The organism is Methylobacterium sp. NMS14P (assembly GCF_028583545.1).
GTDB lineage: Bacteria > Pseudomonadota > Alphaproteobacteria > Rhizobiales > Beijerinckiaceae > Methylobacterium.
This window is the reverse complement of the sequence record NZ_CP087106.1, coordinates 901,298-1,011,696: the sequence shown is the minus strand read 5'-3', so window position 1 is coordinate 1,011,696 and position 110,399 is coordinate 901,298. Positions and strand designations below refer to the sequence as shown.

107 protein-coding genes, 1 pseudogene and 1 riboswitch (2 of these 109 running past the window's edge) are annotated in these 110,399 nt (G+C 73.2%); of the genes and pseudogenes, 66 read left to right on the top strand and 42 right to left on the bottom strand.

All coding sequences use genetic code 11. The features are described from left to right. The 3 genes in view from LOK46_RS04795 to nthA are tightly spaced (each overlapping or abutting the next) and all read right to left on the bottom strand, a layout consistent with a single transcriptional unit that may run on beyond the window. On the bottom strand, positions 1-173 hold the 5' portion of the coding sequence (locus LOK46_RS04795; protein ID WP_273562729.1) for a nitrile hydratase accessory protein. The gene continues 151 nt to the left of window position 1, outside the view; only the first 173 of its 324 coding nucleotides appear in the window; it begins with the start codon at positions 171-173; the stop codon falls past the left edge of the window. Further along, a complete protein-coding gene (nthB, locus tag LOK46_RS04790) occupies positions 170-829 on the bottom strand; it encodes a nitrile hydratase subunit beta (protein ID WP_273562728.1) in 660 nt (219 codons plus the stop codon). The genes LOK46_RS04795 and nthB overlap by 4 nt, the downstream gene beginning before the upstream one ends. Beyond that, positions 826-1,497 (bottom strand): nitrile hydratase subunit alpha, encoded by a 672-nt coding sequence (nthA, locus tag LOK46_RS04785; protein ID WP_273562727.1) that lies wholly within the window; start codon positions 1,495-1,497, stop codon positions 826-828. The genes nthB and nthA overlap by 4 nt, the downstream gene beginning before the upstream one ends. A gap of 202 nt (positions 1,498-1,699) precedes the next feature. Here nthA and LOK46_RS04780 point away from each other — a divergent pair, with 202 nt between their 5' ends. Together LOK46_RS04780 and LOK46_RS04775 are read left to right on the top strand one after the other, a co-directional pair. Beyond that, positions 1,700-2,404, top strand: a complete 705-nt coding sequence (locus LOK46_RS04780; RefSeq protein ID WP_273562726.1) for a sigma-70 family RNA polymerase sigma factor — start codon at positions 1,700-1,702, stop codon at positions 2,402-2,404. Between the two features lie 135 nt (positions 2,405-2,539). Further along, positions 2,540-2,812 carry a hypothetical protein gene (locus LOK46_RS04775; RefSeq protein WP_273562725.1) on the top strand — a complete coding sequence of 91 codons (273 nt, stop codon included), beginning with the start codon at positions 2,540-2,542 and terminating at the stop codon, positions 2,810-2,812. Between the two features lie 138 nt (positions 2,813-2,950). Here the strand turns inward: LOK46_RS04775 and LOK46_RS04770 are convergent, their stop codons facing one another. Together LOK46_RS04770 and LOK46_RS04765 are read right to left on the bottom strand one after the other, a co-directional pair. Then, on the bottom strand, positions 2,951-4,342 hold the full coding sequence (locus LOK46_RS04770) for an amidase (RefSeq protein ID WP_273562724.1): 1,392 nt from the start codon (positions 4,340-4,342) through the stop codon (positions 2,951-2,953). Between the two features lie 4 nt (positions 4,343-4,346). Then, entirely contained in the window at positions 4,347-5,948 is a 1,602-nt protein-coding gene (locus LOK46_RS04765; protein ID WP_273562723.1) for an ABC transporter substrate-binding protein, read from the bottom strand. 208 nt (positions 5,949-6,156) lie between these two features. Here LOK46_RS04765 and LOK46_RS04760 point away from each other — a divergent pair, with 208 nt between their 5' ends. From LOK46_RS04760 to LOK46_RS04745, 4 genes are read left to right on the top strand one after another with little or no spacing between them, the layout of a single operon-like run. After that, positions 6,157-7,701 (top strand): acetolactate synthase large subunit, encoded by a 1,545-nt coding sequence (locus LOK46_RS04760; protein ID WP_273564539.1) that lies wholly within the window; start codon positions 6,157-6,159, stop codon positions 7,699-7,701. Further along, positions 7,698-10,055 carry a penicillin acylase family protein gene (locus LOK46_RS04755; RefSeq protein WP_273562722.1) on the top strand — a complete coding sequence of 786 codons (2,358 nt, stop codon included), beginning with the start codon at positions 7,698-7,700 and terminating at the stop codon, positions 10,053-10,055. Before LOK46_RS04760 ends, LOK46_RS04755 begins: the two co-directional genes overlap by 4 nt. A 31-nt stretch (positions 10,056-10,086) precedes the next feature. Further along, on the top strand, positions 10,087-11,559 hold the full coding sequence (locus LOK46_RS04750; protein WP_273562721.1) for a M81 family metallopeptidase: 1,473 nt from the start codon (positions 10,087-10,089) through the stop codon (positions 11,557-11,559). An 8-nt stretch (positions 11,560-11,567) separates the two neighbouring features. Continuing rightward, positions 11,568-12,710, top strand: coding sequence for a M20/M25/M40 family metallo-hydrolase (locus tag LOK46_RS04745; RefSeq protein ID WP_273564538.1), 1,143 nt, complete (start codon positions 11,568-11,570; stop codon positions 12,708-12,710). Positions 12,711-12,727: 17 nt separating this feature from the next. Here the strand turns inward: LOK46_RS04745 and LOK46_RS04740 are convergent, their stop codons facing one another. Both LOK46_RS04740 and LOK46_RS04735 read right to left on the bottom strand, forming a co-directional pair. Next, the gene (locus LOK46_RS04740) at positions 12,728-12,892 is read right to left on the bottom strand and encodes a hypothetical protein (RefSeq protein ID WP_273562720.1); all 165 of its coding nucleotides are present in this window, start codon (positions 12,890-12,892) and stop codon (positions 12,728-12,730) included. A gap of 73 nt (positions 12,893-12,965) precedes the next feature. After that, complete coding sequence (locus LOK46_RS04735) at positions 12,966-14,360, bottom strand: amidase family protein (RefSeq protein WP_273562719.1); 1,395 nt, start codon at positions 14,358-14,360, stop codon at positions 12,966-12,968. Positions 14,361-14,679: 319 nt separating this feature from the next. Between LOK46_RS04735 and LOK46_RS04730 the strand changes: the two genes are divergently transcribed. Continuing rightward, entirely contained in the window at positions 14,680-14,841 is a 162-nt protein-coding gene (locus tag LOK46_RS04730; protein ID WP_012317896.1) for a hypothetical protein, read from the top strand. A gap of 60 nt (positions 14,842-14,901) precedes the next feature. Here LOK46_RS04730 and LOK46_RS04725 read toward each other — a convergent pair whose 3' ends face one another. Together LOK46_RS04725 and LOK46_RS04720 are read right to left on the bottom strand one after the other, a co-directional pair. Beyond that, positions 14,902-15,825: a metallophosphoesterase family protein gene (locus LOK46_RS04725; RefSeq protein ID WP_273562718.1), complete on the bottom strand. Its 924-nt coding sequence runs from the start codon at positions 15,823-15,825 to the stop codon at positions 14,902-14,904. A 61-nt stretch (positions 15,826-15,886) separates the two neighbouring features. Next, positions 15,887-16,402 (bottom strand): annotated as a pseudogene (locus tag LOK46_RS04720) (VIT1/CCC1 transporter family protein); the annotation flags it as partial. 271 nt (positions 16,403-16,673) lie between these two features. Between LOK46_RS04720 and LOK46_RS04715 the strand changes: the two are divergent. From LOK46_RS04715 to lpxK, 3 genes are read left to right on the top strand one after another with little or no spacing between them, the layout of a single operon-like run. After that, the gene (locus LOK46_RS04715; protein ID WP_273562716.1) at positions 16,674-17,459 is read left to right on the top strand and encodes a lysophospholipid acyltransferase family protein; all 786 of its coding nucleotides are present in this window, start codon (positions 16,674-16,676) and stop codon (positions 17,457-17,459) included. Further along, positions 17,456-18,787, top strand: a complete 1,332-nt coding sequence (locus LOK46_RS04710) for a 3-deoxy-D-manno-octulosonic acid transferase (protein ID WP_273562715.1) — start codon at positions 17,456-17,458, stop codon at positions 18,785-18,787. The genes LOK46_RS04715 and LOK46_RS04710 overlap by 4 nt, the downstream gene beginning before the upstream one ends. Next, complete coding sequence (gene lpxK, locus LOK46_RS04705) at positions 18,787-19,767, top strand: tetraacyldisaccharide 4'-kinase (RefSeq protein ID WP_273562714.1); 981 nt, start codon at positions 18,787-18,789, stop codon at positions 19,765-19,767. Before LOK46_RS04710 ends, lpxK begins: the two co-directional genes overlap by 1 nt. A 3-nt stretch (positions 19,768-19,770) precedes the next feature. Here the strand turns inward: lpxK and LOK46_RS04700 are convergent, their stop codons facing one another. Both LOK46_RS04700 and LOK46_RS04695 read right to left on the bottom strand, forming a co-directional pair. Further along, complete coding sequence (locus tag LOK46_RS04700; RefSeq protein ID WP_273562713.1) at positions 19,771-19,989, bottom strand: DUF2093 domain-containing protein; 219 nt, start codon at positions 19,987-19,989, stop codon at positions 19,771-19,773. A 62-nt stretch (positions 19,990-20,051) separates the two neighbouring features. Then, a complete protein-coding gene (locus tag LOK46_RS04695; protein WP_273562712.1) occupies positions 20,052-21,038 on the bottom strand; it encodes a bifunctional riboflavin kinase/FAD synthetase in 987 nt (328 codons plus the stop codon). Between the two features lie 303 nt (positions 21,039-21,341). Here LOK46_RS04695 and LOK46_RS04690 point away from each other — a divergent pair, with 303 nt between their 5' ends. The 6 genes from LOK46_RS04690 (at position 21,342) to LOK46_RS04665 (ending at position 25,463) form a co-directional block, all read left to right on the top strand. After that, the gene (locus tag LOK46_RS04690) at positions 21,342-21,725 is read left to right on the top strand and encodes a response regulator (protein WP_012317888.1); all 384 of its coding nucleotides are present in this window, start codon (positions 21,342-21,344) and stop codon (positions 21,723-21,725) included. A 110-nt stretch (positions 21,726-21,835) separates the two neighbouring features. Next, complete coding sequence (locus LOK46_RS04685) at positions 21,836-22,369, top strand: protein phosphatase CheZ (protein ID WP_273562711.1); 534 nt, start codon at positions 21,836-21,838, stop codon at positions 22,367-22,369. Between the two features lie 134 nt (positions 22,370-22,503). Beyond that, a complete protein-coding gene (locus LOK46_RS04680; protein ID WP_273562710.1) occupies positions 22,504-23,292 on the top strand; it encodes a creatininase family protein in 789 nt (262 codons plus the stop codon). A gap of 70 nt (positions 23,293-23,362) precedes the next feature. Next, positions 23,363-24,106 carry a DUF1223 domain-containing protein gene (locus LOK46_RS04675; RefSeq protein WP_273562709.1) on the top strand — a complete coding sequence of 248 codons (744 nt, stop codon included), beginning with the start codon at positions 23,363-23,365 and terminating at the stop codon, positions 24,104-24,106. A 110-nt stretch (positions 24,107-24,216) separates the two neighbouring features. Next, positions 24,217-24,774 (top strand): RNA polymerase sigma factor, encoded by a 558-nt coding sequence (locus LOK46_RS04670; protein ID WP_273562708.1) that lies wholly within the window; start codon positions 24,217-24,219, stop codon positions 24,772-24,774. After that, positions 24,774-25,463, top strand: a complete 690-nt coding sequence (locus tag LOK46_RS04665; protein WP_273562707.1) for an NrsF family protein — start codon at positions 24,774-24,776, stop codon at positions 25,461-25,463. The genes LOK46_RS04670 and LOK46_RS04665 overlap by 1 nt, the downstream gene beginning before the upstream one ends. Positions 25,464-25,778: 315 nt before the next feature. On the opposite strand, the gene LOK46_RS04660 is transcribed toward LOK46_RS04665, so the two are convergent. Continuing rightward, positions 25,779-26,270 (bottom strand): YcgN family cysteine cluster protein, encoded by a 492-nt coding sequence (locus tag LOK46_RS04660; protein WP_273562706.1) that lies wholly within the window; start codon positions 26,268-26,270, stop codon positions 25,779-25,781. A gap of 293 nt (positions 26,271-26,563) precedes the next feature. On the opposite strand from LOK46_RS04660, the gene LOK46_RS04655 reads away from it, so the two are divergent. The 4 genes from LOK46_RS04655 to LOK46_RS04640 all read left to right on the top strand — a co-directional run bounded on the left by LOK46_RS04655 (position 26,564) and on the right by LOK46_RS04640 (position 31,244). Then, positions 26,564-28,861: a transglycosylase domain-containing protein gene (locus LOK46_RS04655; RefSeq protein ID WP_273562705.1), complete on the top strand. Its 2,298-nt coding sequence runs from the start codon at positions 26,564-26,566 to the stop codon at positions 28,859-28,861. A 4-nt stretch (positions 28,862-28,865) separates the two neighbouring features. Further along, a complete protein-coding gene (locus LOK46_RS04650; RefSeq protein ID WP_273562704.1) occupies positions 28,866-29,549 on the top strand; it encodes a DUF1214 domain-containing protein in 684 nt (227 codons plus the stop codon). Next, positions 29,537-30,181, top strand: coding sequence for a DUF1254 domain-containing protein (locus tag LOK46_RS04645; protein WP_273562703.1), 645 nt, complete (start codon positions 29,537-29,539; stop codon positions 30,179-30,181). The genes LOK46_RS04650 and LOK46_RS04645 overlap by 13 nt, the downstream gene beginning before the upstream one ends. 97 nt (positions 30,182-30,278) lie before the next feature. Further along, complete coding sequence (locus LOK46_RS04640) at positions 30,279-31,244, top strand: PLP-dependent cysteine synthase family protein (protein ID WP_273562702.1); 966 nt, start codon at positions 30,279-30,281, stop codon at positions 31,242-31,244. Positions 31,245-31,304: 60 nt separating this feature from the next. Here LOK46_RS04640 and LOK46_RS04635 read toward each other — a convergent pair whose 3' ends face one another. Both LOK46_RS04635 and LOK46_RS04630 read right to left on the bottom strand, forming a co-directional pair. Further along, entirely contained in the window at positions 31,305-32,135 is an 831-nt protein-coding gene (locus LOK46_RS04635; RefSeq protein WP_273562701.1) for a hypothetical protein, read from the bottom strand. Between the two features lie 52 nt (positions 32,136-32,187). Further along, positions 32,188-32,400: a hypothetical protein gene (locus LOK46_RS04630; RefSeq protein ID WP_273562700.1), complete on the bottom strand. Its 213-nt coding sequence runs from the start codon at positions 32,398-32,400 to the stop codon at positions 32,188-32,190. Positions 32,401-32,850: 450 nt separating this feature from the next. On the opposite strand from LOK46_RS04630, the gene LOK46_RS04625 reads away from it, so the two are divergent. Both LOK46_RS04625 and gshB read left to right on the top strand, forming a co-directional pair. Beyond that, on the top strand, positions 32,851-33,144 hold the full coding sequence (locus LOK46_RS04625; protein WP_024830920.1) for a hypothetical protein: 294 nt from the start codon (positions 32,851-32,853) through the stop codon (positions 33,142-33,144). 46 nt (positions 33,145-33,190) lie between these two features. After that, positions 33,191-34,147, top strand: a complete 957-nt coding sequence (gene gshB, locus LOK46_RS04620; RefSeq protein WP_273562699.1) for a glutathione synthase — start codon at positions 33,191-33,193, stop codon at positions 34,145-34,147. Positions 34,148-34,159: 12 nt separating this feature from the next. On the opposite strand, the gene LOK46_RS04615 is transcribed toward gshB, so the two are convergent. Together LOK46_RS04615 and LOK46_RS04610 are read right to left on the bottom strand one after the other, a co-directional pair. Continuing rightward, positions 34,160-35,695 carry a cation:proton antiporter gene (locus LOK46_RS04615; RefSeq protein WP_273562698.1) on the bottom strand — a complete coding sequence of 512 codons (1,536 nt, stop codon included), beginning with the start codon at positions 35,693-35,695 and terminating at the stop codon, positions 34,160-34,162. A gap of 57 nt (positions 35,696-35,752) precedes the next feature. Next, entirely contained in the window at positions 35,753-37,168 is a 1,416-nt protein-coding gene (locus LOK46_RS04610; protein ID WP_273564537.1) for a carbohydrate porin, read from the bottom strand. A 233-nt stretch (positions 37,169-37,401) separates the two neighbouring features. Here LOK46_RS04610 and LOK46_RS04605 point away from each other — a divergent pair, with 233 nt between their 5' ends. Next, the gene (locus LOK46_RS04605) at positions 37,402-39,000 is read left to right on the top strand and encodes a gamma-glutamyltransferase family protein (RefSeq protein WP_273562697.1); all 1,599 of its coding nucleotides are present in this window, start codon (positions 37,402-37,404) and stop codon (positions 38,998-39,000) included. A gap of 154 nt (positions 39,001-39,154) precedes the next feature. Here LOK46_RS04605 and LOK46_RS04600 read toward each other — a convergent pair whose 3' ends face one another. From LOK46_RS04600 to LOK46_RS04590, 3 genes are all read right to left on the bottom strand, one after another. Further along, a complete protein-coding gene (locus tag LOK46_RS04600) occupies positions 39,155-40,012 on the bottom strand; it encodes a class I SAM-dependent methyltransferase (protein WP_273562696.1) in 858 nt (285 codons plus the stop codon). A 10-nt stretch (positions 40,013-40,022) separates the two neighbouring features. Further along, positions 40,023-40,532, bottom strand: a complete 510-nt coding sequence (locus LOK46_RS04595) for an OsmC family protein (RefSeq protein ID WP_273562695.1) — start codon at positions 40,530-40,532, stop codon at positions 40,023-40,025. A gap of 258 nt (positions 40,533-40,790) precedes the next feature. Next, positions 40,791-41,909, bottom strand: a complete 1,119-nt coding sequence (locus LOK46_RS04590) for an aminotransferase class I/II-fold pyridoxal phosphate-dependent enzyme (RefSeq protein WP_273562694.1) — start codon at positions 41,907-41,909, stop codon at positions 40,791-40,793. Positions 41,910-42,000: 91 nt separating this feature from the next. Here LOK46_RS04590 and LOK46_RS04585 point away from each other — a divergent pair, with 91 nt between their 5' ends. The 3 genes from LOK46_RS04585 to LOK46_RS04575 all read left to right on the top strand — a co-directional run bounded on the left by LOK46_RS04585 (position 42,001) and on the right by LOK46_RS04575 (position 44,501). Beyond that, entirely contained in the window at positions 42,001-43,266 is a 1,266-nt protein-coding gene (locus tag LOK46_RS04585; protein ID WP_273562693.1) for an adenosylmethionine--8-amino-7-oxononanoate transaminase, read from the top strand. 134 nt (positions 43,267-43,400) lie between these two features. Beyond that, a complete protein-coding gene (locus LOK46_RS04580; protein ID WP_012317867.1) occupies positions 43,401-43,790 on the top strand; it encodes a response regulator in 390 nt (129 codons plus the stop codon). 84 nt (positions 43,791-43,874) lie between these two features. Further along, positions 43,875-44,501: a MarR family winged helix-turn-helix transcriptional regulator gene (locus LOK46_RS04575; protein WP_443192864.1), complete on the top strand. Its 627-nt coding sequence runs from the start codon at positions 43,875-43,877 to the stop codon at positions 44,499-44,501. A 9-nt stretch (positions 44,502-44,510) separates the two neighbouring features. Here the strand turns inward: LOK46_RS04575 and zigA are convergent, their stop codons facing one another. Beyond that, on the bottom strand, positions 44,511-45,731 hold the full coding sequence (gene zigA, locus LOK46_RS04570) for a zinc metallochaperone GTPase ZigA (RefSeq protein WP_273562692.1): 1,221 nt from the start codon (positions 45,729-45,731) through the stop codon (positions 44,511-44,513). A 185-nt stretch (positions 45,732-45,916) separates the two neighbouring features. Here zigA and LOK46_RS04565 point away from each other — a divergent pair, with 185 nt between their 5' ends. Further along, positions 45,917-48,061: a TonB-dependent receptor gene (locus LOK46_RS04565; RefSeq protein WP_273562691.1), complete on the top strand. Its 2,145-nt coding sequence runs from the start codon at positions 45,917-45,919 to the stop codon at positions 48,059-48,061. A 12-nt stretch (positions 48,062-48,073) separates the two neighbouring features. On the opposite strand, the gene LOK46_RS04560 is transcribed toward LOK46_RS04565, so the two are convergent. Further along, positions 48,074-49,546: a PepSY domain-containing protein gene (locus LOK46_RS04560; RefSeq protein WP_273562690.1), complete on the bottom strand. Its 1,473-nt coding sequence runs from the start codon at positions 49,544-49,546 to the stop codon at positions 48,074-48,076. Next, positions 49,540-51,723, bottom strand: a complete 2,184-nt coding sequence (locus LOK46_RS04555) for a TonB-dependent receptor (RefSeq protein ID WP_273562689.1) — start codon at positions 51,721-51,723, stop codon at positions 49,540-49,542. Before LOK46_RS04555 ends, LOK46_RS04560 begins: the two co-directional genes overlap by 7 nt. A gap of 285 nt (positions 51,724-52,008) precedes the next feature. Further along, a riboswitch (cobalamin riboswitch) is annotated at positions 52,009-52,201 on the bottom strand. Between the two features lie 137 nt (positions 52,202-52,338). Here LOK46_RS04555 and LOK46_RS04550 point away from each other — a divergent pair. Then, the gene (locus LOK46_RS04550) at positions 52,339-52,773 is read left to right on the top strand and encodes an NUDIX hydrolase (protein ID WP_443192863.1); all 435 of its coding nucleotides are present in this window, start codon (positions 52,339-52,341) and stop codon (positions 52,771-52,773) included. A 142-nt stretch (positions 52,774-52,915) separates the two neighbouring features. Continuing rightward, positions 52,916-54,334 carry an RluA family pseudouridine synthase gene (locus LOK46_RS04545; RefSeq protein ID WP_273562687.1) on the top strand — a complete coding sequence of 473 codons (1,419 nt, stop codon included), beginning with the start codon at positions 52,916-52,918 and terminating at the stop codon, positions 54,332-54,334. Here LOK46_RS04545 and LOK46_RS04540 read toward each other — a convergent pair. Beyond that, positions 54,301-55,014: an alpha/beta fold hydrolase gene (locus LOK46_RS04540; RefSeq protein WP_273562686.1), complete on the bottom strand. Its 714-nt coding sequence runs from the start codon at positions 55,012-55,014 to the stop codon at positions 54,301-54,303. The two genes, LOK46_RS04545 and LOK46_RS04540, sit on opposite strands and share 34 nt — an antisense overlap. A gap of 200 nt (positions 55,015-55,214) precedes the next feature. On the opposite strand from LOK46_RS04540, the gene LOK46_RS04535 reads away from it, so the two are divergent. The 4 genes from LOK46_RS04535 to LOK46_RS04520 all read left to right on the top strand — a co-directional run bounded on the left by LOK46_RS04535 (position 55,215) and on the right by LOK46_RS04520 (position 57,628). Continuing rightward, positions 55,215-55,595 carry a hypothetical protein gene (locus LOK46_RS04535; RefSeq protein ID WP_273562685.1) on the top strand — a complete coding sequence of 127 codons (381 nt, stop codon included), beginning with the start codon at positions 55,215-55,217 and terminating at the stop codon, positions 55,593-55,595. 70 nt (positions 55,596-55,665) lie between these two features. After that, positions 55,666-56,331: an HAD-IA family hydrolase gene (locus LOK46_RS04530; RefSeq protein ID WP_273562684.1), complete on the top strand. Its 666-nt coding sequence runs from the start codon at positions 55,666-55,668 to the stop codon at positions 56,329-56,331. A gap of 46 nt (positions 56,332-56,377) precedes the next feature. Then, the gene (locus LOK46_RS04525; RefSeq protein WP_273562683.1) at positions 56,378-57,175 is read left to right on the top strand and encodes an ATP12 family chaperone protein; all 798 of its coding nucleotides are present in this window, start codon (positions 56,378-56,380) and stop codon (positions 57,173-57,175) included. Between the two features lie 132 nt (positions 57,176-57,307). Next, a complete protein-coding gene (locus tag LOK46_RS04520) occupies positions 57,308-57,628 on the top strand; it encodes a hypothetical protein (protein WP_273562682.1) in 321 nt (106 codons plus the stop codon). Between the two features lie 12 nt (positions 57,629-57,640). On the opposite strand, the gene LOK46_RS04515 is transcribed toward LOK46_RS04520, so the two are convergent. Both LOK46_RS04515 and LOK46_RS04510 read right to left on the bottom strand, forming a co-directional pair. Further along, complete coding sequence (locus LOK46_RS04515) at positions 57,641-58,126, bottom strand: glutathione peroxidase (protein WP_273562681.1); 486 nt, start codon at positions 58,124-58,126, stop codon at positions 57,641-57,643. 210 nt (positions 58,127-58,336) lie between these two features. Beyond that, on the bottom strand, positions 58,337-58,870 hold the full coding sequence (locus LOK46_RS04510) for a hypothetical protein (protein ID WP_273562680.1): 534 nt from the start codon (positions 58,868-58,870) through the stop codon (positions 58,337-58,339). A 147-nt stretch (positions 58,871-59,017) separates the two neighbouring features. Here LOK46_RS04510 and LOK46_RS04505 point away from each other — a divergent pair, with 147 nt between their 5' ends. Next, positions 59,018-60,406, top strand: coding sequence for an aminotransferase (locus tag LOK46_RS04505; RefSeq protein ID WP_273562679.1), 1,389 nt, complete (start codon positions 59,018-59,020; stop codon positions 60,404-60,406). A 205-nt stretch (positions 60,407-60,611) separates the two neighbouring features. Here the strand turns inward: LOK46_RS04505 and LOK46_RS04500 are convergent, their stop codons facing one another. Both LOK46_RS04500 and LOK46_RS04495 read right to left on the bottom strand, forming a co-directional pair. Beyond that, positions 60,612-61,934, bottom strand: a complete 1,323-nt coding sequence (locus LOK46_RS04500) for an HlyC/CorC family transporter (RefSeq protein ID WP_273562678.1) — start codon at positions 61,932-61,934, stop codon at positions 60,612-60,614. Positions 61,935-61,994: 60 nt separating this feature from the next. Next, a complete protein-coding gene (locus tag LOK46_RS04495; RefSeq protein ID WP_273562677.1) occupies positions 61,995-63,581 on the bottom strand; it encodes a hypothetical protein in 1,587 nt (528 codons plus the stop codon). Between the two features lie 193 nt (positions 63,582-63,774). Here LOK46_RS04495 and LOK46_RS04490 point away from each other — a divergent pair, with 193 nt between their 5' ends. The 7 genes from LOK46_RS04490 (at position 63,775) to LOK46_RS04460 (ending at position 71,149) form a co-directional block, all read left to right on the top strand. Further along, positions 63,775-64,173, top strand: coding sequence for a DUF3775 domain-containing protein (locus LOK46_RS04490; RefSeq protein WP_273562676.1), 399 nt, complete (start codon positions 63,775-63,777; stop codon positions 64,171-64,173). Positions 64,174-64,196: 23 nt separating this feature from the next. Next, positions 64,197-65,486 carry an App1 family protein gene (locus tag LOK46_RS04485; protein WP_273562675.1) on the top strand — a complete coding sequence of 430 codons (1,290 nt, stop codon included), beginning with the start codon at positions 64,197-64,199 and terminating at the stop codon, positions 65,484-65,486. Positions 65,487-65,612: 126 nt separating this feature from the next. Then, positions 65,613-66,725: an alpha/beta hydrolase gene (locus LOK46_RS04480; RefSeq protein ID WP_273562674.1), complete on the top strand. Its 1,113-nt coding sequence runs from the start codon at positions 65,613-65,615 to the stop codon at positions 66,723-66,725. A 149-nt stretch (positions 66,726-66,874) separates the two neighbouring features. Continuing rightward, positions 66,875-67,132: a hypothetical protein gene (locus LOK46_RS04475; RefSeq protein WP_020093648.1), complete on the top strand. Its 258-nt coding sequence runs from the start codon at positions 66,875-66,877 to the stop codon at positions 67,130-67,132. Positions 67,133-67,187: 55 nt separating this feature from the next. After that, complete coding sequence (locus LOK46_RS04470; protein ID WP_273562673.1) at positions 67,188-68,354, top strand: MFS transporter; 1,167 nt, start codon at positions 67,188-67,190, stop codon at positions 68,352-68,354. A gap of 65 nt (positions 68,355-68,419) precedes the next feature. Continuing rightward, entirely contained in the window at positions 68,420-70,609 is a 2,190-nt protein-coding gene (locus LOK46_RS04465; RefSeq protein ID WP_273562672.1) for a primosomal protein N', read from the top strand. 177 nt (positions 70,610-70,786) lie between these two features. Next, entirely contained in the window at positions 70,787-71,149 is a 363-nt protein-coding gene (locus LOK46_RS04460; RefSeq protein WP_273562671.1) for an STAS/SEC14 domain-containing protein, read from the top strand. A 6-nt stretch (positions 71,150-71,155) separates the two neighbouring features. On the opposite strand, the gene LOK46_RS04455 is transcribed toward LOK46_RS04460, so the two are convergent. The 6 genes from LOK46_RS04455 to LOK46_RS04430 form a co-directional block, all read right to left on the bottom strand. Continuing rightward, on the bottom strand, positions 71,156-71,545 hold the full coding sequence (locus tag LOK46_RS04455; RefSeq protein ID WP_273562670.1) for a hypothetical protein: 390 nt from the start codon (positions 71,543-71,545) through the stop codon (positions 71,156-71,158). Positions 71,546-72,039: 494 nt separating this feature from the next. Then, positions 72,040-72,246, bottom strand: a complete 207-nt coding sequence (locus LOK46_RS04450) for a Trm112 family protein (protein ID WP_020093643.1) — start codon at positions 72,244-72,246, stop codon at positions 72,040-72,042. 12 nt (positions 72,247-72,258) lie between these two features. Next, complete coding sequence (locus LOK46_RS04445) at positions 72,259-72,924, bottom strand: LON peptidase substrate-binding domain-containing protein (RefSeq protein WP_273562669.1); 666 nt, start codon at positions 72,922-72,924, stop codon at positions 72,259-72,261. 49 nt (positions 72,925-72,973) lie between these two features. Further along, positions 72,974-73,888 (bottom strand): thioredoxin, encoded by a 915-nt coding sequence (gene trxA / locus LOK46_RS04440; RefSeq protein ID WP_273562668.1) that lies wholly within the window; start codon positions 73,886-73,888, stop codon positions 72,974-72,976. 82 nt (positions 73,889-73,970) lie between these two features. Further along, the gene (locus tag LOK46_RS04435) at positions 73,971-74,438 is read right to left on the bottom strand and encodes a hypothetical protein (protein ID WP_273562667.1); all 468 of its coding nucleotides are present in this window, start codon (positions 74,436-74,438) and stop codon (positions 73,971-73,973) included. Between the two features lie 221 nt (positions 74,439-74,659). Beyond that, positions 74,660-75,637 (bottom strand): glutathione S-transferase family protein, encoded by a 978-nt coding sequence (locus tag LOK46_RS04430; protein ID WP_273562666.1) that lies wholly within the window; start codon positions 75,635-75,637, stop codon positions 74,660-74,662. Positions 75,638-75,913: 276 nt separating this feature from the next. Between LOK46_RS04430 and LOK46_RS04425 the strand changes: the two genes are divergently transcribed. Beyond that, positions 75,914-76,138: a hypothetical protein gene (locus LOK46_RS04425; RefSeq protein ID WP_273562665.1), complete on the top strand. Its 225-nt coding sequence runs from the start codon at positions 75,914-75,916 to the stop codon at positions 76,136-76,138. Here LOK46_RS04425 and LOK46_RS04420 read toward each other — a convergent pair. Then, positions 76,132-77,100, bottom strand: a complete 969-nt coding sequence (locus tag LOK46_RS04420) for an alginate O-acetyltransferase AlgX-related protein (protein ID WP_273562664.1) — start codon at positions 77,098-77,100, stop codon at positions 76,132-76,134. The two genes, LOK46_RS04425 and LOK46_RS04420, sit on opposite strands and share 7 nt — an antisense overlap. A 72-nt stretch (positions 77,101-77,172) precedes the next feature. Between LOK46_RS04420 and LOK46_RS04415 the strand changes: the two genes are divergently transcribed. The 5 genes from LOK46_RS04415 (at position 77,173) to LOK46_RS04395 (ending at position 81,496) form a co-directional block, all read left to right on the top strand. Further along, complete coding sequence (locus tag LOK46_RS04415) at positions 77,173-78,306, top strand: radical SAM protein (protein WP_443192862.1); 1,134 nt, start codon at positions 77,173-77,175, stop codon at positions 78,304-78,306. A gap of 26 nt (positions 78,307-78,332) precedes the next feature. Then, positions 78,333-78,851, top strand: a complete 519-nt coding sequence (locus LOK46_RS04410) for a 2'-5' RNA ligase family protein (RefSeq protein ID WP_273562663.1) — start codon at positions 78,333-78,335, stop codon at positions 78,849-78,851. A 31-nt stretch (positions 78,852-78,882) separates the two neighbouring features. Further along, positions 78,883-79,641: a phosphatase PAP2 family protein gene (locus LOK46_RS04405; protein ID WP_273562662.1), complete on the top strand. Its 759-nt coding sequence runs from the start codon at positions 78,883-78,885 to the stop codon at positions 79,639-79,641. A gap of 102 nt (positions 79,642-79,743) precedes the next feature. After that, entirely contained in the window at positions 79,744-80,112 is a 369-nt protein-coding gene (locus tag LOK46_RS04400; protein WP_273562661.1) for a PilZ domain-containing protein, read from the top strand. 85 nt (positions 80,113-80,197) lie between these two features. Beyond that, the gene (locus LOK46_RS04395; RefSeq protein ID WP_273562660.1) at positions 80,198-81,496 is read left to right on the top strand and encodes a Gfo/Idh/MocA family protein; all 1,299 of its coding nucleotides are present in this window, start codon (positions 80,198-80,200) and stop codon (positions 81,494-81,496) included. Positions 81,497-81,521: 25 nt separating this feature from the next. On the opposite strand, the gene flgH is transcribed toward LOK46_RS04395, so the two are convergent. From flgH to flgF, 4 genes are read right to left on the bottom strand one after another with little or no spacing between them, the layout of a single operon-like run. Continuing rightward, positions 81,522-82,271 carry a flagellar basal body L-ring protein FlgH gene (gene flgH, locus LOK46_RS04390; RefSeq protein ID WP_273562659.1) on the bottom strand — a complete coding sequence of 250 codons (750 nt, stop codon included), beginning with the start codon at positions 82,269-82,271 and terminating at the stop codon, positions 81,522-81,524. A 36-nt stretch (positions 82,272-82,307) separates the two neighbouring features. Continuing rightward, entirely contained in the window at positions 82,308-83,447 is a 1,140-nt protein-coding gene (flgA, locus tag LOK46_RS04385) for a flagellar basal body P-ring formation chaperone FlgA (protein WP_273562658.1), read from the bottom strand. Positions 83,448-83,482: 35 nt separating this feature from the next. Beyond that, positions 83,483-84,274, bottom strand: a complete 792-nt coding sequence (gene flgG, locus LOK46_RS04380; protein WP_012317826.1) for a flagellar basal-body rod protein FlgG — start codon at positions 84,272-84,274, stop codon at positions 83,483-83,485. Between the two features lie 13 nt (positions 84,275-84,287). Continuing rightward, positions 84,288-85,028 carry a flagellar basal-body rod protein FlgF gene (flgF, locus tag LOK46_RS04375; protein ID WP_273562657.1) on the bottom strand — a complete coding sequence of 247 codons (741 nt, stop codon included), beginning with the start codon at positions 85,026-85,028 and terminating at the stop codon, positions 84,288-84,290. Positions 85,029-85,283: 255 nt separating this feature from the next. Here flgF and fliL point away from each other — a divergent pair, with 255 nt between their 5' ends. The 8 genes from fliL (at position 85,284) to LOK46_RS04335 (ending at position 93,304) form a co-directional block, all read left to right on the top strand. Beyond that, complete coding sequence (gene fliL, locus LOK46_RS04370; RefSeq protein ID WP_273562656.1) at positions 85,284-85,838, top strand: flagellar basal body-associated protein FliL; 555 nt, start codon at positions 85,284-85,286, stop codon at positions 85,836-85,838. Positions 85,839-85,902: 64 nt separating this feature from the next. Then, positions 85,903-87,120 (top strand): flagellar motor switch protein FliM, encoded by a 1,218-nt coding sequence (fliM, locus tag LOK46_RS04365; RefSeq protein WP_085985309.1) that lies wholly within the window; start codon positions 85,903-85,905, stop codon positions 87,118-87,120. Positions 87,121-87,139: 19 nt separating this feature from the next. Then, a complete protein-coding gene (locus LOK46_RS04360) occupies positions 87,140-87,670 on the top strand; it encodes a DUF6468 domain-containing protein (protein ID WP_273562655.1) in 531 nt (176 codons plus the stop codon). After that, positions 87,667-88,527: a MotE family protein gene (locus tag LOK46_RS04355; protein ID WP_441009169.1), complete on the top strand. Its 861-nt coding sequence runs from the start codon at positions 87,667-87,669 to the stop codon at positions 88,525-88,527. Before LOK46_RS04360 ends, LOK46_RS04355 begins: the two co-directional genes overlap by 4 nt. A gap of 410 nt (positions 88,528-88,937) precedes the next feature. Then, entirely contained in the window at positions 88,938-90,575 is a 1,638-nt protein-coding gene (locus tag LOK46_RS04350) for an ABC transporter ATP-binding protein (protein ID WP_273562654.1), read from the top strand. 2 nt (positions 90,576-90,577) lie between these two features. After that, positions 90,578-91,798, top strand: a complete 1,221-nt coding sequence (locus tag LOK46_RS04345) for a phosphopentomutase (RefSeq protein WP_273562653.1) — start codon at positions 90,578-90,580, stop codon at positions 91,796-91,798. A gap of 12 nt (positions 91,799-91,810) precedes the next feature. Next, a complete protein-coding gene (locus LOK46_RS04340) occupies positions 91,811-92,002 on the top strand; it encodes a DUF1192 domain-containing protein (protein ID WP_273562652.1) in 192 nt (63 codons plus the stop codon). A gap of 3 nt (positions 92,003-92,005) precedes the next feature. Next, a complete protein-coding gene (locus LOK46_RS04335; RefSeq protein ID WP_273562651.1) occupies positions 92,006-93,304 on the top strand; it encodes a leucine-rich repeat-containing protein kinase family protein in 1,299 nt (432 codons plus the stop codon). 40 nt (positions 93,305-93,344) lie between these two features. Here the strand turns inward: LOK46_RS04335 and LOK46_RS04330 are convergent, their stop codons facing one another. Further along, positions 93,345-93,944: a cysteine hydrolase family protein gene (locus tag LOK46_RS04330; RefSeq protein ID WP_273562650.1), complete on the bottom strand. Its 600-nt coding sequence runs from the start codon at positions 93,942-93,944 to the stop codon at positions 93,345-93,347. Positions 93,945-94,114: 170 nt separating this feature from the next. Here LOK46_RS04330 and LOK46_RS04325 point away from each other — a divergent pair, with 170 nt between their 5' ends. The 3 genes from LOK46_RS04325 (at position 94,115) to LOK46_RS04315 (ending at position 97,507) form a co-directional block, all read left to right on the top strand. Then, positions 94,115-95,068: a lytic transglycosylase domain-containing protein gene (locus LOK46_RS04325; RefSeq protein ID WP_273562649.1), complete on the top strand. Its 954-nt coding sequence runs from the start codon at positions 94,115-94,117 to the stop codon at positions 95,066-95,068. Between the two features lie 83 nt (positions 95,069-95,151). After that, complete coding sequence (locus tag LOK46_RS04320) at positions 95,152-96,054, top strand: alpha/beta hydrolase (protein WP_273562648.1); 903 nt, start codon at positions 95,152-95,154, stop codon at positions 96,052-96,054. 127 nt (positions 96,055-96,181) lie between these two features. Then, positions 96,182-97,507: an O-antigen ligase family protein gene (locus tag LOK46_RS04315; protein ID WP_273562647.1), complete on the top strand. Its 1,326-nt coding sequence runs from the start codon at positions 96,182-96,184 to the stop codon at positions 97,505-97,507. A gap of 352 nt (positions 97,508-97,859) precedes the next feature. Here the strand turns inward: LOK46_RS04315 and LOK46_RS04310 are convergent, their stop codons facing one another. Beyond that, the gene (locus LOK46_RS04310) at positions 97,860-99,617 is read right to left on the bottom strand and encodes a pyrroloquinoline quinone-dependent dehydrogenase (RefSeq protein ID WP_443192861.1); all 1,758 of its coding nucleotides are present in this window, start codon (positions 99,615-99,617) and stop codon (positions 97,860-97,862) included. Positions 99,618-99,676: 59 nt separating this feature from the next. Beyond that, positions 99,677-100,210, bottom strand: coding sequence for an ankyrin repeat domain-containing protein (locus LOK46_RS04305; RefSeq protein ID WP_273562646.1), 534 nt, complete (start codon positions 100,208-100,210; stop codon positions 99,677-99,679). A gap of 134 nt (positions 100,211-100,344) precedes the next feature. On the opposite strand from LOK46_RS04305, the gene LOK46_RS04300 reads away from it, so the two are divergent. Further along, positions 100,345-100,563 (top strand): hypothetical protein, encoded by a 219-nt coding sequence (locus LOK46_RS04300; protein WP_273562645.1) that lies wholly within the window; start codon positions 100,345-100,347, stop codon positions 100,561-100,563. A 16-nt stretch (positions 100,564-100,579) separates the two neighbouring features. Here the strand turns inward: LOK46_RS04300 and uvrB are convergent, their stop codons facing one another. Beyond that, a complete protein-coding gene (gene uvrB, locus LOK46_RS04295; RefSeq protein ID WP_273562644.1) occupies positions 100,580-103,333 on the bottom strand; it encodes an excinuclease ABC subunit UvrB in 2,754 nt (917 codons plus the stop codon). 313 nt (positions 103,334-103,646) lie between these two features. On the opposite strand from uvrB, the gene LOK46_RS04290 reads away from it, so the two are divergent. From LOK46_RS04290 to LOK46_RS04260, 7 genes are all read left to right on the top strand, one after another. Further along, positions 103,647-104,264 (top strand): hypothetical protein, encoded by a 618-nt coding sequence (locus LOK46_RS04290; RefSeq protein WP_273562643.1) that lies wholly within the window; start codon positions 103,647-103,649, stop codon positions 104,262-104,264. Beyond that, positions 104,251-104,640: a transcriptional regulator gene (locus LOK46_RS04285; RefSeq protein WP_273562642.1), complete on the top strand. Its 390-nt coding sequence runs from the start codon at positions 104,251-104,253 to the stop codon at positions 104,638-104,640. Before LOK46_RS04290 ends, LOK46_RS04285 begins: the two co-directional genes overlap by 14 nt. Before the next feature lie 76 nt (positions 104,641-104,716). Beyond that, the gene (locus LOK46_RS04280) at positions 104,717-105,439 is read left to right on the top strand and encodes a di-trans,poly-cis-decaprenylcistransferase (RefSeq protein WP_273562641.1); all 723 of its coding nucleotides are present in this window, start codon (positions 104,717-104,719) and stop codon (positions 105,437-105,439) included. A gap of 43 nt (positions 105,440-105,482) precedes the next feature. Beyond that, positions 105,483-106,706 carry a bifunctional phosphopantothenoylcysteine decarboxylase/phosphopantothenate--cysteine ligase CoaBC gene (gene coaBC / locus LOK46_RS04275; protein ID WP_273562640.1) on the top strand — a complete coding sequence of 408 codons (1,224 nt, stop codon included), beginning with the start codon at positions 105,483-105,485 and terminating at the stop codon, positions 106,704-106,706. A 317-nt stretch (positions 106,707-107,023) separates the two neighbouring features. Further along, positions 107,024-109,120 carry a methyl-accepting chemotaxis protein gene (locus tag LOK46_RS04270; RefSeq protein ID WP_273562639.1) on the top strand — a complete coding sequence of 699 codons (2,097 nt, stop codon included), beginning with the start codon at positions 107,024-107,026 and terminating at the stop codon, positions 109,118-109,120. A gap of 119 nt (positions 109,121-109,239) precedes the next feature. Further along, entirely contained in the window at positions 109,240-109,656 is a 417-nt protein-coding gene (locus LOK46_RS04265) for an FKBP-type peptidyl-prolyl cis-trans isomerase (protein ID WP_026605341.1), read from the top strand. Between the two features lie 36 nt (positions 109,657-109,692). After that, positions 109,693-110,399, top strand: partial view of a Wadjet anti-phage system protein JetA family protein gene (locus tag LOK46_RS04260; protein ID WP_273562638.1) — the 5' portion only. Its footprint extends 664 nt past the window's final position; only the first 707 of its 1,371 coding nucleotides appear in the window; it begins with the start codon at positions 109,693-109,695; its stop codon lies beyond the right edge, outside the window.

The following is a 110,399-nucleotide window of genomic DNA, read 5'->3' as shown; positions in this document are numbered from 1 at the left end:
CACGCGCCGTAATCGGCCGCCTGCTCGGGGGCCTCGGCCGGCCGGATCTGCCGGCCGAGGCGGTCCGCCCATTCCGACCACGTGAACAGCCCGGACTCGCGCAGGGAGACCACCAGGGCGAAGACCTGCGCCTCCCAGGGCGCCGCGAAGGGGCTCGGCGACGGGGCGGTCATGCCGGGTCCAGGTACGGTTCGAAGGCCGCCACCGTGACGATCCCGCCCGGGTCGCCGCTCTCACCCCACAGCTCCTGCGCCGTGAAGGCGACCGCGTAGAGCCAGGTCGGGTTCTCGCCCGCCCCGTGGGCGTTGGTGTCGGGGAAGACGAAGACCCCGTCGACGCGCACGATCCGGCCGCGCTTGCCGCGCACGTAGCGGGGCAGCCGCGTGTGGCCGGTCGGGTGCGCGTTGCGCGCTAGGACGGCGTCGCCCACCGCGAAGCGGGCCGGGGCGTCCGCGGCGCGGCTGCTCGGGAAGCCGGCCCGGAACCGCTGCTCCAGCCCCTCGCGGGCCAGGACCCGCGCGACGGGCTTGGCCGGCTCCGCGGATCGGCCGCTCGCCAGCTCGGCCGGCGTCACCAGCCCGGTGCCGACGACCTGCTTCTCCAGCGCCCTGAGCCAGATCTCGTAGTAGCTCGACGCGAGGTATTCCGCGGGCGGCAGGGATTCGCGGTTGGCCCGGCTGCCGTCGAGGTTCCACGCGCCGGTGTAGCCCATGGCCATGGCCAGCGCGAAGACGCGGCGCTCCCACGCGCCGTGGAAGACCGGCTCGTCCGGCTCCGGCACCACAGGCCCGAAGCCGTGCGCGCCGCCGAGATCCTGGGCTCCGTTCATACCGGCATCTCCGCGGGCGCGACCGGGATCGCCTTGGGCAGCCCCGTGCCGATCATGGAATCGCGGGTGACGAGGGCGGCCAGGGCCTCCTCGGAGAAGCCGTCGGTCTCGGCCGGCCGCATCGGCAGGACCATGTAGCGGGTCTCGGCCGTCGAGTCCCAGACGGTGATGCGGGTCGTTTCCGGCAGCGTCACCCCGAACTCGGCGAGCACGCCGCGCGGGTCGATCACCGCCCGGGCCCGGTAGGGCGGCGCCTTGTACCAGACCGGGGGCAGGCCGAGCACCGGCCACGGGTAGCAGGAGCACAGGGTGCAGACGACGAGGTTGTGGGTCTCCGGCGTGTTCTCGACCACCACCATGTGCTCGCCGCCGCGGCCGCCGATGCCCAGCTCGGCGATGGCCGGGGTGGCGTCGGCCAGGAGCCGCGCCCGGAAGGCGGGATCGGTCCAGGCCCGCGCCACGACGCGGGCCCCCGCGTGCGGGCCGACCTTGGTCTCGTAGAGCTCAACCAGGGCGTCGAGGGCCGCCGGCTCGACGTAGCCCTTCTCGGTGAGCAGCGATTCCAGGGCGCGCACCCGGGCCTCGACCGGCGACAGGTCGCTGCCGTGGTGGTGATCGGGGTGGTGATCGTGGTGATCATGCGAGTGCTGCGCGTGATCGTGGCTCATCCCGCTCTCCTGACTATCCGCAATCTGCATCGCCGGGCCGGTCGCCGCCAGCCCGAGAAGGCGGATCCGGCCCGCGTTGTCACCCCGGGCGCTCTGCCTAATTTCCCTGTCACATTCGGGAGCGTTTGGCATCGGTTCAGAATTTTATCGCTACCGACGTTAGAGCTATTCCAGTATACCAGCGTTGGAGGCGGAAACGTTCATGACTGAGGACGCTTCGGACCGGTCAGATGCAGGTGCGGGCGCACGGGAGGGGGCCGGCTACGCCGCGGCCATCGGCCAGCACCTCGCCCTGCCGATCCGGGAGTATTTCAAGGTCGTCGAGCTGGAGCCCCTGCCGGCGCAGCTCGCCGCCCTGGTGTCGCGCTTCGAGGCGGCGGTCGCGGCGCACGGCGAGACGGTCCCCTTCGACTTCCGCGGCGACATCATCAAGGCCCTCCCGGCCCTGCGCACCTTCGCCCTGTCGCTCGTGGGCGACGTGAGCCGCGCCGATGACCTGGTGCAGGAGACCTTCGTGAAGGCCTGGGCGAACCAGGAGCGGTTCCGGCCCGGCACCAACTTCACCGCGTGGCTGTTCACGATCCTGCGCAACCAGTTCTACACCGACCTGCGCAAGACGCGGCGGGAGGTGGAGGACGTGGACGGGACGCACGCCGGGCAGATGACCAGCCCGTCCGACCAGGAGGATGCCAGCACCCTCAAGGTCGTCTGGGAGCGTCTCGGCGACCTGCCGTCGGCGCAGCGCCAGGCGCTGCTGCTGGTGGGCGCCGAGGGCCACACCTACGAGGAGGCCGCGGTCATGCTCGGCTGTCAGGTCGGCACCGTGAAGAGCCGGGTGAGCCGGGCGCGGTCGTCGCTCCTCGACACCCTCGGCGTCGTGGTCGCCGGCCAGGCTCCGGTAGTCTGAACAGGCGGTTCGGCGCGGGATCCGGATCGCCCTCCACGACGCTTCCGGCCCGCCGGCCGCGTCGGTCTCTCCGCTAAGGCGATCGTAAGCCGCGGTCGCATAGGTTCGGTGCGATCTCCGCGGCGGGACGCGCGCATGGGGCCTTCGTCTCAGGAAGACGGCGACGCCGCGGGCTGGGGGCTGGCGCACCCGGTCGGCATCGCCCTCGGTCTCTGCCTCATCGGCCTCGCTGGCTCGTGGGTGATCTGGCGGCTCGGTCTCGTCACCGAAGATTCCGCCCTGATGAGCGCGTTCGTCTGCGTCGTCGTGTGTCTCGGTTTTCTGTCGTTCTGGTTCAGGGATCTAATCTGGGGCGTCAAACTGGTCTCGGCTCTCGTCGTCTGGATCTGGAACCTGTTCAATCGCTGATCCGTGATGGGGGCGGCGCGCGTCGTCGGTCCGCCGCGCTGCCCGGTCGGGCGATGATCGATCGGGCGGGGCGCCCACGAACGCCCCCGCCCCTCACGCCCCCGCCCCTCACGCCCCCGCCCCTCACGCTCCCGCGTCTCACACCGGCGGCCGGCGCAGGTGCCAGTCGGTCGCGCGCTGGTAGGCCTGTCCGATCCGCAGGGCCGTCGTCTCCTCGTAGCCGCGGCAGACGATCTGCAGCGAGAGCGGCAGCCCGGACGCGGTGAAGCCGTTGGGCAGCGCCAGGGCGCAGAGGTCGAGCAGGTTGCCGAACCGGGTGAAGCGCGACGGCAGGTGCGCCTCGTCGACGGCGTCGAGCGCGACGGCCGCGCTCTCGGTGGTCGGCGTCAGGAGGGCGTCGATGCCCGCCAGGGCGGCGTCGTACTGCTGCTTCATCGCGGCCCGGCGGTGGAGCGTGCCGAGGTACTCCTGGGCCGAGACGCTCGCGCCGGCCAGGATCCGCGCCCGGACGGCGTCGCCGAGCTGGGCGGACGGATCCTCCGCCAGGGCCCCGTTGACGAAGTAGGCCTCCGCGTTGGTGATCTGGCTCATGGCCACGCAGTCGCTGAACCGGAACGGCAGGGCGAGGTCGACGATCTCGGCGCCCTGATCGGCCAGGAGGTCGAGGGCCGCGTCGTAGGCGGCCAGCATGTCGGAGGCGACCCCGTCCCGCTCCGCGGCCGGCATCCGGCCGAGGCGCAGGCCGCGGACCCCGCGGTTCAGCGCCGGCCAGGGCGCGTCCGGCGCGACCCCGCGGGTCGTCGGATCGCGGGGATCGGGGCCGGAGATCGCCTCGTAGAGCAGCGCCGCGTCCTCCACGGTGCGGGCCAGCGGTCCGGGCGTGTCGAGGGTCATCGAGAGCGGCACGATCCCCCAGGTCGAGACGCGCCCGACCGTCACCTTGAGGCCCGTCAGCCCGCAGAAGGAGGCCGGCAGGCGCACCGAGCCGCCGGTATCGGTGCCGATGCCCCAGGGCGCCATCCGGGCCGCCACCGACACGCCGGTGCCGCTGCTCGACCCGCCGGGGGTGTGCGGCGTCTCCGGATCCCAGGGATTCCACGGCGTGCCGAGATGCTGGTTCGTGCCCCAGCCGCCGTAGGCGAACTCGACCGTGTGGGTCTTGCCGAGCACGATCATGCCCTGGCCGATGAGGCGCCTGGCGATCGTCGCCGTGCGCTCGGCCCGGCGCGCCCGGTGGGCGGCCGAGCCGCCCATGGTGATCCGGCCCTCGAGGTCGATCAGGTCCTTGAGCACGACCGGGACGCCGTGGAGCGGCCCCACGGCGTGGCCCGACCGGATCGCCCGGTCGGCCCCCTCGGCGGCGAGGCGGGCGTCGGCGGCGAAGACCTCCGTGAAGGCCTGGAGCTTCGGCTCCAGGCGGTCGATCCGGCCGAGGAGGGCCTCGACGGCGTCGACCGGCGAGAGGGTCCGCGCCTGGATCGCCCGGGCGAGCTCGGCCGCGGAGGCGTGTACGGGATCGATGTCGGACATGGGTTCACTGCACGCTGACGAGGGTGAGGTCGACGAACCAGGATTGCGGCGAGACGAAACCCTGGACCTTCTTGGACATCCCGCGGGGATTGAGGTCGTGGACGACGAACAGCCAGGGCGGGTTGTCCACGAGGCGCTCGTGGGCGGCCTTGGTCTGGGCGTCGATCACCTTCGCGTCGGTGGTCTCGGCCAGAGCCTTGAGGGCCGCGTCGAACTGGTCATCCTTCCAGGTGGGGAAGTTGAAGCCGTTCGGCGGGAACCGGTCGCCCGCGAAGTAGCGCGCCATCACGGCGGGGTCCGACGAGGGCGACGAGACGTTCAGCGCCGTCGCCCCCTGGAGGCTCGGCGCGTCGGGGAGAGCGCGGCCAGCATTCAGGAGGACCTGCCACTCGACCACGCTGAAGGTCAGGTCGACGTTGCAGGCCTGCTTCAGGTTCTCCTGCAGGTACTCGTTCATCGGCATCGGCAGCATCTGCCCAGAGCCGGAGGAGGAGATCATCACCTTCAGGCTGAGCGGCTTCTTGTCGGTGTAGCCGGCCTCGGCCAGCAGCGCCTTCCCCTTGGCGGCGTCGAAAGTGTAGCGGTTCTGCGGGCTGCCGAAATTCGGGTCCCGGTCGTTCAGCCACCCGGTCGCCGGCTCGGCGGTCCCGTTGAGGAGCTCGACGATCCCGGCCCGGTCGATGCAGTAGTTCAGGCCCTGCCGGACGCGGACGTCCTTCAGCGGGCTGTCCTTGGCGCCGATGTTGAAGAAGTACGGCCAGACGTGCGGGTACGAGCCCGCGGTGATGGTGAAGCCCGCCTGCTTCAGCGACGGGATCGCGTCGGGCGCCGGCACCTCGATCCAGTCGACCTGGCCGGCCCGCAGGGCGGCGACGCGGGCATTCGCCTCCGGGATCGGCAGCAGCCGGACCCGGTCGACCTTCGCCGTCCGGTTCGGGTCCCAGTAGCCGTCGAACCTGGCGAGATCGACCGCCTCCCGCGGGGCGACGCGGGTGATCCTGAACGGGCCCGTGCCGGCCGCCGGCAGCGCCGCGACCTTGCTCCAGTCGCGACCGGCCTTCTCGAAGGAGGCGGGCGAGGTGAAGAGCAGGTAGACCACCATGTAGGGGAAGTACGACGCGACCTGCGTGGTGGTGATCTGCACGGTCGAATCGTCGACCTTCCGGTAGCTCCCGACCAGCGGCGCCCGGGCCCGCGAGATGCCCGCGCCCTGAGGCTCGAATTGCGGGCTGTCGTTCTTGAAGTAGCGGTCGAGGTTCCAGATCACCGCGTCGGCGTTGAACGGCGTCCCGTCGTGGAACTTCACGCCCTGGCGCAGGTGGAAAGTCCAGACCGCCTTGTCGTTCGGATCCTGCTCCCAGCGCTCGGCCAGCCCCGGGACGATGCCGGCGAGCTTGGTGGTGCTCCTGAGGTCCCACTGCACCAGCCCCTCGAAGATCGGGTAGCCGAGGAAGCGCATCCCCTCGAAGCCGTTGTTGGGCATGCCCGTCGTGGTGGGGATGTCGCTCGCCGTCATGGCGATGCGCAGGACGCTCTCGGCGCTGGCCGACCCCGACAGGGCCACGGTACCCGCCAGGGCGGCAGCAATCAGGCGGCGAAATGTCATCCGGATCCCAATCGTCGAAGTTGCGGCGCGCCAACCGCAATTCCCGCGCCACGCTCAGGCTTAGGCCCTGCGTTCGGCGAACAGAAGATGCCGGACGTCGCCCCTTGCGCGTGGCGCCCGCCGCGCCACGATAATAAAAAATGCGAGTCGCCGGCCGGACGGCCGGCCCGTGAAGGAGACGCCCGTGACCGACGAGACGCCGCCCGCCATGAACGGGGCCGAGAGCTTGGTCCGGACCCTCGTGGAGGGCGGGGTCGAGGTCTGCTTCACCAATCCCGGAACCTCCGAGATGCACTTCGTCGCCGCCCTCGATCGCGTCGAGGGCATGCGCTGCGTCCTGTTCCTGTTCGAGGGCGGGGCGACGGGCGCCGCCGACGGCTACGCCCGCATGGCCGACAGGCCGGCCTCGACCCTGCTCCATCTCGGGCCCGGGTTGGCCAACGGGCTGGCCAACCTCCACAACGCCAAGAAGGCGCGCACGCCCGTCGTCAACATCGTCGGCGAGCACGCGACCTACCACCGGGAGTACAACGCGCCGCTCACCTCGGACATCGAGGGGCTCGCCCACCCGATGTCCTCCTGGGTGCGGACGGGCATGAGCGCGACCGAGATCGGCTCCGACGGCGCCGCCGCCATCGCGGCCGCCCGGACCGCCCCGGGCCAAGTCGCGACCCTGATCCTGCCGGCCAACACCGCCTGGGATCCCGGCGCCGGGCCCGCGCCGGTGCCGCCGATCCCCGAGCGGGCGAAGGCCGGCGACGACGCGGTCGCGGCGGCCGTGCGGGCGCTGCAGAGCGGTGAGCCCGTGCTCCTGCATCTCGGCGACCGGGCCGTCCGGAACGAGGGCCGGGTTCTCGCCGACCGGATCGCCCGCAAGACCGGCGCCACGCTGATGGCGATGACGTCCAACGCCCGGATCGACCGCGGCGCCGGCACCGTGCCGATCGAGCGCCTCCCCTACCCGATCGACCAGGGCATCGACGCCCTGAAGGGCTTCCGCCACATCATCCTGATCGGCGCGACGCCGCCGGTGGGCTTCTTCGCCTATCCGGGCAAGCCGAGCCTGCTGGCGCCGGAGGGCAGCACCACGATCACGCTGGCCACGCCCGAGGAGGACCAGATCGACGCCCTCGAGCGGCTCGCCGAGGCCGTCGCGGCCCCGCCGGCCGAGCCGGTCGCCGTCGGGCCGCGCCCGAAGCTCCCGACCTCCGGGCCCCTCGACCAGGACACGATCGGGCAGGTGCTCGGCGCGCTGATCCCCGAGGGCGCGGTGATCTGCGACGAGTCGATCACCACGGGCCGCAACTTCTTCGCCCTGACCCGGGACGCGGCGCCCCACACCTGGCTGCAGCTCAGCGGCGGCTCGATCGGCCTCGGCATCCCGATGGCGACCGGCGCGGCCGTGGCCTGCCCCGACCGCAAGGTCATCAACCTGCAGGCCGATGGCAGCGGGCTCTATACGGTGCAGGCGCTCTGGACCCAGGCCCGCGAGCACCTCGACGTGGTGACGCTCGTCTGGTCGAACCGCTCCTACGCGATCCTGCGGGCGGAGCTCACCAACGTCGGCGCGCTCAACCCCGGCCCGAAGGCGCTGGGCATGCTGAGCCTCGACGATCCGGCCATCGATTGGGTGAGCCTCGCCCGCGGCTTCGGCGTCGCCGGGCGGCGGGTCGAGACCCTGCCCGACTTCATCGAGGCGTTCCAGCACGCGCTGGCCAACGCGGGGCCGCACCTCATCGAAGTGGCTCTGTGAGCGGGACGGCCCACGCCCTCGCCGGCCTCGACGGGCCGGTGGAGATCCGCGTCGACCGCTGGGGGCTCGCGCATATCCGCGCCGGCACCGCGCTCGACGCCTTCCGCGCGCAGGGGTTCAACGCCGCCCGGGACCGGCTCTGGCAGCTCGACCTCTGGCGCAAGCGCGGCCTCGGCCTGCTGGCGGCGGATTTCGGGCCCGGCTACCTCGCCCAGGACCGGGCCGCCCGGCTGTTCCTCTACCGCGGCGACATGGCGGCCGAGTGGGCGGCCTACGGGCCGCAGGACACGCGGGCCATCGTCGCGGCCTTCGTGGCGGGGATCAACGCCTACGTCGCCCTCACCGAGGCGCGGCCCGACCTGCGCCCGCCGGAGTTCGCCCTGACCGACACGCGTCCGGCCCTGTGGCAACCGGAGGACGTGGTGCGCATCCGCAGCCACGCGCTGATCCGCAACGTCCTCTCCGAGGTCGCCCGCGCGCGGGTGCTCGCCCGGGCTCGGAGCCCGGCGGACGGGCTCGCCGTCGACGACCTGCGCAAGCGGATCAGCCCGCCCCACGAAACTCACGTCCCGGACGGGCTCGACGCCGCCGACTGGCCGGACGACCTCCTCGACGCCTTCCGGCTGGCCACGGCGACGGTGGGGTTCGGCCCGGACCGGATGGCGGCGTCCCGCGCGGAGGCCTGGGACTGGTCGAAGGTGGACGCGCACGGAACCGTCACGCGCGGCCCCCGCGGCGCGCCGAAGGAGCCGGCCGAGGGCTCGAACAACTGGGCGGTCGGGCCAACCCGCACCGCCACCGGGCGGCCGATCCTGGCGAGCGACCCGCACCGGGTCTACCTGCAGCCCTCGCTGCGCTACGCCGTCCACCTCACCGCGCCGGGGCTCGACGTGATCGGGGCCGGCGAGCCGGCCCTGCCCGGCATCTCCATCGGTCATAACGGCCACGCCGCCTTCAGCCTCACGATCGCGCCGTTCGATCAGGAGGACCTGTTCGTCTGCGAGACCGACCCGGCCGATCCCGACCGCTACCGCTACCGCGACGGCTGGGAGCCGATCGCGCGCGTCGCGGAGAAGATCCCGGTGCGCGGCGGTCCGGACGAGACCGTGATCCTCGGCTTCACCCGGCACGGGCCGGTCCTCCGCGAGGGCGGGGGCCGCGCCTTCGCGCTGCGGACCGTCTGGTCGGAGCCCGGCGCTGCCGCCTATCTCGGCAGCCTCGCCTATCTCGGCGCCACGACGCCCGAGGCCTTCGGCGAGGCCCTGCGCCACTGGTCGGCGCCCTCGGTGAACCAGCTCTACGCCGACACGGCGGGGCGGATCGCGTGGTTCATGGCCGGCAAGGCGCCAGTGCGGCCCGGCCACGACGGGTTGCTGCCGGCGCCGGGCGACGGCCGCTACGACTGGGCCGGCTTCCACGATCCCGCCGCCCTGCCCCGCAGCGTCGATCCGGAAGCGGGCTGGCTCGCCACCGCCAACGAGATGAACCTGCCGCCGGACTATCCCGCGGAGGACCGGAGGGTCGGGTTCGAGTGGGCCGAGCCCTGGCGCGCGCGCCGCATCCGGGCGGTCCTCGGCGGTCAGGACCGGCACAGCCTCGCGGATTCGCGGGCGCTCCAGGGCGACGTCGTCTCCGAGCCGGCCCGGCGGCTGGCCGATCTCGTACGGGCCCTGCCGGCGGCGGGCGATCCCGACGCCGCAGCGGCCCGGGCCGTGCTGACCGCGTTCGACGGCGCGCTGCACCACGGCTCCGCGGCGGCCGCCCTCATCGAGGTGGTCTGGGTCCGGCACCTCCGCCCGGCCCTGCTCGCGGCGCTCGTGCCCGATGCCGGGACGCGCCGCCTCCTCCCGCCCGGCGACACGCAGAGCCTGATCGAGCGGCTGGAGACCGATCTCGACCCGGCGACGCGCGCCGCCCTTCTCACCGACGCCCTCGGCGCCGGCCTTCGCACCTGCCGGGAGCGGATGGGCGCCGACCCCGCGGACTGGTCGTGGGGGCGCCTGCACCACGCGCTGTTCGCGCACCCGCTGACGGCCCTGGCCCCCGGATCCGGCTGGGACGTCGGCCCGCTGCCCGTGGGCGGCGCCGCGGCATCGGTCATGCACGCGGAGTACCGGACCGACACGTTCCGGCTCACCCACGGCGCCTCGTTCCGCATGGTCGTGGACGTGGGAGACTGGGACCGCTCGGTCTTCATCAACGTGCCGGGCCAGTCGGGGGACCCGGGAAATCCGCACTACGCCGACCTGGCCCCGGTCTGGGGGCGCCAGGACTACGTGCCGATGCTCTACGGCCGCGCGGCCGTGGACGCGGCGACCGAGACGGTGATCACGCTGACCCCGAGCCCCGCCTGACCCGGCGGCCGGGACGGATTGGGACAGGACCTTGAAGATCTTCATCGCCGGCCTCGCCACTGAGACCAACACCTTCGCGCCGCTGCCCACCGGGCGGTCGGCGTTCCGCGCCGACTACGCCCGCCGGGACGGCAGCCGGAACCCGCCGAGCCTCAGCAATATCGGCCTCAAGGCCTGGCGCGCGCTGGCCGAGGCGGACCGGCACACGGTCGTCGAGAGCCTCTCGACCTTCGCGCAGCCCGGCGGGATCACCCTGCGGGGCGTCTACGAGGAGCTGCGCGACGCCCTGCTGGAGGACCTGGAGGCCGCGATGCCGGTCGACGCGGTGCTGCTGTTCATGCACGGCGCCATGGTGGCCGAGGGGTACGACGACTGCGAGGGCGACATCCTGGAGCGGGTCCGCGCCGTCGTCGGCCCGGACGCCACGATCGGCGTCGAGCTCGACCTCCACTGTCACCTGACCGAGACGATGCGGGCCAGCGCCGACGTCATCGTGATCTACAAGGAATACCCGCACACCGACATCGTCGACCGCGCCCGCGACCTGTACCCGCTGGTCGTCCGGACCGTGGCGAAGGACATCCGGCCGGTGATGGCCTACGCCGACTGCCGGATCGTCAACATGTGGCGCACCAGCCGCGAGCCGGTCGCGGGCTTCGTGCGCCGGATGGAGGCGCTGGAGGGGCGCGACGGCATCCTGTCGGTCTCCTTCGGGCACGGCTTCCCCTGGGGCGACGTGGCCGATGTGGGCGCCAAGATGCTGGTCGTGGCCGACGGCGATGCCGGCAAGGCGCAGGCGCTGGCCGACGAACTGGCCGGCGCCGTCTGGGCGATGCGCGAGGAGGCGGCGAGCCGCTGCGACACGATCGACGCGGCCATCGATCGCGCCCTCGCCTCAGGCGACCCGCGCCCGATGGTGCTCGCGGACTTCGCCGACAATGCCGGCGCGGGCGCGCCCTCCGACAACACCGCGATCCTCGCCCGCCTCGCCGAGCGGGGCATCGCGGACGTGGCGCTCGGCCTGATCTGGGATCCCGGCGCGGTCGGCATCTGCCACGAGGCTGGCCTCGGGGCGACCTTCACCCTCCGGATCGGCGGCAAGTGCGGCGTCACCTCGGGTGACCCCGTGGACCTGCGCGTCACGGTCCGCGGCCTCTCGGACGACCACAGCCAGACCGGCCTCAGCGGCGGTCGGGCCCATCTCGGCCCCGCGGCCTGGGTGGAGGCGGACGGGATCCACGTGGTGCTGACCCACAAGCGCCAGCAGGCCTTCGCGCCCGACGCGTTCACGGGCCTCGGCCTGAGCCTCGACGACAAGCGGATCGTCGTGGTGAAGTCGATGCAGCACTTCTACGCCGCCTTCGCGCCGATCGCGAGCGAGGTCCGCTACGTCGCGGCGCCCGGCGCCGTGCCGCCGGATTACGGCGCGATCCCCTACACCAAGCGGTCCGGCCTCTACTGGCCGCGGGTCGCCGATCCGTTCGCCGAGGAGAACGCCCGATGATCCCGGAGATGATCCCGGACCTGCCCTTCGACGCGCGCGACATCCTCGCGACCCTGCGCCCCTGGGTCGAGTGCGAGAGCCCCACCCACGACGCGGCGGCGGTCAACCGCATGATGGGCGTCGCCGCCCGCGACCTCGCGCTCCTCGGGGCGACCGTCGAGACGATCCCGGGCCGCATGGGCCTGAGCGACTGCGTCCGCGCCCGGTTCCCGCACCGGGACCGCGACGCGCCCGGCATCCTGGTGCTCGGCCACCTCGACACGGTGCATCCGGTCGGCACCCTCGGGAGCCTGCCCTGGCGGATCGAGGGCGACCGCGCCTACGGTCCCGGCATCCTCGACATGAAGGGCGGCAACGTCCTCGCGCTGGCGGCGATCCGCGCCCTGGCGGCGGCCGGGATCGAGACGCCGCTGCCGGTGACCGTCCTGTTCACCGGCGACGAGGAGGTCGGCAGCCCCTCCACCCGCGACCTGATCGAGGCGGAGGCCGCCCGCCACGCCTTCGTGCTGGTGCCCGAGCCCGGCCAGCCCGAGAACGGGGTCGTCACCGGGCGCTACGCCATCGCGCGCTTCGACCTCGAGGCCCTGGGGCGCCCGAGCCACGCCGGCGCCTCGCCCCACGAGGGGCGCTCGGCGATCCGCGCGATGGCGCGGAAGATCCTCGCCATCGACGCGCTGTCGGACGCCGACTGCACCGTCTCGACCGGGATCGTCTCGGGCGGGCAGTGGGTGAACTGCGTCCCGACCGTCTGCCGCGGGCAGGCGCTCAGCATGGCCAAGCGGCAGGCCGACCTCGACCGCGGCGTCGAGCGGATGCTGGCCCTGTCGAGCGAGGAGGACGGTGTCCGCTTCACCGTGACCCGGGGTGTGACCCGGCCGGTCTGGGAGCCGGATGCGGGCTGCATGGCGCTCTACGAGCGGGCGCGCGCGCTGAGCGAGGCGCTGGGCCAGCCCCTGCCCCATCGCAGCGCCGGCGGCGGCTCGGACGGCAACTTCACCGGCGCCAACGGCATCCCGACCCTCGACGGGCTCGGGCCGCTGGGCCAGGGCTACCACACCCTGGAGGAGCACGTGCTGATCGAGACCCTGCCGCAGCGGGCCCGGCTGTTCGCGGCCCTGCTCGCCAGCCTCGGCGCCGCCGGCCGGGCCTGAGCCCGGCCGCGCCGCTCTCAAGCGCGACCCCGCCCGAGGGCCGCGACCGCCAGCGCGCCCAGCAGGCCCCCGGCCGTGCCGCCGCCGAAGAAGCCCGCCAGGGCGAGGAGCGGTCCCGACGACGCGGTCAGGAGACAGATCAGGGTGCTCCCGAGGCACCCGCCGGTGGCGATCATCGACATGCCGCGCCCTCTGCAACCAATGGTTGTAAAAGCGGGGCAGCCACGTTTCGGTTCCGGCGGACGCGGTTCCGCGTCAGGCCGGGTCGACCGGCATCTCCGGCACGCCGCCGGCCTCGATCGCCGCGCCGGCCGCGAGGCAGAGGTCTTCCCGGTAGCGGGCGGCGACCAGCTGCACGCCGACGGGCGTGCGCCCGACGAGGCCGGTCGTCACCGTGAGCGCCGGCACGCCGATCGGCGCCAGCCCGACCTGCAGCAGGTTGGCCTCGAAGGCCCGGGCGATGCCGGCATCGCCGGTGCGGTCGAGCCCGTCCGGGAAGGGCAGCTCGCCCGAGACCGGGACCAGCAGCACGGGGTTCTCGGCGAGGAACAGCGCCCAGTCCCGCGCCAGCGTCGCGCGCCGCGTCAGCGCCCGGGCGATGGCGTCGGGCGCCATCGCCTCGGCCCGGGGCCGGAAGCTCTCCAGGAGGCCGATCGCCGCCGGATCCCCTTCGCGCTCCGCCGCGGCCCGGACCGCCGCGTAGCCGTCGCCGAGCCAGAGCTGGAGCTGGAGCTCGCACGCCTCCCGGATCGGCGGGGTGTCGGCGATCTCCGTGACCGCCCATCCCGCCTCGCTCAGGCGCCGCGCGGCCTCGCGCAGGGCGGCCTCGACCTCCGGTGCGGTGGCGAGCCCCCCGGGCCGCACGCAGAGCGCGACCTTGCGCGCGACGGGCGGTCCGTCCGGCGGCGCCGGCACCCACCACGGGTCGCGCGGGTCGGGCGCCGCCATGACCTCGAGGCCGAGGCGCACGTCGGCGATGCTGCGGGCGAGCGGGCCGGAGACCGCCATCAGCTGGGGACCGATGCCGCGCTCGGGTGAGGACGCGTTCCAGGCCGGGATCCGGCCCAGGCTCGGACGCAGCCCGTGCACCCCGCAGGCGTAGGCCGGGTAGCGCACCGAGCCGGCGATGTCGGTGCCGTGCGCGATCGCCCCGATCCCGGCCGCCACCGCGGCGCCGGCGCCCCCGGACGAGCCGCCGGGCGTCAGCGCCGGGTCGCGGGGGTTCCTAGTGTCGCCGTGGAGCTGGTTCGTGGTGAACCAGCGCAGCGAGAAGGCCGGGGTGTTGGTCCGCCCGAGCAGCACGGCGCCGGCCCGGCGCAGGTTGGCCACGACGGGGTTGTCGTCCGTCGCCACGAGGTCGCGCTGGAGGCGCAGCCCGTTCGTCGTCGCGAAGCCGCGCTGGTCGGCGTTGACCTTGACGGTGACCGGCACGCCCGCGAGCGGACCGGGAGCCTCGCCGCGCGCCCGGGCGGCGTCCACCGCGTCCGCCTGCGCCAGCACGTCCTCCGGGCGGTGCTCGACCACGGCGTTGATCCGCCCGTTGACGGCGTCGAGCCGGTCGAGGGCGTCCCGCGCGACCTCCCGGGCCGAGACCTGACCGGAGCGGATCAGGGCCGCGAGGTCGGTCGCCGTCAGACGCCAGAGCTGCATGGGTGTTCCTTTCGCGCGCCCGGACGGGCGGGATCCATCCTACGATTCGCACCGCCCGAGCGGCTCTCGGCCGGCGCACGCAGCATATTCAAAATGCAAGACGGCGGCCGCTTTTTTACGCATCCGCGGATCGCGAGCCCGGCCAAGGCTTTGCCGCATTGCAGCAGAAGGACCTAAGCATTTCGACGTATACGACCCTTGCCACCTTCGGAACGACTGATAACCTCGCCCTCGTTCGCGCGTTCGACCGGCCAATCCAGCGAGAAGGGACGATTTCCTCAGACGAAAGCAGGCAACCTCCAGCATAAGGCAGGCTTCCATGGCAGAGGTGATTCGCGTCAGGCCGACCCACGACGGCACCTATACCGTGTATCGCGGCACACTCGCGTTGATATGCGGTCTCACCCGCCTCCAGGCCGAGCGCTACGAAGCAAGTCTCAGCCGACAGCAGCGCGCCGACCTCGCGGTCGCCGGCATCTGAACCGCATCGTCGCCGATCATCGGGCCGGCGCCGCCGTCGCGGCCGTGCCGGCTCGCGCCCTCATGCGCGCCCCGGCGCGCCGAGGTCCAGCGTCCCGAGGTCGCCCACGGTGCCCGACGCGTCGAGGCCCCGCCGACGGGCCGTGACCGCGTAACCCTGTTCCGCCCGGCCGATCTCGAACAGCAGGTAGGAGGCCCGGCGCGACGCGATCGCCCCGTGACCGTCCGCGCGCGCCGAGGCGGAAGGGGCACCGATGACCGGGACGGTGCGGCCGTCCGGCCCCGCGATCCGGGCGGTGCTGGTGACGTGATTGTGACCGTGCAGGATCAGGTCCGCGCCGGCCCGCGCGATCATCGCGGTGAACGCCGCCGCGTCCTTCAGCTCGCGCCCCGGCGAGGCGCCTCCGGGCTGCGGCGGATGGTGGATCATCACCACCCGGAAGGGGCGCCCCGGCTCGGTGGCCAGGGCGCGGAGCAGGGTCTCGGCCGCGGCCAGCTGCGACGCGCCGAGGCGGCCGGTCGCCACGAAGGGCTTCGTCGGGATCGCGCTGGACAGGCCGACCAGGGCCAGGGGCCCGCGCCGCCGCAGATAGGGGAAGTGGCCCCAGGAGCCCGAATCGTCCCCCGTGTAGCGGCCGCAGGCGGCCAGCAGCCCCTCCAGGGAGCCGCGGACGTAGGCGTCGTGGTTGCCCGGCACGAAGCTCACCGCCTCGGGGGATCCCAGAGCCTCCAGGAAGGTGCGGGCGGTCTCCCACTCGCTGGGCAGGCCGATGTTGCACAGGTCGCCCGTGCAGGCGACGTGCCCGGCCCCCTGCGCCTTCAGGTCGGTGACCAGCGCCTCCAGCACGGTCATGTCGTGGCTGCGCGAGCGCCCGCGCCGCCAGTTGGCGTAGCCGGTGGCGCGCTTGCCGATGAGCTGGCGGAGGCGCACCGGCCCGAGGGGCCCGACATGCGGATCGCTGAGATGGGCGAGGCGGAAGGTCAACGCCGGTGGTCACCCTCAACACGGGGAGAGGCGCCCCGCATCGCGGGCGCGGCGCGTCCCGTCAAGCGCTTCCGATCAGCATCCCGACGACCAGCACCAGCGCGCCGCCGAGCATGACCTGCAGGGCCGCGCGCCAGAACGGCGTCGCCATGAAGCGCGTGCGGATCGCCGCGATGACCGCGAGTTCCACGATCACCACCAGGACCGCGAGGCTCGTGGCCAGGACGAACGGGTTCGGCCAGCCGGCCGGGAGCGTGTCGGGGATCGCGTAGGGCAGCGTGTGGCCGAGGCCGCCGAGGGTCGTCATCGCCCCGCAGACGAGGCCGCGCAGCCACGGGTCGCCGCGGCCGGTGACGGCGCCGTCGTCCGACAGGGCCTCGGTGAACCCCATGCTGATGCCGGCCCCGACCGAGGCCGCGAGCCCCACCAGGAAGGTCGCGCCGTTGTGACCCGTCGCGAACGCCGCCGCGAAGATCGGCGCGAGGGTCGAGACCGAGCCGTCGATCAGGCCGGCGAGGCCGGGCTGCACGTAGCGCAGCACGAAGGCGCGGCGCGCTTCGGCGTGCAGTTCTGCGGCGCTGTCGAGCGCGGCGGCCATGCAAATCTCCATCCTTAGATCGATTCCAATCTATAGTCTGGAATTGATCTAAACAAGGCCCGCTGCCGTGTTTTCGCCGCGCCGCGGGAGCATCCGCGGCGCCGGAATGCCCGCCGATCCCGGCGGCCTATCCGTGTGGTTGTGGACGAGGCCGATTGTCTCGTCTCCGGAGCGGGGGCTAGACCATGCGCGGTCGAATGCGATCCGGAACTGATCGGGCGGCGGCGTGCCGGCCTGCCCCAAGCGTGACATGAGCCTCGGTAAGCGTCTCCTCCGCAACCCGTCCGTGCAGCGCCTCCTCGGCCGACTGGCGGCGGCCTATCTGCGGCTCGTGCAGGTCACGAACCGCTTCGAGGTCCACGCGGCCGGGGTGGCCCCGGGCGGCGTGGATAGCTGGATGGACGCGCGGCTGCCGCTCATCGCCGGCATGTGGCACGGTCAGCACATCATGATGCCGTTCATGCGCCGGCCGGGCGATCGGGTCGCCACGATCATCTCCAAGAATCCGGACGGCAACATCAACACCATCGCGCTGGAGCACCTGGGCGTGCGCGTGATCCGGGCCTCCGGCGCCCGTGGACGGAGCCGGGCCAGCGACACCCGCGCCAAGGGCGGTGCCGAGGGGTTCCGGGCGATGCTGCGGGCTCTCAAGGCCGGCGAGTCGGTGGCCTTCAGCGCGGACGTGCCGAAGGTGTCGCGCCGGTGCGACGCCGGGATCCTGACGCTGGCGCGCTTCTCGGGGCGGCCGATCGTCCCCGCCGCCGTCGTGACGAGCCGGCACCTGCGCTTCAAGTCGTGGGACCGCGCCTGCCTCGGCCTGCCCTTCGGGCGCGGGGCAGTCGTGCTCGGGGATCCCGTCTACGTCGCGCGGGACTGCGAGGGTGAGGCGTTCGAGGCGCTTCGGCGCCACGTCGAGGCCGAGATGAACCGCGTCCACGCGCGCGCCTACGCGCTGGTCGGCCGCGCCGACCGGGCGGCGCTCTACCGCGAGGCGCCCGAGGTGGCGGCCTCCGCGCCGGTGGGAGACCTCGCGTGAGGCGCCCCTCCGTGACCCTGCCGCTGCAGGCCTACCGGGCCGGCCTGCGCATCGGCGAGCCGGCACTGACCGGCCTGCTCGCGTGGCGCGCGCAGCGCGGCAAGGAGGATCCGCGCCGGCTCCCGGAGCGGCGGGGCCTGCCGGGCCGGGCCCGGCCGGTCGGACCGCTCGCCTGGATGCACGGCGCGAGCGTGGGCGAGGCCCTGTCGCTGATCGGGCTCGTCGAGGGCATGATCGCCCGCGGCTTCTCGGTCCTCGTCACCACCGGCACGCGCGCGGCCGCCGAGCTGGTCGGCGTCCGGCTGCCCCCGGGCGCGGTGCATCAGTACATGCCCCTGGACGCGCCGCGCTGGGTCGGGCGATTCCTCGATCACTGGCAGCCGGACCTCGCGGTGATCGCCGAGTCGGAGATCTGGCCGAACACGATCCTGGCGCTCGACGAGCGCGAGATCCCGCTGATCCTGGTCAACGGGCGCATGTCGGAGCGCTCGTTCCGGGGCTGGGAGCGCTGCCCGCGCACCGCGAAGGCCCTCCTGGCGCGGATCGCGATCTGCCTCACGCAGACCCAGGAGGACGGCGAGCGCTTCGCCAAGCTCGGCGCGCCGCGGGTGAGCATCGCCGGCAACCTGAAATTCGACGCGTCGGTGCCGCCGGCCGACGCGCAGCAGCTCGCCTACCTGGGATCCATGGTGGCCGGCCGGCCGGTCTGGGTCGCGGCGAGCACGCATTCCGGCGAGGAGGCCATGGTCGCCTACGCGCACGCGATGCTGAAGGCGCAGTTTCCCCAGCTCCTGACCATCATCGCCCCGCGCCACCCGGCCCGGGGGGCCGAGGCCGTCGCCTGCGCGAACGCCGTTGGCCTGCGCAGCGCGCAACGGTCCACCGGCGGACGGCCCCATCCGTCGATCGAGGTCTACGTCGCCGACACGATCGGCGAGCTGGGCCTGTTCTACCGCCTCAGCCCCCTGGTGTTCCTCGGCGGTTCCCTGGTCCCGCGGGGCGGCCAGAACCCGATCGAGCCGCTGCGTCTCGAATCGGCGGTGCTGCACGGGCCGCACACCGAGAATTTCGGCGTGATCTACCAGGCCCTCGACCGCGCCGGCGGCGCCATGTCGGTGCGCGACGGCGTCGAGCTGGCGGCGGTCGCCGCCGAGCTCCTCGGTGACCGGGAGCGCCTCGCCGACATGGCCCGCGCCGGGCAGCGCGCCCTGGAGCCGTTCGAGGGGGCGGTGGCGCGCACGCTCGCGGTCCTCGACCCGTTCGTGGCGCAGATGAAGCTCCAGCGTCTCGACCGCGGCAGCCCCGCGCGCCCGCTCGCGCGGGCCTGATGCGGCCGCCGGCCTTCTGGGCCGCGGGGCCGGATCACCCGGCCGCGCGCGCGCTGGCGCCGGTCGGCGCGGCCTACGGGGCGCTCGCGGCGCGGCGGATGGACCGCCCCGGCGCGCGGGCCGGCTGCCCGGTCCTGTGCCTGGGCAACTTCACCCTCGGCGGTGCCGGCAAGACGCCGGCCGCACTGGCGGTGGCGGGCCTCGTCGCCGAACTCGGCGCCGCGCCGGCGTTCCTGTCGCGCGGATACGGCGGCCGGCTCGCGGGCCCGGTGCGGGTCGATCCCCAGCACCACGCCGCCGCCGAGGTTGGCGACGAGCCGCTGCTCCTCGCCCGCCTCGCGCCCGCGGTCGTCGCCCGCGACCGCCCGGCCGGGGCCGCCCTGTGCCGGAGCCTCGGCGCCGACGTCATCGTGATGGATGACGGCCTCCAGAACCCGAGCCTCGCGAAGGACCTCAGCCTCGCGGTGGTCGACGGCCCCGCCAGCCTCGGCAACGGCCTGCCGTTCCCGGCGGGGCCGCTGCGCGCGCCGCTCGCCCGGCAATGGCCGCATGTCGGCGGCGTGATCGTGATCGGCGACGGAGTTGGGGGCGACTCGGTCGTCCGGGCGGCCGCGCGGCGCGGCCTGCCCGTCCACAGGGCGCGCCTCGTCTCGGAGACGGACGATCTGGCCGGCCGCCGCTGCCTCGCCTTCGCGGGGATCGGCCGCCCGGAGAAGTTCTTCGCGACCCTGGCCGAGGCGGGCGCGGCGATCGTCGGGACACGCCCCTACCCCGACCATCATCCCTACCGGGCGCGCGAGCTGGCGGCGCTTGCCGAGGCGGCCAGGCGCCTCGACGCCGAGCTCGTCACCACCGAGAAGGACGCGGTGCGCCTGCCTCCGGCCTTCGCGGCGGGCGTGCGGGTGCTGCGCGTCCGCCTCGCGCTCGACGACGCGGACGCCCTGCGCCGACAGATCCGCGGCGCGCTCGGCGCGCCGTGACCGTCAGGGGCGGCTGGTTTCCTTGAGCCGCTTCAGGATCGCCTCGGGGGAGACGTAGGCCTCCTGGCGGGCGGCGCTCCAGTAGCGCAGCGCGTCGAGGGGTATCGGGTCGCCGGTCACCGCGCAGCGCACGAAGCTGCCGGGCTTGACGACCCGCATGGTGCCGTCGCCGTACTCGACGACCGCCTCGCCGTTGTTCGCGCGCTCGTAACGACCCAGCACGTCCGCCTCCTGCTCGATGGTGCCTTCTACACGATCCGCGCGCCCCGCGATGCCCGCAGGGCTCAGGTCAGCATCGACGGGATCTCATCCCGCGCCAGCATGGCCCGGGCCGCGGCCGCATCGACGTGCATCCGCTCGACGAGCGCCTCGGCGCTGGCGAACCGCTCCTCGCCGCGGATGTAGCCGACAACTTCGACGGCGATGTCCTGCCCGTAGAGATCGCCGGAGAAGTCGAACAGGTAGGTCTCCAGCAGCGGCGCGCCGTCGTCGAAGGTCGGGCGGCGCCCGTAGCTCGCCACGCCGTCGCGGAACGCCCCCGAGGCCAGGCGGACCCGCACCGCGTAGATGCCGTGCGCGAGCCCGCAGTCGGGCAGCATCATGTTGGCGGTGGGGAAGCCCAGCTGACGGCCGCGCTTGTCGCCGTGGCGGACCGCGCCGAGGACGAACCAGCGATAGCCGAGCAGCGCGTTGGCGCGGGCGACGTCGCCGGCCGCGAGGGCCGCGCGGATCGCGCTGGAGGAGACCGGCTCGGTCTCGCCGCCGAGGGCGACCGGCGCCACGACGCGGCAGCTCATCCCCGCCTCCCGGCACAGGTCGGCCAGGATAGCGGGCGTGCCCTCGCGGCCGCGGCCGAAGTGGAAATCGTGTCCGACGACCACGCCGGACAGGCCGAGGGACCCCTTCAGGAAGTCGAGCACGAAGGCGCGGGCGCCGGTCTCGGCCAGGGCCCCGTCGAAGCGGCGCACGATCAGCCCGTCGAGGCCGAGATGCGCGAACACGATCTCCTTCGCGGCGAGGCCGGTCAGCCGGAACATCGGCGCGTCGGGCGTGAAGTACGCCCGCGGGTGCGGCTCGAAGGTCAGGATCGCCGACGGCCGGCCGGCCGCGCGGGCGGCGGCGCGCACGCTGTCGACGAGCATCCGGTGCCCGAGATGGACGCCGTCGAAGTTGCCGATCGCCGCCACGGCCCCGGCCAGGGCCGGTGGGACGGGGGCGTCGGCGCGGCAGATCGTGAAGGGTCGCGCGGCCGTGTCGTCGCCTGGGGCCATCGGTTCGGGGTCGAGTGATCGGAAGGGTCGGATGGTGTCGCCTGACATGTCCGCGAGGGGCCCGACGCGGCCGGACCCTGCCGAAAGGCGCCCGGAGGGTCAAGCGACCCGCCGCCACCCGCGCGCCCGTCGCCGCGCCGCGGCGAGAGCGGCCATGCGCCGGCCGCGCCGATTAACGGCTTCGCAATGCGCATGCCCTATTTGAAATGCTGTGCCGCGCAGCTAAATTGCAGCGTTAGCGAAGCGTTAATCTATCCGGGAGCCGCCGCGGCTTCCCGCCGGGCAATACGGAGCAGTTGTTCGATGGCTCTCGACCTGAGCATGCCGATCCTCGTTGTCGACGATTACCAGACGATGGTCCGCATTATTCGCAATCTACTGAAGCAGCTCGGCTTCGAAGAGGTCGACGACGCTTCCGACGGGACCGAGGCGCTCGCGCGACTGAAGGGTCGCAAGTACGGGCTGGTCATCTCCGACTGGAACATGGAGCCGATGACCGGCTACGAGCTGCTCCGTCACGTGCGGGCCGACGAAAATCTTCGCACGACGCCGTTCATCATGGTGACGGCCGAATCGAAGACCGAGAACGTGATCGCGGCCAAGAAGGCCGGCGTGAACAACTACATCGTCAAGCCCTTCAACGCGGCCACGCTGAAGTCGAAGATCGAGGCGGTCTGCGGCAGCTGACCGGCCTCCCGTCTTCGACCACCGCGCGTCCGGACGGATCGCACCCGCGCCGCCCGACGCCGAGACGTGGCGTGGCCGGCCAGGACGGCCACAGATCCGAGGAGGAGAGCATGTCGTCAGCCGCCGCACGGCAGCCCGATCTGCGGCTTCGGGAGCCGCAGACCGTGATCTCCGAGCTGATCGAGATCGCGGATTACATCGCCCATCTCCGCGAGGAGATCGGGGCGCTGCGCGCGAACGAGATGAGCCGGGACCGGATTCCCATGGCGCACGAGGAGCTCGGCAGCGTCGTGGAGGCGACGGCCGGCGCCACCAACACGATCATGGAGGCCGCCGAGGCGATGCTCGGCCTGCCCGACGGGCCGGGCTATCGCGACGCGGTCGAGGAGCGCATCAACACGATCTTCGAGGCCTGCGCGTTCCAGGACATCACCGGCCAGCGGATCGCCAAGGTGGTCGAATCGCTGCGCCTGTTCGAGCAGCGCCTCGCCCGCTTCGTCGGCGCCGTGAAGGCCCGCGACGCGGCCTCCATGGATCCCGCCGAGCGCGCCCGGCGGACCCGGGCCGAGGATCTCATGCTGAACGGCCCGCAGGCCGTGGAGGCCATGCCCTCCCAGGACGACATCGACGCGCTGTTCGCCTGACGCGATCCGGGCCGGCGCAGGATCGAACGCCGGAGCGGCGGTCGACTTGGCGACGGTCGACTTGGTCGCGGCCGACCGGCTAGATCGCCTTCCGGACTCGACGCGATGCGGGGCGGACGGAGGTCGCGGCAGGGATGACGGCGCAGTTCTGGTCCGAGCTGACCACCGAAGATTTGGCCCGACGCGACATGGGCCGCGCGATCGCGGTTCTGCCGGTGGCCGCCACCGAGCAGCACGGTCCCCACCTGCCACTCGCTACCGACACCCTCATTGCTGAGGGCTACCTCGCCCGGGTGCGCGACGGCGTGCCGGCGGATCTCGACGTGCTGCTGCTGCCGGTCCAGCCGGTGGGCAAGTCCGACGAGCACGACGCGTTTCCCGGCACGCTCTCCCTGGAGACCGGGACGGCGCTGGCCGCCTGGACGGGGATCGGCGCAGCCGTCCACCGCGCCGGCTGCCGCAAGCTGGTGATCGTCACCAGCCACGGCGGCAACACCGCGCTCATCGATCTCGTGGCGGGCGAGCTGCGCGCCCGGTTCGGCATGGTCGCGGTCACGACGTCCTGGGCTCGGCTCGGCTATCCCGAAGGGCTGTTTCCGGCGGACGAGATCGCCCACGGCATCCATGCCGGCGGCATCGAGACGGCGCTGATGCTGGCCCTGCGGCCGGACCTCGTCCGGACCGACCGGGTCGCGGATTTCCCGCCGCGCACGCTGTCGATGATCCGCGCGTTCACCCACCTGCGCGCCGGCCGTCCCGCCGCCTTCGCGTGGAAGGCCGGCGACCTCCAGGCGTCGGGCGCCATGGGCGATGCCCGGCTCGGCACCGCCGAGGCCGGCCGCGCCGCCCTCGACCACGGCGCCCAGGCCTTCGTCGCCCTGCTGCGCGACGTCGACGCCTTCGAGCTCGCGCCGCCGGTGTAACCGCCGCCGCGCCGCCGCCGAAGGAGCCGGTACGCCGGGTCCGAACCGCCGGCGTGCGGGAGTTCCGGCCATGCGCCCTGCCCTCTTGATCGCCGCCGCCCTCCTGTGCGGCGGCCTCTATCCGGCCCACGCGGCGGAGCGCCCCATCGTCGTGGAGCTGTTCACCTCGCAGAGCTGCTCGTCGTGCCCGCCCGCGGAGGCGCTGATCGGCCGCCTCGCCCACGAGCCGGCGGGGACGCGGGGTGACGTCCTGCCGCTCGCGTTCCACGTGACCTACTGGAACCACCTCGACTGGCGCGATCCCTACGCGCTTCCGGCAGCCACCGCGCGCCAGGAGGCCTACGCGGCCCGCCTCGGCGGACCCACCTACACGCCGCAGGCGGTGATCGACGGGCAGGTCGGGCTGGTCGGTTCCGACGAGGCCGGCCTGCGCGCCGCGATCGCCCGCGCCCGGCAGGCCGGGCCCGGCATCCCCGTGACGCTGGCCCGCGACGGCGAGCAGGTCGTCGCGCAGATCGGGGAAGGGGCTGGGACCGGCGGCTCCGCGGGCCGCGTCCTGCTGGTCGGGTACGATCCGAGCCACACCACCCGCGTGCTGCGCGGCGAGAATGCCGGCCGCACCATCGAGCAGGCCAACATCGTCCGGTCGGTGCGCGACCTCGGGCGGTGGTCCGGCTCCGCCGCGACCTTCGCGTCGACGCGTCCCGAGGGCGAGGCGGCCGCTCTGCTGCTCCAGTCCGATGACGGGCGCATCCTCGGCGCCGCGCGCGTCGCCCCGGCCTCAGCCGGGGCGGTCCGGGAGGCCGTGCGATGATCCTCGCCGTCCCGGGCGGGATGCCCGCGCGCGGCTGGGTGCTGGCGTCGGGATCGGACCGTGGGGTAGACAGGCCGCGTGCCGGGGGACGGAACGACGGCGGAGCCCGGATGGCGCTCGAACAGGAACTGGCGACCCTGATGGCGGCGGCCCAGGGCGGCGACGCGGCCGCCTATCGCGCGTTGCTGAAGGCCTGTCTGCCCGTGGTCTCGGCGATCGCGCGGGCGCAGGGCGCGCGCGGCGAGGCGGTGGACGACGTGGTGCAGGACGCGCTGATGACCGTCCACCGGGCCCGGGCGAGCTACGATCCCGCCCGGCCGTTCCTGCCCTGGCTGCGCGCCATCACCCAGCGGCGGGCGATCGACCGGCTGCGCCGCGCCGGGCGGCGCCCGCGGGAGGTCAACGACCCGCTGGCCTACGAGGCGGAGGTCGATCCGGGGCCGGCCCCCGGCCACGGGCTGGAGGCGCGGGACCGGGCCGCCGCCCTGGCCAGGGCGGTGGCGGCCCTGCCCGACGGCCAGCGGCAGGCGGTGGAGCACCTGGGCCTGCGCGAGCTGTCGCTCGACGAGACCGCGGCCCTCACCGGCCGCAGCAAGGGGGCCCTCAAGGTGAACCTGCACCGGGCGCTGAAGGCGCTCCGAGCCAGCCTGACGCAGGAGCGGGAGTGATGCCCGGAGAGGGGAGCAACGGGACCGGCGGCGACCTGTCCCGCCACGAGCGGCTCGTCGAGGAGCTCGCGGGCGGCCTCGAACCCGTGCGGCCGCTGCCGGCCCCGGAGGCCCGCGCGGCCCTCTGGCTCGGCGCGACGCTGGTGGTCGGCGTCGTCCTCGCGGGCTGGATCGGGACCGGCGGCTTCATGCTGCGCATGCATGTGCCGGATCTGGCCCTGGCGGCGGTCGGCGCCGTGCTGACGGCGATCACGGCCGCCTACGCGGCCTTCGCCACGAGCGTGCCGGGACGGTCCGGCCGCTGGGGGCTGCTGCCGCTGCCGCCCCTCGCCCTGTGGGTCGGCGCGAGCGGGCTGGGCTGCCTACGCGACTGGATCGCGCCCGGGGTCGACATGCCCGGCGAGCACGCGATCACGGGCTGCTTCAGCTTCCTGATCTGCGTCTCGGTGCCGCTGTCCCTGCTGATCGTCGTGATGCTGCGGCGCGCCTGTCCGCTGCGGCCAAACCTCACGGCCGCCCTCGGGGGGCTGGCTGTGGCCGCGGCGGCGGCGGCGCTGCTGATGCCGGTTCACCCGCACGACGCCACCGCCACGGACCTGCTGTTCCACGCGGCGGCGGTCGCCATCGTCATCGCGGCGAACGGGTTGGCCGGCGGCCGGCTGCTCGGCCGGCACGCCGGGGCCGGCTAGCGTCGTTCCCGACCGGATTGGGACGGTGGCGATTGCCAAGCCCGTGGCGCACATGGCGCAGGTCCCCTCTCCCGTGCGGGAGAGGTCTGCTTTCGCAGAAAGCCGGGTGAGGGGTGCGCCCTAGCCGGAAGGACCTGATCCCTCACCCCAGCCCTCTCACGCACGGGAGAGGGGGCGTGGCGCGGCTGTCTCGACCGGAGTCGTCGTCCTTCCAAGTCCTTGCAGCACGATCGGGAACAGCTCTAGGGCGTACGGGTCGAGGCGAGGGTCTCGTCCAGTCGGCCGAGCGGGTCGGGGGCTTCCGGTGCGGTCGCTTCACACCGCGCCGGGATCGAGGCCCGGCCAGTCCACGATCCGGTCCGGCAACTCGTCCTCCGAGAATTCCTCCTCATTGCCGCTGAGCCGGCCGCGGACCGAGATGCCCGCCTCGTGCACGCTCGCGGCCCGGCCGGAGACCAGGGGGTGCCACGGGTAGAGCGGCTGCCCGTCGCGCACGAGCCGGTACGCGCAGGTCGGCGGCAGCCACGCGATCGACCGCACGGCGTCCGGCGTCAGGCGCACGCAGTCGGGCACGCGCTTCTGTCGCCGGGCGTAGTCGCGGCACCGGCAAGTCAGGCCGTCGAGCAGGGTGCAGCCGATATCGGTGTGGTGGACCTCGCCGGTATCCTCGTCCTCGAGTTTCATCAGGCAGCACCGGCCGCAGCCGTCGCACAGGCTCTCCCACTCGGACGGGGTCATGGCTTCGAGCGTCTTGGTCCGCCAGAACGGCTCGACCGCCCCGCGGCGCGGCGCCTCGGGCTTGGGCATCGGAAAAGTCTCTCGGATGGGAAGCCGCCTCTCTGCCCGAGCCGGGGCACCGCTGCAAGCGTGGCCGCCGACGGCCTCCGTGCGACCGGATCGCGCCTCCGCGCGTTACGCCCAAGCTCGTCCGCGGCGGATCGCGAGACTGCGCAGAGCCTCGCCGCCGGTTCCGGATCCTGCTATGGACGTCGGATGCCGTGCGGTGGCGCCGGCGCAGGGTTCGTGTCCGCGGCGCGGGCGCCCGACCATCCGCCGCCAGGATCCGCCGCAGAGGCGCTCGACAAGCCGGGTTCGACATCGTGCGCCTGCCGACGTTCACCGAGATCAAGGTCCGCCTCGAACGCGCCGCCCTCGCCTTCGACGCCTGGGTCAACGCGAGCCTGTACGACGGCGGCCAGTCGACCGGTCAGGCCTACGAGCGCTTCCAGCGCGTCATGGGCCGCTTCGCGGTGCGCGGCTGGAAGCGCGCCGCCCTCGACCTGACGAGCGAGGGCGTCACCATCGGGACCGGCGGCGCTATCCTGATGCTCGCCCTGGCGCAGCCCGCCTTCCAGCTCACCAGCGAGAACTGGCTGAAGCAGCAGGACCTCGCCGTCACCTTCCTCGACCGCTACGGCACCGAGGTCGGACGCCGCGGCATCAAGCACGACGACTCGCTGAAGCTCGACGACTTCCCCGACATCATGATCAAGGCGCTGGTCTCCACGGAGGACCGGCGCTTCTACGAGCACTGGGGCATCGACCCGATCGGCACGCTGCGGGCGCTGGTGAACAACTCCCGCGGCGGCAGCGGCACGCAGGGCGGGTCCTCGATCACCCAGCAGCTCGCCAAGAACCTGTTCCTGACGAACGAGCGCTCCCTGGAGCGGAAGGTCAACGAGGCGTTCCTGGCCCTGTGGCTCGAGAGCCATCTCACCAAGAACGAGATCCTGAAGCTCTACCTCGACCGCGCCTACATGGGCGGCGGAACCTTCGGCGCGGTGGCGGCGGCGGATTACTATTTCGGCAAGCCGCTCAAGGACATCAGCCTCGCCGAGGCCGCCATGCTGGCGGGCCTGTTCAAGGCGCCGACCAAGTACGCCCCGCACGTCAACCTGCCGGCGGCGCGCGCGCGGGCGGCGGACGTGCTCCACAACATGGTGGAGGCGGGCTTCGTCACCGAGGGCCAGATCCAGACGGCGCTCCGCAACCCGGCGACGCCGGTGACCCGCACTCGCGACATCACCGCCGACTACTACCTCGACTGGGCCTTCGGCGAGATCAAGGCGATGGCCGACGCGGGCAAGCTGCGCAACGACCGCGTGCTGACCGTGAAGACGCCGCTGGACCTCGCGATCCAGAAGCGGGCCGACGAGGCGGTGGCCGACATCCTGCGCAAATCCGGCGACGCCTACGACGTGGACGAGGCCGCCATGGTGATCCTCGATCCCGACGGGGCGCTGCGCGCCATGGTGGGCGGCGCCGATTACGGCGAGAGCCAGTTCAACCGCGCCACCGACGCGCTGCGGCAGCCCGGATCCTCGTTCAAGCCCTACGTCTACTCGGCCGCGCTCGCCTCCGGGCTGTTCAAGCCCGACACGACGGTGGTCGACAGCCCCGTCTGCATCGGCAACTGGTGCCCGCAGAATTACGGCCGCTCCTATGCCGGCCGGGTGCCGATGTGGCTCGCGGTGGCGAAGTCGATCAACACGATCCCGATCAAGATCTCGATCGCGCTGGGCAAGGCGATGGGGATCTCCCACGAGGCCAAGGCCGCCAAGGCGGGCCGCGCGAAGATCACGGAACTCGCCCACAAGATGGGCATCACCTCGAACCTGATCGACACGGTCTCGATGCCGATCGGCTCGGACGAGGTGACGGTCATCGACCAGGCGGCGGGCTACGCGGTGTTCGCCAACGGCGGCTTCCGCGCCAAGCCCTACGCGGCCATCGAGGTGAAGAACTCGTCCGGCGAGGTGATCTACCGCCACGCCGACGAGGCGCCCGAGCGGGTCCTCTCGCCCCAGGTCGTGGCGGACATGAACTTCATGCTCAACAAGGTGGTCGAGGAGGGCACCGGCAAGCGGGCGCAGCTCGAGGGCGTGAAGGTGGCCGGCAAGTCCGGCACGACGAACGCCTACCGGGACGCGTGGTTCGTCGGCTACACCGGCAATTACGTCGGCGCCGTCTGGTTCGGCAACGACGACCACACCTCGACCAACAAGCTGACCGGCGGCTCCCTCCCGGCCCAGCTCTGGCACGACGTGATGGAGCCGGCCCACCAGGGCATCGAGATCAAGGGCCTGCCCGGCCTGAAGGAGAGCCCGCGCGCCGCCCAGCAGCAGGCCTCCGGCGGCCCGACCGCGCCGACCGATCCCAATGCCAGCGCCTACGGCAAGCTCTCGCGCCGCTCCTTCGAGGTGATCAGCGGCCTGAACGGCCTGTTCCGCACCGTCGAGCGCGCGCCCGGCTCGGCCGCGGACGCGCCCGCCGGCGCCGGAGACGCGCCGAAGACCGGCCGGAAGCCGGGCGACCGGGCGGCGGCGCCGCCGTCGGGTCAGCTGCGCGAGGTTGCCGAGGGCGCTCGCCCGGTCGGCGGCTTCACCGAGGTGCGGTGAGCGCATGAAGCTCACGATCCCCGACGCGTTCGGCCGGACCTCCGCGTTCGCCGGCGCCCCGCGCCGCGGCGCGGTGCGCTTCGTCCTGCGTCTCTGGCGCAAGAGTTCTGTCGCCGGCCTCGCCGCCTACACCCTGGCGCTGGGCGCCGTCCTCGGCCTCGCCAGCGCCGACTGGGCCACGAGCGGCGGCTACCCGTTCGGCGGCGTTCAGGTCGGCGCCTGGACCGCGTGGCCGCGCGCCGGCGCGGCGAATGCCGATCCCTACACCCGCGCCGTCAACGCGCGCCGCGGCGAGATCCCCCTGGCGGTCGGTGAGGGCCTGCTGCTGACGGCGGCGGTCGACGATTCCGGGCAGGCGCTCGACGCCACCTGCACGTACCAGATCGGCGGCGCGACGCCGCCCGCCCGCGCCTGGACCGTCACGGTGGCCGGGCGCGGACCGCGCGAACCCGGCCGCGCGCCGCTGCGCGAGGGCTTCACCTCCACGGAGGTGCTGCGCACGGCCGACGGGCGGTTCACCATCACGCTCGCGCCGGATGTCCAGCCGGGCAACTGGCTCCCGAGCCCGCGGGCGAGCGGGCCGGTCCGCCTCGCCCTGCGCCTGTACGACACGCCGGCCGCCGCCAGCGTCGGGTCCCTCGACCGGACTTCCGTGCCGGCCATCACCCGGGTGGGATGCGCCCCGTGAGCCTGCGCTTCGTCTACGCCACGCTGATCGGCCTCGTGCTCGCCGGGATCGTCCACATCGCGGCGGTCCTGGCGATCCCCGCCCTGTCGGAGACCGACGCCGTCTCGCGCGCCCGCACCAGCGAGAACCTGGACCATCCGCAATCGATCTACGCGGTCGCGACCGGTGACGACCCCTCCCCGCCCGAGGCGTGGCTGCCGATCCCAGATCCGGCGGTCGCTGTGGGCGTCTGCGCCTACAACCTCGCGGACGGACCCATGCGCGTCTCGGCCCGCACCGGGCCGCTGTCCCTGTCGCTCGCCGCGCATGCCCGCCGCGGGGCCTTCTACGCGGTGACCGATCAGGCCGCGGTTCGCGGGGCCCTCGACCTCGTGATCCTGACCCGCGCCCAGTACGACGAGGCGCTGGCCGACGACGACGAGAACGATCCGAGCCGCGACGTGCGCATCGTCGCGCCCGACGCGCGCGGCTTCGTGGTGGTGCGGGTGATCGCCGGTCTCCCGAGCCAGCGGCCCGCCGCCAACGCCGCCGTCCAGGCCGTCTCCTGCACCACCGACACGCCGACGGACGATTCGTCGGCGGGCAAGGACGCGTCCGGCAAGGATGCGTCGGGAAAGGGAGCGGGACGTTGAGGGAGGACGCCGTACCGGTTCGCCGCGTCGGTCGGCCGATGCCGGCCCTCCGCGGACCCGCGGTCTCCCGGGTGGCGGAGCCCGCCGCGCCGTCGCGATGACCGCGCCCGCCGCGACGGCGCCGTCCCTGGCCGCCGGGATCGCGCCGTCCGCCCTCGATCTGATCGGCAACACGCCGCTCGTGGCCCTCGACCGCGTCCATCCCGGTCCCGGCCGCATCCTCGCGAAGGCCGAGTTCGTGCAGCCCGGCGGCAGCGTCAAGGATCGGGCCGCCCGCGCCATCCTGATGGCCGCGCGCGCGGACGGGCGCCTGGCCGCGGGGGCGCCCGTCGTGGAGATGACCAGCGGCAACATGGGCGCGGGCCTCGCGGTGGCCTGCGCGGCGCTGGGGCACCCGCTCGTGGTCACCATGTCGGCTGGGAACAGTCCCCAGCGCGCGCGGATGCTCGAGGCGCTCGGGGCGGAGGTCGTGCGGGTGCCCCAGGTGGACGGGGTTCCGGGACAGGTCACCGGAGCCGACGTGCGGGCGGCCGCGGACGCGGCGGAGCGCGTCGCGACCGAGCGGAGCGGCTACTACGTCGACCAGTTCCGCGCGCCGGAGGGCCTGCGCGCGCATCGCGAGACGACCGGACCGGAGATCTGGGCGCAAACGTCCGGCCGGGTCGATGCCTGGGTGGCGGCCGTGGGCACGGGCGCGACCTTCCTCGGGGTGGCCGCGGCCCTGCGCGCGCGCAACCCGCGCCTGATCTGCGCCGCGGTCGAGCCGGCGGGCTGTCAGCCCCTCGGCGGAGTGCCGGTCACGAAGCACCGGCACCTCATCCAGGGCACCGGCTACGGCAGCGTCCCGCCGCACTGGACGGCCGGCCTGATGGACCTGTCCATCCCGGTGACCGACGCGGCGGTCGAGCAGTGGCGGCGGGTCCTGGCGACGCGGGAGGGCCTGCACGTCGGCTACTCGGCGGCGGCCAACGTCGCGGCGACGGTCGCGCTGCTGTCGTCCGGGCGTCTCCCCCGCGACGCCACTGCCGTGACCGTCCTCTGCGACACCGGGCTGAAGTACTAGGGCCGGCCGAGGCCGGCTTCCGGCCACGCGCGACCCTCCTCCTGGGTCGGCCTCGGCCGCTCAGTATTTGACCACCAACGGCTCCGCCCGCGCGACCGGTGGCGGGGGCGGCAGCGGAACCGGCCCGAGGCCGCACCGGGCCGCGGCGTCCGGCGGGAGAAGCGGGTCGAGCAGGTTGCGGCGCGCGGCCAGCATCAGGATGGACCGCTCGGCCGAGACCGATTCCGGCGCCGGCGCCGCGGCGAACAGGTGCTCCAGGGCGAACCGGTAGCGGGCGAGCCGCAGGCCGGCCTCGAAGCGCACCCAGGCGATCAGGCAGCGGTTCTCGGCGACCCGCTGGACGGCATCCCGCACGGCCGCGTCGTCGAGGGTCTTGGCGAAGGGCAGGCTGCGCAGCCGCGCGGCATCCGCGTCGATGACGCGGGCGGCGAGCGCCACGAAGAGCGGGATCAGCCGGGCATCGGCGGTCGCGTCGTCGCTGAGCTTCCGGTAACGGGAGACCGGTGAGCGGGACGGCTCCCCCGTCAGGATCTCGTAATAGGCGCCGACCTCCTCGTAGCGCCACGTCGGCGGGAGCGCGTGGGCGCTGGCGAGGCCGAACACCGTGTCCTGGAAGGCCGTGAAGCTGCTGGCAGGCTCGACGAACCGCCACGCGCGGTCGCGCAGGGCCTGCTCGTCGTCGGTCAGGCCGGATTCGAGCAGGAGGCGCCCGCGATCCCGGGTGCTGAAGCTGCCCGTCGTGTCGATGAGCCCGTTCCAGACCCCCGTGCGCTGCCGGCCGAAATCGCCGCTCTGGGTGCAGGCCGCGAGCACGGCCAGCGCGGCGCCGGCGGGGGCGAGGCGCAGCGCGGTGCGGGCGCGGCCGAGCGGCCGGCGATCCGGGGCTGTCATGGGAGAACCGTGGGTGGTATCGCGCGGCCGGGAGACATGCGCGGGGACGTCCTCAGGACGCGAGGCGCTCGTAGCGCACGCCGAGGAACAGGAGGATCTCGCCGCGCCGCTCGCCGGAGCGCGGGATCCGGCAGGTCCGCCGCGCCTCCGCGCCCGGGAACGGGATCAGGGTCGCGGACGCGGCCGGGGCAGCGCGGCGCGTCGGATCGGCGGCGAGCTTCGACGAACGGGTCTCGCCGGTCTCCAGCGGCTTGAAAAGGGTCATGGTCTCCGGCTCCTGTCGGCGGTCCGAGCATCTGGCCCGGGCCCTTCGGAGGGCGTCGGCAAGGGCTACCGAAACAATCCAGCACGACGTGGTTAACGGAGTCTTTCCGCGCCTCGGCCCGCGCCTCGGCCGGGAATGGGGGTTCCTCCGGGAGTTGGCGCGTGAATTGCGAGGCTGTCGGCGCCCATGGCGGGCGTTTCCTCCCTTCGACTTGAGGCCCTGTCCGATCCCGGACGGGGCCTTCTTATGTGCGCCCGGTCCTGTCGGGCTGCGGCGCTGTGCGACCCGCGCGCCACACCGCGGCGAAGCGTGGCCGCGACGTTCCCGCGCGGAACCCGTCGGGACCCTCGGCGCTTGCCTACCGCCCGGCCGGACCGATATGCCGGACACGGGCGATGGCGGGACCGCCGCGTCGGTTCTCCGCCCGATCGAGATTGAGGACACCGCTGAATGCGACTGGTTCCGGAACGATCCCTGCGCGCCTCCCGCCGCCGCGGCTTGGCCACTGCGGCGCTGGCGCTGTTCGCGCTGACCGCCGGGCCCGCCTACGCCCAACGGGAGGACCAGGGCCTGCAGCTCGGCTGCGCGAACGACTATTTCCGCCTCTGCGCGGGCGTCGATCCGAACAGCCAGGACGCGGATCGCTGCATGATGCGCAACCGCAAGCGCCTGTCCCCCGAATGCCGGTCCGCGATCGGCGACTACGACAAGCGTACGGGCAGCAAGTCCCTGTCCGACGATTGAGACGGGACCCGGTCGAGTTGCCCGCGATTGGCGAGGGGCGTTTGGTATGAGCCTGACCGTCGCGGTCCAGATGGACCCGATCCAGAATATCCGGATCGCGGGTGACACCACCTTCGCCCTGCTGCTGGAGGCCCAGCGGCGGGGGCACGCGCTCGTCTACTACACGCCGGACCGGCTCTCGATGCAGGGCCGGCGCGTCACGGCCCGCGTCGAGCGGCTGAGAGTGCAGGACGTCGAGGGCGCGCATTTCACCCTGGCGGCGCCGGAACGGCTCGACCTCGCCGAGGCCGACGTGGTGCTGATGCGCCAGGATCCGCCCTTCGACATGGCCTACATCACGGCCACCCACATGCTCGAGCGGATCCATCCGGAGACCCTCGTGGTCAACGATCCCTTCGAGGTGCGCAACGCGCCCGAGAAGCTGTTCGTCCTCGACTTTCCCGAGCTGATGCCGCCGACCCTGATCAGCCGCGACAGGGCGGAGATCGAGGCTTTCCGGCTGGAGCACGGGACCGTGGCGATGAAGCCGCTGCACGGGCACGGCGGCGCGGCCGTGTTCAAGGTCACCGAGAAGGACCCGAATTTCGGCTCGATGTTCGACCTGTTCGCCACCACCTTCCGGGAGGCCTGGGTCGTGCAGCGCTACCTCGACCGGGTCACGGAGGGCGACAAGCGCATCATCCTGGTCGACGGCGTCCCGATGGGGGCGGTCAACCGCGTCCCGGCCGCGAACGATATCCGCTCCAACATGGTCCGTGGCGGCGCCGCCTCCGCCTCCGAGCTGACCGACCGCGAGCGCGAGATCTGCGCCACGATCGGCCCGAAACTGGCGCGGCGGGGCCTGATCCTGGTGGGCATCGACGTGATCGACGGGCACCTCACCGAGATCAACGTCACCTCCCCCACCGGCATCCGGGCGATCCAGCGGCTCGGCGGGCCCGACCTGTCGGTCGCCGTCTGGGACGCGATCGAGGCCCGGGTCGCGGCCCGCAAGGGCGTCTGACGGCGCGCCCTCTCACGTCTCGGCGCGCGGGGTCGCGCTGAGTTCGGCCCAGTCGAATTCCTCCTCCAGCAGGTAGTAGGCGTCGTCGCCGATCCGGCCCTGGCGGCGCAGGGCGAGCACCGCGTCGCGGGCGGCCTCGACGGCGCGCCGCCGCGCGGCATCCGCCGGCAGGCTCTCCGGCGCCAGACCCTCGTCGTGCGCCTCGGCCTCCGCGAGGGCCGCGCGGAACTCGGCGCGCAGGGCATCGGTCGCCGGCTCGTTCTCGGCGTCCGCGAGGCTCTCCAGGGCGGCCTCGTAGGCCGCCGCCCGGGCCCAGCCGGTCTCGCGGCCCACCGGGTCGTCGTCCTCCAGCCGCAGGTGGGCGAGCAGCGGCCGCAGGGTCAGGCCCTGGATGATCAGGGTGCCGAGCACCGTGACGAAGGCGGTGACCACCACGAGATCCCGGTGCGGGAACTCGGCGGGCAGCGCCAGGGCGGCCGCCACGGTGACGATCCCGCGCATCCCCGCCCACGACAGGGCGATCCCCGGGCCCAGCCGCGCCGGGGCTCCGGCCTGCCGGAGGCCGAACCCGCGGATCCCGGTGGTCGGCAGCACCCAGGCGAGGCGGGTCAGCACCACGGTGGCGAAGGTCGCGCCCGCGAGGAGCAGGGCCTGCCACGCATCCGCGCCGCTCAGCCGTTCCCGGATCGGGTCGATCTGGATGCCGATCAGCACGAAGGCCAGCACGTTGAGCACGAACACCGCCGTGTCCCAGACCGCGTAGGAGATCACCCGGGCGCGGGGCGCGGTGACGCCGGGAGCCCGGCGGGCGACCGTCACCGCGAAGGTCACGATGGTCAGGACCCCGGACAGCTCCAGCCGCTCCGCGGCGAGCCAGATCCCGAAGGCGGCGACGAACTGCAACACGATCGCGGTCGCCGGATCGGTCACGCGCCGGGTCAAGGCCACGAACATCAGGCCGAGGCAGGGGCCGACGATGAGGCTCGCCACGACGCCCAGGAGGAAGGCCGGCGCCACCTCCGCCGGGTGGAAGGTGCCCGCCATCGCGGCCGTCACGCCGAGCCGGTAGATCAGCAGCGAGGCCGCGTCGTTGAGCAGGCTCTCGCCGCGCAGGATCGTGGCGAGCCGGTGCGGCATCGGCGCGTGCTTGAGCACCGCCAGCGCCGCCACGGCGTCGGGCGGCGCGACCACGGCGCCGAGCACGATGCAGGCGGAGAGCGGCATGTCCGGCACGACGAGCCGCGCCACGACCGCGACCGCGACGGTCGTCACCGCGACGGCCCCGACCGCGAGCCCCAACACCGGGCGCCAGTTCTCCTTCAGGTCCCGCACGGAGGCGTCGAACCCGGCATCGAGCAGGACCGGGGCCAGGAACAGGGCGAGCGCCAGTTCGGGATCGAGCCGCAGGTTCGGGACGCCGGGAACGAAGGCGAGGCCGACGCCGCCCAGCGCCAGGAAGGCGGGATACGGCGCACCGAGCCGGCGCGCGACGCCGGCCAGGAGGACGGCGCCGAACAGGACGCCGACGACCCACTCGAAAATCAACATGCTGCTGAAAGAGGCGGAGCCCCGGGACCGTTCCGGGTGCCACCGTCGCAGGCCGGCTCAGTACTGCACGGTCGCGCGCAGGCCGAGCACCGCCGCGTTGCGCAGCCGGCGGCCGTCCGGACCGGCGATGCCGGCGCCGGGCCGGATGACGTACTGCGCGTCGGGCTGCACCGTGAAGCCCGGCACCACCACCGCCTGATAGGTCGCCTCGATCACCGCCTCGGCGCGGCGGCGCGGCATCGGCTGGCCCGTGTAGAGGATCGTGTCCCGGTCGGCCCGCTGCGCATCGTCGCCGATGCGGGCGTAGGCGAAGCTGAGGCCGATCGTGTCGTCGTCGCGCCCGTCGAGCAGTCCCTTGTAGGCGAGGCCGGTGTCCACGTAGGCGTCGATCAGGCTGGAGCGGGTGGGCGACCACGCGGCGCGCACGAAGAAGCCCAGGCCCTCGTCGTCCTTGCCGGATTCCCTGTAGAGGGTCTGGTCGTAGATCGCGTAGAGGCCGGCATTGCCGCGTACCGGCCGGCCGATCCCGGTGGCGTTCGGGTCGGCGAGCGGCACGCCGGTGATGTCGAAGCGCAGGCTGTCGAACCGGCCGAAATGCTGCCAGCCGCCCAGGGTGACGTCGCCCGGCAGGCCCCTGGAGCCGGGAGCGATGTTGTACGCGTAGGTCGCCTCGGCGATGATCAGGGCCGGATCGCGCAGGCGGAAATTCGTGCCCGTGCGGTCGAGGCGCTGCGCCTCCGGATCCCGACCGGGGCGGTTCGCGCCGGCCGGATCGCCGTCGTAGAGCCCCACCTGCAGGGAGAAGCCGTTGCCCGGCGCGTACTTGGCCCGGATCGCCGGCGCCGCGAGCGGGTAGGCCGGGCCGCCGCTCGGCAGGTCGAGCCCGGTGATGGCCGGCCAGCCGAAGGTGGAGTTCACGAACAGGGTCGCGGTCTGGCTGACGAAGAACTCGGTATCGGCGGCCTGCTGGCCGATCCGGATCCCGAGCTGGCCGTCCATCAGGCTCTGGTCGAACCAGAGCACGTAGAGCCGCGTCGACGGCAGCGCCTCGATGACGCTCGTGGTCAGCAGGTTGCCGACGTAGTAGCGCGACAGGCCGGTGCCGTGGATGAAGTAGGCGTTGGCGTGGACCGTCGCCCCCTGCCAGCCCGCGAGCCGGTCGAGGTCGAGGTTGAGGCGCAGGTTGAGGCGGTCCTCGACGATCGCGCCCTGCCGCAGGCCGCCGACCGGGTTGCCGAGCACGTCGACGATGTAGGTCAGGCTGTACTGGATGCCCCGCTCCTTCAGGACGGGGCGGATCCCCAGCGGATCGCCGAGCGGGCCGAGATAGGGCTCGACCGAGCGGACGTAGCCGCCGGAGGCCTGGCTGGTGGTTTCCGGCTGGGAGACCGAGACGCGCGGATCGGCGCCGGCACCCTCGAAGACCGTGGGCGCGTGCTGCTGGGCCGCGGCGGGCGCGACCAGTAGGCCCAGCCCGAGCGCGAGACCGGACGCGCGCGCGCGGGTGCCGCCGCGGCGCCCGGTGCTGCGGTTTGCGACACGCGCTTCGCCGGTGATCGGACGGATCGGCACTCCACGCTCCGCCGCTTCGGCAAACGGTCCCGGCACGGGAACAGCATAGCACGGCGCAGTGGCTGTCCACGCCCGGCCTTTGCAGGATGCACAGGCTCGCCTAACCCTGCGGCCGGTACACCACAGGACCGTCGATGCCCGAGACTCCCGTCTTCACGTCCGCCGCCGTCGCCGCGCCCCACAGCCTCGCCGCCCAGGCCGGCCAGACCGTCCTGGCGCAGGGCGGCAACGCCATCGAGGCGATGGTGGCGATGGCCGCCTCCATCGCGGTGGTCTACCCGCACATGAACGGCATCGGCGGCGACGGATTCTGGCTGGTGCGCGAGCGTGGTGGCCGGGTGCGCGGCATCGAGGCCTGCGGTCCGACCGGGCGCCTCGCCACGATCCCGCGCTACCGCGAGAAGGGCTACGACGCGATCCCCGCCCGCGGCCCCGACGCGATGGTGACGGTCGCGGGCGCGGTGGGCGGCTGGCGCCTCGCCCTCGAGCTGGCGCGGGCGCTCGGCGGCCGCCTCCCGCTGGAGACCCTGCTCGCCGACGCGATCGCGCAGGCGCGGACCGGCGTCCCGGTCTCGCCGTCGGAGGCGCGCTACGTGCCCCAGGAACTCGACACGCTCCACGACGCCCCGAACTTCGCGCGGACGTTCCTGAACGAGGGGAAGCCGTTCCCGGCCGGCGAGACCCGGAGCCTGCCGCTGCTCGCCGCCACCCTGGAGCAGCTCGCCCATGCCGGCCTCGGCGACTTCTACCGCGGCGACATCGGCCGGGAGATCGCCGCCGACCTGGAGCGCCTCGGCGCGCCGGTCACCCGGGCGGATCTGGAATCCTTCGCGGCGGTCGAGCGGGCGCCCCTGTCGATCCGCCGCCGCGACGCGACGCTGTACAACTTCCCGCCGCCGACCCAGGGGCTCGCCGCGCTCCTGATCCTCGGGATCTTCGACCGCCTGAACATCGCCGAGCCCGAGAGCACCGCGCAGTATCACGGGCTGATCGAGGCGACGAAGCGGGCCTTCGCGATCCGCGACCGGGTGGTCACCGATTTCGCCCGCCTGCGGCACGACCCGGCCGCCTTCCTCACGCCGGACCGGCTCGCCCGCGAGGCCGCACTCGTCGACATGGGCCGCGCCGCCCGGGTGCCCCTGCCCGATCCGGGTCACGGCGACACGGTCTGGATGGGGGCGATCGACAAGGACGGCCTCGCCGTCTCCTACATCCAGTCGGTCTACTGGGAGTACGGCTCCGGGACGGTCCTGCCCGCCACCGGCATCTGCTGGCAGAACCGGGGCATGTCGTTCTCCCTCGACCCGAAGGCCGTGAACCCCCTGGAGCCGGGTCGGCGCCCGTTCCACACGCTGATCCCGGCGCTCGCCGCCTTCGACGACGGGCGGGTGATGAGCTACGGCAGCATGGGCGGCGACGGCCAGCCGCAGTTCCAGGCCCAGATCTTCTCCCGCTACGCCGATTACGGGATGTCGGTGGCGGACGCGGTCGACGCGCCGCGCCTGCTCTACGGGCGCACCTGGGGGGCGCCCTCGCTCAGCGTGAAGGTCGAGGAGCGGTTCGATCCGGCCTGCATCGCGGCCCTCGGCCGCCTCGGCCACGAGATCGAGGAGCTCGGCGGCCCCTACATCGACTCGCTCGGCCATGCCGGCATGCTGGTCCGCCATCCCCGGAACGGGCGGATCGAGGCGACCCACGACCCGCGCTCGGACGGCGGCGCGCTGGGCCTCTGATAACGTTTCCGGTCGACCTCTTCGGCGGCTGTCACGCCCTTCGTCATCACGAGCGAAGCGAAGTGACCCAGGGCAGCGCGACGTCCGGGATCGTAGCGCTGGCTGGATCGCTTCGCTTCGCTCGCGAAGACGGTGAGATCGAGCAGCGCAAGACCTATCCCGCCTGGACGAGCCAGCACGCGGCGCGCAGGCGCACGGCGCCGCCCGCCGCGTGCCGCCGGAGGGCCTCCGCCACGGCCGCCTCGGCGCGCGCCCGGAGATCCGGCGCGGCCTCGCGGACGAGGTGGGAGCTCGGGCCGAGGTTCAGGGAGACGTGGGTGGCCGCCGCGGTCGCCGCCGCGTCGGTCTCGCCCTCCCCGACGACGATGTCGCGGTCGAGGGCGTCGCAGGCCACGCGGTCGAACCCGGCGCCGCGCAGGAGCGCGACGAGCGGGTCGGCCTCGGCGAAGCGGAACGGCCCCGGGGTGTCGGGCTGCGGCGGCGACGGCACCTCCGGCAGGAGCGGCAACACCGCGTCGCGCGGCACGCGTACCCACAGATTGTCGGAGAGGGCCCGCCAGCACAGGAAGGTCATCCGGCCGCCCGGCCCGAGCATCCGGCGCACGTTGGCGAAGGCGCGGGCGGAATCCGCGAAGAACATCACGCCGAACCGCGACACGACCCGGTCGAACCGGCCGAGATCGGCCGCCTCGACATCGGCCTCGACGAACCGGATCGGGGCGGCCCCGGGCGGCTCCGCCTCGGCGCGATCCCGTCCCACGGCGAGGAGGGGCGCCGAGATGTCGGCGCCCGTCACACCGCCGCCGGGCCCGACCCGGCGCGCGGCCTCCAGGGTCGTGGCGCCCGCGCCGCAGCCGATGTCGAGCACCGTCTCGCCCGGGACGAGCCGCGCGCCGGCGAAGAGCGCCTCCGTCAGCGGGACGAACATCGCGTCGAGGACGGCCTGATTGCGTGCCCAGCGCGTCCCGACCTCGCCGTTCCAGTACTCGGCCTGGGTGATGCCGCCCGCCATGTTGCCCCCGTCAGGCCGTCGTCGCCGATACCGACAGTTCCGGCTTGTGGTTGAGGGTCTGGAAGACCACGCAGTAGCGCTCGGTCAGCTTCAGGAGCTGCGCGAGCTTGTCCTCCGGCGCGTCGGTGTCGAGCTCGAAGAATAGGCGGATGCTGCGGAAGCCCACCGGCGCCTCCTTGTCGACCCCGAGGGTGCCGCGGAAGTCGAGGTCGCCCTCGGCGCTGACCGTGCCAGCGCGCAGCGGGATCTCCAGGGCGGTCGCCACCGCCTTGAGCGTCACGCCCGCGCAGGCGACCAGCGCCTCCAGCAGCATGTCGCCCGAGCACAGCTCCGCGCCCGAACCGCCCGTGGCCGGATGCAGCCCGGCCTCCGCGATGGCGCGGCCCGTCTCGACCTTGCAGGCGATCTTGGTGTCGTCCAGCGTACCCCTGGCCTTCAAGGTGATGACCGCCGCGTCCGGCGCGGTGCGGTACTTGTCCTTGATCGGAGCCTGGAGGGCTCGCAGCGCGGTGGCGTCCATGGCGTCGTCCTCTCGATGATGTCGCCCGACCCCGGGCGGCCGGATCGGGTTCTTGATGCGCGAAACGCCTTAGCAGGTTGTCGCGAAGCCCTCACCGCCTTTGCGAGCGCAGCGAAGCAATCCAGTGTGGCGCCACGATCTCAGAGGTCGCGCTGCCCGGGATTGCTTCGCTCCGCTCGCGAAGACGAACGGTGTCCGCAGCCGCTTGGTCGGTCAGCAGATATGGAGATCGGCGCGATGGCCGGGAAGCGCCCGCGCTCAACCGATCAGGGCCGCCAAAGCCTCGGCGAGACCATCGACCTGCGCCGCGTCGTGAGCCGCCGAGAAGGCGACCCGCAGCCGCGCCGTCCCGGCCGGCACGGTCGGCGGGCGGATCGCCACCACGAGGTAGCCCTGCGCCTCCAACGCCGCCGAGATGTCGAGCGCTCTATGCGCCTCGCCGACCAGCACCGGCACGACCGCGCTCTCGGCTTCCGGCAGGCCCAGGCGGGCGGTGAAGCGCCGGGCCAGGGCGAGCGGCCGGGCCCGGCGCTCGGGCTCCGCCTCCAGGATCGCCAGCGCCTCCAGGGCGGCGGCGGCCGAGGCCGGGGGCAGGCCGGTGGTGTAGACGAAGCTGCGGGCGCGGCTCGTCATCAGGTCGACGACCGGGCGCGAGGCGCAGAGATAGCCGCCGTACGAGCCGAGCGCCTTCGACAGGGTGCCCATCTCCAGCGGCGCGCGCGGTCCGTCCTCGACCACGCCGATGCCGTGGGCATCGTCCACCAGCGTCCAGGCGTCGAAGGTTTCGGCGATGCCCAGGATGTCGCCGAGCGGCGCCCGGTCGCCGTCCATGCTGAACACCCGCTCGGTCAGCACGAGGGCGCGCCCGTGGTGGGGCCGATGCTCGGCGAGCCGCGCCGCGAGGTCGCCGGGATCGTTGTGGCGGAAGGTCAGGACCCGCGCCCCCGAGAGCCGCGCGCCCGCCCACATGCAGGCGTGGGACAGTTCGTCCAGCAGGACGAGGTCGCCGCGCCCGGCGAGCGCCGGGGTGATGCCGAGATTGGCGAGGTAGCCGCTGCCGAAGACCAGGGCGGCCTCCGTGCCCTTGTGGCGGGCGAGGCCTGCCTCCAGCGCGCCGAGATAGGGATGGTCGCCGGTCACGAGCCGCGACCCGCCCGCCCCCGCGCCGTGGGACGCCACGGCAGCCTGAGCCGCCGCGATCACCCGCGGGTGGTGCGAGAGGCCGAGGTAATCGTTGCACGAGAAGGAGACGAGCGCCCGCCCCCGCCGCGCCGCCGCGGCGCCGGAGCCGCGCTCCGTCGGCACCAGCTTCCGGCGGAGGCTGCCGGCCTCGAGGGCGTCGAGTTTCCCGGTGGCGAAGGCGTCGAGGCTGTCCATGGGGACGGGGATGGGCGGTGCCGCGCCGGCAAAGTCAAGCGGCGGGTGCCGGACCCTTGACCCTCGTCCGAGGCCCTACCATGCCGGACGCATGACCCTCGCAACGCCCGCAGGCCAACTCTGGCGGCCCTACACGCAGATGCGCCTCGCGGCGCCGCCCCTGGAGGCGGTCGCGACCCAGGGCACCCGCATCCGCCTCGCCGACGGACGCGAGCTCGTGGACGGCATCGCCTCCTGGTGGACCGCGGTGCACGGCTACAATCACCCGCACATAGCGGGCGCGGTGGCCGAGCAGCTCGCGCGCATGCCCCACGTGATGTTCGGCGGCCTCACCCACGCGCCGGCGGAGGCCCTGGCCCGGCGGCTCGCCGCCCTGCTGCCGGGCGATCTCGACCACGTCTTCCTCAGCGATTCGGGCTCGGTCGCCGTGGAGGTCGCGCTCAAGATGGCGGCGCAGATGTGGATCAACCGCGGGGTGAGCGGGCGGACGAAGGTCCTCGCGTTCCGCGGCGGCTACCACGGCGACACGATGGGGGCGATGTCGGTCTGCGACCCCGAGGAGGGCATGCACCGCCGCTTCGGGGCCTACCTGCCGCGCCAGATCTTCTGCGACCTGCCGCGGAGCGCCGCCGAGACCGCGGCGCTCGACGCGGCCCTCGCGGCCCATCGCGACATCCTGGCGGCGGTGATCGTCGAGCCGCTGGTCCAGGGTGCCGGCGGGATGCGGACGCACCCGCCGGAGGTGCTGGCGACGGTCGCCGGGCTGGCGCGCCGGCACGGGCTGCCGCTCATCGCCGACGAGATCTTCACCGGCTTCGGGCGCACCGGCAGCCTGTTCGCCTGCGAGCAGGCGGGGATCGTCCCCGACATCCTGTGCCTGTCGAAGGCGCTCACGGGCGGCACGATGGCGCTCGCCGCCACGATCGCCCGCACGGAGGTGTTCGCGGCGTTCTGGTCCGAGGATCCGGCGGCGGCGCTGATGCACGGCCCGACCTTCATGGCCAACCCCCTCGCCTGCGCGGCGGCCAATGCCAGTCTCGACCTGTTCGAGACCGAGCCGCGTCTGGCCCAGGCCGGCGCCATTGCGGAGCGCCTCGCCGCGGGGCTGGAGCCGCTGCGGCGCGTGTCCGGCGTGGCGGATGTCCGGGTCCTCGGGGCCATCGGGGCGGTCCAGTTCGCGCGGGCGCCCGATCTGGCCGTCCTGAAGGCGGAACTGCTCGCCCGCGGCGTCTGGGTGCGGCCGTTCGGCGACATCGTCTATCTCACCCCCGCCCTCACGATCGGCGCGGCGGATCTCGACCGGCTGATCGAGGCGGTCGCCGCGGTGGTGACCGACATGGCGCCGGCATCGACATGACGCCTGCGCGTTCCACATTCCCGTGACCAGCGCCGGCGCCCGCCTGCAACCCGGGACCGTTTCTGCCGTTGGGCCTACGACTGGAGATGCGTGCGGCGGCCCGCGCGGCCGGGCGCTGCTGAAGGGAGTACACAGTGGCGAGCGAGCAGACGGGTTCGAGCGGCGATCGGCCGGTAATCCTCCTCGTCGAGGACGAGGCGCTGACGATCATGGACCTCGGGGACGTGCTGGAGGAAGGCGGCTACGACACCGTCCAGTGCGCCTCCGCCGAGCGGGCGCTCAGCATCCTGCAGGCGCGTCCGGACATTTGCGGGCTGGTCACGGACGTGCAGCTCTCGGGAAAGACCGACGGTTTCGACCTCGCGAGTTCCGTGGCCGAGGCGCGGCCGCAATTGCCGATCCTGATCGTGTCCGGGCGCGCGGCCCCGGACCCGGCCCGCATGCCGAAACATGCCGAGTTCATCGCCCGTCCCTGCACCGGCGAGGACATCCTGGACCGTCTCCAGCGTCTCATGCACTGCTGAGCGCGCCTCCGCGTCACACCCGTCATCGCACCGTCACCGGTCGGCGCCACAGGGACCTGGGCGGCCGCTTGATGGGGGTGGACGGTGCAGATTCAGGATCGTCCGGCGGCCGCCGGCTCTAATTCGGGCGCTCCGGTGGGCGACAAGCAGAAGCGCGATCATCAGGACGGGGCCGCCGCCGTGCTCGGCCTCCCGTCCAAGAAGCTGAGGCCGCCCGGCGTGCGCAGCGTCGGCTGGGCCCTGGTCCAGGCAGCGCGCCTGCACCGGGCGCGGACCGGCGACCGCCTGGCCAAGCTCGGCCTGTTCGCCGGCCAGGAGCAGGTGGTTCAGGCGCTGGCCGCGGCCGGCACGATGACGATGGGCGATCTCGCCGCGCTGCTGCGCGTCCGGCCGCCCACCGCCTCCAAGACAGTGACGCGGCTCGCCGCCCTCGGCATCGTCGAGCGCCGGGCCGAGTCGGGCGACGGCCGCGTGGTCCGGGTCCAGCTCACGGAGGCCGGCATGGCCAAGGCCGAGGCCATCGAGCGGATCCAGGAGGAGGTCGAGGCCGAGCTGCTCGACCACCTCGACAAGACCGATCGCCGCCGCCTCCGGAAGCTCCTGCGGAAGGCGGCCCGCGGCCTCGCCGAGGCGGCCGGCGCCTCCGGTCAGACGACCGAGGCGGATGCCGAGATCGAGGCCGAGGACGAGGCCGAGGCGCTGGCGACCTGACCGCCGGCCTCAGGCCGCGCGGCGCCACGCCGGGAACGGGTCCGGCAGGCCGCGATAGGGTGCGGGATCGAACGGCTCCCGGTCCGCACCGGTCTCGATTAGGCAGGCGTCCAGCGCCGCCGTCAGCGCCGCCGCGTCCATGCCGGCGCCGATGAAGACCAGTTCCTGGCGCCGGTCGCCCCAGACCTCGCTCCAGACATCCTGGAGCCGCGCCTGGAACTCGGGCGCCTCCGGCCAGCGCCGCCGCGGCACGGCCGACCACCAGAACCCCATAGCCGAGACCCGGGCCACGGCGCCCGCGAGGGAGAACTCGCCGACCCAGTCCGGCCGGGTCGCGAGCCAGAAGTGGCCCTTCGCGCGGATCAGGCCCGGCCACGTGGCGTTGACGAAGGCGTTGAAGCGCTCCGGGTCGAAGGGCCGGCGAGCTCGGTAGACGAAGGAGGCGATGCCGTACTCCTCGGTCTCCGGCACGTGCTCGTGCGCGCCGTAGAGTTCCTTGAACCAGAGCGGGTGCTGCTGGGCCTTCTCCTCGTCGAACAGGCCGGTGTCGAGGATCGCGGCGAGCGGCGCGCGCCCGTGATCGGTCTCGAGGATCCGGGCATCGGCGTTCAGGCCGCGCACGACGGAGCGGACCAGCGCGAGGTGCTCGGCGGAGACGTCGTGCGCCTTGTTGATCACCACCACGTCGGCGAACTCGATCTGCTCCACGAGCAGGTCCACGAGCGTGCGCGTGTCCTCGGCGCCGGCGGTCTCGCCGCGCTCGCGCAGGAAGGCGGCCGAGCCGTAATCCTTGAGCAGGTTCACCGCGTCGACCACCGTGACCATCGTGTCGAGCCGCGCGAGATCCGAGAGCGAGCGGCCGGCCTCGTCGCGGAACGAGAAGGTCGAGGCGACCGGCAGCGGCTCGGCGATGCCGGTCCCCTCGATCAGCAGGTAGTCGAACCGCCCCGTCTCCGACAGCCGCCGGACCTCGGCGAGCAGATCGTCGCGCAGGGTGCAACAAATGCAGCCGTTGGTCATCTCGACCAGCGTCTCGTCGGTCCGGGACAGGTCGGCCCCGCCCGCACGGACCAAGTCGGCGTCGATGTTCACCTCGCTCATGTCGTTGACGATCACCGCGACGCGGCGGCCGTCGCGGTTGTTGAGCACGTGATTGAGCAGGGTCGTCTTCCCGGCTCCGAGGAAGCCGGACAGGACGGTGACGGGAAGGCGGGTGTCGTGCTGGGTCATGTCATGATCAAAATGTTATAACATTTCAAAGTCAACCTGTTTCAAGGAGCTGGACGGGAGCGCAGGCCAAGCCGCTGTTGCAACGATGTAACGTTTCTCCGCGGTGTCCGGCGCGCTTGGGATTAACGCTTGCACCGAAGCGACGCGCCGCAACAATGAAACGATATAACACTGTGTGAGTCTCGATGCTTCCCTCGCGCCGCTTCGGTTTCCTCGCCAGCACGGTCCTGTCCTCGACCGTCTGCGTCGGCCTCCTGACACCGTCCGCCGTGCGGGCGCAGCAGGCCGTCGCCCTCGACGAGCTCAGCGTCACCAGCCCGAGCCCGATCCAGCCGTCGCGCGGCGCGGTCGCGGCGGATGCCGCCGTGCCGATCGGCGTCCTGCCGGTGGCGACCAACACGTTCTCACCGGTGACGGTGGTGACCCAGGACCAGATCGCGCGCGACCAGCCGCGGACCCTGGGTGACGCCCTGTTCGACAGGCCGGGCATCTCGGGCACGACCTACGCGCCGGGGGCAGCGTCCCGGCCGATCATCCGCGGCCTCGACAATGCCCGGGTGCGGATCCAGGAGAACGGCATCGTCAACGGCGGCGTGTCCGACCTCGGCGAGGACCACGCCGTGCCGGTCAACCCGCTGGTCGCCGACCGGATCGAGGTGATCCGCGGCCCCGCGACCCTGCGCTACGGCTCGGGGGCCATCGGCGGCGTCGTCTCGGCCGACAACAACCGGGTGCCGACCTTCATCCCGGCGAACGGGGTGCAGGGCCAAGTCACCAGCGGCTTCTCCAGCGTGGATAACGGCCGCCTCGGCGCCGCCACGGTGGATGCCGGCGGCGACGGCATCGCGGTCCACGCCGACGGCTTCAGGACCGCGAACGACAGCTACGCGATCCCCGGCGGGATCCAGCGCAACTCCTACAACGAGTCGCAGGGCGGCGCGGTCGGCATCTCGGCGATCGGCGACCGCGGCTTCGTGGGCATCTCCTTCAGCCACTACGACGCGGTCTACGCGATCCCCGGCGGCGTCGCCGAGCAGGACCGGACCCGCCTGACCCCGAACCAGGACCGAGTCCTGTCGCGGGGCGAGTACCGCCCGCTCGACGGGCCCTTCGAGGTGATCCGCTACTGGGCGGGCTACTCGGTCTACCGTCACAACGAGGTCGGGATCGGCGACGACGGGATCGAGGGCGTCCAGGCGATCTTCAAGAACCGCGAGGCCGAGGGGCGCCTGGAACTCCAGCACGTCCCGGTCTTCACCCCGTTCGGCAAGCTCACCGGCGCGCTCGGCTTCCAGTCGGACCGGCGCGTGATCAACACGCAGCTCGAATCGTTCCTGCCGAAGACGGAGTCGCGCGCGAACGCGGTCTACCTGTTCGAGGAGCTGGAACTGCGTCCGGGCACGCGGCTGCAGGCGGCCGGGCGCTACGAGGTCGACCGGCTGTCGAGCACGGCGGCCCAGTTCCCCTCCGACTACGTGCCGGTCGACGGCCAGGAGCCGTTCCAGTACGCGCGGACCCGGCGCTTCGCCCCGAAGAGCGCCAGCATCGGCGCCCTGCAGGACCTGCCCTACGGCTTCGTGGCGAGCCTCACCGGCTCCTACGTCGAGCGCGGGCCCACGGGCTACGAGCTGTTCTCGCAGGGCCCGCACGACGCCACCGCGACCTTCGAGATCGGCAACCCGAATCTCAAGAAGGAGCGCGCCCGGACCGTCGAGGCCAGCATCCGGCGGGCCGAGGGGCCGTTCCGCCTCGACGCCACCGGCTACTTCACGCGCTACACCGGCTTCATCTACCGGAACTACACGGGCCTGACCTGCGACGACGATTTCGCGTCCTGCGGCGTCGGCACCGACAACCGGCAGATCGTCTACCAGCAGCAGAACGCGACCTTCTACGGCGCCGAGATCATCGGCCAGTACGACCTCGTGCCGGTGGGCAACGGCTTCGCCGGCGTCGAGGCGCAGTTCGACTTCGTCCGCGCCCAGTTCGACAACGGCGCGAACGTGCCGCGCATCCCGCCCTACCGGCTCGGCGGCGGCGTCTACCTGCGGGCCGACGGGTGGTTCGCGCGGGTGAACCTGCTCCACGCCTTCAGCCACGACGCCACGGCCGTGTACGAGACGCCGACCCCCGGCTACGACGACCTGCGCGCCGAGCTGAGCTACACCAAGGCCGTCGATCCCGCGGTCTACGGGGCGAGCGCGATCACCCTCGGCGTCCAGGGCCGCAACCTCCTGAACGACGACATCCGCAACTCGACCTCGTTCAAGAAGGACGAGATCCTGCTGCCGGGGCGGAACGTGCGGCTGTTCCTGACCGCGCGGTTCTGAGGGCCGCGTCGGTCATCGAGGTTTCGGAGCCGGCTGGCCGCGGCGCAGCCTGCGCCAGCCCGCGACGATCCCCGTCACGGCGATCCCGGCCGCCAGGAGGTTGAGGATCCACTGGGCCGCGTCGTGGAGCGGGCGGTTGCCTGTGAGCCCGGGCAGATCGAGGCGGTGCGCCGCGTCGAACAGCCAGCGGTTGATCCGGCCGGAGCGGTCCAGGCGCTGGAGGATGGTTCCGTCCCGGGGATCGACGTGGAGCCAGGTGGCGTCCGGGTCGCCGAACCGCAGGCGCAGCACCGGGAGCGGCCGCGGATCGGACCCGTGCGGGTACCAGTACAGGTCGTAGGCGCTCAGGCGCTCCGCCGCCCGCAACCCGCCGCCGGGCAGCGTCGGGGCCGCGGCACGCGCGATCGCGGCGGCATCGAGGGCCGCGCCGTCATCCGCGCGGCGCGCCGGGACGCCGGCCGGGCCGTCGGCGACGATCCACCATGCTCCGCCGATCGCGGCGAAGCGCAGCGCTCGCGTCCCGGGCCCCGCGAAGCCGCGCAGGGCCTCGGCGGTGAGGCCGAGGCCCTGCGGCTGTCCGGCATAGGCGGCGCGGATGGCGTCGGGCGCCGCGGTCGACGCGAACCAGCGGTTCGGGTTCATCGAGATCCAGCCGCTCAGGATGAAGGTGCTGAGTCCGATCCCGCCGGCGAGGCCGAACAGGTGGTGCCAGCGGGCGAGCCCGCGATAGGGCGTGACGGCCCCGCCCGCGTAGCGCCGCCGGAGGCGCAGGCGCCAGATCCCGATCGCCAGCCCGCTCAGCGCCCCCAGGGCGGCGAGGCCCGACAGCCACAGCAGGACCGTCCGCCACAGCTCCGCCCGGGCGCGCAGCGGCGTGAGGTAGATCCAGTGCGCCACGGCGCCGACCCAGTTCCAGGCCCGCTCGGACCGGGTCGTGTCGAGGGCGATCTCGCCGGTGACCCGCGAGACGTAGAGTTCGGTCCCCGCCGGGTCGTCGAGGGCGACCTTCAGGAAGGGGCGGAGCGGGTCGTACCGGGCCGTGACGGTCCACTGGTCGCGCTCGACCGGCTCGACGCGCGCCTCCAGCGTCCCCTCCCCCGCGAGACGCCGCGCGTCTTCCGGCGTCACCGGCCCGAGGCGCGCGCCGGTCCGCGCCGAGACCGTGGCCCGGCCGCCGTCGCGGTCGGCGATCCGGTAGATGGCCTCCCCGCCCCGCATCTCCAGGCCGAAGGCGGCCGGCACGCCGCCGAGGCCGCCGGCGCGGAGAGCGTCATCCGGCGAGACCATGATTTGGTCCCAGGCGATCGGGCCGAGCCGTGACAGGCGCTCGGCCGCGGTGAGCGCCGGGAACGGCACGTAGAGCATCACCAGCCCGGAACCGATCCACAGGGCGAAGAGCAGCCCCGCGGCGATTCCGGCCCAGCGGTGGAACAGGAGCAGCCAGCGCCGTCCCGCCTTGCCGAGCCGGCGCGGCAGGCTCACCACGTCACCGTGTAGGCGACCTCGACCGAGCGCGGGCGCCCGAGCAGCCAGTTGGTGCCGACCCCGTTCACGGCGTTGCCCGAGATCGCGTAGACCTTGTCGAACAGGTTGTAGACCCGCAGGGACAGGCGCGACTCCGCCGTGACCTGATGGTCGAGGACCACGTTGACGAGGTTGTAGGCCGGGCGACGCGCCGTGTTGCCGAAGTCGCTGTAGACCTGCCCGACGTTCTGCAGCCCGACCCGCGCGGTCCAGTCGCGGGCGACGTCCCAGGTCAGCCAGAGGTTGGCCACGCGCTCGGGCACGTCGATCGGCTGGTTGCCGGCATACGAGACCGTGGCGCCGCCCACCGTCTGGTCGAACCGGTCGTACTGCGCGTGGAGGAGCGCAAGGTTGCCGTCGAGGCGCCAGCCCGGCGCGAACCGCCAGCCCAGCGCCAGCTCGAAGCCCTGCGAGGACTGGCTCCCGACCTGCGTCGAGAGCGTCGGCTGGCCGGGGATCGCCGAGATCAGGTTGTCCTTGACGATCCGGTAGCCCGCCACGGTCCATTCCAGGGCGCCGTCGAAGGCCAGCCCCTTGGCGCCGATCTCGACCTGATCGCCGGTCGCGAGCTTGAAGCCGGCCAGCGACTGCGACAGCGTGATCAGGCTGTTCACCGGGTCGGTGGCGAAGCTGTACTGGGCGTAGAGCGCGCTGTCCGGCGTCGGGTTGTAGACGAGGCCGAACCGGTAGCCCAGCGCCCGGTAGGTCTTCTCGAACCGCGATCCGGTCTGCAGATCCTCGCGGTTCAGCGTCGGCACGTCGAGGCGCACGCCGGTGAGGAACGAGAGCTTGTCCGACAGGATCAGCCGGTCCTCGGCGAAGACCGAGGCCTGGCTCGTCTGCGTGGCGTAGGCCGGACGGGCCCGCCCGTTCTGCGGGAACAGGCCCGGATCGTAGCCGGTGAGCGGGACGCTCGTGGTCTGGTCGAAGTAGAAGTTGTTGGTGTGGCGGAAATCGATGTGGTTCACGTCGAAGCCGGCCACGAACTGGTTCGGCAACCCGAACAGGCTGCCCCGGAAGGTCGCGTCGAGGCGGTCTCCGACCTGCTCCTGGCTGTGGTAGATCTCCAGGTAGTCGCCCCGGTCCACGAGCCCGGTGCCGCGGTTGTAGCTGTACTGCTCGACGTCGAGCCAGTGGCGCCGGCTGGTGAGCCGGTAGGCGGTGTTGCGGATCGTGATGTCGGCCGAGGGGGACCACTCGGTCTTGAGCTGGGTCCAGTTGTCGGCCCAGGTGATCTTCGCGTCGCGGACGTTGTAGTTGTTGAACCGGATGAGATCCGGGATGCGTCCCTCGACGAGCGGCGTGCCCCAGTAGCGGGCCGGTTCCTGGTAGCCGAGATCGTGGCTCAGGGTGAAGGCGAGGTCGGCGCTCGGCCGGAACAGCAGGGCTGCGGAGACGGCGAGGTTGCGGAAATCGCCCTCCGGCCGCATCCAGCCGTCGGCGCGGTTGCCGCTGACGTTGAGGCGGTACGCGAAGGTGTCGCCGTACTCCGCCTGGCCCAGCGGGCCGCCGGAATCGAGGGCGAGCCGCGCGACCCCGTCGGTGCCGATGACCGCGCGGGCGGCGTTGATCGGCACGAAGACCGGCTTCTTGGGCACCACGTTGATGACGCCGCCGATGGCGCCGTCGCCGTACAGCACCGAGGACGGCCCGCGCAGCACCTCGATCCGCTCGACGTTCCACGTGTCGAACGGGAAGGTCACGGTATTGGCGCCGACGTAGAAGCGCGTGCCGTCGTAGAGTTGCTGGATCGAGTTCGGGCCGGCAAAGCCGCGGGACGTGAACGCGCCGTTGCCGTTGCCGGGCGCCGCGATGGTGGTGATGCCGGTCGCGTCCTGGGTCACGGCCTCGGCGATCGTGTCCTGGCCGCGGAGCCGCGCGGTCTCGCCCGACACGATGTCGAGGCTGGCCGGCGTCTCCAGCGGCGTCAGGCCGAGGCGGCTCGCGGTCCGGTCGGGCGTGCGCAGGTTGAGGCCGTTCGGCGGGAGGCGGCCCGGGTCACCGCCCGCGCCGGCGACGGACAGTTCGTCCAGGGTGACCGCGTCCTGGGCGGCGGTCGGACTGGCGAGGAGCGCGAGGAGAACGCCGCAGAGCGGGGCCCGCCCGCCGAGGCAGGAGCGATAGGTCGATGGAGACATGGGAGAAGCGGTCCGTGCACGGCGCGCGCCGGCCCCCGCGTCGTACAAGCATTGTAATAACATTACAATGCGACCGCTGTCCGGCAGCCTCTGCCTGCGCGGGCGCGCGACGGCGTCCTGCGACAGGGCTCGAGTGGTTCGGGACGGCGGAGACGGGCATGGGGAACGGCGTCGCGGGCGCGCTTGCTGTGGCACGTCACCGCGAACGAGGCCTCGGCGACCGCCTCCCCTCGGGACTGGCGGCGCCTCGACACCCGCCAGGACACCCCGCCCGGCGCGTTTCGCGTGTGACCACGGCTGACGGCAGGTCTCCTGGCTCGCGGGTCGCCGCCCTCGCACCGTCTTCCCGGGGTGACCCAGTGACGTGGTGGTGAAGGGCTCGCCGCTTACAGTTGCGGGGGCAGCCGCGGCTTCGGGGCGAGCCCCTCATCGCGTTCCCTTTTGATCCCCGAGGGGAACCGTCGCGCACAGCTTGGCCGCAGCGTGCCCGGGCGTCAACCGTATGTCCGGTTGTTGCCGTGGATCGGCGCGCGGCACGTCGGCCCGTTGCGGCCTCACCGACGGCGGGCTAGCCCGTGCGGGATGACGGTCTGGCGGCCCCCTGCGGAGATTCGCGTGAAGGCGCTGGGTCTGCCCCGGCGCGGCAACAGCCTGCTCGTGGCGGAGGTCCGCGCGGATGACGGGCGGCTGAAAGGCGTCCGGCCCCTCGGCGGCAGCGTCGCGTTCGGCGAGCGGGTCGAGGACGCCCTGATCCGGGAGTTCCGGGAGGAGCTCGGTGTCACCGTCTCGGTGCTCGGCGGCCCCCGCGTCATGGAGAACATCTTCACGCATGAGGGGCAGGTCGGTCACGAGGTGCTGTTCCTGTTCCCCGTCGCCCTGCCGCCGGGGCGGTTCGACGGGCAGGAGCGCTTCGTCTTCCACGAGGATTCCGGCACCGCTTGCGTGGCGCGGTGGTGCGATCTGGACGGGCTCGACGTGCCGGGCGGTCCGGATCTCTTCCCCGCCGGCCTGAAGGCCCCGCTCCGCGACGCGTGGGGTGCGGAGCCCTGACGGACCGAGCCGGTCCACCGCCTTTGCCGCTCGGCGCGGGCGATGCTACAGCCGGGCAATCCCATCGGTCCGGACGTCCGCGACGCCGCGGCCCACGCGCCCGGACGCTCCGTCCGACGCGAAGACGGGTGCCGGCGGAAGCATGACGACACGACCTCCCAAAAGTGGCGGGCCGAAGGGGCGCAAGCCTCAGGCCGGCAAGTTCAGCACCAGCAAGTTCAGGGGCGGCAAGGCCCAGGCCGACGGCCGCGCCCGCACGGGCCCGCGCACCAGCGCCCGCGACGCCGCCGAGCGCGCGGCCCGCAACCGCGGCGAGGATGCCGGCACCCGCGATCCCTGGGGTGCGCAGGCCGCTGCGGCCCCGGCGCCGGCCCGGCCGCCGAAGCCGCGCCGCGACGCCGCCGCACCGCGCGATGCCGCGGCGGGCAAGCCCGGCAGCCGGCCGCCGGCCAGGCGCTCGGCGGCCCCCTCCCCGGTCCTCGCCACCGCCCCTGCCCCCGCTTCTGCCCCCGCGCCGGGTCCGACCCGGCGCGAGCAGCGCGCTGCCGCCTCCGCGACCCTCGCCTCCGGCGTGCAGACCCTGACCGTCGAGCCGGACGAGGCCGGGATGCGGATCGACCGCTTCCTCACCGCCCGCTTCCCGCTCCTGCCCTTCACCCGCGTGCAGACCATCGTCCGCAAGGGCGAGTTGCGGGTCGACGGCAAGCGCGCCAAGCCGAACGACCGGCTGGAGCCGGGCATGAGCGTGCGCGTGCCGCCGCTGCGCCTCGACCAGCCCACCGAGCGGCCGCGCAGCGCCGCCCGCGAGCAGGACGACGCCGCCTTCATCCGGTCGCTGATCCTCTACGAGGATGCCGACATGATGATCCTCAACAAGCCCTTCGGCCTCGCGGTCCAGGGCGGTTCGGGGACGGTCCGGCACGTGGACGGCCTGCTCGCCGCCCTCACGGGTCCGGACGGCCAGAAGCCGCGCCTCGTTCACCGGCTGGACAAGGACACGGCCGGGTGCCTGATCATCGCCAAGACCCGGCTCGCCGCCGCGACGCTGGCCAAGAGCTTCCGGTCCCGGGCGGCGCGGAAGATCTACTGGGCGCTCACCGCGGGCGTGCCGCGGGTCCGGCAGGGACGCGTCTCGACCTACCTCGCCAAGGAGGAGCCCACCGACGCCGACGCGCGGATGCGCGTCGCCAAGCACGGCGACGAGGGCGCGAGCCACGCGCTGACCTACTACGCGATGGTCGATCAGGCCGCCCAGAAGCTGTCCTGGCTGTCGTTCAAGCCGGTCACCGGCCGCACGCACCAGCTGCGCGCCCACGCGGCCCATATCGGCCACCCGATCGTGGGCGACCCGAAATACTTCTCGGTCGAGAACTGGGAGCTGCCGGGCGGCATCCAGAACCGCCTCCACCTGCTCGCCCGGCGGATCGTCATCCCGCACCCGCGGACCGGCAAGCCGATCGACGTGAGCGCGCCGCTCCCGCCGCACATGGCCCAGAGCTGGAACCTCCTGGGCTTCGACGCCGCCCGCTACGACCCGATCGTCGAGGCTCCGGAGGCCTGAGCCCGCAGCCAGGGCACGATCGCGTCGGCGAGGGCGTCCGGGGCCTCGAACGGCAGCATGTGTCCCGACCCGTCGATCACCGTCAGGGTCGCGCCCGGGATGCCGTCGCGGAGTTCCCTTGCCTCGTCGAGGCTCCGCAGGGCGTCCTGAGCCGCCGCCACGACCAGGGTCGGGCAGCCGATCGCGCCGAGGCGGTCGCGGTCTGATTCCCGCGCCCGCCTGGCCTGGCGCAGGAAGACCTCCCCGCCGAGCCGGTCGCCCATCTGCCGGATCCGGGTCAGGAGGGCCCCGTCGCCGGCCCGGTCCGGGTGCACCGACTGGAGGATCGCCGCGCGGCTGAGACCCCGGTAGCCCTGCTGGCGGATATGGGCGATTGCGGCGGCCTTCCGGCGCGCCTGGGCGGGCGTGTCGGCGCGCGACGAGGTCGCGACGAGGACGAGCGCCTCCACACGGTCCGGTTCCAGCCGCGCCACCGCGCGGGCGACGTAGCCGCCCATGGAGAAGCCGACGAGCCCGAAGAGCGCGGGCGCCTCCGCGGCGACGCGGCGCGCCATGTCGGCGATGGCGGCGTCGCGCGTGAGATCGCCGTGCGTGATCGGACCGACCTCGGCGAGGCGTCCGACGATGTCCGACCAGAGGTCGGTGTCGGTCATGAAGCCGGGCAGCAGCACGAGGTTCATCGCCGGATCACCCTTCCTGTCACCGCACTAACCCTCCCGCGAGCGCCCTGTCGCGCCGCGGCATCCCGGTGAAACCGGGGTACCATCCGGGCGTCCCGCGCGACGCATGCCTTGGCAACCGGCCGCGCCGCCTCATATGCTGCCCCGCGCCCCGCCGATCCGCCGCGGGGCCTGTTCCCGGCGGTTCGAGACCCTGACACATGAAGCTCGCGATGCTGGCCTGCCTCGCCGCCCTGTGCCTCACCGGGCCGATCGCGCATGCCGCACCGGGCGAGACGACCAGGCCGGCGCCGACGGCGAACGGCACCCACCCGCCCGAGACGGCGGCCCCGCATCCGGCCACTGCGCCCGCACCCGGCGCGGCGCCCGCGCAGGCCGCCCCGCGCACGGCCAACAGTGCCCGCGCGGAGCGCCGGCGGCGCTCCTACGCGGCGTGCAACCGCGCCTCGCACCAGCGCGGATTGCGCGGCGGCAAGCGCCGGCGCTTCCTGATCCGCTGCCGGCTCGGCTACGAGCGGACCCGGGTCCCCGGCGGGCAGCCCGCCGCGGCGGCGCCGGCACAGCCGGGCCGGAAGCCGTGACGGAGAGCGGGATCCGCCCGCCCGCGCCGTCGGGGCTGCTCGCGGCGCGGCTCGCGGCGCGTCGGCCGCGATGAGGCTCATCGTCTTCGACGTCGACGGCACCCTCGTCGACAGTCAGCACCTGATCGTGGCGGCCCAGGAGGTGGCGTTCGCGGAGAACGGCCTGCCGGCGCCCGGGCGACGGGAGGCTCTGTCGGTGGTCGGCCTGTCGCTGCCGCAGGCGTTCCGGCGCCTGGTCGGCGAGGACGGGCCGGTCGCGGAACTCTCGGAGAGCTACAAGCAGGCCTACAACCGCCTGCGGCTCGACCCCGCCCACGAGGAGCCCCTGTTCCCCGGCATGGCCGACCTGCTGACCCGGCTGCACGCGCGCTCCGACGTGCTGATCGGCCTCGCCACCGGGAAGTCGCGGCGCGGTGTCGACCGGCTGATCGCGCATCACGGCTGGGCGGGCTGGTTCGCCACGACCCAGAGCGCCGACGACGCGCCGTCGAAGCCGGATCCGACCATGCTGCAGCAGGCGATCCGCGAGGCCGGCTGCGAGCCCGAGGCCACCGTGATGGTCGGCGACACCACCTTCGACGTCGCCATGGGCGTGGCGGCCGGTGCCACCGCGATCGGCGTCGCCTGGGGCTACCATCCTCCGGACGCGCTCTACGGCGCCGGGGCCGTGACGGTGGTCCCGAGTGCCGCGGCGCTGGAGGCGCTGCTCCTGGAGGGGCTCGCGACGGACGCCTGAGCGCGGGAGGCTCGCGCGCGGGGCCGGAAGCGCCTATCTCGCCTCCATGAGCGATCAGACGACAGACTGGCTCGGGCAGCCGAGCGACGGTGACAAGCCGGATCCGGTCCGGGCAGCCCGCGGCCACGCCAAGCCGGCCCTGCCCCGGCGGTTCTACAAGGAAGCCGACTTCTCCGAGGATGCCGATGGATTCCGGCTGACCCTGGACGGGCGTCCGGCCAACACGCCGGCCCGCAACCCGCTGCGCCTCCCCGACCGGGCCCTGGCCGAACGTGTCGCGGCGGAATGGGGCGCCCAGGACACCGCGATCGATCCCGCGCGGATGCCCCTGACCCGGCTCGCCAACACGGCGATCGACGGCGTCACGCCCCGCCTGGCCGAGGTCGCCGCCGATCTCTGCGCCTACGCGGGCACCGATCTCGTGGCCTACCGCGCCGGCGACCCGGAGCGCCTCGTGGCGGCCCAGGCGGAGGCCTGGGATCCCATCCTCGCCTGGGCACGGGACGCGTTCGGCGCGCGCGTGATCCTGAGCGAGGGCGTCATGCACGTCGCGCAGCCGGACGACACGATCCGGGCCCTCTCCGCGGCGGTGAACGCGGTGACGGACCCGTTCCAGCTGGTGGGCCTGCACACGCTGACGACGCTGACCGGCTCCCTGCTGATCGCCCTGGCGGTCCTCGAGGGTCGTCTGACCCCGGCGGAGGCCTGGGAGGCGGCCCACGTCGACGAGACCTACCAGGCCGCCGTCTGGGGGCGCGATGCCGAGGCGGAGGCGCGCCTCGAGGCGCGCCGGACGGAATTCGAGGCGGCCGCCGCGTTCGTGGGGGCCAGCGACCGAGCCTGAGCCCACGGTCCGGGGCGGTCGCGCAGATGCAATTGCGCAACAAGCCCGCATTCGCGGCGCTCACGCCGCGTCCGAGGCTGACAAAGCGCGAACACTGTTTTAGGGTCGACGCACACTGTGTTCGAGTCGACGATGCGTGCCGATCAGCCTGTCCGATGCAATTTTGAAGGCGAATTGGCTAATCTGATCGCGTCGAAGCAGTCTTCGCGGGATCTCGACGCGCGATGCGCGCTCTTCGACGCCCTCTCGGACCTGGAGCGCCGAGCTCAGGGCGCCGGTGCGCCCGACTTGACCTTGCGCAAGATCGCCGAGATCCGGTTCCTGGCGGGGATCCTGCGCGAGTCGGTGCGTCCGTTCCCGATCGCGCCTCTGCGGACGGTGCTGCGCGCGCGCGAACGGGTCGACGCGCGCCGCATCCCCTCGGCCGAGGCCGCGGATCTCGACGCCGTCTGACGCCGGCGCGGCTCAGGCGGCCAGGGCCGCCTGGATCTCTGCCTCCAGGGCCGCGGGCTTCGTCCCGGGGGCGAAGCGGGCGATGACCCGGCCGTCGCGTCCCACCAGGAATTTAGTGAAGTTCCACTTCACCGCCCGCGTGCCGAACAGCCCGGCGCGGGCCCGGGTGAGATGGGCGAAGAGCGGGTCGGCTCCGGCCCCGTTCACCGCGACCTTGCCGAGCACCGGGAAGCTCACGTCGTAGCGCAGCGTGCAGAAGCTCGCGATCTCGGCAGCGTCGCCCGGCTCCTGCGCGCCGAACTGGTTGCAGGGGAAGCCCAGGACCGCCAGGCCCGCGTCCCGGTGCCGGCGCCAGAGCGCCTCGAGCCCCTCGTATTGCGGGGTGAAGCCGCAGCGGGAAGCCGTGTTCACGATGAGCAGCACCTGACCGCGATGCTGCGCGAGCGGGTACGGCGTTCCGTCGGCCGCGGAGACGCTGAAATCGTGAACGGTCGTCATGCCCGATCACTCGGGCAAACCGGCCGGATCCGCAAGGCTCGCGCGTCGCGACATGGCGTCGGCCCGCGGCGCGGCGCCGGGATCCCGGCCGAGGCTCTCAGGCCCGATGACGGCCCAGGTGGTCGGATCGCCGGTGATGCAGAGGCAGTCCGGCGCCGAGCGCTGAGCCGGCCGCGCTTCGCGGGCCCAGCCGCTCGGCCGTCGCCCGGTTCAGGCCGGCACTTTCCGGACGTCGAAGCTCGGGCCCTGGGGCGTCATGCGGTCGGTGGTGACGATGCGCTCGTCGGCGCCGACGATCCCGAGGCTGACGTCGCGGTCCGGCAGGATGACGGTGGTGCTCTTGTTGACGTGGACCAGCACGTGCCGCCGCAGGGGCACCGAGGCCGCGGCCCAGCGCTTGAGCTGGCCGTAATAGGGCTCGCGCCGCCACGCGCCCGCCTGCCCGGGATCGACCTGCACGTTCATGTTGCGGGTGAGCGGATCGAGGCTCAGCACCATCTTGGCGCGATCCGGCTTCCATTCCGGGCCGAGCCAGCCCTCCGTCATCCAGAGGCAGTGGAACGCCCGGCAATGGTCCGGGCGAGTGGCGTGGATGGCGCAGCCCTGGCCGGCCCTGGTGTGGCGGCACCACGTGCCCGCGACGCTCTCGACCGCGGGCACGTCGTAGACCTTGCAGCACAGCGTGCAGGCGCCGCAGGCGCGGCCGGGGGCGGGTTGTGCGACGTAGGCTTCCGGGTTGAGCATCGGTCGGGCGCGGCGAGGGACGGTTCTGGGGGCGGTGCTGACGGCATGCGTCCGGCAACGGCCGGCCGCGGATCCTCCGGGCTACCTGCCGGGGCATCGGGTCGGTAGTGTGGCGACGGTCACCCGCGCACGAGGACCTTGCGAACCATGCTCTCGAACCTCGCGACCCGCGACGTCGAAACCGTCCTTCATCCCTACACCAACCTGTCGACGCACCGACAGACCGGCCCGCTGGTCCTGGAGCGCGGCGAGGGTGTGCACGTCTACGACACCGAGGGGCGCTCCTACATCGAGGGCATGTCCGGCCTGTGGTGCACGGCCCTCGGCTACTCGAACGCGGAGCTCGTGGAGGCGGCCCGGGCGCAGATGGCGCGCCTGCCCTTCACGCACCTGTTCTCCGGCCGCAGCCACGATCCGGGCATCGAGCTCGCCGAGACGCTCAAGGAGCTGATGCCGGTCCCGACCTCGAAGATCTTCTTCACCTCCTCGGGGTCGGAGGCCAACGACACGCAGGTCAAGCTGACCTGGTACTACAACAACGCGCTGGGCCGGCCGCAGAAGAAGAAGATCATCGCCCGCCAGAAGGGCTATCACGGCGTCACGGTCGCGAGCGCCTCGATGACCGGGCTCGCGGCGAACCACGCCGACTGGGACCTGCCGCTGCCGGGCTTCCTGCACGTCTCGCCCGCGCACCACTACCGGGGCGCCGAGCCGGGCGAGAGCGAGGAGGCCTACTCGGCGCGCCTCGCCGCCGAGCTGGAGGAGACGATCCTGCGCGAGGGCCCCGACACGGTCGCGGCCTTCATCGCCGAGCCGGTGATGGGCGCAGGCGGCGCGATCGTGCCGCCGCGGGGCTACTTCGCGGCGATCCAGGCGGTGCTGGCGAAGTACGACGTCCGGTTCATCGCCGACGAGGTGATCTGCGGCTTCGGCCGGCTCGGCACGTGGTTCGGCAGCGAGGCGCTGGGGGCCCGGCCCGATTCGATCTCCTTCGCGAAGGCCCTGACCTCGGCCTACATGCCGCTCGGCGGCGTGAGCATCGACGAGCCGCTCTACGAGGCGCTGATCGGCCAGAGCGAGAAGATCGGCACGTTCGGCCACGGCACCACCTATTCCGGGCACCCGGTGGCCGCCGCGGTGGCGCTGAAGGCGATCGAGATCTACCGCCGCGACCGGGTGATCGAGGGGGCGGCCGAGAAGGCGCCGCAGTTCCAGCGCCGCCTGTCGGCCCTCGCCGGGCACGACATCGTGGGCGAGGCCGGCGGGCTCGGGCTGATCGGCGGCCTGGAGATCGTCGCCGACAAGGCCACGAAGCGGCAGTACGACCCGAAGAAGGGGGTCGCGGCCCGCTGCGTCGCCTTCGCGCAGGGCGAGGGGCTGATCGTGCGCGCGCTCGCGGGGGACCGGGTCGCCGTCTGCCCGCCGCTCATCATCGCGCCGGACGAGATCGACGCGCTGTTCGACCGGCTCGGCCGCGCGCTGGACCGCACCCGCGACTGGATCCGCGCCGAGGGTCTGGAGGCGATGCCGGCGTAAGTGGCCTGCCGCGGGCCTCGGAGAGTGGGGAGGCCAACGCCGCCAGTCCGGGGCGCCGCAGGCGGACCCTGACTCGCGGAGCACCGTCGCTGCAGACCTAGGCCCGTCGACGGCTCCGGATTCCGGGCCCCGCTTCGCGGCCCCGGACTGACGGCGTCCGGTGTGGGAACGCGCATCGAGAAGCCGGCCGCGGAGAGGGCCGCCGTCACACCGCGTCGCGCTGCGCGTCCGGCAGCGCGGCGGCCTGGATCCCCGCCGCGGTCAGCGGCGTGATGCGCAGCGTGGTGATGCGGTTCTTGGCCTTCCGGAGCACCTGGAAGCGGAAGCCGTGGAAGTTGAAGGCCGTCCCCTGGTCCGGGATGGTCCGGGCCTCGTGGATGACGAGGCCGGCGATCGTGGTCGCCTCCTCGTCGGGCAGGTTCCAGTCCATGGCCCGGTTCAGGTCGCGGATCGGCACGCCGCCGTCGACGTTCACCGACCCGTCCCCCTGCGGGCGCACGCCCGAGACGGTGACGTCGTGCTCGTCGGCGATGTCGCCGACGATCTCCTCCAGGATGTCCTCCAGGGTCACGAGCCCCATCACCTCGCCGTACTCGTCGACCACCAGGGCGAAGTGGGTCTTCTTGGTCAGGAAGGCCTTGAGCTGGGCGCGCAGCGACGTCGTGCCCGGCACGAACCACGTCTCCAGGGCCAGCGCCTCGACCTTGAGGCCGGAGGCGTCGCCGCCCGCGGCGTCGAGCGCCCGCAGCAGGTCCTTGGCGTGGAGGACGCCGACGATGTTCTCGGGCGTGCCGCGCCACAGCGGCATGCGGGTGTAGGGCGAGGACAGCACCGCCCGGACGATGTCCTCGGAGGGCTGGTCCGCGTCGATCGCCCGCATCTTCGTGCGGTGGACCATCACGTCGGAGACCGACAGGTCCGACAGGTCGAGGAGGCCGCCCAGCATGTCCCGCTCGGCCTTGGCGACGCCGCCCTCCCGGTGCATCAGCGCCACCTGCCCGCGCAGCTCCTCGGCGGCGGTGAGGATCGACTGGTGCTCGCCGATGGTGACGCCGAACGGCTTCAGCATCAGCCGCACCACGTGCTCGATCGCGATGGCCAGCGGGCCCATCAGCGCCACCGCGAAGGCCACCGGGCGGGCGGTGAGCAGCGCGGCCCGGTCAGGCTTCGAGATCGCCAGCGTCTTCGGCAGCACCTCGGCGAAGACGATGACCAGCACCGACATGCCGACCGTCGCGTAGATGACGCCGCTCTTGCCGAACAGCGCGGTGAGCACGCTGGTGGTGAAGGCCGAGGCGCCGATCGCCACGATGTTGTAGCCGATCAGCATCGCGCCGATGAAGCGCTCGCGGATCGCCAGGATGCGGTTGACGATCGCGGCGCGCGGGTCGCCCGCCTGCTCGAGGGCGTGCATCCGGGCCCGCGAGGCGGCCGTGAAGGCGGTCTCCGCGCCCGCGAAGAAGGCCGAGAGCAGCAACGAGATCGCCACGATGCTCGCGGCGAACCACAGGTCGATATGGGTTTCCATCGGGTCCGTCAGGCACGCCTCGAGCGGCTTGTCGGCCGCCCATATAGCGCCTCCTGCGACTTATTGCGCGCCGATCGGGCGCACCGTCCACGTCGCCCAGTAGACGGGCCGCCCGTACAGGCTCGACGTGTCGCGCCCGGAGGCGGCCGGGGCCAGCCGGTCGAGCCAGGTCAGGAAGCCCGCCTTGTTCGGGTAGATCCCCGGCGTGTCGAGGTTGCCCTCCGCGTCGGTCATCCAGAAATGCGCGCTCCGGTCGTACCGGCCGCTGCCGTCGCCCCCCGAGCGCAGCCCGAGGTAGGCGGCGGACCGGCCCGCCTCCACCGGATCGGCGTAGAGCTTGAGGGCGCCGATCCCGTCGAGGTTCAGGTCGGCGGTGTACTGGAGGCAGATATCCGCCACCGGGCCGCCCGGGGCGTTGGCCGGACGCTGGCACGTGTAGGAGACCGCCCAGCGCTGCATGCCCTTGGCCCGGGCCACCCGCACGAGGGTTCCGGGCGGCAGCGGCCCGGCGAGCTTGCGCGCCGTCGACCAGACCTTCGGTCCCGAAAGGTCCTGGGCGGTGCGCAGGAACAGCCCGGTGCGGCGCTTCTCCGGGGCGAGACCGCAATCCTCGGGCAGCACGTCGGTGTAGACGTAGTGATAGGTGCGGTCGACGACGCTGATCGAGCCGGCGAGTCCGTGGGTCTCGAAGGCCGGCGCCGTGCAGGCCGACGTGACCGGCTTGCCCGCCTCGTCGACCACCGCGGCGGGGACGGGCGGGTCGCTGCGCCGCCCGCGGCCCGCGCCGGCCTCGAACGGCGTCCAGGCCAGTCCGTAGCCGTCGGCGGTCCGGGTCCGGATCTCGAAGGTCTGGAAGTCGAGGGTGCGCGCCTCGATCTGGACGCGGCGCCGGACGTCGGCCGGACCCGTCGCGGGCTCGTCCCGCTCCGCCCGCCGACGCCGGCCGCGGCGCCCGGCCTCGGCCGCGTCGCCGCCCGTGACGCCGACGCGCTCCTGCCCGAGCAGGAAGACGTAGCTGTAGGCCTCGCCGGCCCAGGTCCGGCCCGTCACGGCGATCGGGTCGCGCGGGCCGATGCCCTCGGCGGACGGCGTCGGTTCGGACCAGCCGCGCGTCCGGGCGCGCTCCTCCGGCAGGTCGACCCAGAACCGGTCGGCCGAGGGCGGCAGCGTCGTGACCAGGGCCTCGAAGGTGCGACCGGTGCGCAGGGCGCCGCCGTCGCGGCTGTCCGTGGCTCGGCGCTCCGGGCAGGGCTCGTCCCGGCGGGACGCCGCCGGAGTCTGACCCTGGAACACGGCCTGGAGCGGGCCGGGCGCCTCGGAGCGGGCGAGCCGCAGGATCTGCACGCCGCGCACGAAGGCGCACGGGGCCGGCGCGATCAGGACGCCCTCGGCCTCCGAGCCCTCGCGGCAGATCTCGAGCGCGCCGCCGCCGGTCAGGAAGCAGCTCGGCGCGCTGCCCTCGTAGCTCGCGGGCCGGGCCTCGGCGGATCGCGTCCCGACCAGCGCGGATCCGGCCAGAGCCGAGAAAGCCGCGAGGGCCGCGAGCGCCCGGCGGCGCCCGCGCGAGCGCCGCCGGGCCTCGGCGCCGCGTGCAAGGGGAATGACGGTATCGGCAGGCGACGTCTTGGGGGTCTTTACTAAAATCACGTCTATCGCCGATGTCGATCCGGGTGTCGGAATAGTTCCGCAGCCTCTATCCCAGGGTTGCTGAGCCGGAAAGTGGCGCGGACCACGCAAGCCGCCTTCGATGGGGATGGGGGCGAACCCGGCGCCCGCTCGCCCGTTGTCGCGGCTTGAGGGCCCCGCTTGCCCGACCCCGTCATCGTCCGGAGATCAGCGCATGGATATCGCCGTCGAAACCGTCACCGACATCGTCATGCGGCTGCGCGCCATCGAGGTGAAGGAGGGCAACACCGACCCGGATTCGGGCTCGAACCCCATCGACGACGGCGCCACCGACGTCCTGATCTCCGGCACCGACGACGCGACGGAATCCGAGGTCCGGGGCGTGATCGCCGGGCTCGACGACGATTCCCGGGCCGAGCTGCTCGCCCTCCTCTACGTCGGACGCGGCGATATGGAACCGGAGGAGTGGAGCGAGGCGGTGCGCTTCGCCCGCGAGCGCGAGGCCGCCGGCGAGGGCGCCGTGCGGGAACTGCTCGGCAGCCCCGACGCCGGCGATCTCCTGGAGGAAGGCCTCGACGCGATGGGGCTCAGCCCCGAACTGCCGCAGGCCTGAGCGCCCAACGGCGGCCGGTCACGATGGCCTCGCGCGCGCGCAGGGGCGCCACCAAGGCGCTGCGGGTTCTCACCCGGCCGGTCCGCCGCGCGCAGGGATATGGCGGCAAGGGCCGCGGCGGGCTCGTGGTCGAGCCCTACCGCGGCTACGGGTCACGGGACGAGGTGTTCCTGATCGGCCGCGTCTTCCGGCAGTCGCCGGGGATACCCGGCGAGGATCCCGAATCCCTGCGGGCGCAGTGGCGCGACCTGCGCCGCCGCATCGCCCGGCGGACGATCGCCGGCGCGGGCGTCACGGCCCGGTTCGGCGACGATACGGTGCGGGTCGAGACCGACCGGGACGGGTATTTCCGCGTGCACCTGCACCCGCGCACGCCCCCGGCCGAGACGGGCGACTGGCACGCGGTCGATCTCCTGCTCGATGCCGATCCGCCGATCCCCGCCGAGGGCGCGGTGTTCATCCCGCCCGATCGCTGCCGCTGCGTCGTGGTCAGCGACATCGACGACACGGTCATGCGCACCGGCGTCGCCAACAAGCTGAAGATGCTCTGGCGCCTCTTCGTGGAGGATGCCGAGAGCCGGGTCGCCTTCCCGGGCGTCACCGCCCTGTACCGCGCCCTTCACGCGGGCGCCGGCGGCGGCGAGGGCAACCCGATGCTCTACGTCTCCCGGGCGCCGTGGGGCCTCTACGAGATGCTGTCGGAGTTCTTCCAGCGGCACGGCATCCCGGCGGGCCCGGTGCTGTTCCTGCGGGAATGGGGCCTGTCCTGGACCCACCCGCTGCCGCGCCGGGCCACCGACCACAAGCAGGCGCTGATCCGGCACATGCTCGCCCTCTACGGCGACCTGCCCTTCGTGCTGATCGGCGACAGCGGTCAGCACGACCCGGAGGTCTACGCGCAGATCGTCGAGGAGAATCCCGGGCGGGTGCTGGCGGTCTACATCCGCAACGTGTCCCGCGACTCCGCGCGGGTCGAGGAGATCGTCCGGCTCGCCGGCGCCGTCGCCCGGGCCGGGTCGAGCCTCGTGCTCGCCGCCGACAGCGTCGCCATGGCCGAGCACGCGGCCGCCATCGGGCTGATCGCGCCCGGGGCGGTGGCCGGCGTCGCCGACGAGCACGCGGCGGCGGCCGAGACCGGGCCGCGTCGGGAGACGGCCCGCATCACGCCGGAGCCGTCGACCGTCGCCGACGCGGCGGAGGACCCGATCGGGCCGGAGGCGATCGCCGAGGCGCTCGCGGGCGACGGCGCCGTGCCGGCAACCCTGGTGGTCGAGCCGGAGACGCCGGCCGCACTCCCGAGGCTCGGCGCGTGAACGCGCGGCCGCGATCGTAACCCGGGCCGCTGTCGCGGTCGGCCCGGTCCGATAGGTTTCGCACGAGTGCAGCCGGCACCCGCCGAGACGGGGCGCGCATGACGGGCTGCGGCAAGAGGAACCGAGATGCGCCCGAGCCTGTCCGCGCTGCTGATGATCGCCTGCGGCACCCAGGCCGCCTTCGGGCAGGCCGCGCCGGCGGACCGGGCCGTCCCGCGCTTCGCGCAGCTGGAAGCCGAGATGGGAACGGCCAACGCCGTCCCAGGGCCTCGGACCGTGCCGGCCAAGGTCGTGCCGGTCCCCGACACGACGAGCCCGCAATTCCGCACCGCTGTGGCGGCGCCCTACCGCGTGCCGGCCTGGAACGCGAACCCACCGGACGCCGCGGCCTGGAAGGCGCTGGTCGACAAGCTCGCCGCCGCCGGAGCCGCCACCCTCCCGGCCCTGCGCGAGAAGCTCGGCGTCACCAGCGAGGCCGCGGTGATCGGCGGCGTGAAGGCCTTCGTGATCCAGCCCCGGCAGATCCCCGCGGCGAACCGCGACCGCCTGCTCCTGCACATCCACGGGGGCGGCTACGTCTACAACCCCGGCGAATCCGGAACGCTGGAGGCGATCCTGATGGCCGGCCTCGGCGGCTACAAGGTCATCTCGGTGGATTACCGCATGCCGCCGGATGCGCCCTACCCGGCCGCCATGGACGACGCGACCGCCGTGTGGCGGGCCATGCTGTCCATGCAGAAGCCGCAGAACATGGCGGTGTTCGGCACCTCCACGGGCGGCGGCATGACGCTGGCCCTGATGCTCCGCGCCAAGGCCGAGGGGCTGGCGCTGCCCGCGGCGATCGGCCTCGGGACGCCCTGGTCGGACATGACCGAGACCGGCGACAGCTACCGGACCAACGAGTGGCTCGACAACGTCCTCGTCAGCTACTCCGGCTACCTGACGCCGGCCGCGAAGCTCTACGCCGCCGGCCGCGACCTGAAGGACCCGCAGCTCTCGCCGATCTACGGCGACTTCGCCGGCCTGCCGCCCGCGATCCTGGTCACCGGCACCCGCGACCTGTTCCTGTCGAACACGGTGCGCACCCACCGGAAGCTGCGCGCCGCCGGGATCGAGGCGTCGCTGCAGGTGTTTGAGGGCATGTCGCACGCCCAGTACCTGTTCACGCCGGACTCGCCCGAGACCAGGGAGGTCTTCGGAGAGATGGCGCACTTCTTCGACGATCATCTGGGTCGCTGAGGCGCGGCGGCGCGGGCTCGCGCGGAGCTCGTGCTCACGAAATGGTGCAATGCAGCATCTCAGTGGAGAGGGTTCACATCCGGGCCGCGATGCCTAGGTTCGGCCCCTCGCAGCCGGTCCACGCTCCTCGAGCCTCCTGGAGGCCATCCGTGCAAACCTACACCCTCGCCATCGCCGACGGCGTCCTGTTCGCCTGCCTGCCCGACGAGGCCGACATCTCGGCCGCGATCACCGACGCGACCGCGACCAATTACGGGTTCGGCCTCAGCCTCGACATCGTCCGCGGGGCGACCCTGACCGACGCGGCCCGTCCCGAGGACGAGGTCGTGTGGCAGGAAGGGCCGGACAGCGAGCTGCTCGACGCGCAGGGGCGGCGCTACCGCTACGCCGTCCGCCGACCCTGCTGACGAGAGCCCAGCGCGGACCTGACACCGGGACGCCCGCCGGTGCTACGCTCCGCCGATGGAGCGCCAGGCGACAGGGGTGGGACGGCGCGGCGGGCTCGCCCGATTCCTCGTCCTGTACGCGGCGCTCTACGGCGCCTACGGCGTCCTGTCGCCGGTCCTTCCGGGCTTCCTGGCCGCGCGCGGCCTGACGCCCGGCGAGATCGGCCTCCTGCTCGCCGCCGCGGGCGCGCTGCGCCTCGGGATCGGACCCCTGGCCGGCGCCTTCGCCGACCGCCACCGGGCCGGCCGCTCCGTCCTGGCGGCGAGTCTCGCGCTGGCCGGGCTCAGCGCCCTGGCGCACCTGCCGGGCGCCGGGCTGGCGCAGCTGATCGGGCCGGCGCTCCTCTACGCGGCGGGCACCGCGGCCCCGGCGCCCCTCGCCGACGCGCTGGCCCTGGCCGCCGCGCGCGGCGGTGCGGCGTTCCAGTACGGCTGGATCCGGGGCGCGGGCTCGGCCGCGTTCATCGTCGGCACCGCCGCGGCCGGCTGGCTGATCGGCCTCTACGGCCTCGCCGCCGCTCTGGTGGCGAGCGGCGGCCTGTTCCTGGCCGCCGGCGCGGCCGCCCTGGCGCTGCCCGCCGGTCCGGGCGGCGCGGCCAAGGCCGGGGCGCCGTGGCACGGCTTCGCCGCCCTGGTCGCGCTGCCGCGCTTCCGCCGCACGGTGCTGGTCGCCGCCCTTGTGATCGGCGCGCACGCGATGCACGACGGCTTCGCCATGATCCTGTGGCGGTCCGCCGGGATCGCGGCAGCCACCGCCGGCCTGCTCTGGTCGGTCTCGGTGGCGGCCGAGGTCCTGGTCTTCCTGCTGGTCGGGCCGCCCCTGCTGGCGCGGATCGGTCCCGCGACCGGCGTCGCGTTGGCAGCCTGCGCGGGGGCACTGCGCTGGGCGGTGCTGGCATCCACGACCGCGCTTCCCTGGCTCGCCGCCGCCGAGTCCCTGCACGGGCTGAGCTTCGCCCTCCTGCACCTCGCCTGCCTGGGGCTCATCGAGGCGTCGACGCCGGCCGATCTCCGGACGACCGCGCTGGCGCTCTACGGGACGCTGGGCCTCGGCCTGTCGGGGGTCGCCGCGACCCTGGCCTCCGGGGCGCTCTACGGGGCGCTCGGCGCTCCCGCCTTCTGGGCCATGGCGGCGCTGAGCCTCGCGGCCCTGCCGCTCGTGCCGGCGCTGCGGGATCGCTGAAGCGGCGGGTTCTTTTCCCGCGCCTATGGTACGGACCCGGAACGGACCCGCCCGAAAAGCCCCGCATGCCCGCCGTCGCCGAGATCCTGATCCCGCTCGCCCTCGACACGCCCTACAGCTACGTGGCGCCGGCCGGGCTCGACCTCGCCGCGGGCGACGTGGTCCAGGTGCCCCTCGGCCCGCGCGAGATCGTCGGGGTGGTCTGGGGCGTGACCGAGACGGCCGGCGGCTCGAACCTGAGGCCGGTGACCGGCCGCCTGCCCTACCTGCCCCTGTCGGAGCCGCTGCGCAGCCTCGTCGACTGGATCGCCCGCTACACGCTGGCGCCGAAGGGCTCGGCGCTCGCCATGGTGCTGCGGCTGCCCGACGAGGCGGCGGCCGGCGAGACCGCCCGCGTCGCCGTGCGCCTCACCGACAAGCCCCCGTCCCGGCCGACCCCGGCCCGCGCCAAGGTGCTCGCCGCGGCGGCCGACGGCGCCCTGCGCGGCAAGAGCGCGCTCGCCAAGGAGGCCGGCGTCTCGCTCTCGGTGGTCGACGGGCTGATCGACGACGGCGTCCTCGAGACCGTGGCGGTCGAGCCCGAGCCGGTCGCGCCGCGGCCCGATCCGGACTTCCCGCGGGCGCCGCTCTCGCCCGCCCAGGCCGCGGCGGTGGCGGCCCTCGTCGCGCCCTTCCCGTGGGACCGGCCGCAGCCGCAGGAATCCGACGATCTCCGCCCGGTCCTGCTGGAGGGCGTCACCGGCTCGGGCAAGACCGAGGTCTATTTCGAGGCGGTGGCGGCCTGCGTCCGCGCCGGGCGCCAAGCGCTGATCCTGATGCCGGAGATCGCCCTGACGGCGCAGTTCCTCGACCGGTTCGCCGCGCGGTTCGGGGTCCGTCCGGCCGCGTGGCATTCCGGGATCGGCGGCAAGCGGCGCGAGCGCCTGCGCGCCGCCGTGGCCGAGGGCGAGGCGCTCGTGGTGGTCGGCGCGCGCTCGGCCCTGTTCCTGCCCTTCGCGCGGCTCGGCCTGATCGTGGTCGATGAGGAGCACGAGACCGCCTACAAGCAGGAGGACGGCGTCCATTACCACGCCCGCGACATGGCGGTGGTGCGCGGACGGCTCGAGGGCTGCCCGGTCGTCCTGACCTCGGCGACGCCCGCCATCGAGACCCGTGTCAACGCCGCGCGGGGGCGCTACCGCCATGTCCTGCTCCCCGAGCGCTTCGGCGGCCGGCGCCTGCCCGACATCGCCGCGATCGACATGCGCCTCGACCAGCCCGAGCGCGGCCGCTTCCTCAGCCCGCCGCTGGTCAACGCCGTGAAGAGCACCCTGGAGCGCGGCGAGCAGACGCTGCTGTTCCTCAACCGCCGGGGCTACGCGCCGCTGACTCTCTGCCGGGCCTGCGGCCACCGCTACCAGTGCAAGAACTGCTCGACCTGGCTCGTGGAGCACCGGTTCCGCCGCGCGCTGGTCTGCCACCAGTGCGGCTACGCCGAGCGCCGGCCGGAGGCCTGCACCGAGTGCGGGACCTTCGACAATCTCACCGCCTGCGGGCCCGGGGTCGAGCGGATCGCCGAGGAGGCCGCCGAGATGTTCCCGGACCGGCGGATCGTCGTCCTGTCGAGCGACTTCCCCGGCGGCGCGGAGCGTCTGCGGCAGGAACTCGAGGCGGTCGCGGCCGGCGAGTGCGACGTCGTGATCGGCACGCAGCTCGTGGCCAAGGGCCACAACTTCCCCTTCCTGACCCTGGTCGGCGTCCTCGACGCCGATATCGGCCTGACCTCGGGCGACCCGCGGGCGGCGGAGCGCACCTTCCAGTTGCTCCAGCAGGTTACCGGCCGCGCCGGACGCGGCGAGAAGCCCGGGCGCGCCCTCGTCCAGACCTATCAGCCGGACCACCCGGTGATCGCGGCCCTGCTGTCGGGCGATGCCGAGCGCTTCTACGCGGAGGAGATCCAGGCCCGCGAGGCGGCGGGCCTGCCGCCGTTCGGGCGGCTCGCGGCCCTGATCGTCTCGGCGAGCGAGCGCGAGGTCGCGGAGGCGCACGGGCAGGCGCTCGCCCGCGCGGCGGAGCCGCCGGAGGGCGTGATGGTCCTCGGGCCCGCCGAGGCGCCGCTCGCCCTGGTGCGCGGCCGCTACCGCTTCCGGCTGCTCGTGAAGACCGAGCGCAACGTCGATCTCCAGGCCTACCTGCGCGCCTGGATCGCCCGGGGCCCGAAGGTGCGGGGCAACGTCCGGGTCGCCATCGATGTCGACCCGCAGAGCTTTTTGTAGGAGACTTCGCGGGTCTCCCGGCCTCGTGAGCGCCGGTTCGCTGTCGGGAGGCACGTCAGAGCGAGGGTCCGGAGCCATACCGGTTCGTCCCGCGATCGGGTATGGCTCAGGTCACGGGCGGCGGACCCTGGTCGGAGACCGGCTACGGGACGCATGCGGTTCCCGGAGGAGCGATCAGTGCTGACCTACACCAAGACGCCGGATTCGAATGTCGCCGAGATCGTGGTCGACGGGAAGATCACCGACGAGGAGATGAACGCGGCGATGACCGCGATGAAGGCCGACCTCGACAAGGGCGGCAAGATCAAGCTGCTCGAGGACATCCGCGCCTTCGAAGGCATGGAGCCGGCGGCCTTCTTCAAGGACCCGCGCTTCGGCATCTCGATGATGAAGAGCATCAGCCACGTCGCTCTGGTGACGGACGCGCCCTGGTTGAAGGCGCTGGCCGAGACCTTCAACTTCGTGTCGCCGACCCAGATCAAGGTGTTCGAGCGCGCCCGCATCGACGAGGCGCGGACCTGGCTCGCCGCGGCGGCCTGAGCGACCTCAATCGGCCTGCGCGGTGCGGGTGTCGCTGCGCCGCGCGGTCCAGTGGCCCGAGCACAGGGACGAGACCTTCCAGGTGCCGGCGCCGCTGCCGGCCTGGAGCCGCCCGGTGCCGGTGCCGCTCGCCGTCCCGTTGCTGACGGTGATGCCGACGCTGCCGTCCGGCCGGACATGGCCGTTGACCTGCGCTCCGTCGGTTCCGGAAATGAGCTGCACCTGCCCCTCGCGGATGGCGAGCGCGTAGGTGTAACGGGCGCTGCACAGGCCGCTCTCCGTCACCAGCTCCACCGACCACCGTCCGTTATGCGTGCTCGGCCCGGCGCTGGCGGGCAGGCACGTCGGGAGGGTTAGGCCGGCGGCGAGGGCCGCGACCGCGGTCAGCTTGGTCATGCGTTGCAATCTTTCAGCGGAGCGGACACCGCCCGAGGCGGCGTGCACGGTCAGAATCGTCGATCGAGGATGACTCGATGCTGAACGATGGAAGCGGCAAGAGTATGGCCGCCTGCCGCCTGCTCAAGATAGATCACGGTCGAGAGTCTCGCGGCGAATAGTCAAGCTCGACCTGGTCGATGCTGTCGCCTGATCTGCCGATCGGGGCGTCAAGGTCTCCGCTCATCGCGTCGGAGGCGGAGGTGATCCACGACTTCCACGGGGACACCGAGGATTGCCGAGCCCGCGGGAGAGCGACCGCGGAACTGTTCCTGACCCCGGCTTCGCGGGAGTGCCCCAAGCGCCGGAAGCCGGCAGCCTCTCAGTGGTGCGGCATCGGTAGGACCGTGATCGGATCCGTCGGCGGGCGCGGGCAGCGATCCAGTCCCCCGCCCGTCTCCAGCGTCGTGTCAGGCCGCCCCGCCGCGCGGGACGGCCGGAGCGGTCGGCGGCGCTCAGTCGGTCAGCGGCCGGGCTTCCTCGGGCAGCATGATCGGGATCCCGTCGCGGATCGGGTAGGCGAGCTTCGCCGAGCGGCTGATCAGCTCCTGCCGGGCCGAGTCGTATTCCAGGGTGCCCTTGGTCAGCGGGCAGACCAGGATCTCCAGGAGCTTCGGGTCGACACGGGTCGCCTCGACGGGGGCGGTGAGATCGTTGGACATCGGTGAAGCAACCTATTGCATCGGCGACTCGGGACCCGAGCCGCGAACCAGTTCCATCTGCGTGACCGCGATCAGGATCTCGGCCCGGGTCTTCAGGTCGGGAGCCTCCAGCATCGCCTGCTTCTCGCGCACGCCGAACGGGCTCATCATGCACAGGGCGTTGACCAGCGCCTCGTCGGGCGCCTCGTCGATCCCGGCCCAGTCCACCTTGAGGTCGTTCGACTCCACGAAATCGCGCAGCGCCTTGAGGACGCCGTCACGGTCGACCTGCTCCTCGCCCGCCCGCGGCTCGAAGTCCACCGCGAACTCGTCGTAGGAGACGTGGCAGCGGCGATAGGGGCCGATCGAGGCCAGCTCGCTCTCGACCCGGAACCGGGTGACGCCGGTGAGCGAGATCAGGTACCGGCCGTCGCCGGTTTCGGCGTACTGGGTCACGCGGCCCGCGCAGCCGACGCGGTAGAGCTTCGGATTCGCCCCGCTCGATCCTTCGGGGTCGGGCTGGATCATGCCGATGATCCGGTCGGTGCGCATGGCATCGTCGACCATCGCGAGGTAGCGCGGCTCGAAGATGTTCAGCGGCATCTGTCCCCGCGGCAGCAGCAGCGCCCCGGACAGCGGGAAGACCGGGATCACGGCAGGGCAGTCGGCGGGGCCCTTGTAGCTCGCGTGGGTGCTCATGGCGCCTCCCAGAGGGGCCGATTGGAGGGCGGGAGCGCGAGCCGGTGCCTCACGAGAACAGAAGCGCCGAGAGCTTGCGCCGGCCGCGGATCGTGTCCGGGTCCATCACACCCCAGGCCTCGAAGAACTGCAGCAGCTGCTTGCGCGCCCCGTCCTCGTTCCAGTCCCTGTCGCGCTTGCGCAGCTCGATCAGGTGATCGACGGCCTGGCCGCGCTCACCCCGGGCGGCGAGTCCGAGCGCGAGGTCGAACCGCGCCTGATGGGCGTCGGAATTCGCCTCGACCTCCCGCTGGAGGCCCGCGAGATCGCCCAGAGACGCCGCCTGCTCGGCGAGTTCCAGCGCGGCGCGGATGCCGACGAGCGCTGGGTCGCTGGCCTTCGCCTCCGGAACCATCGCCAGCACGCGCTTGGCGTTCTCGATCTCGCCCGCGTCGAGCTGCATCTTGGCGAGGCCGGCCAGCGCCGTGACGTTGTCGGGCTGCTGCTCCAGCACGGCCGCGTAGATCTCGGCGGCGCCGGCGAGGTCGCCTTCCTGGATCAGGGCGGCCGCGTCGGCGAGGGCCGCCTCCAGCGGGTCCTGCTGCGGGCCGGCCACGCGTCCGATCAGCTCCTTGATCTGGCTCTCCGGGACCGCGCCCATGAAGCCGTCGACCGGCTGGCCCTTCTGGAAGACGATGACCGCCGGGATCGACTGGATGCCGAGCTGACCGGCGATCGAGGGATGCTCGTCGATGTTCATCTTCGCCAGGACGACCGCGCCCGCGGCCTCCCGGACCACCTTCTCCAGAACCGGCGTGAGCTGCTTGCACGGCCCGCACCAGGGCGCCCAGAAGTCGACCAGGACCGGCCGGTGCATCGACTCGGCGATGACATCCTGACGGAAGGTCGCTGTCGTCGTGTCCTTGATGAGGGAGCCGGTGTCGCCGGCCGGGGCACCGCCCGCGGCGAGGGTGTCGTTGAGCATTGGTCTGGCTTCGGAACCTTTTTCGTGGAGCCCCTTAAATGGGGCTTCCGCCCCGGTCTGACCAGCCCATGGACCGGGCTCCTCAGCGCGGCGGCGCGGCGGCCGGCGCTCCCGCCGCCGCCTTGGCGGCGGTCACGAACGTGCCGGCGAACGGGCGCCCGTCGGCGGTGCTGGCCTCGCAGGTGATCGCGGTGCGCCCGGGTTCCGGCGTCGAGAAGCGGCAGGCGCCGATCGCGAGGATCGGGGCACCGTCCTTGCCCGTGGTGACGACGTTGATCGGCTGGAGCGGATCGGTCTCCTCGGTGGCTTCCTGCTGGGCGCCGTTGCCGCTGAAGCTGAGGGTCTGACCATCGGCGGTGGTGAAGTCGAAGCTCGTGCGGTTGCGGCTCACCGCGTTGGTCAGGACATTGCTGCAGGCCTTGCTCAGGTCCTGCGTGCCGACGACGAGCTTCTCGCAGGTCCCTTCCAGCCGCAGCGCCGCCTGGGCGCGGGCCGCGGAGGGCAGGCTGACGAGGGCGCAGAGCAGCGCGAGGCGCAGGCTGTTGGTCATGGCGTGTCGGGCATCCTCCGGTTGAGAGCCGAACTAGGCGCGCCGCGAACGCCGTCGAGGGTTCACACCTCGAGAACCGGCTCGACGGCCGGTGAGTCGGGGAAGCGCCGGACGGAACGACGCGCGGGCCCCCTCGCCCTCACGGGAGAGGAGGCATGTCGCGGCCGCCCGGACCGGAGAGGCCAGTCTCGCAGCCCGTCGCAACGCGATCCGGGCCGACCCTAGCCCGCGAACCGCAGGGCCCGATCGTTCGGTAGGGCGAAGTCCAGCTCCGGGCCGAGGGGCACGATCCCCGTCGGATTGATGGTCGGGTGGCTCTCGTAATAGTGCCGCTTGATGTGGGTGAGGTTCACGGTCGGCGCGACGCCGGGCAGCGCGTAGAGGTCGCGCAGGTAGTTCGACAGGTTCGGATAGTCGGCGATCCGGCGCTTGTTGCACTTGAAGTGCCCGACATAGACCGCGTCGAACCGCACCAGGGTGGTGAACAGCCGGATGTCGGCCTCGGTCAGCCGCTGCCCGCAGAGGTAGCGACTCCGGTCGAGGCGCGCCTCCAGCGCCTCGAGTTCCGCGAACAGGGCCTCGAAGGCCTGGGCGTAGGCCTCCTGCTTCGTCGCGAAGCCCGCCTTGTAGACGCCGTTGTTCACGCGGTCGTAGACGCGGGCGTTCACGGCGTCGATCTCGGCGCGCAGGTCCGGCGGGTACAGGTCGGGGCCGGTGCCCCCGAAGCCGTCGTTCAGCATCCGCAGGATCTCGGCGGATTCGTTCGACACGATGGTGGCGCGCTCCCGGTCCCAGAGGGTCGGGACGGTGACGCGGCCGCTGTAGGACGGGTCGGCGGCCAGGTAGACCTCGTAGAGGCGCCGGGCGCCGTGGATCGGGTCCGGCGTCGCGCCCGGCGCGTCGCCGAAGACCCAGCCCTCCGCGCCCATGTGCGGGTCGACCACCGAGACGGAGATCGCGTCCTCCAGCCCCTTCAGGGCGCGGCCGATCAGCGTGCGATGCGCCCAGGGGCAGGCCAGGGACACGTAGAGATGGTAGCGCCCCGGCTCGCCGCGGAAGCCGCCCGCGCCGGAGGGGCCGGGCGACCCGTCGGCGGTGACCCAGTTGCGGAAGACTGAGGCCTTGCGCTCGAAGCGGCCGCCCGTCGCGGCGGTGTCGTACCACTGGTCGCGCCAGATGCCGTCCACGAGGAGGCCCATCGTCGTCTCCGCTTGCCTGAGCGATCCCACCGAGATGGGCCTCGCGCCGCCGCTGTGAAGACGCGTGCGGAGACGCGCGCGGGTTGCGCCCCGCCGACCCGGGGTCGCGCGGCCCCCGGTCAGGTTCCGGTTCGCCCGCGAACGTCACGCAAGGCAGGCTTGCGCCCGCCCGTCTGTTGCGGTGCAGCAAACTCGGCCATGTCTCGCGTCACCCACCCGTCGCCGTGCGCGTGCCGCAGCTGCCCGACCCGGTGGGAGATCGATGGAGGTGATGTGATGTCGTTCGCGCTGGTGCCCGTCGCCGAGGCGGCCCTGTTCACGTTCGGGTGCCTGGTGATCCACGCCCTGCGGCGCCACGCCGACGTGGTCACCGCGACGCTCGCGTGCCTCGCGACGCTCCTCGTCCTGATGATCGGCATCGCCTGCGCGCCGGAATCCTTCGCGAAGTACCAGGCGGCCAGCGTCGCAGACTTCGCCCGCCTGGACGCGGCCATCTACTGAGGCGTCGCCCCGCGGCCGACGGCGTCGAGGCCGCCGGTCCGGAGCTTCGCGAGGCGGCCGCCGGTCCCGCGCTGGCCGGCGACGGCCACGTCGAAATCGTCCTTCGGGAGCTTGGCGAGGAAGCGCTCGGCCAGCTCGAACAGCAGGATGTCGGCGCGGACGCGCTCGATATAGGCCCAGTCGAGGCTCGACGACCAGACGAAGTGCACCTCGCTGAAGCTCTCGGCGAGCAGCCCGGTCAGCAGGAACGGGTCGAAATGGGCGCACGAATCGCCGAACAGGACGAGCCGGCGGGGATCGGCCGCCGGTGACGCGTTCCGGTAGACGACATGCGCGCCGACATGCACCTCCCGGTCGCGCCCCTCCGCCTCGTAGGCGGCGAGAAGCGGCCCGGTCTCCACCCGCGTCGCGTCGCGCTGCAGCATGAACCGCTCCAGGCGCTCGCGCGGCCGCTCGGGCAGCTTCTCGCCGAGATCCATGAGCTGGTCCGAGACGATGCCCGGACGCGCGCCGATATCGGCCGGCGGGATCGCCCCGAGCGCCCGCATGATCGCGCGGTAGGCCAGCAGGCAGCCCTGCGCGGTCCAGTGGGTGTCGGTGCGCAGGTACAGCGGCACCGGCCCGTTCCGGGCCGCGCGGAGCGGGGCGAGGAGATCGAGATAGGCCGGGTCCCGGGCGAGGCTCCGGGCCAGCCGCCGGGTCGAGGCCTTGCCCGGGGCGTAGCGCAGGCCGTCGGTCTTGTCGTCGTAGACCGACAGCTTCTCCGGCACGATCACGTGGAGGCAGCGGATGCCGAGGCCCTCGGCCCGCCGCGCGCGGGCCCTGATCAGCCGCGTCCAGCCGCGCAGCAGCAGCCAGTGCCGCAGGCCGCCGCGATACCGGTCCATGACCCGGTTGGTCCCCCCGGTGAGGAATAACCAGCCGTCGCGGCCGACATGTACGCTCTCCCTGCCTGCAGCCATGACGGTGCTTTAGCCTCACCGCGACCGGGCGACTAGGCCGGACCCGGCGCCGGTACCGCGCGTTCGTCAGGCATGCCGCCCTCGCCTGCCCCGGCCGTCCAGACCCGCGATCGCCCGGAGCAGCCCGGCGGTGCGGCGCCCGCCCGCGCGGCGCGCCTGTGGCGCCCGCGCCGGGTGCTGGTGATGCCCGCCGCCCTGGAGCATGTCCACGGGCGGGCCATGTTGGCCCGCGCCGAGGCGCTGGGCCTGCCGATAGAGCGGCTGCCGTCCAACCGCCTGCCGAGCCCGCGCGAGCCGGATCCCCGCCGGGCCTACGCGGCCGCCAAGGCGACCCTCGCGCTCACGGTCGCGCCGCCGACCAAGTTGCGGCTGCAGCCGATCCCGCCCTCGGCCGACTGGCGCTTCGACCTCGCTGAGGGCTGCCCGGCCCATTGCCAGTACTGCTACCTCGCGGGCTCGCTGTCCGGGCCGCCGGTGACCCGCGCCTACGCCAATCTGGCGGCGATCCTCGGCAACCTCGCGGACTACGCGGGGCGCGGCGCGGTGACGTCGGCCTCCGCCGAGCGGGCGCAGGAGGGGACCACCTTCGAGGCGTCCTGCTACACCGATCCCCTCGGCATCGAGCACCTCACCGGCTCGCTGTCGGCGGCGATCCGGCATTTCGGCGCCTGGGACGCGCCGGTGCAGCTGCGCTTCACCACCAAGTTCGCCGCGGTCGAACCGCTCCTCGACCTGCCGCACAACCGGCGCACGCGCATCCGCTTCTCGGTCAATCCGCGGGCGGCCGCGCATTACGAGGGCGGCACCGATCCCCTCGACGCGCGTCTCGCCGCCATGGCGGCGGCGGCGCGGGCCGGCTACCCGGTCGGCCTGACCGTCGCGCCGATCCTGCCGGTCCCGGGCTGGGAGGACGCCTACGCCGGCCTGATCCGCGCCGCCGCAGACGCGCTGGCCGGCGTCCCCGATCTCGACCTCACCGCCGAACTCATCACCCACCGGTTCACGCCGGGCTCGAAGGCGGTGCTGCGCGGCTGGTATCCTGGCTCGGACCTTCCCCTCGACGAGGCGGAGCGCGTCGAGAAGCGCACCAAATTCGGCTCGGTGAAGCACGTCTTCCCCAAGCCCCTGATGCAGGCGATGCGCGCCCACCTCACCGCGTGCCTCGCCCGCGACCTGCCGACGGCGCGGATCCTGTACTGGACCTGAGCCCCCGCGGGCGCCATCTGGCCCCGATGACCGACGCGGCCCCCCTGATCCTGACGCTCGCCTTCGACGAACCGACCTTCGCGCGGTTCGACGGCGAGCGGCGCCGCCACTTCCCGGAAGCCCTGAACCGCATCCCGGCGCACGCGACGCTGTTCCACCACCTGCCGGGCGACCGCGAGCGGGGCGTGATCGAGGCGATCACCGCGCTCGCCCGCACGGTGCCGCCGCCGGAGGTCGCCGTGACCGGCCTGCGCTTCACCGGCCGCGGCGTCGCCTACGCGCTCGACTCCGACGCGCTGGCGCGGTTCCGGGCCCGTCTCGCGCAGGAATTCGCCGCCCACCTCACTGCCCAGGACCGGCAGGGCTGGCGCCCGCACGTCACGGTGCAGAACAAGGTGTTGCCGGACCGGGCCCGGGCGCTGCACGCCGACCTGTCGGCGGGGTTCGCGCCGTTCCGCTTCACCGCGCCCGGCACCCTGCTCTGGCGCTACCGCGGCGGCCCCTGGGACGCCGTCGCCCGCCTGCCTTTCGGAGAGAACGCCTGATGGATTTCGACGCGCGCCGGGGGACCGCGGCATGAGGGCGCCGGGCAACCTGCGGCAGAACCGGCTGATCGAGCCCGCCCTGGCGGTGTGGCTGCGGCTGCGCCTGAACGAGGTCGGACCCCTCGTCGCCCTGCTCTGCCTGAGCATCCTCGGCTACGGGTTCTTCTACCTCGCCCACGAGGTCGGCGAGGGCTCCACCGCGGCCCTCGACCGGCGGATCCTGCTCGCCCTGCGCAACCCCGCCGATCTCGCCGACCCGATCGGGCCGCCCTGGCTCGAGGAGTCGATGCGCGACATCACCGGGCTCGGCAGCGTCTTCACAGTGCTGTTCCTGACCTGCGCGGTGGCGGCCTATCTCGGCGTGTCCGGGCGCCGGCGCATCGGCCTCTACGTCCTCGCCGCGGTGGGCAGCGGCGAGCTGGTCTCGACGGTGCTGAAGATCTTCTACCACCGGCCGCGGCCGGACCTCGTGCCCCACGGCATGGAGGTGTTCACGGCGAGCTTCCCGAGCGGCCACGCCACCATGTCGGCGATCGCCTACCTGACCCTGGCGACCCTGATCGCCCGGGTCGAGCGCAACCGCCGCGCCAAGGCGCTCGTCCTGGCGCTCGGGGTGAGCGTGACGCTGCTGGTCGGCATCAGCCGCATCTATCTCGGCGTGCACTGGCCGAGCGACGTCCTGGCCGGCTGGTGCATCGGCGCGGCCTGGGCCTCCCTGTGCTGGTTCGTCGCCCTGCAGCTGCAGCGCCACGGCGAGGTCGAGGCGCCCGACCCGCCGCCGCCCGCCTGAGCCCGGCGTTAAGGTAAACGGACGGTTAAGGTGGACGGGCGGTGCCCGTCCGGGCTGGATGGCTGTTGTCCCCGCAACCGAAACCATCAGGGTCAAGCGATCGTGATCGAGCGCCGCCGCACTGCCCGACGCCGCGTCTGCCTGGGCGGGCAGCTGCGCGTCGCGGCCTTCCTGCCGGAGATCGACTGCACGGTCCGCGACGTGTCCCTCGACGGGGCGCGCATCCGGCTGCCGGCGGGGGCCGTGCTCCCCGATTGCGTCGAGCTGTTCATTCCCTGTCGCGGCGAGGCCCGGCGCGCCTTCGTGGCCTGGCGCGCGGGCGAGTCGGTCGGCCTCGGCTTCGCCGAGACCCGCGCGGCGACGGAGCCCGAGGCGGTCGCGCGCCGGCTCGCCGCCAGCGAGGCGGAGGTGGCGCGTCTGCGCGCCGCGCTCCTCGACGGAAACAGCCCGGAGCCGGGTCGCGTTCACTGAGGGCGCGGTTCCGCCACCCGGCGGTTTCCGGCGCAGGCGGCGCCCCGGAGCGCCGCCCTCCCGATCCGGCGACACGGCGAGGCACATGGCGGACGACACCCGGCTCTCACGACGCAATCTCCTCGCGGCCGGGGGCGCCCTGGCCGGCGCCGCGGTGGGCGGCGGCGCGCAGGCCGCCCCGCCGGCGCCCGCGGTCCCGGCCGATACCGGCGCCGTGCAGGGCGGACGGGTGATGTTCCCGAACTGGCGCGGGACCGGCGACAGGCCGCCCGCCTCGAGCCCGGCGCCGCAGCCGCCGGGCCAGCGCGTCGGCTACTGCGTCGTGGGTCTCGGGCGCCTGAGCCTCGACGAGATCCTGCCGGCCTTCGGCGAGAGCAAGCGCGCCCGCCTCGCGGCCGTGATGTCGGGCTCGCCCGACAAGGCGAAGCTCGTGGCGCGGCAGTACGGGCTGCCGGACGACGCCGTCTACGGCTACGACGCGTGGGATCGGCTGAAGGCCAACCCCGACGTCCAGGCTGTCTACATCGTCACGCCGAACGGCGTGCACCGGGACAACGTCGTGGCGGCCGCCGCGGCCGGCAAGCAGGTGCTCTGCGAGAAGCCGATGGCGGTGACCTCGGACGAGTGCCGGGAGATGATCGCGGCCTGCGCGAAAGCCGGCGTCAAGCTGATGATCGCCTACCGGTGCCAGTACGAGCCCCACAACCGGGCCGTGATCAAGCTCGCCCGCTCGGGCGAGTTCGGCCGGCCCCGGCTGATCCAGGCCTTCAACGGCCAGACCACGGGACTGCCGGAGCAGTGGCGCCTGCGGAAGGCGCTGGCGGGCGGCGGCTCGCTGCCGGATATCGGGCTCTACTGCCTGAACACCGCCCGCGCGGTTCTCGGCGAGGAGCCGAACCTGATCCAGGCCCAGACCCACTCGCCGCCGGACGATCCCAAGTACCGCGAGGTCGAGGAGACGGCGAGCTTCACCCTCCACTTCCCGTCCGGCGTGATCGCCCAGTGCCTGTCGAGCTACGGGGTCTACGAGGCGCGGAGCCTGACCCTGCACACCGGCACCGCCTCCGTCGATCTCCAGAACGCCTTCGCCTACCAGGGCCAGCGCCTCTATATCGGCCACCGCGACGGCAAGAACGCCGCCCGGGACGAGAAGGTCCTGAGCCCGAAGAACCAGTTCGCCCTGGAGCTGGACCATTTCGCGCGGTGCATCCAGGAGAACCTGCGGCCCCGCACGCCCGGCGAGGAGGGGCTGCAGGACCAGGTCCTGATGGAGGCGATCTACGAGGCCGCCCGGACCGGAGCGCCGGTCAAGGTCGGGCCGCCCGCCGGCGCCGGCTCCGGTCTCGACGTCACGCGCGGGCCGGAGCCGGAGGAGCCGGGCTGAGGTGCCTCAGACGAGCTGAGGTGCCTCAGAACGGCAGCAGGATGTCGACGATCTGCTGGCCGTAGCGCGGCTGCTGCACGTCGGTGATCTGGCCCCGGCCGCCGTAGGCGATGCGGGCCTGTGCGATCTTGGCCGAGTCGATCGTGTTGTCGGACTCGATGTCCTCCGGCCGCACCACGCCGGCGACGATCATCTCGCGCACCTCGAAATTGACCCGGATCTCCTGCTTGCCCTCGACCACGAGGTTGCCGTTGGGCAGGACCTGGGTCACCACCGCGGCGACGTTCGTGGTGACGGATTCGGTGCGCTGGACCGACCCGGCCCCGTCATTGGCGGTGGCCGAGGTGGCGGAGAGCAGCGCGGTGCTGCCGACGCCGAAGGACTTGCCGACCGCGTTGTTCTCCAGGCCCAGGGCGTTGGGCAGGCCGAAGCTCTCGGTGTTGGCCCGGGAGCGCTTGGTCTCGTTGCTGATGTTCGCCTGGTCGGTGACCTTGACCTTCACGGTCAGGATGTCGCCGAGCTTGGCGGCGCGCTGGTCCTTGAAGAAGGCGCGGGAGCCCGTGCGCCACAGCGAGTTCGGGGCGTACGAGACCGGCTGCACGTCCGGCATCGGCATCCGCACCGGCTTGTAGCCCGGCTGGCTGGTCGGATCCTCGATCGCCGACAGTGCCGGGGTCGCGCCGACCTGCGAGAGGCGGTCGGCGGTGTTGCAGGCCCCGAGCGCGCCGGCGATCAGGGCTGCGGCGAGCGGGTTCAGGACGGTGCGACGGGCCATCGGGCAATCACTCTTGGACGCGTGCAGGGCGGGCGGTCAGCGCAGGGAGGCGGTCGCCTGGACGGGGGCGGCGGCGGCCTGCTGAGCCGCGGGGCTGGGGCTCACCGAGACGCGGCCGGGGCCGATCACGGTGGCCTGCAGGATCTTCTTGGAGGCGACGTTGACGACGTTGACGACGGCGCCCATCCGGCCGGAATCGTTCGACAGGCCGCGCATCGACAGGCTGATGCTCGGCGTCTCGTACACGATGGTCACGTTCTCGCCGCGGGCGACCAGCTCGGGCGGGGCCGTGTCGGTGACCCGCAGCACGGTGCCGGCCGCCAGCGTGTTCTGGGCGACCTCGCCGAGGATGGTCGTGGCGCTCCCCTGCGCGTCGGGGGCGACGGAGTCGCGCGGGCGCTGCTCCAGGGCGACGTCGCCCTCCTTCAGAGGCTCGCCGCGGTTGAGGTTCCGGGTGAGCACCGCGACCTCGCGCAGCTCCACGACCACGCCGGAGACGCGCAGCGACGCCTGCCGCTCGCCGAGGCTGACGAGGCCCGCGACGCGGCGCGTCCGCGGGTCGTAGGTCAGGTCCAGGGCCGCGACCTGCCCCTCGAGGTCCACCGGCGCCAGCAGGGTCGGGCCGTCCCCGTCGAAGCGGACCGCGATGGTGCGGACGTTGAGCCCGTAGGCGGCCTCGAGGCTGCGCTTGAGCGCCGCCTCGATCTCCGGCGGCCCGAGGCGGCGGGCGGCGCGCTGCACGGCGATCTGCAGCCGTCCGCCGGTCTCCAGGCCGCTGAGGCCCAGGGCGGACGCCGCGTCGAGGATGCGGCGGGTCTGGATCGTCCCGGTCGCGCCGAGGGCGGGCGCGCGGAACAGCGGGCGCGTGCCCAGGCGCTCGGGCGCGCCCTCGACGAGATCGGCCAGCGTCAGGACGTCGCCGCGGGCGGTGACGTCGCCGCGCAGCCGCAGGCCCTCCGCCCGGGCCATGGCGGGGATCGCCAGGGCGCCGAGGACCGCGAAGGTCAGGAAGGCCAGCACCGCGCGCAGGATGACGGCGGCGCCGAGGGGCATCACCCGCGGCGGGACGCGCCGCACGATCGGGCTGATGTCGCCCCCGTCGCCCGCGGCGATGCGGGGCAGGTCGAGGGTCTCGAAGTCGGGATCGAGCGGGTCGGGATGCATGCCGGCATACATGTTCAGGGACCTGAAGCGGGGTGCGGGTCGCGCGGTTAGCTGCGGAACATCTGCGTGGTGGTGGAGAGCATCTGGTCGGCGGCGGTGACGACCTTCGAGTTCATCTCGTAGGCGCGCTGCGCGGCGATCAGCGACGAGATCTCCGTGACGGCGTTCACGTTCGCCTCTTCCAGGTAGCTCTGCTGGAGGTTGCCGAAGCCGTCGGCCCCCGGCAGGCCGCTGATCGCCTGTCCGGAGGCCGCGGTCTCGACGAACAGGTTGTCGCCGATTGACTCGAGGCCGACCTTGTTGACGAAGCGCGACAGCTGGAACTGGCCCAGCGCCTGCGGCGCCGTCTGGCCCGGGATGTTCGCCTGCACGGCGCCCGTGGCGCTGATCGTCACGGACGTCGCGTTCTGCGGCACGGTGATCGCCGGATCGAGCAGGTAGCCGTCGCGGGTGACGAGCTGGCCCTGGGCCGAGAGGTCGAAGGAGCCGTCGCGGGAATAGGCGGTCCGGCCGTCCGGCAGCGTCACCCGGAAGAACCCGTCGCCGCGGATCGCGACGTCGTAATCCTTCTCGGTCGAGGAGAGCGTCCCCTGCGACATCACGCGGGCCGTCGAGGTGGTCTTCACGCCCGAGCCGAGGCTGAGGCCCGCCGGGAGCTGGGTGTTCTGCTGCGAGGTCGAGGCGCCGGCCCGGCGCATGTTCTGGTAGAGCAGGTCCTGGAAGTGCACCTGCTGGCGCTTGTAGCCGGTGGTGCGCAGGTTCGCGATGTTGTTGGAGATGACCTGGACGTTGAGTTCCTGGGCCGCCATGCCGGTGGCGGCGGAGTAGAGGGCGCGCATCGGTCAGGCCTCCTCAGGCGACGTCGGCGAGGCGGCGGATCGCCGTGCCCCGCAGGTCGTCGAGGCGCGAGATCATGCTCGACACCATGGCGTAGGACCGGTTCACGTCCATGAGCCGGGTCATCTCGATCACCGGGCGGACGTTGGAGCGCTCCAGCGACTCGGGCTCGAGGCGCCCGTCGATCCCGGCGGGCCGCGCGGGCTCCGGCGAGGCGTAGAGGTTGGTCCCCTCGTTGGTCAGCCGCTGCGGGCTGGCGAAGGTGACGAGCTTGATCCGCCCGCGGATGCCGAGATTGGTCGACACGGTGCCGTCGGGGCCGATGGCGAGGCCGGTCTCCTGCGGGTTGATGCTGATCGGCCCCCCCTCGCCCACGACCTTGTAGCCGTCGCTGGTGACGAGCGTGCCCTGCGCGTCGAGTTCGAAGGCGCCGTTCCGGGTGTAGCGCTCGCCCTGGGGCGACTGCACGGCGATGAAGGCCGAGCCCTTGACCGCGACGTTGAGCGGGTTGCCGGTCTGCTCGATCGGGCCCTGCCCGAGGTCGAGGGTGGTGCCCTGGTCGATGACATAGGACAGGCGCCGGTCGGGCCGGGCGAACGAATCCGCGCTCGCCACCGGCATCAGGTACTCCTCGAAGCGGGTGTTGCGCGCCTTGAAGCCCGTGGTCGAGACGTTCGCCATGTTGTTGGCGATCACGTCCAGCTCGCGCTGGAGCGCCATCTGGCTCGACACGCCGACGAAGAGGGCATTCTGCATCGTGGACTCTGGGACTCGCGGGCCGCGGAGGCGGCAACGATCCATTCAGCATCCGCTGTGCCAAATCCCGTCGCGGCGAATTTTATCGTTATGACAGAGACTTGGTTAGCGTTGCCCGGGACTCGCGGCCGCGCCGGGGCTGCGCCGCGGCAAACCTGACCCGGCAGGAATTGCCTCCTTAACGGCGCGTTAACCGTGATGCTCCGATATCCAGGTGTACCTGGCGCGCAGTCTCCCGCGAGAGAGCATTATTCCATGGCCAAGAAGCCGAAGAAGGCCTCCGCCGAGGAAGGCGAGGCCGCAGCCGAGGGCGCCCCGAAGGGCAAGAAGAAGCTCATGATCATGGTGGCCGTCGCGGTCCTAGTCGTGGGCGGCGGCGGCGCGGGCGCGTTCGTGATGATGGGCCGCGGCGACAGCAAGGCGGCCGCGCAGAACGGCGACCACGGCGGGGGGCACGGCGGCGGCGACGCCAAGGGCGCCGGCCCGGAGAGCAAAAAGCTCGTCGTCTTCGTCGACGTGCGTGAGATGCTCCTCAACCTCTCCCCCGAGCTGCCGCAGGACAAGGGCCGGTTCGCGAAGGTCCGGATCTCCCTGGAATTGAAGGACGCCAAGGTCGAGGAGGAGGTGCGGCCCCTGATGCCGCGGGTCGAGGACGCGCTGCAGGTCTACATGCGCGAGCTGCGCGCCAGCGACATCACCAACTCGGTGGGCCTGTTCCGGCTGCGCGAGGAGCTGCTGCGCCGGGTCAACATCGCCCTGTACCCCGCCAAGGTCGACGCGGTGTTGTTCAAGGACGTGATCGTCCAGTGAGCGCGCCCGCGACTCTGGTCCTCTCTTCAAGCGCCGCGCCGCGCCGGGCCCCGATCGAGCACGCCTGATGGAACCCGAGGACGAACTCCCCGAGGACGACTGGTCGGCAGCCCTCCTGGAGCAGGGTGCCGAGGGCGGCGACACGTCGCTGGCCGAGGAATGGGGCGCGGCGCTCGCCGAGCAGGGCACCACGCGCAACGCGGGCGACGTCGCCGCCGAATGGGCGACGATGATCGAGGACGGGGAGAGCGACAACCTCCCCGAACTCGCCGGCAACGACCGGGTGCTGAACCAGGACGAGATCGACGGCGTCCTCGGCTTCTCCATGCGCGAGCTCTCGGCCTCCGGGGCCGGGGGCGTGCAGGCCATCGTCGATTCGGGCGTCGTCCAGTACGAACGCCTGCCGATGCTGGAGATCGTCTTCGACCGGATGATCCGGTTGCTGTCGACCTCCCTGCGCAACCTGTTCCAGGACAACGTCGAGGTGACCCTCGACAACATCACCTCGGTGCGCTTCGGCGACTACCTGAACGCGATCCCGCTGCCGACGCTGCTGGGCGTGTTCCGGGCCGAGCAGTGGGAGAATTCGGGCCTCGTCACGGTCGACTCGAACCTCGCCTACGCGACCTTCGACCTGCTGCTCGGCGGCAAGCGCGGCGGCTCGTCGAGCCGCCTCGACGGCCGGCCCTTCACCGCCATCGAGATGACGCTGGTGCGCCGCCTCGTGGAGATCGTGCTGGGCGACCTGGAGATGTCGTTCCAGCCGCTCTCGCCCGTGAGCTTCGGCATCGACCGGATCGAGACCAACCCGCGCTTCGCCACCATCACGCGGCCGGGCAACGCCGCGATCCTGATCAGCCTGCGGCTCGACGTCGACGGGCGCGGCGGCATGCTGCAGATCCTGTTCCCCTACGCGACGATCGAGCCGATCCGGGAGCTCCTGACCCAGAGCTTCATGGGCGAGAAGCTCGGCCGCGACCACGTCTGGGAAGGCCACCTCGCCACCGAGATCTGGCAGGCCGACGTGACCATGGACGCCGTGCTGCACGAGATGATGCTGCCGCTCAAGCAGGTCATGAGCCTGAAGGTCGGCGAGACGCTGATGTTCGACGCCAAGCCCTCGGACCTCATCACCGTGCGCTGCGGCGACTGGGCGCTGACCCAGGGGCGGATCGGCCGGGTCGACGGGCACATCGCCGTCCAGGTCACCCGACCGCTGCGCCGCTCGCGCACGACGATCCAGGCCTACGAGGCCTCGATGAACAACCGCTCGGACAGCTAGTGCCGATGAGGGTCCGGTCATGAGTCTCTTCGTCACCCTCGCGGCCGACATCCTGGTCGCCGTCCTCCTGGCGGCGACCATCGTCACGTCCCTCCGGCTCTCGCGCCGCATCGGCCAGATGAAGGGCGACGAGGCCGCGCTCCGCCAGACCATCGGGGACCTGATGGTCGCGACCGGGACGGCCGAGCGGGCCATCGCGGGCCTGCGGGCAGCGATCGACGAGGGCGACCGCACCCTGAACGCGAGTTTGGAGACCGCCACGATCCGCGCCAGCGAGCTGCGGCTCCAGGTCGAGGCCGGCGAGGGCGTGATCGCCCGCATCGGCGCCATCGTGGCGCAGATGCGCGCCGTGCCGGTCCGTCCCGAGCCCGCGCCGGAGCCGAGGCCCGCGCCGCAGGCGGTCCCCGAGCCGGCGCGCGCGCCGGAGATCCCGGCCGAGCGCCGCCCTGAGCACGCCAGTCCGAACGGGGAGCGCCTCGGAGTCGCGGCCGCGGCGGCCCTCGCCATGAGCGAGCGCGCCCTCGCCCGCGTCCGGGCGCGCGCCGCGTGACCGGGGTCAAGGCCCCGAAGATCCCGCCGCCGAAGCCGGATCCCGAGGAGCGGATACGCCGCGCGGCGACGCCGGAGCGGCGCGCGCGCCGGAAGCCCGTCCGGCAGTTTCGGCTGCGCCTCATCGACGCCGTGGCGCTCGCGGCGGGCGGGCTGCTCGTGCTCAAGCTGCTCAGCCTGCTGCAGGCCGGCCTGCCGGAGAGCGCCGCGCTGCCGGAATACGGGCGCGCGGTCGCCCGGGCGCGCACCGGCTTCGAGCCCTACGACCCGGTGACGACCGGATCGGTGGGCGCCAAGGAGGCGCCGGCCGCCGCGTCCGAGAAGCCGGCGGAGCCGGCCCCGGCGCGGCCCGCACCGCCCGCGGCCGGGAACCCGGCCTCGCCCACCGAGCGCGTGCTCCTGGAGAAGCTCGGCGCCCGGCGCGACGCCCTGCGCCAGAAGAGCGACGAGCTGGAGCTGCGCGAGAAGATGCTGGGCGAGGCCGAGCGCAAGCTCGAGACCGGCCTCGGCGACCTCAAGAAAGCCGAGGACAAGGTCGACGCTGCCGCGAAGGCGAAGGAGGAGGCCGAGAAGCAGGGCCTGAAGAACATCGTCACGATGTACGAGGCGATGAAGCCCAAGGACGCCGCCCGGGTGTTCGACCGGCTCGGGCTCGACGTGCTGGTCCCGATCGTGCTGGCCATGAACCCCCGGAAGATGTCCGAGGTCCTGGCGGTGATGCAGCCCGAGACCGCCGAGCGCCTGACCGTGGCTCTCGCCAACCGCGCCCGCGGCGCCGCGGGGCCGCAGGCCCAGGCGGGCGCGGGGCTCCCGGCGAACGAGCTGCCGGCGATCGATCCCGGGGCGCCGCTTCGGTAGGTCCGTGGCGCGCTGGGGTGCCGGGCGGGTCTCCGGAAAGCCCGGCCAGAGCCAGTCCCGATCGGGTCGAGGCGGTGGCGCGCCAGGTCCGTGCCGCACGACGCGCGGGTCCCCGCTCCCGTGCGGGAGAGGGACAGGGTGAGGGGCGTACGACTTCGAGGCAAGGCGCGGCCGACACGTGCGGCGACGGCGCGCTCGACCTCGCAGCGTCCTGTCCCTCACCCCGGCCCTCTCCCGCACGGGAGAGGGGGGATGGCGCGGCTGTCGCGGCCGAAATTGTCGTCCTTCCCGACCCTTTCGACACGATCGGACGCGGCTCTCGTGCGGCCGTGTCGTGTCGGCCCGCCCGATCGGCCCGTGCGGCGTCCGCGCGGGCTAGGGTCCGGGGCCGGGCGCGCTATAAGGGGCTCATGTCAGAGGCCGACCCCCAGCCGCTCCTCGCCGTCGAGGACCTCTCCGTGGCGTTCCGCGCGCGGGAGGGCGAGACCGTGGCGGTCGACGGCGTCTCCTTCACCGTCCGCCGGGGCGAGACCGTCGCGCTCGTGGGCGAATCGGGATCCGGCAAGTCGGTGACGGCGCTGGCGATCCTGCGCCTCCTCGACCCCGCGGCCCGCCAGGACGGGCGGATCCTGTTCGCGGGCCGCGACCTCGCGCGGCTGCCCGAGCGGGCGATGCGGGACGTGCGCGGCGCCGACATCACCATGGTGTTCCAGGAGCCGATGACCTCGCTGAACCCGCTCCACACGATCGAGCGGCAGATCGGCGAGGTGCTCGGCCTGCACCGCGGCCTCGCCGGGAAGGCGGCCCGCCGGCGGATCCTCGAGCTTCTGGAACTCGTGGGCCTGCGCGACGCCGGGCGGCGCATGGGCGCCTACCCGCACGAGCTCTCCGGCGGCCAGCGCCAGCGCGTGATGATCGCCATGGCGCTCGCCTGCGAGCCGGACCTTCTGGTCGCCGACGAGCCGACCACGGCCCTCGACGTGACCGTGCAGGCGCAGATCCTGGCGCTGCTCGCCGACCTGCAGAAGCGCCTCGGCATGGCGATGCTGTTCATCACCCACGATCTCGGCATCGTCGAGCGCATCGCCGACCGCGTCTGCGTGATGCTGAAGGGCAGGATCGTCGAGGCCGGCGCCACCAGGGCCGTTTTCGCGGACCCGCAGCACGAGTACACGCGCCGCCTCATCGCCTCCGAGCCGAAGGGCCGGGCCAACCCCGTCCCGGCCGACGCCGCGCCGCTCCTGGAGGCCGGCCCCCTGAAGGTCTGGTTCCCGCTGAAGTCGGGGTTCCTGCGGCGCGTCACCGGCCACGTCCGGGCGGTGGACGGCGTCTCCCTGCGGGTCCGGACCGGCGAGACCATCGGCGTCGTCGGCGAGTCCGGCTCGGGCAAGACCACCCTCGGCCTCGCCCTCCTCCGGCTCACCGGCTCGGAGGGACCGATCGTCTTCCTCGGCAAGGCGATCGACGGCTACGGCGTGGCGCAGATGCGCCCGCTGCGGAAGGACATGCAGGTGGTCTTCCAGGATCCCTACGGCTCCCTGTCGCCGCGCATGTCGGTGGCCGACATCGTCGCCGAGGGCCTGGTGGTCCAGGGCACGGCGCGCTCCCGGACGGAGCGCCGGGCGGTGGTCGCCAAGGCGCTGACCGATGTCGGGCTCGATCCGGCCGCCATGGACCGCTACCCGCACGAGTTCTCCGGCGGCCAGCGCCAGCGCATCGCCATCGCGCGGGCGATGGTGCTCAATCCCCGCTTCGTCGTCCTCGACGAGCCGACCTCGGCCCTCGACCGCTCGGTCCAGGCGCAGATCGTGACCCTGCTGCGCGACCTCCAGCGCGAGCGGGGCCTCGCCTACCTGTTCATCAGCCACGACCTGAAGGTGGTGCGGGCGCTCGCCAACTACGTGATCGTCATGCAGAACGGCCACGTGGTCGAGGAGGGCGCCGCGGAGACGATCTTCGCCAATCCCCAGACCCCCTACACCCGCGCCCTGTTCAAGGCCGCCTTCGCCCTCGAGAGCGACGCGCCCGCCGAGCTGGAGTCCGCCTGACCGTGGCGCGCGCCCTCATCATCGTCCTCGATTCCGTGGGCGTCGGCGGGGCCCCGGACGCGGACCGCTACGGCGATGCCGGGTCCGACACCCTGGGGCACATCGCCGAGCGCTGCGCGGAGGGAAGCGGCGACCGGGCGGGGCTGCGCGCGGGTCCCCTGCGCCTGCCCCACCTCGCCGAGCTCGGGCTCGGCCTGGCGGCCGCCGGGGCCTCGGGCCGGATCCCGCCGAACCTCGCCCCGGCCGCTCCGCCGCGCGGCGCCTACGGCCACGCGGTGGAGACGGCCGCCGGCAAGGACACGCCCTCCGGCCACTGGGAGATCGCCGGCCTGCCCCTGACCGAGCCCTGGGGGCATTTCCCCGATACCCGGCCGGCCTTCCCGCCGGAGCTGACGCGCGCGCTCGTCGCCGAGGGCGGCCTCCCGGGCATCCTGGGCGATTGCCACGCGCCGGGCGTCGCGATCATCGACGCGCTGGGCGCCGAGCATCTCCGGACCGGCCGGCCGATCTGCTACACCTCGGCCGACAGCGTGTTCCAGATCGCCGCCCACGAGGAGGCGTTCGGGCTGGAGCGGCTCTACGACCTGTGCCGCGTGGCGCGCCGCCTGTGCGACCCCTACCGCGTCTGCCGGGTGATCGCGCGGCCGTTCGTGGGCTCGCCCGAGGCGGGCTTCCGCCGGACCGGCAACCGCAGGGATCTCGCCGTCGCCCCGCCGGGGCGCACGCTGCTCGACCGCGCCGAGGCGGCCGGCCGCGCGGTGGTGAGCGTCGGCAAGATCGGCGACATCTTCGCCCACCGCGCCACCGGCCGCGAGATCAAGCCGGGCCCGAACGCGGCCTGCGTGACCGCGGGCCTCGACGCGCTGGCGACGCTGCCGGAGGGCGGCCTGATCTTCGTCAACCTCGTCGATTTCGACACGGAGCACGGCCACCGCCGCGACGTGCCGGGCTACGCCGCGGAGCTGGAGGCGTTCGACGCGCGGATCCCCGAGATCCTGGCGGCGCTTGCGCCGGGCGACCTCGCGGTGATCACGGCCGACCACGGCAACGATCCGACCTGGACCGGGACCGACCATACCCGCGAGCAGGTCCCGGTCCTGGCCTTCGGTCCCGGCGTGGCCGGCCGGTCGATCGGGCGGCGGGAGACCTTCGCGGATATCGGCGCCACCGTGGCGGCCCATCTCGGCCTCGCCCGGGACGGCGCCGGAACACCGTTCCTGTAGGGAGGACACGACGTGCGGGACGACGACGACCGGCCGCGCAAGGCCGTCGCCCACGAGATCGGGCAGCCCCTCGACACGCTGTCGCTCGGGGATCTCGACGAGCGCGTCGCGCTCCTGCGCGCCGAGATCGCCCGGCTCGAGGCGGCGCGGGCCGCCAAGCAGGCGGCGCAGGGCGCGGCCGACGCCGTCTTCAAGCGGGGCTGAGGCTTGGACCGGAGCGAAACCCTCGCCGCCCTGCGGCGCGGCGACCTCGGCGGCGCGCGGGAGCTGCGGCTGCCCGACGGGCTGACGGCGGTGCCCGACGAGGTCTTCGCCCTCGCCGACACGCTGGAGGTGCTGGACCTCGGCCGGGGCAGCCTCTCCGACCTGCCGGACGATCTCGGCCGCCTGCACCGCCTGCGCGTGCTGTTCTGCTCCGGCAACCCGTTCCCGCGCCTGCCGCCGGTGCTCGGCGCCTGCCCGGCGCTGAGCCAGCTGGGCTTCCGCGGCTGCGGCATCCGCGAGGTCCCGGCGGAGTCGCTGCCGCGCGACCTGCGCTGGCTGACGCTGACCGACAACGCGATCGCGCAGCTGCCCGCTGCCCTCGGCGAGCGGCCGCGCCTGCGGAAGCTGATGCTGGCGGGCAACCGGCTCACCGCGCTGCCCGACAGCCTGTCGGGGGCGGACGATCTCGAGCTGATCCGGCTCGCCTGCAACCGTCTCGCGGCGCTCCCGCCGTGGCTCGCGCGCCTGCCCCGCCTCGCCTGGATCGCCTACGCCGGCAACCCCGCCGAGCCGGCGACGGCGCCGGTGGCGGCGCCCGCGGTGCCGTGGGCCGACCTCGCCCTCGGCGACCTGCTCGGCGAGGGCGCCTCGGGGCGGGTCCACCGGGCGCGGTGGCGGGATCCGGCCGGCGAACAGGACGTGGCCCTGAAGCTGTTCAAGGGCGCGATGACCAGCGACGGCCTGCCCGAGCGGGAGATGGAGGCCTGCCTCGCCGCCGGGACGCACCCGGCCCTCACGGGCGCGCTCGGCCGGCTCGAGGGCCATCCCGACGGCGCCCGCGGCCTGCTGCTCCGGCTCCTGCCGGCGCACTGGCGCGTGCTCGCCGGGCCGCCGACCCTCGCGAGCTGCAGCCGCGACGTCTACGACCCGGACCTGCGCCTCGGCGCCGACGCGGTCCTGCGGATCGCCCGCGCCGCGACAGAGGCGGTGGCGCACCTGCACGGGCGAGGCCTGCTCCACGGCGACGTCTACGCCCACAACACGCTCTGGGATGCCGGGACCGGCGCGGCCGTGCTCAGCGATTTCGGGGCGGCCTCGGCCCTGCCGGACGGGCCGCTCGGCGCGGTGCTGGCGCGGGTCGAGGTCCGCGCCGTCGGAATCCTGATCGGCGAGCTGCTCGACCGCTGCGCCGCGCCGCCGGACTCCCTGCGCGCCCTGGCGCAGGCCTGCACGGGGCCGGATCCCGACGGGCGGCCGGGGCTCGGGGCGGTGATCGCCGAGATCGGGCGGCTCCAGGCCTGATCGCGCGGCGTCGACCGGGGCCGGGAGCGGTCCGCCGTCCTCAGTCGGGGATGTCGCCCTGGCCGCGCGCGACCACGGCGAACAGGTCGCCGAGGGCCGCGAGGCTCGCGGCCTGGAGCTGGGCCGCCGGCACCACGGCGCCGTCCGGTCCGGGCAGGTCCCGCGTCGCCGTGGCGGCGGCCACGACGGTGGGGCGGAACCCGAGGTTGAAGGCGCTCCGGGCGGTGGAGTTGACGCACATGTGCGTCATGAAGCCCGCCAGGACGACGTCCGTCACGCCGGCCCGCTCGAGCCGCGCCTGGAGGTCGGTGCCCACGAAGGAGCTCGGATAGGCCTTGGTGATGACCGGCTCGTCGCCCTGCGGCGCCACTTCCGGGCTGATCTGGCCGATCGGGGCGGTCACGTCGTAGGGCGTGCCCGGCCCGGCGTCGTGGCGGACGTGGATCACCGGGATGCCGGCGTCGCGGGCCCGCCTCAGGAGCGCCGCCGCTTCCCGGAGCGCCGGCTCGACGCCGTCGAGCCGCATCACGCCCTCCCGGTAGGTCTGCTGCAGGTCGATCATCACGAGCGCCGAGCCCCTGAGCGGGGCCGGCGCGGGGCTCAGGCCGGACAGGCCGCGCAGGGTTGCCAGATCGGACATCGGCGGTTCTCCCGTGGGACCGCCTCGGAGGCGGCTCTCTCAGCCCGGGACGCTACGACGGTGCGGCCCGGTCGCGCCAGTGTGCAAAGGTGCAACGGTCGGGCTCGCGAGCCGGATGTTCCCCCAGGAAGGTTGGCCGCGCGGATTGATCCGCCCCCGCGCGTCGCTACATGCGCGGCGTGACCGCCCCGCCCCTGCGCCTCGGCGCGCTGCTCCTCGCCCTCGCCTGCGCGCACCCGGCCGCGGCCGCCCCGTCCGAGGGGGCGACCGAGACCGTCGAGCAGGCCCTGTGCCGCCTCATCGACGACTCGGCCAAGGCCCGCGGCCTGCCGGTGCCGTTCCTGACCCGCCTGATCTGGCGCGAGAGCAGTTTTCGCGTCGGGGTGGTGAGTCCGGCCGGCGCGCAGGGCGTCGCGCAGTTCATGCCCGGGACCGCCCGGGAGCGCGGCCTCCTCGACCCGTTCGATCCCGAGCAGGCGATCCCGCACGCGGCCCACCTGCTCGCCGACCTGAAGACCCAGTTCGGCAATCTGGGGCTCGCCGCCGCCGCCTATAACGGCGGCGCCGCGCGGGTCAGCAAGTGGCTCGCCGGCGACGGCGGCCTGCCCGCCGAGACGCGGGCCTACGTGGCCGCGATCACTGGGCAGCCGGTGGACGACTGGCGGACCGGACCCGGCAAGGCGATCGAGTTCCCGGAGGGCGGCGCCCCCGCTAGGCCCGACAGCAAGCCCGAGGCCAGGGACCAGAAAGACGCGAAGGACCAGAAGGAGGCGAAGGCGGCGGCGCCGCAGACCTGCCTGCAGGTGACCGCCAGCCTGCGCGTCCCGTCGCGCGGCGACCGCTTCGCCCTCGGCCTCAACGAGGGGCCGGCCGCCCCCTGGGGCATCCAGCTCGCCGGCAACTTCTCCAAGGCGCTGGCGCTCCAGAGCTTCAACCGCGCGCGGAGCGCCTACGCGGGGGTGATCGGCGAGGTGCGGCCGATGATCATCGGAACCCGCCTGCGCAACCGCGGGACCCGCGCCTTCTACCGGATCCGCATCCCGGCGCAGAGCCGGCAGGCGGCCGACGACCTGTGCGGCCGCATCCGCAAGGTCGGCGGCGCCTGCATCGTGCTGCGGACCTGATTTTTCGTGAGCCGCCCCGAGACCGTCATCAATCCGCCCCGAGAGCGGTGCGGTATGGCCCGGTCGGGACAACCGGATGGGATATGACACGTCTCCTCACCGCGCTTGCTAGCCTCCTCTGCCTCGGGCTCGCCGCGTTCGGCTTCACCGCTGCCTCGCCGCTCGCGCTGTTCGACGCGATCGGCCCGCGCGACCCGGGGGGCCGGCTCGCCGCGAAGGACCAGCCCTTCGGCGAGGGTCCGCGGCGGCGGCTCGACGTCTACGTTCCCACCGCAGGCGCCGAGAACGCGCCGGTCCTGGTGTTCTTCTACGGCGGCTCCTGGCAGAGCGGCGCCAAGGACGACTACGCCTTCGTCGGGCACGCCCTCGCGGCGCAGGGCTTCGTCACCGTACTGCCCGATTACCGGCTCTACCCGGAGGCGCCGTTTCCCGGCTTCCTCGAGGACGGCGCCGAGGCCATCGCGTGGGTGCGCGACAACATCGCGGCCTACGGCGGCGACCCGCGCCGCATCGTGCTCGCCGGCCACTCGGCGGGCGCCTACAACGCCGTGATGCTCGGCCTCGACCCGCGCTACGTGATCGCCGCCGGGGTCGATCCCAAGGTGATCAAGGCCGTCGCCGGCCTGTCCGGCCCCTACGACTTCCTGCCGTTCGATCAGGACACCACCGTCAAGGTGTTCGGCAAGGCTCCCGATCCGGACGCCACGCAGCCCATCGCCTTCGCGGGCCCGCTCTCGCCCCCCGCCTTCCTGGCGACCGGCGACGCCGACACGGTGGTGAAGCCGCGGCACACGGTCAGCCTCGCCGCCAAGCTGCGGGCCGAGCACGTCCCGGTCCAGGAGCGGCTCTACCCGGGCCTCGACCACAAGGACACGCTGCTGGCTTTGTCCGTCACCTTCCGCTCGAAGGCGCCGGAACTCGCCGAGATGGCGTCCTTCCTGATGCGGCAATCCGCCGGCCGCTCGCAGTACACGATGCGGCGCTGACCGCGCCGGGCCCGCGTCAAGGTTATCGCGCGATCGTCGGGCAGAACCGTCCGATTTTCCGTCGCCCGGCACGCGTGGCCCGCTAGAATGGTCCTGGCCGCGCGGCGCGGCCTCGCGGTGGGACGGCATGGCTTCTGCGGACGCGGCGATCGGGATCCCGGCCGACGGGCGGCAGCGCGGCGTCGCGGGCCGCGACGTGCCCGACGTGCTGCGCGTGCTCCTGAACGGCGCCGTCTTCGTCCTGCTCTGGAACCACGTCTGGCTGAAAGACCTGTCGGACCGGTCGATGCTCGCGGCCTCCGAGGACGGCAGCCTGCTGACGCAGATCCTGTTCCTCAGCGCCGGCGCCGCCATGGCGGCGGCGATCCACCGGATCGGCGTGCGCCACCTCCGGCCCCTGGTGACGCGCCCGCTCGTGCTGTGCGCCCTCTGGCTCGGGGCGACGGCGCTGCTCTCCATCGAGCCGAGCCTGTCGCTGCGGCGGCTCGCGCTCTTCGCCATCGCGGCGATGCTCTCGGCGGGTGTGCTGATCGTGGCCCGCTCGCCCCGGCAGCTGGCCCTGACCATGGCGGGCTCCGCCCTGGTCATCGTGCTCGCCTCCTACCTCGCGGTCGCGTTCGTGCCGAACCTCGCGATCCACTCGGCCTTCGACGTCAATTCCGATCCGAGCCATCCGGGCCTCTGGCGCGGGATCTTCCCGCAGAAGAACGAGGCCGGCGCCGCCATGGTGATCCTGGTGATCCTGGGCCTCTACGTGGCCGCCGTGGCGAGCCGCGTGCTCGGCTGGGCGGTCGTGCTCCTCGCCGCCGGGTTCCTGGTGGCGAGCGGCTCCAAGACCGCGATCTTGCTCCTGCCGGTGATCCTCGCCGTGACCGGCCTGTGCCAGGTCCTGACCGGCGGGTTTTTGCGCCGACTGCTGCTCCTCGGCCCGGTGATCGGGTTCTCGCTGATCTCGATCGGGTCGGTGCTCGCGCCGCCGATCCAGGAGGCGGTAGGCTCGCTGCTCACCGACGCGACCTTCACGGGCCGCAGCGAGATCTGGCAGTTCGCCATCGACAACATCATGATCCGGCCCTGGCGCGGCTGGGGGATCGGCGCCTTCTGGATGACCGAGCGGACCATGTATGCCGGCTCCGAGGAGTTGACCTGGGTCAACACCGTCGACCACGCCCACAACGCCTATCTCGACACCGCGCTGATCGGCGGTCTGCCGTTCCTCGCCCTGACCGTGGTGGCCTTCGTGCTCGCCCCGGTGCGCGACCTGCAGCGCGTGGCCGGCGGGACGCGCCTCGACGCGGAGACCCTGCTGTTCCTGCGGCTGTGGTTCCTCGGGCTGGTCTCGGCCTCCTTCGAGACGGTGCTGTACAACGGCAACAACGCCACCTGCTGCATGTTCATGATGGCGGTGTTCGGCCTCCGCCTGCGCACCCGCTACGCCGTCGCGGCGGGCTGAAGCGGTCCGGGCGCCCGGAAGTCTCGCGCCGTCCGCGGAAGGCCGCGCGTCGTGCGCGCGCCTGCCCCGGCATGTCTCCTCGAATGACTCCGCCCCCGCCCGCGCGGCTTCTGTCCGGTAGCGGACGGCAACAACTCATCCGGGAATTCGTTGACCGGCATTCACGCGGAGATTCTGCATGCCGGGCAGGGTTCGTTTCGCTTGGACCGACGTGACGTTCGCGCTGGGCGTGAGCGCCCTGTGCGCGCTGTCCCTCTTCGGGGCGCGCTAGCCGCGGGGCCGCGTCGGGGATCGTCCCGCCGGCCGCCGAGGACGCCGCCGGCGGCCCCCGCGATCCGCCGCGCGGCCGCGGTCAGTCGGGCAGCGCGAAGACCAGGAGCGCATCGCCGGTGCCGAAGCCCGACGCCTTGGTGAAGGAGGCGCCGCCCGCCGCTACCGCGACGTACTGCTTGCCGTCCAGCGCGTAGGTCATCGCCGGTCCGCTGATGCCGGCGCCGCACTGGAAGCGCCAGAGGGTCCGGCCGTCCCGCGCGTCGTGGGCGTCGAGATGGCCGTCCTCCTCGCCCGAGAAGACGAGCCCGCCGGCGGTCGCCAGCGTGCCCCCGGACAGCCGGCTCGCGCTGCGGACCGACCACGCGATCCGGCCGCCCTCCGCGAGGTCGACGGCGGTGAGCGTGCTGAAGGACGGCTCGCCTTTGGCCTCCCCGGTCTCCGTGTAGCGGATCTCCGGACGCCCCGCGGCGGCCGGCACGGTCTTCACCGTGTAGGTCGTCGCCCCGTGGCGGACCTGGACGTAGGCGCGCGTCCCGTCGTAGGCGGTCGGCGGCCACGAGACCGCGCCGAGGGGGCCGGGCGCCACCACGGTGCCCTGCGGGGTCGGCGGCGCGAACAGGTTCTTCTGCTCGATGAGCGGGGCCGAGCGCGCGAGCAGCTTCCCCGTGGCGCGGTCGTGGACGTAGATCCAGCCGGTCTTGCTCGCCGAGGCCACCGCCCTGGCGCCGCCGGGCATGTCCAGCAGGAAGGGCGGCGCGGCGACGTCGTAGCCCCACTCGTCGTGCGGCACCTGCTGGAAGTACCAGCGGAGCTTGCCGGTCTTCACGTCGAGGGCGACGAGGCACATCGTGTAGAGGTTGTCCCCCGGACGCGACAGGCCGAAATTCTGCGGCGCCGGGTTGCCGGTGCCGAGGAAGATCAGGCCGAGATCGGGATCGTAGGCGGGGGTCATCCAGAGGGACCCGCCGCCCACCCGCCAGGCGTCGCGGTTGGCGGGGGCCGCCGCCTTCTCGGCGGCGATGTCGCGGTGGAGCGGCGTGCCGTCGGCGGTCCTCTCCACGAAGCCGCCCTCCCAGCCTTCCGAGGGCGTGACGTACCAGCGCCAGCGCTCGTCGCCGGTCTTCGCGTCGTAGGCCGCGAGCCAGCCGCGCCGCCCGTAGCCGCCCTCGATGCCGACCACAGAGCCGCCGTCGAGGCCGCCCGCCTCGTCCTCGATGTGGAGCCCGTAGCCGGCGCCGGTGACGCCGACGATGACGAGCCCGTCGGCGACGAGCGGCGGCATCTTGAAGCCGAGGCGGCTCGAACCCTGGACGGGCTTGCCGCCGAGCGTCGCGGCGAGGCCCGAGGCGGTCTCGGTCTCGCCCTCCTCCGGGCGCACCGCCTCCTTCTCCCAGACGATCCTGCCGGTCCTGGCGTCCAGGGCGATCAGCTGCCCGTCCATGGTCGCCTCGTAGACGAGGCCCCCCGACACCGCGACCCCGCGGTTGGAGGGCGGCCCGAAGATCTTCTCGGTGCGCGGCCTGTGGGTGTAGGTCCAGAGGGGCTTCCCGGTCTTCGCGTCGAGGGCCGCGACGTTGTTCTGCGTCGTGGAGACGTAGAGGGTGCCGTCCACCATCACCGGCTGGGCCTGGAAGTAGCCGGTGACCCCGGTCTGGAAGATCCAGGCGGGACGCAGCCGGCCGACCGTGTCGCGGTCGATCTGGGTCAGGTCGGAGTAGTTCCGGTTGCTCGGGTCGTGCCCGAAGGCCGGCCAGGGCGTCTCGGCGGCGGAGGCCGAGCCGAGGGAGGCGGTTCCGGCAAGGCAGGCCAGCAGGGCGGCCCCGATCCATCGCGACAAAGCTGTGCTCCCGTGTGCGGCGCCCGTCGCGCCCGAACAGGTGTTCTCGCGACGCGGCCTCACGCCTGCCGCCGGGGCGCCGCTTCGAGCTGCGCCGGCGTCGCCTGGGCGCCCATCGCCCGGGCCATGTCGGCGGCGCTCTGGCCGGAGGCGTCGCGGCGATCCGGGTCGGCGCCGTGCTGGAGGAGCAGGTCGACCATCTCGGTGCGGTCGAACATCGCCGCGGTCATCAGCGCCGTGCGGGTGCCGTCGCCGGTCCCGTCCACCGCGGCGCCGTGCCGGAGCAGGAGCTGCGCGACGGCGAGGTCGTTCTTGAAGGCCGCGCCGGCGAGCGGCGTCTGGCCGCGGTCGTTGGCGAGTTCCGGGTCGCCGCCGGCCTCCAGGATCACCCGGGCGGCGTCCGCCTGGCCGTTATAGGCGGCCAGCATCAGCAGGCTGTCGCCCTTGTCGTTCCGCAGGTTCGCCGGCAGCCCCTGTCCGAACAGGTCGGCGAGTTCCTCGGCGTGGCCCAGCCGCGCGTACTGGAAGACCCGGGCCGCGAAGGCCAGGGTCTCGTCGTCGAGGGTCGGGGGCGTGTTCGTCTCTGAGGCCATCGCGTGCTCGTCTCTCATCGCGGCTGATCTGGGCCGCTGCGGCATCGACGTCCAGCGGCGGCGGGAACAGTTTCATCGCCCGGCTCGTTCCAGCCGCCAATCCGGGCGCGGCCCGGCGTCTCCGGAGCGCGACAATGCCCCGACCGTTTGAGCCCTACGCCGACGCGCTGCGCACAGCCCGCGAGATCGTGCGCGAGCGGGCGGGGGCCGTCGTCGAGGCGGCGGTCCGCGCGGATTCCCAGGCCTTCGACGAGGCCTGCAACATCCTCGTGGTCCGCATCGCGGAGGCGATCGTCGATGCCGGCGAGGCCGGGCGGGGGCACGGTCTCGGCCGGGGCAGCGAGGCCGCCTGAGGCCCCGGCGGCCGGGTCAGCCCCGCCGCCGACCGCCGCCGCCCTTGTACTTGGGCTTCTGACCGCCGAGCCCCTGCGTCGAGCGCGGCTTCGGCCGCTCCTGCCAGACCGGCGCCGCGCCGCCCACCGGCAGCTCCCGGTCCGTCCCCGGGCCCATGTTGTCGAGGTCGGGCCTGGCGATGCGGCTGCCCCCTCGCGGCGCCTTCCGGCCGAACTTCCCCGCCTCGCGCTCCACGTCGCTCTGCCGCGCCATCGGGTCGTCGGAGACCAGCAGCTCGGTCGCCTGGAGCCGCTTCAGCTCGTCGCGCAGCCGCGCCGCCTCCTCGAAGTCGAGGTCGGCGGCGGCCGCCCGCATGCGCTTCTCGAGGTCCGCCATCACGGCCTTGAGGTTGTGGCCCACCGTGATGGCGTCCTTGGCCAGCCCGGTGTCGACCTGCACGTGGTCGCGCTCGAACACGCTGCTCAGGATGTCGGCGATGCCGCGCTTCACGCTCTGCGGCGTGATCCCGTGCTCCTCGTTGTAGGCGAGCTGCTTGGCGCGGCGGCGCTCTGTCTCGGCCATCGCCCGCTCCATCGAGCCGGTGATGTTGTCGGCGTACAGGATGCAGCGCGCGTCGGCGTTGCGGGCGGCGCGGCCGATGGTCTGGATCAGCGACGTCTCCGAGCGCAGGAAGCCCTCCTTGTCGGCGTCGAGGATCGCCACCAGGGCGCATTCCGGGATGTCGAGGCCCTCGCGCAGCAGGTTGATGCCGATCAGCACGTCGAAGGCGCCGAGCCGCAGGTCGCGGATGATCTCGATCCGCTCCAGCGTGTCGATGTCGGAGTGCATGTAGCGCACCCGGACGCTGTTCTCGTGCAGGTACTCGGTGAGGTCCTCGGCCATGCGCTTGGTCAGCGTCGTCACGAGCGTCCGGTAGCCGGCCTGCGCCACCTCGCGGACCTCGCCCAGCAGGTCGTCGACCTGGCTGCGGGCCGGGCGGATCTCGATCACCGGGTCGACCAGCCCGGTCGGGCGGATCACCTGCTCGGCGAAGACGCCGCCGGTCTGCTCCATCTCCCACTTGCCGGGCGTCGCCGAGACGTGGACCGTCATCGGCCGCATCGCGTCCCACTCCTCGAAGCGGAGCGGGCGGTTGTCCAGGCAGGAGGGCAGCCGGAAGCCGTACTCGGCCAGCGTCGCCTTGCGGCGGAAGTCGCCCCGGTACATGCCGCCGATCTGCGGCACGGTGACGTGGCTCTCGTCGGTGAACACCAGGGCGTTGTCGGGCAGGTACTCGAACAGGGTCGGCGGCGGCTCGCCGGGCTTCCGGCCGGTGAGGTAGCGGGAGTAGTTCTCGATGCCGTTGCAGGCGCCGGTGGCCTCGATCATCTCGATGTCGAAGGTGCAGCGCTGGTCGATGCGCTGCGCCTCGATGAGGCGGCCCATCTTGGTCAGCTCCTCGATCCGGCCCTTCAGCTCGTGCTTGATGCCCTTGATCGCCTGCTGCAGCGTCGGGCGCGGCGTCACGTAGTGCGAGTTGGCGTAGACCTTCACGAACTTCAGCTCGGAGATCGTCTTGCCGGTGAGCGGGTCGAACTCGACGATGCTCTCGACCTCGTCGCCGAACAGGCCGATCCGCCAGCCGCGGTCTTCCAAGTGGGCCGGCCACAGCTCGATCGAATCGCCGCGGACCCGGAAAGTGCCGCGGGCGAAATCCGACTGGATGCGCTTGTACTGGAGCGCCACGAGGTCGGCGATCAGCTGGCGCTGCTCGATCCGCTCGCCGAGGGAGACCGTGAACGACATCGCCGTGTAGGTCTCGACCGAGCCGATACCGTAGATGCACGAGACCGAGGCGACGATGATCACGTCGTCGCGCTCCAGCAGGGCGCGGGTGGCGGCGTGGCGCATCCGGTCGATCTGCTCGTTGATCGAGGATTCCTTCTCGATGAACGTGTCGGAGCGCGGGACGTAGGCCTCGGGCTGGTAGTAGTCGTAGTAGGAGACGAAGTACTCGACCGCATTGTCGGGGAAGAAGGCCTTGAACTCGCCGTAGAGCTGCGCGGCGAGCGTCTTGTTGGGCGCGAGGATCAGCGCCGGGCGCTGCGTCTCCTCGATGATCTTGGCCATCGTGAAGGTCTTGCCCGAGCCGGTGACGCCCAGCAGCACCTGGTCGCGCTCCAGCGCCTTCACGCCGCCGACCAGTTCGGCGATGGCCTTCGGCTGGTCGCCGGCCGGCGTGAACTCGGATTTCAGCGTGAACCGGACGCCGCCCTCGGATTTCTGCGGGCGCTCCGGACGGTGCGGCGTCCAGGTCTGGCCGTCCTTGAACAGCGGGTTGCCCTCGGTGAGCAGCCGCTCCAGGGCCGAGACCGTCGCCGAGGCGCCGCCGTCGCCGCCGGGATCCGGCAGGTCGGCGCCTTCCGGCACCGGGCCGTCCTCGGGCGGCGTGAGGCCGAGCGCTTGCGCCAGGCGCGGGTCGACATCCGCGGCGTCGCCGAGCGCGTAGCCGGCCTGCGGCGCCTCCGCGAAGCCGTCGCGGGCGATCTCGGCCCTCCGGGTCGCGGCCTTGGCGGCCCGGTCCTTCGGAACGCCCTTCCCGCCGCCCGCCTTGCGGCCGGGCCGCGCGGGCGCCTCGGGGGGCGGCTCGACGACGGCCGGACGGTTCCGGTTGAGCGCCGGGTTCAGGAGCTCCGCCAGATAGGTGTCCAGGGGCTTCAGCTCGGGCTTCGACGCCTTGGCGGACGTGGCCGTCACGGAGGCGGCGCGCGGTTTCTTCGGTGCGGGCATGAGAACAATATGGGCCCGGACCGCGCTCCGAGAAACCCTGCGCCGGTGCGGTTTGACGGCTTTCGTCGGCCGCCGGCCGTACCGCCGACCCGCCGCGGCCCGCCGCCGGAGCGCCGCGCCCTTCCACTAAAGACGGTGTGGCGAATACAACCGTTAGGTAGAATTCACCCGGGAGCGAACTCGACCGCGGTCCCGGATGCTGAGAAGATCGGCGTCCGCACGCGGGAAAACGGCTTGCCGTGGGCCGACCCCGGCGATACTTTGCGATGCAAAGTGAGGTGCACGGCATGCTGCAGCCGGGGGCTTGAGGCACATGCAGGACCTGGACAAGGCGCTGGCCGACATCGTGGCCATCCGCTCGCAGATCGCCCGCGATACGGCGTTCCGCGGATTGGGCGCGGCGACGGTCGCCGGCACCGGCGGCCTCGCGCTCGCCTGCGCGGCGGGGCAGGCCCTGTGGCTCGGCGACCCCGCGGCGCGGCCGGGCCTGTTCTTCGGCCTCTGGATCGCGGCGGCCCTGGCGGCCTTCGCGATGATCGGCGTCGAGGCGGTACGCCGCAGCCGGCGCCTCCATTCCGGCCTCGCCGACGCCATGGTGTGGAACGCCATCGAGGTGTTCCTGCCGGCCGCGGGCGCGGGGGCCTGCCTCGCCCTGGTCATCGCCCGCTTCGCCCCCGGCGAGGTCTGGATGCTGCCGGGTCTCTGGCAGGTGCTGGTCGGCCTCGGCCTGTTCGCCTCGGCGCGGATCCTCCCCCGGGCGGTCCAGGGCGTCGGGGCCTGGTACCTGCTGGCCGGGCTCGCCGTGCTGGCGGTCTCGGCCGAGACGCGGGCCCTGTCGCCCTGGACGATGGGCCTGCCCTTCCTGTTCGGCCAAGCGTGGCTGGCCGCGATCATCCATCACGGGGCCCGGGCCTTCGATGACGACCGCTGACCGTTCCGACGGGCGCTTCTCCTACGAGGGGCTCGACAGGATCATCCACGAGCGGGCGCGCCTCAGCGTGCTGACCTCCCTGGTGGCCCACCCGAAGGGGCTGCCTTTCCCGGATCTCAAGCGCCTGTGCGGGCTCACCGACGGCAACCTGAGCCGCCACCTCGCGGTGCTGAGCGAGGCGGACCTGGTGAGCCTTGAGAAGCGCTTCGCGCAGAACCGGTCGCAGACGATCTGCCGCCTCACCGCGGTCGGGCGTCAGCGCTTCATCGGCTATCTCGGCGTGCTGGAACAGGTGGTGCGCGACGCCGCGGAGGCGGCCGAGCGCGGCCCCGAATCCGGTGTTCGCGGCCTCGATCCGGCCACGAAAACGGCGTGAGACCGCCCGTCCCGCCGGGAATGTTAACCCCGTTTCGATAGACCTCTACGCCACGCCCATGCCGGGAGACTTTACGATGCAAAGCGAAGCGGTGCCGGGAGCCCTGCACGCCGCGATCATCATGGACGGCAACGGGCGCTGGGCGACGCAGCGCGGCCTGCCGCGGCTGGCCGGCCATCACCGGGGCGTCGAGGCGATCCGCCGCACCGCCGAGGCCTGCCCGGATCACGGCATCGGCACGCTCACGCTCTACGCCTTCTCGGCGGACAATTGGCAGCGGCCGGTCGAGGAGGTCGGCGGCCTGATGCGGCTCCTGCGCTCGTACCTGCGCAACGAGACCCAGCGCCTCGCCCGCACCGGCACCCGCCTCAGCGTCGTCGGCCGGCGCGACCGTCTGCCCGACGGCATCCCCCAGGCGATCGCGGCCGCGGAGGCCGCCACGGCGGCGGGGACCCGGCTGCATCTGCGGATCTGCGTCGACTACTCGGCCCGCGACGCGATCATCGCGGCGGCGCAGCGCCTCGCCGGCGAGGAGCCGACGCGCGAGAGCTTCGGCAATCTGGTCGCCGGCGCGATGCACGGCTCACCGGTCGACGTCGACCTGCTGATCCGCACCGGCGGCGAGCGGCGCCTCTCCGACTTCATGCTGTGGGAGGCGGCCTACGCCGAGCTGCTCTTCACCGAGCGGATGTGGCCCGATTTCGGGCCGGACGACCTCGCCGAGGCCGTGGCCGAGTTCGGCCGCCGCGAGCGCCGGTTCGGCGGCCTGAAGGCGCCGGCGGTCCCGGCCGCGGCCTGAGCCCGCTTGACGCGCGCGCGCCGGCGCGCAGAGGGTCGGCGGCATGACCGAGACCCTCGCCCATCGCCGCGTCCTCCTCGTCATCGGCGGCGGCATCGCGGCCTACAAGGCCCTCGACCTGATCCGGCGGCTGCGCGAGCGGGGCGCCAGCGTCTGCCCGGTGCTGACCGCGGGGGCCCAGGAATTCGTGACGCCGCTGGCGGCGGCCGCGCTCGCGGGTGAGCGGGCGCATACCGACCTGTTCGACCGGGCCTCCGAGGCCGAGATCGGCCACATCAAGCTCGCCCGGCAGGCGGACGCCGTCGTGGTGGCGCCCGCGACCGCCAACCTGATGGCCCGCATGGCCGGCGGCCACGCGGCCGACCTCGCGACCACGATCCTGCTGGCCACGACCCTGCCGATCCTGATCGCGCCGGCCATGAACGTCCAGATGTGGGCGCACCCAGCCACCCGCCGGAACCGCGCGGTCCTGGAGGGCGACGGCGTCCGGATCGTCGGCCCCAATGCCGGCCGGATGGCCGAGCCGGAATCCGGGCCCGGGCGCATGGCCGAGCCCAACGAGATCGCCGACGCGCTGGAGCGGATGCTCGGCGCCCCGGCCGGGGATAGGCTCCTGGCCGGCCGCCGGGTGCTCGTGACCTCAGGGCCCACTCACGAGCCGATCGACCCGGTCCGCTACATCGCCAACCGCTCCTCCGGCCGCCAGGGCCACGCCATCGCGGCCGCCGCCGCCGCGGCCGGTGCCGCCGTGACCCTGGTCTCCGGGCCGGTGGCGCTCCCAGACCCGCCCGGCGTCGCCATCGTGCGGGTCGAGACCGCTCGGCAGATGCTGGCCGCCGTCGAGGAAGCGCTGCCGGCCGACATCGCGGTCTTCGCCGCGGCGGTCGCCGACTGGCGCCCGGAGCAAGAGGCGGGCAGCAAGAAGATCAAGAAGGACGGCACCGGGCCGGCGCCGATGCCGCTGGTCGAGAACCCCGACATCCTCGCCACGATCGCGCGCCGTCCGTCCGGGCGCCCGCCCCTCGTGGTCGGGTTCGCCGCCGAGACCGACACGGTCGTCGAGCACGCCCGGGCGAAGATCGCCCGGAAGGGCTGCGACCTGATCGTGGCCAACGACGTGTCGGCCGAGGGCGGCGTCATGGGCGGCGTCGACAACACGGTGCACCTGATCCGCCGGGACGGCGCGGTGGAGACCTGGCCGCGGCTCGGCAAGGACGAGGTCGCCCGGCGGCTCGTGGCCCATCTCGCGGGGCTCCTGGCCGGCTGACGCGGCCCCGCGGGCTCGCCCCCGATACCGACGCGGGACTCCTCGGGCGGCGCGACCCATTCCGGGATCGGAGGGCTTTGCGCACAGGGAAGATAGAAGTCTCTTTTGCGCCGTCTCCGCGACCGATCGAGGATAGATCTGGAGTTTCGATGGCGATGTTCGGTCGTTGTCGCGTCGTGTCGCGACAGATCTGTTCGTAAGAAGGCAATTCAAGGTCCGTCGGCGCCTGCGCGCGTTCGCGTTGCAGGGGTTGCTCGGGGAAAAACTCGCTATGATCTGGTGCGCCCCACTGATCGGGCGGCCGGAGCCGAGGCACGATGCGCGTACGGGACCTGTCCATCCGCACGACCATGAGCCTCGTCCTCTGCGTGATGGCCACGATCATGCTCGGCTACGCGACGGGCACCGTGCGGGAGGCGCGGCAGCAGGCGGCCGAGGCCGAGCGGGTCATCACCCTGGTGCGGGCGAGCCGCGCCCTCCTGCAGACGCTGAACGTGACCCGGTTCGAGCGGGGCGCGACGCTGCAGTTCCTCGCCGCCGCCGAGCCCGTCGAGGCCGAGACCCGCGCGTCGCTCTACGCGGACCGGCAGCGGGCGATCGCGGGGCTCGCCGCGGCGCAGCCGCTCCTCGACGCGCTGGAACTTCCGGCCGTGACGGCGACCCTCGGCCGGCTGCACGAGGCGAGCGGACGCGTCGAACGCCTCCGGCCGCGGATCGACGCGGCCCTGGACGTGTCGGGCGCGCGGCGCGACGGCGCGGTGACGGCGGAGGCGAGGGCCGCCTTTCAGGCCATGCTCGATGCCCTGATCGCCGCGAGCGACGCCGTGGACGGCGCGATCCCGCGGTCCGACACGGTCCTCCGGCGCGACCTCGCCCTGAAGCGGGCCGCGTGGTCGACGCGCATGGCCAACGGCGCCGTCGCGCTGCGCGTGCAGACGTCCCTGGCGGCCGGGGCGTCCTGGTCGCTGGACGAGACCGTCGCGGCCGCCGAGGAGCGGGGACGGCTCGACGCGGCCTGGAATGCGGCGATCGAGGCCGCGGCCGAGGCGTCCGGGACGGTCCAGGCCGCGTTCCGGCGGGCCCGGGAGAACAATTTCGAGGGCGCTCCCCTCGCCCGCCGGCGCGCCGTGGCGCAGGCCCTGGCTCGCGCTGCCCCGACGGGACTGACGCTCGCGCAGGCGCGCAAGCTCGACACGCCCGAGCAGGTCACCCTCGTCGACCTCGCCTTCGTCTGCCTCGACGAGATGATCGCGCGGGCCGAGGCCCTGTCCGGCGCGGCGCGGAGCACCCTGTGGCGCGACGGGGCGGCCCTGCTCGCGACCCTGCTGCTCGTCGCGCTCGGGCTGCTCGCCCTGTTCCGCGGCGTGCTGCGGCCGATCCGGCGGATCACCGCGGCCATGGAGGCGCTCGCGGCCGGGGACGCCGCCGTTGCCGTCCCGGGCCTGAGCCGGCGCAACGAGATCGGCGCCATGGCCCGCGCCGTGCAGGTGTTCAAGGACAACTTGATCCGCACCCGGCGGCTCGAGGCCGGGGCCGAGGCGGCGCGGCAGGACGCGGAGCGTCAGCGCGGCCTCGCGATGCGGCAGGTCGCCGACCGGTTCGCCGACGCGGTCGGCGGGATCGTCGCGCAGGTCTCGACCGCGGCCGCATCGTTGCAGGCCACGGCCCGCGGCATGACGGAGATTGCTGCCGAGACCGCGGAGCAGTCGACCACCGTCGCGGCCGCGGCCGAGGAGGCGGCCACCAACGTCGGCACCGTGGCGGCGGCGGCCGAGGAACTCGGCGCCTCCGTGCAGGAGATCGGCCGGCAGGTCGACGGCTCGGCCAGCCTCGCCCGCGCGGCGGTCGCCGAGGCCGACCGGACCGGCGCGCTGGTCCGGGACCTGAGCGAGGCCGTGGCGCGGATCGGCGACGTGGTCGGGCTGATCTCGACCATCGCGGGCCAGACCAACCTGCTGGCGCTGAACGCCACCATCGAGGCCGCCCGCGCGGGCGCGGCGGGCCGCGGCTTCGCGGTGGTGGCCACCGAGGTGAAGGCGCTGGCCGCGCAGACCGCCCGGGCCACGGAGGAGATCGCGGGCCAGATCGGGCGGGTGCAGGCCTCGACCGGCCAGGCCGTCGCGGCGATCGCGACGATCACGGCCCGGATCCGGGACATCGACGGCGTGGCGACCACGATCGCGGCGGCGGTGGAGCAGCAGGGCGCGGCGACCCGCGAGATCGTCCGCAACGTCGGGCAGGCGGCGCAGGGCGCGGCCGCGGTCACCGGCCACGTCGCCGGCGTCGCCGCGGCGTCCGGCGCGACCGAGGCGGCGGCGGGCGAGGTTTTGAGCGCGGCCGCCGCCCTGTCGGCTCAGGCCGAACACCTGACCGAAGAGGTCGGCCGCTTCCTCGACGGCGTCCGGGCCGCCTGAGCGCGCCCCCAAGCGCGTCCTGGGGGCGCCGCCGGCCGCCTCCCTGGCCTGGACGGGTCCGAGGCGATAGAAGGCCTCCCGACGGCCGGCGCGCACGGCGCCGGCTCCAGGGAGAAACCATGCCTCGCCTGTCCCCCCTCTTCGGAGCCGCGTTGATCGCCATGACCACAGCCGCCAATGCCGAGACCGTGACCACCCCGTCGGGCCTCAAGTATCAGGACGAGGTCGTCGGCACCGGGCCCGAGCCGAAGGCCGGCCAGACGGTCACCGTCCAGTACACCGGCTGGCTCGACGAGGGCGGCAAGAAGGGCAAGAAGTTCGACTCGTCCCGCGACCGCAACCAGCCCTTCAGCTTCCCCCTCGGCGCCGGCCAGGTGATCAAGGGCTGGGACGAGGGTGTCGCCACCATGAAGACCGGCGGCAAGCGCACCCTGATCATCCCGCCGCAGCTCGGCTACGGCGCCCGCGGCGCCGGCGGCGTCATCCCGCCGAACGCCACGCTGATCTTCGACGTCGAGCTCCTCGGCGCGAAGTAAGCGGCACGGCTGCGCGACGGCGGGAATTACGAGACGATGCTGTTCGCGCAGCTGTCCGACGAGCTATTCAAGCCGCTGGCCTCGCCGAGCCGCGGCTTCAACGCGGCCCTGCTCCTGCACCTGCACCGGCGCGTCCTCGGGGCCGAGCCGGTGCGCAAGGCCGAGCTCCTGGCCGAGATCGGCGACTTCGCCGCCGGCTGGAGCGACCCCGAGGTCAGCGGCGACGAGCCGATCTCCGCCGATCCGGCCGAGCGCCGCACGGCGCTCTACCGGCGCCTCCTCGACACCGGCTGGCTGATCGAGCGCCGTGAGCGCTACGTCCCGGTCGCGGAGTTCGACCCCGAGGCCCGCCTCCTCCTGGAGGAGCTGTCGCGGCTGGAACGGGGCGAGACCCGCTCCTACGGCGGCGCCGTCCTGGAGGTGCTGGGCGGGCTCGAGAGCGCCCTGTCGGACCCGGCGAACCGGTCGGAGGCGCTCTCCAACGCCGCGCGGGGCGCGGCCGCCTTCCTGTCCCACGTGCGCGGCCTCGCGGCCGGCATGCGCAAGGTCGAGGAGCGCATCCTGCGCGAGCCCGACCGCGCCAAGACCTTCCGGCTGTTCTTCGAGGATTTCGTCGAGCGCCACCTGATCAGCGACTACCGGACGCTGCACACCCGCTTCAACCCGTTCCGCTTCCGCGCCAGCGTGGTGCGCGAGGCCGGCCGGGCGCTGCGCGACGCCCTCACGGTCCGGGCCCTGGCCGA

Excerpts from the sequence above, each read along its gene's own strand:
- LOK46_RS04425 (WP_273562665.1), top strand. The coding sequence starts at position 75,914 with ATGTCGTTCGCGCTGGTGCCCGTCGCCGAGGCGGCCCTGTTCACGTTC.
- coaBC (WP_273562640.1), top strand. The coding sequence starts at position 105,483 with ATGACCGAGACCCTCGCCCATCGCCGCGTCCTCCTCGTCATCGGCGGC.
- LOK46_RS04350 (WP_273562654.1), top strand. The coding sequence starts at position 88,938 with ATGTCAGAGGCCGACCCCCAGCCGCTCCTCGCCGTCGAGGACCTCTCC.
- LOK46_RS04680 (WP_273562710.1), top strand. The coding sequence starts at position 22,504 with ATGACGGCGCAGTTCTGGTCCGAGCTGACCACCGAAGATTTGGCCCGA.
- LOK46_RS04665 (WP_273562707.1), top strand. The coding sequence starts at position 24,774 with ATGCCCGGAGAGGGGAGCAACGGGACCGGCGGCGACCTGTCCCGCCAC.
- LOK46_RS04765 (WP_273562723.1), bottom strand. The coding sequence starts at position 5,948 with ATGACATTTCGCCGCCTGATTGCTGCCGCCCTGGCGGGTACCGTGGCC.
- LOK46_RS04480 (WP_273562674.1), top strand. The coding sequence starts at position 65,613 with ATGCGCCCGAGCCTGTCCGCGCTGCTGATGATCGCCTGCGGCACCCAG.
- LOK46_RS04265 (WP_026605341.1), top strand. The coding sequence starts at position 109,240 with ATGCCTCGCCTGTCCCCCCTCTTCGGAGCCGCGTTGATCGCCATGACC.
- uvrB (WP_273562644.1), bottom strand. The coding sequence starts at position 103,333 with ATGCCCGCACCGAAGAAACCGCGCGCCGCCTCCGTGACGGCCACGTCC.
- LOK46_RS04470 (WP_273562673.1), top strand. The coding sequence starts at position 67,188 with ATGGAGCGCCAGGCGACAGGGGTGGGACGGCGCGGCGGGCTCGCCCGA.
- trxA (WP_273562668.1), bottom strand. The coding sequence starts at position 73,888 with ATGCTCAACGACACCCTCGCCGCGGGCGGTGCCCCGGCCGGCGACACC.
- LOK46_RS04615 (WP_273562698.1), bottom strand. The coding sequence starts at position 35,695 with ATGTTGATTTTCGAGTGGGTCGTCGGCGTCCTGTTCGGCGCCGTCCTC.
- LOK46_RS04320 (WP_273562648.1), top strand. The coding sequence starts at position 95,152 with ATGACACGTCTCCTCACCGCGCTTGCTAGCCTCCTCTGCCTCGGGCTC.
- LOK46_RS04510 (WP_273562680.1), bottom strand. The coding sequence starts at position 58,870 with ATGCTCAACCCGGAAGCCTACGTCGCACAACCCGCCCCCGGCCGCGCC.
- LOK46_RS04515 (WP_273562681.1), bottom strand. The coding sequence starts at position 58,126 with ATGACGACCGTTCACGATTTCAGCGTCTCCGCGGCCGACGGAACGCCG.
- LOK46_RS04605 (WP_273562697.1), top strand. The coding sequence starts at position 37,402 with ATGCCCGAGACTCCCGTCTTCACGTCCGCCGCCGTCGCCGCGCCCCAC.
- LOK46_RS04780 (WP_273562726.1), top strand. The coding sequence starts at position 1,700 with ATGACTGAGGACGCTTCGGACCGGTCAGATGCAGGTGCGGGCGCACGG.
- flgG (WP_012317826.1), bottom strand. The coding sequence starts at position 84,274 with ATGCGCGCCCTCTACTCCGCCGCCACCGGCATGGCGGCCCAGGAACTC.
- LOK46_RS04520 (WP_273562682.1), top strand. The coding sequence starts at position 57,308 with ATGCGTGCCGATCAGCCTGTCCGATGCAATTTTGAAGGCGAATTGGCT.
- LOK46_RS04490 (WP_273562676.1), top strand. The coding sequence starts at position 63,775 with ATGGATATCGCCGTCGAAACCGTCACCGACATCGTCATGCGGCTGCGC.
- gshB (WP_273562699.1), top strand. The coding sequence starts at position 33,191 with ATGAGCCTGACCGTCGCGGTCCAGATGGACCCGATCCAGAATATCCGG.
- LOK46_RS04565 (WP_273562691.1), top strand. The coding sequence starts at position 45,917 with ATGCTTCCCTCGCGCCGCTTCGGTTTCCTCGCCAGCACGGTCCTGTCC.
- LOK46_RS04280 (WP_273562641.1), top strand. The coding sequence starts at position 104,717 with ATGCAAAGCGAAGCGGTGCCGGGAGCCCTGCACGCCGCGATCATCATG.
- LOK46_RS04500 (WP_273562678.1), bottom strand. The coding sequence starts at position 61,934 with ATGGAAACCCATATCGACCTGTGGTTCGCCGCGAGCATCGTGGCGATC.
- LOK46_RS04590 (WP_273562694.1), bottom strand. The coding sequence starts at position 41,909 with ATGGACAGCCTCGACGCCTTCGCCACCGGGAAACTCGACGCCCTCGAG.
- LOK46_RS04645 (WP_273562703.1), top strand. The coding sequence starts at position 29,537 with ATGCGCCCCGTGAGCCTGCGCTTCGTCTACGCCACGCTGATCGGCCTC.
- lpxK (WP_273562714.1), top strand. The coding sequence starts at position 18,787 with ATGCGGCCGCCGGCCTTCTGGGCCGCGGGGCCGGATCACCCGGCCGCG.
- LOK46_RS04445 (WP_273562669.1), bottom strand. The coding sequence starts at position 72,924 with ATGAGCACCCACGCGAGCTACAAGGGCCCCGCCGACTGCCCTGCCGTG.
- LOK46_RS04420 (WP_273562664.1), bottom strand. The coding sequence starts at position 77,100 with ATGGCTGCAGGCAGGGAGAGCGTACATGTCGGCCGCGACGGCTGGTTA.
- LOK46_RS04325 (WP_273562649.1), top strand. The coding sequence starts at position 94,115 with ATGCGCGGCGTGACCGCCCCGCCCCTGCGCCTCGGCGCGCTGCTCCTC.
- LOK46_RS04450 (WP_020093643.1), bottom strand. The coding sequence starts at position 72,246 with ATGTCCAACGATCTCACCGCCCCCGTCGAGGCGACCCGTGTCGACCCG.
- LOK46_RS04685 (WP_273562711.1), top strand. The coding sequence starts at position 21,836 with ATGTCGTCAGCCGCCGCACGGCAGCCCGATCTGCGGCTTCGGGAGCCG.
- LOK46_RS04735 (WP_273562719.1), bottom strand. The coding sequence starts at position 14,360 with ATGCAGCTCTGGCGTCTGACGGCGACCGACCTCGCGGCCCTGATCCGC.
- LOK46_RS04675 (WP_273562709.1), top strand. The coding sequence starts at position 23,363 with ATGCGCCCTGCCCTCTTGATCGCCGCCGCCCTCCTGTGCGGCGGCCTC.
- LOK46_RS04775 (WP_273562725.1), top strand. The coding sequence starts at position 2,540 with ATGGGGCCTTCGTCTCAGGAAGACGGCGACGCCGCGGGCTGGGGGCTG.
- LOK46_RS04635 (WP_273562701.1), bottom strand. The coding sequence starts at position 32,135 with ATGACAGCCCCGGATCGCCGGCCGCTCGGCCGCGCCCGCACCGCGCTG.
- flgF (WP_273562657.1), bottom strand. The coding sequence starts at position 85,028 with ATGCAGAATGCCCTCTTCGTCGGCGTGTCGAGCCAGATGGCGCTCCAG.
- LOK46_RS04525 (WP_273562683.1), top strand. The coding sequence starts at position 56,378 with ATGAGCGATCAGACGACAGACTGGCTCGGGCAGCCGAGCGACGGTGAC.
- LOK46_RS04395 (WP_273562660.1), top strand. The coding sequence starts at position 80,198 with ATGGCGGACGACACCCGGCTCTCACGACGCAATCTCCTCGCGGCCGGG.
- LOK46_RS04485 (WP_273562675.1), top strand. The coding sequence starts at position 64,197 with ATGGCCTCGCGCGCGCGCAGGGGCGCCACCAAGGCGCTGCGGGTTCTC.
- LOK46_RS04270 (WP_273562639.1), top strand. The coding sequence starts at position 107,024 with ATGCGCGTACGGGACCTGTCCATCCGCACGACCATGAGCCTCGTCCTC.
- LOK46_RS04640 (WP_273562702.1), top strand. The coding sequence starts at position 30,279 with ATGACCGCGCCCGCCGCGACGGCGCCGTCCCTGGCCGCCGGGATCGCG.
- nthB (WP_273562728.1), bottom strand. The coding sequence starts at position 829 with ATGAACGGAGCCCAGGATCTCGGCGGCGCGCACGGCTTCGGGCCTGTG.
- flgH (WP_273562659.1), bottom strand. The coding sequence starts at position 82,271 with ATGGCCCGTCGCACCGTCCTGAACCCGCTCGCCGCAGCCCTGATCGCC.
- LOK46_RS04625 (WP_024830920.1), top strand. The coding sequence starts at position 32,851 with ATGCGACTGGTTCCGGAACGATCCCTGCGCGCCTCCCGCCGCCGCGGC.
- LOK46_RS04455 (WP_273562670.1), bottom strand. The coding sequence starts at position 71,545 with ATGACCAAGCTGACCGCGGTCGCGGCCCTCGCCGCCGGCCTAACCCTC.
- LOK46_RS04690 (WP_012317888.1), top strand. The coding sequence starts at position 21,342 with ATGGCTCTCGACCTGAGCATGCCGATCCTCGTTGTCGACGATTACCAG.
- LOK46_RS04545 (WP_273562687.1), top strand. The coding sequence starts at position 52,916 with ATGACGACACGACCTCCCAAAAGTGGCGGGCCGAAGGGGCGCAAGCCT.
- zigA (WP_273562692.1), bottom strand. The coding sequence starts at position 45,731 with ATGACCCAGCACGACACCCGCCTTCCCGTCACCGTCCTGTCCGGCTTC.
- LOK46_RS04330 (WP_273562650.1), bottom strand. The coding sequence starts at position 93,944 with ATGTCCGATCTGGCAACCCTGCGCGGCCTGTCCGGCCTGAGCCCCGCG.
- LOK46_RS04360 (WP_273562655.1), top strand. The coding sequence starts at position 87,140 with ATGAGTCTCTTCGTCACCCTCGCGGCCGACATCCTGGTCGCCGTCCTC.
- LOK46_RS04695 (WP_273562712.1), bottom strand. The coding sequence starts at position 21,038 with ATGGCCCCAGGCGACGACACGGCCGCGCGACCCTTCACGATCTGCCGC.
- LOK46_RS04760 (WP_273564539.1), top strand. The coding sequence starts at position 6,157 with ATGAACGGGGCCGAGAGCTTGGTCCGGACCCTCGTGGAGGGCGGGGTC.
- LOK46_RS04290 (WP_273562643.1), top strand. The coding sequence starts at position 103,647 with ATGCAGGACCTGGACAAGGCGCTGGCCGACATCGTGGCCATCCGCTCG.
- LOK46_RS04505 (WP_273562679.1), top strand. The coding sequence starts at position 59,018 with ATGCTCTCGAACCTCGCGACCCGCGACGTCGAAACCGTCCTTCATCCC.
- LOK46_RS04305 (WP_273562646.1), bottom strand. The coding sequence starts at position 100,210 with ATGGCCTCAGAGACGAACACGCCCCCGACCCTCGACGACGAGACCCTG.
- LOK46_RS04670 (WP_273562708.1), top strand. The coding sequence starts at position 24,217 with ATGGCGCTCGAACAGGAACTGGCGACCCTGATGGCGGCGGCCCAGGGC.
- LOK46_RS04555 (WP_273562689.1), bottom strand. The coding sequence starts at position 51,723 with ATGTCTCCATCGACCTATCGCTCCTGCCTCGGCGGGCGGGCCCCGCTC.
- LOK46_RS04600 (WP_273562696.1), bottom strand. The coding sequence starts at position 40,012 with ATGGCGGGCGGCATCACCCAGGCCGAGTACTGGAACGGCGAGGTCGGG.
- LOK46_RS04465 (WP_273562672.1), top strand. The coding sequence starts at position 68,420 with ATGCCCGCCGTCGCCGAGATCCTGATCCCGCTCGCCCTCGACACGCCC.
- nthA (WP_273562727.1), bottom strand. The coding sequence starts at position 1,497 with ATGAGCCACGATCACGCGCAGCACTCGCATGATCACCACGATCACCAC.
- LOK46_RS04745 (WP_273564538.1), top strand. The coding sequence starts at position 11,568 with ATGATCCCGGACCTGCCCTTCGACGCGCGCGACATCCTCGCGACCCTG.
- LOK46_RS04530 (WP_273562684.1), top strand. The coding sequence starts at position 55,666 with ATGAGGCTCATCGTCTTCGACGTCGACGGCACCCTCGTCGACAGTCAG.
- LOK46_RS04715 (WP_273562716.1), top strand. The coding sequence starts at position 16,674 with ATGAGCCTCGGTAAGCGTCTCCTCCGCAACCCGTCCGTGCAGCGCCTC.
- LOK46_RS04740 (WP_273562720.1), bottom strand. The coding sequence starts at position 12,892 with ATGTCGATGATCGCCACCGGCGGGTGCCTCGGGAGCACCCTGATCTGT.
- flgA (WP_273562658.1), bottom strand. The coding sequence starts at position 83,447 with ATGTATGCCGGCATGCATCCCGACCCGCTCGATCCCGACTTCGAGACC.
- LOK46_RS04540 (WP_273562686.1), bottom strand. The coding sequence starts at position 55,014 with ATGAACCTCGTGCTGCTGCCCGGCTTCATGACCGACACCGACCTCTGG.
- LOK46_RS04415 (WP_443192862.1), top strand. The coding sequence starts at position 77,173 with ATGCCGCCCTCGCCTGCCCCGGCCGTCCAGACCCGCGATCGCCCGGAG.
- LOK46_RS04435 (WP_273562667.1), bottom strand. The coding sequence starts at position 74,438 with ATGACCAACAGCCTGCGCCTCGCGCTGCTCTGCGCCCTCGTCAGCCTG.
- LOK46_RS04595 (WP_273562695.1), bottom strand. The coding sequence starts at position 40,532 with ATGGACGCCACCGCGCTGCGAGCCCTCCAGGCTCCGATCAAGGACAAG.
- fliL (WP_273562656.1), top strand. The coding sequence starts at position 85,284 with ATGGCCAAGAAGCCGAAGAAGGCCTCCGCCGAGGAAGGCGAGGCCGCA.
- LOK46_RS04730 (WP_012317896.1), top strand. The coding sequence starts at position 14,680 with ATGGCAGAGGTGATTCGCGTCAGGCCGACCCACGACGGCACCTATACC.
- LOK46_RS04300 (WP_273562645.1), top strand. The coding sequence starts at position 100,345 with ATGCCCCGACCGTTTGAGCCCTACGCCGACGCGCTGCGCACAGCCCGC.
- LOK46_RS04285 (WP_273562642.1), top strand. The coding sequence starts at position 104,251 with ATGACGACCGCTGACCGTTCCGACGGGCGCTTCTCCTACGAGGGGCTC.
- LOK46_RS04770 (WP_273562724.1), bottom strand. The coding sequence starts at position 4,342 with ATGTCCGACATCGATCCCGTACACGCCTCCGCGGCCGAGCTCGCCCGG.
- LOK46_RS04630 (WP_273562700.1), bottom strand. The coding sequence starts at position 32,400 with ATGACCCTTTTCAAGCCGCTGGAGACCGGCGAGACCCGTTCGTCGAAG.
- LOK46_RS04585 (WP_273562693.1), top strand. The coding sequence starts at position 42,001 with ATGACCCTCGCAACGCCCGCAGGCCAACTCTGGCGGCCCTACACGCAG.
- LOK46_RS04315 (WP_273562647.1), top strand. The coding sequence starts at position 96,182 with ATGGCTTCTGCGGACGCGGCGATCGGGATCCCGGCCGACGGGCGGCAG.
- LOK46_RS04650 (WP_273562704.1), top strand. The coding sequence starts at position 28,866 with ATGAAGCTCACGATCCCCGACGCGTTCGGCCGGACCTCCGCGTTCGCC.
- LOK46_RS04430 (WP_273562666.1), bottom strand. The coding sequence starts at position 75,637 with ATGGGCCTCCTCGTGGACGGCATCTGGCGCGACCAGTGGTACGACACC.
- LOK46_RS04410 (WP_273562663.1), top strand. The coding sequence starts at position 78,333 with ATGACCGACGCGGCCCCCCTGATCCTGACGCTCGCCTTCGACGAACCG.
- LOK46_RS04405 (WP_273562662.1), top strand. The coding sequence starts at position 78,883 with ATGAGGGCGCCGGGCAACCTGCGGCAGAACCGGCTGATCGAGCCCGCC.
- LOK46_RS04535 (WP_273562685.1), top strand. The coding sequence starts at position 55,215 with ATGAAGCTCGCGATGCTGGCCTGCCTCGCCGCCCTGTGCCTCACCGGG.
- LOK46_RS04660 (WP_273562706.1), bottom strand. The coding sequence starts at position 26,270 with ATGCCCAAGCCCGAGGCGCCGCGCCGCGGGGCGGTCGAGCCGTTCTGG.